Source organism: Microcystis ichthyoblabe FBCC-A1114, from assembly GCF_050500245.1.
Classification (GTDB): Bacteria; Cyanobacteriota; Cyanobacteriia; order Cyanobacteriales; family Microcystaceae; genus Microcystis; species Microcystis ichthyoblabe_A.
Map to the genome: position 1 here is coordinate 1,201,469 of NZ_CP191408.1, position 109,993 is coordinate 1,311,461.

Consider the following 109,993-nt stretch of genomic DNA (forward strand, 5'->3'; position numbering starts at 1 on the left):
TCACCTGATTCGGTGAAATAGCGCAATTTATTGGCAAAAATTCCTAAATATAATCCTAGTTGCTTACTCCATAAATAACCGTTTTCATTGGGGGTAATCGGTTGGTATTGTCCCTCGATTAAAGTGAATCCTTGCCATTCTAAAGTATTAGGATCAAACCAAAAATATTCAGGAGTCCGGAAAGTATGCTGATATAGTTCCTTTTTGGCTTTTCTGTCCACATTAGCGGTGGAATCGGAGAGAATTTCGATGATTAAATTGGGATATTTACCCCCTTCTCCCCAGACAACCCAACTTTTCCGGGGACGTTTCTCTGTATCTAAAACCACGAAGAAATCTGGTCCACAAAAATCTCGCTGTTTTAGTTGTCTTTCGTTATAATAAATAGTCAAATTACCCGAGGCATAGTAATCGTTTCTATCTTGCCAGAGCCAATCAAGACAAGATAATAATAAAATAATTTGTTGTAAATGCAGATCACTTTCCAAGGGTGGTTCATCACTCCATAAATCGGTGGGAGGACAGACAATATCGGTAGCAATATCTAGGGTTGTCATCGTTTATAAACCCATTGAGTCAATTTGGGGTGATTCTAGCAACAAGCCACAATCAATACAATTATATTATAAGTCCGATCGTTTTGCTTGTATATAGGGTGTTAGGAGTCGGTTGGGGAAGTCAGAATATCATGACCTCAATCCCCTTGGTTGAAGGACTTATAAAAACCAGAAAAAAGCAACTAAAATAACGGTGAGAGTGGCGGCAAAAATGAGAGCGTATTCAATTTTTTGATTGATAATACCAATAACCATGACTAGGGTAATTGCCAGAAGAAACACACCGATATAGACTAGATTTTGAGAACCTGAATTAACTAAATTATTATTTAAAGTCGGTGTGGGTGTGGGAGTTTGTAGAATTGTTGATGAGAGACTAATCGTAGAGGTAATGAACATAAGTAAGTAGTTATAATTAAATTGAAGATAGATTTTGCCTCTGATCCCCCCTGCCCCCCTTAATAAGGGGGGTGCCGATAGGTGGGGGGATCTGACAACTTTTAACACCTACCTACTTAAATATTTATGACTACCATAGAACTAATTTTATACAGTAAGCCGGACTGTCATCTTTGCGAAGGGTTGCTAGAAAAACTAGAAAAAATCCGTCAACCGGAGTGGCAGTTAGAAATTAGGGACATTACCAGTCGAGAGGATTGGTTTAACGCTTATCAGTACGAAATCCCCGTTCTCTGTCAAAAACTGGCCACGGGGGAAAAAATCATCCCTCGTCTTTCCCCCCGGGCAAATGCCGAACAATTAGCCCGTCTTTTAGCCAATAATTTAACCTAGGGGCTAATTACCCGGACTAGGAATAACGACTGGACTAGGAGAGGGAGAAGACTGGGCGACTGGTTGCGGTTTGGCTGCGGGTTGAGTTTGATACCATTTAAAGTGTTGGTAGGCCGTGCGCGATATTTGTTGAATCAGAGTCCTAGCGTTACTATCATTGTGGGGACGTTTGACCATCACTGCTCCTAGATAGCGTTTCCCGTTGGGCATATCAATAATCCCCGCATCCGCTAACATTGAGCCAATATCACCGGTTTTATGGGCAATATCGGCGGATTTCTCGATACCTTGGGGCAGCAGGGTGCGAGTGCGCGTTTCCTGCATAATATTCAATAGACGATCGCGGGAACGTAAACTAAGTAATTCCCCTTGATTAACTTTTCCTAAGATTGTCACCAAATCTCTCGGACTTGTGGTATTAGTTCCTTCCAAGTCTGGTAAAGGGTTATTAATTACCGTACTGGTCAAACCCCAAGCTTGAAAACGCTGATTAAGAGCCTTTTTGCCGCCCATCCGCTTAATTAACATATTAGTAGCGGTATTATCGCTAATTACGTTCATTTTAGTGGCGGTTTCTAGGGCAGTATAGGTTTTATTCAATCCTAGATACTGCATATCCCCAGACCCACTGGCCAGGACATCCTTAGTGGCCACAAGGGTTTCATCGAGACGAATTTTCCCCGCGTCCACATCCTCAAAAAAGGCCACCAGAATCGGGATTTTAATCGTACTAGCGGCAGCAAAAATAGTATCTCCGCGAAAATTAGCGTAAGCACCGTTATCAAGGTCAATAAATAATGCTCCCGCCTGTAATTTCGGATATTTGACCGCTAAAGCCTGTAATTTCTGGTTAAGGCTGCTGAGATTTTCGTTTAAAACTAAGGTGGTCGGTTTTGGGGTGACGAGTTTGAGAGTCGGGGAATTAGTAGCGGTGGGTTTTGGGTGTAGGGGTAATTTGCTCGGATCCACCACCGTTAAAACCGTACCAGCGATCGCACCTAAACCGACACCAAGGATAGAGAAGCGAAGAACCTGAAGGAGAAAAGAAGCGATTAGGTTGGGTTTACGCTGTTTTTTTGCCTTTTTAACTGGCACAGGCCTTTTGTTATTGTTTGAGTCCACGGACCTAGGGGACTCAGGGCCAGATTGGACTTTAGTAGGACGACGAGTTACTTGACGAGTCACGGTTTTCCTCAAGGGTATCCAGATTTATTATCGGTCGCTAGGAGAATTTTTTTTCTTGCCCTTGAGACTATCAAGACCGAGAAAAAGTTGCCCGATACTTTCAATATGACCGATAATACCCCGCAGCAGGGCTAATTCCTCCACCGTGGGCCGGGCCCGATGATAAAATTGCCGGAATTTCTCCATCCTAGCAGCGGCGGTGTGGGGGTAAAGATAGCCAATTTTGAGCAAAAAGCTCTCTAAGTGCTGATAATAGCCTTCTAGAGCCTCAAAAGTGGCATTAGGGAGCATTTCTAACGGGGGTTCGAGCCTATTTTCCGTCGCCATTTGGTACAGTTCGTAGGAGCAAACCGCCACCGCTTGGGCCAGATTAAGGGAGGAATATTGAGGATTAGCGGGAATACCGACAAAACGCTGGGCGTGGTTCAGTTCGCTGTTACTTAAACCCCGGTCTTCTGGCCCGAAAATTAGGGCCGATTCTAGGTTAGGGGTGAGTAACCAGGGTAAGGCGGTCCGGGGTGTTTCGAGGGGAGTATTCAGGTGACGGGGTTTCGAGGTGGTGGCAATGATGCGATGACAACCCTGCAAAGCTTCCCCCAGGGTGGCTACCTGTGAACAGTTTTCTAGGACTTCAATTCCGTGTACTGCCATGCGTCGCGCTTCTTCTGCAAGGATATGACAGGCGGGATTGACGATAATTAAGCGACTTAAGCCCATATTCCGCATAATTCTGGCAGTGGAACCCACATTTAAGGCTCCAGCTGGTTCAACTAAAATAATTCTCAGGCGATCGAGTGGGGAACTCGGATTATTTTCATCTACACTCATAGATAAGGCGCAGTTTTTGACTTTTTAATTTTAATCATGGCACGTCAGCCCTCGAAGTCCGATCTTCCCAGTAAAATTTGTCCCGTTTGCGGTTTATCCTTTACTTGGCGCAAAAAGTGGCAAAACTGTTGGCATGAGGTCAAATACTGTTCGGAACGCTGTCGTCGTCGCAAGTCCTCGGTGAATCAGTAAAAAGCCGAGAATTTTAACTATCAAATAGGCACTCTTGCAAAAGGCAATTTTTAGCTGAGGACTTAGATGGGTAATTAATTTTGCTTAGGTACTCTATTCGCTTTTAATTTTACGGCTAATTTAGTAAGCTGATATTTGGCTAAATTAACTTTTTCTTAAGAGAATCTCAATGCACATTGCCTGGTTAGGAAAAAAATCTCCTTTTTGCGGTAACGTTACCTATGGGCGAGAAGTGACTAATTCCCTGCTCGATCGAGATTATCAAGTCAGTTTTCTGCATTTTTCTTCCGAAAAACCCACCGTAAGCGATTGGCCCGACTTTTACGACGAAATCACCCTGCCACGTCTCTATAGTTCCCAAGTCTATACTATTCCCACCCTGAAATCGAGTCGGGTTCTACAGGATAAACTCAGGGAACTGAAACCCGATCTAGTTCATGCGTCCTTACCCCTGTCTCCCCTTGATTTTCTACTACCAGAAATTTGTGAGTCTTTAGATTTGCCTCTGGTGGCGACTTTTCACCCGGCTTTTGATAGTAAAATTCGCAATCTCATCTCCAGTACCCAATTATTAACCTACCAACTACACGCCCCTTTTTTAGCTAATTACGATAAAGTAATTATTTTTTCCACCTCTCAACGGGATTTTTTAGTTAAATTGGGAGTTCCCGAAGAAAAATTAGCAATTATTCCCAATGGGGTTGATATTAATAAGTATTGTCCAGGACTATCGAATATTAAAGCTCAATATAATGCCGATTGTTTATTTATTTATCTCGGTCGGATCATGCCGGAGAAAAATGTAGAATCTTTATTGAAAGCCTGGAAAAAAACCAATTTAGGGAATAGATGCAAACTGCTCATTGTTGGAGATGGTCCGTTGACTCCTTCCCTTAAACCTTTTTATGGGGAAGAAGATGGTATTATCTGGTTAGGTTTTATCGGCGATGAAAATAAACGAATTGAAATTCTGCGCGGGGTTGACTGCTTTATTTTACCCTCATTAGTGGAAGGTTTATCGATTTCCCTCTTGGAAGCGATGGCCTGCGGTGTTGCTTGTCTGGCTACGGATGTGGGTGCCGATGGGGAAGTGTTAAAAGGTGCGGGAATAGTTCTAGATACTAGAGGACTAATTACCCAATTAAAAACTCTCTTGCCTGTATTACGAGATCATCCCGAATTAACCACAATTTTAGGTCAAAAAGCCCGTCAAAGAGTTTTAGACTCTTACACTCTTAGCAAAAATATCGATCGCTTACAGTTAGTTTATCAAGAAGTGTTAGCCCAAAAACATTCTTCTCTTAGCTACTTTCACTAAGGAATTTATATGACGATTGCCCGGACAATTTGCTTGGGATTTATGGCGGTAATTTTAGCGGGAACTTCCCTGTTAATGTTGCCTGTTTCTACCACTAGCGGCACTTGGAATGATCCAATTGTTGCCCTCTTTACCTCCACTTCTGCTGTCTGTGTCACGGGTTTAGCAGTGGTAGATACGGGTACTTATTTTTCTTTTTGGGGTCAATTATTTATCGCTTTATTAATTCAAGTGGGTGGACTGGGATATATGACCACTACCACTTTTTTAATGTTATTAATTGGGCGAAAATTTGACCTGAGACAGAAGTTAGCAATTCAAGAATCTTTTGATCGACCTTTCCTACAAGGTAGTCAAAGTTTAATGAAATCAGTGATTGCTACTACTTTAGTTTTTGAGTTAACAGCAACTTTGGTTATGTTAACTGTCTTCGCCCAAAAGTATGATTTTAGATATGCGGTGTGGTTATCTTTATTTCATAGTATTAGTGCTTGGAATAATGCGGGTTTTGGCTTGTTTAAAGATAACTTGATGTCCTATCATTCTTCAATTATTATTAACTTATCTATCACAGGACTGATCATTTTTGGAGGTATCGGTTATCAGGTAATTATCGAGTTTTACACTTGGTTTATTTACCGCTTTCAATATAAACGAAAAGGCTTTGTTTTTTCTCTTAACTATAAAGTTGCTATCAGCACAACTATATTTTTATTAGTGATAGGAACCTTGGCTTTTTTACTTACTGAACAGGGAAATGGTGACACTTTGGCTAATTTATCACTGAAAGATAAATTGCTGGGTGCTTGGTTCCAATCGGTAACATCGAGAACAGCAGGATTTAATACCATTGATATTGGTAAAATTTCCGTAGAAGGTTTATTAATTACCATGGCTTTGATGTTTATAGGAGCCAGTCCTAGCGGTACAGGGGGAGGTATTAAAACCACAACTTTTAGGATTTTATATAACTGTACCCGCTCGGTTTTACGGGGACGTGAAGAAGTGACTCTTTATCAAAGACGCATTCCTATGCCGTTAATTTTAAAGTCAATGGCGGTGGTTTTTGGTTCAGTTATAGCGATTATTATCTCCACCCTAGCTATCTCATTTGTGGAGACAGATTTTAAAATGATTCAACTATTTTTCGAGGTAGTTTCTGCCTTTGGAACTGTCGGCTTATCTATGGGAATAACCGCCGCTTTATCACCGATTTCTAAGTTAATTATCGTTTTTATGATGTATCTTGGACGGGTAGGAGTTATACTTTTAATAGCGGCCATTATCGGCGATCCGAAACCAACAGTTATTAATTACCCCGAAGAAAACCTTTTAGTGGGATAATTAATATCAGTTATCAGTTATCAGTTTCTCTTGTCTCCTCACTCATTGACACTAGCATTTTAAATGCGTAACAGTTTAACTTCTTATGCAATCAATTAAATTTTTTAGTAGTATGCGTCCCCAAAATCGCCAATTTGCCGTCATCGGATTAGGCAGATTTGGGCGAGCCGTTTGTGAAACCCTACGCAAACAAGGTTATCAAGTGGTAGGGACAGATATTGACGAAGGATTAGTAGCACAAGCGTTATCTGATCGAATAGTAGATAATGCGATCGAACTTGATTCTACCAAACCTAACGCTCTGCGAGAAGCGGGAATTTTTGAGACCGATACGGTGATTGTCGCTATTGGTAAATACGTGGAAGAAAGTATCATTACTACTCTCAATTGTAAGGAAGCAGGGGTTAATTTTGTCGCCGCTAAAGCCTCCACAGAAATTCATGGAAAATTACTCAAAAAAGTTGGCGCAGATTTAGTAGTGTTTCCCGAATACGATGCCGGTTGTGAGTTAGCGCACCGTTTAACTAGACCATCAATTTTAGAACGATTTGATCTCGATCCCGAACATAGTATTGTCGAGTTAAAAGTCCCGGAGGCTTTTCACGGTAAAACCCTAGCAGAGTTAGAAATTCGTAATCGTTATGGGTTAAATATTGTCGCTGTCGGTAATGCGGAAAAATTCAAGATTAACCCCAATCCCCAAGAAAGATTACACAAGGATTTAGCCATGGTGGTGATTGGTTCTAACCGAGATATTCAGCGTTTACCGATTTGACACTCCCCGCTCTAAAGAGACGGGGATTCTTGGTTCACAGAGATTACTTGCTTAGACAGAATTGCTTCTGAAAAAGTAGAGGTATTCTCTCCCCAAGCGTTTATTGGATCGAGCCCAAAGGTTCCGACACGCCCTGCCGTACTTAGTCCCCTTTTAAGGATGTTGATTGCGGCGTTTTCATCCCTATCCAAAACACATCCACATTTGCACTGATGGGTTCTAGTCGATAAAGATTTTTTGACAGTTTCACCACAGTTTGAACAGTTTTGGCTTGTATAATTCGGTGAGACAGCAATCGTTATCTTGCCGAATTTAACCCCAAAATACTCTATCCATTCCCGAAACTGATACCAGGCCGCATCATTTATCGATTTAGCTAGACAATGATTCTTGACTAAGTTCTTAACTCTTAAATCCTCGTAGGCTATCACATCGCTAGAGTGAACTACGCACCTTGCTAATTTCACAGCAAAGTCTTGACGTTGCCTATTTACTTTAAGGTGAGCTTTAGCTAATCTTTGTCTAGCTTTTTGACGATTTTTACTTCCCTTTTTCTTTTTAGATAATCGCCTTTGAAGTCGTTTTAATCGTTTCTCGGACTTTCTCAAGAATTGAGGATTATCAACCTTGTTGCCATTGTTATCTGTATAGAAAGAAGCCAAACCTACATCTAAGCCAATACACTTACCTGATGGTTTAACATCTTCTTTAACGTCACAAGAAAGGACAAATTGACAATAATAACCGTCCGCTCTCCGAATCAACCTAACCCGTTTAATATCGGATTCTTGAAAGTACCCTAAATCCCAAGTTCCTACCAACTTAAGAACACCAATGTTTTTCTTGTCAGTGAATTTAACAGTTTTAGGGCTAAGAAGCTTCCATCCTGATTGTTTGTATTCAACAGAGCGAGATTTTTTAAATTGAGGATACCCCTTTTTGCCTGATACTTTACGTTTACAGTTGTCGTAAAAACGACTAATTGAACTCCAAGCACGTTCAGCACTTGCCTGTCTAGCAGTTGAATTAAGTTCATCGGCAAATTTAAAGTCCTGAGCTAATTCTTTAGAATATCGGTATAAATCGTTCTTACCCGTACCTTTTGTATCCATCCATAACCTTACACATTTGTTACGGATGAATTGAGCAGTACGAATAGCATCGTCTATGGCTTGATACTGTTGAGTTTTAGCTTTAACTTTAAACTCTAAGACAAACATTTTACGCAGGGGGGACTTAGACAAAATCAGTATAGCACAATAAAAGTTAAGTTAACAAGATATAGTTTAAAAAGCCGTCCTAAAAGGACGGGGCTTTAACCCAAAATTTCGGTAAATTTTAGTCAAACATTTGATTTACTTAGTTTCTAATCCTCTTTTTAGGTAGGAGAATTGTCAGAGCCTTTCTCTTGCCTATTGCCTATTGCCTTCAGAAACTGATAACTGATAACTGATTAATTTCCTCGCCAAAAGATAATCGAATTATTGAGAGGTTGGATGGTGGTACCGGGATAATAGAAAGCGAGAATTTGTTCAGGAGACCAACCCAAACGGGCTAAATTATAGGAACCAAATTGACTTAATCCTACCCCGTGGCCGAAACCGCCACCAATAAAGTTATAACCCTGGATCTGTCGATTGGTATCGTAGATAGGATCGATGTAGAATAGGGTACTGCGAGGCGGTCCTAAGGCACTACGCACCTCATTTTTATGCAGTTCCAAAATCCCCTTATCGGTTTGAATGGTCATAGTCAGAATCCGACCGGAAGGAGAGCGTTTAGTCACTTCCATCCATTGGATTTTCTGGAAGTCGGCCAGGGGATGTTTTCGCCGTGTTAAATAGGTTTCTAGGTCTTGACTCAAATCAGCTAAAGAAGCTTGTTTTTGCCAGCGAAAAACCCGTCGTCCCGTCTCATTAAAACCATCTTTAAGATTAATAAACTGGCGAAAAGTTGTCTCATTAGCGAGGGATTGTTTCGAGAGATCCCAAACTCGATTAGGGGAGTCCACCACTGCCCGGAGATAAGGTCTTTCTTCCCCATCCCACACATCACTAAAGAGGGCAGTTATTCCGCCGGTGGTGGAGGAATAAAGGGCATCCACTAACTCATTTTGGTAGGTTAAAACCAGTCCTTGGGTAGCTGCGATCGCTTGATCAGCCCGGGGATTAGTTCCCGTCAATCCATAATAAACTTGACAATGGGTATCGGCACAGAGTTCGTAATTATCGGCTTGAAAACGGCGGAGATTGCGGAGGGCGTAGGTACGGGCGATAATAGTTTGCGCTTGGGTGGCACTTTCTGGGGCATCATGACCGATTTCGTGGGGGACAACCCCACGCAGGTAGGTTTCAAGGGGAACGTTATTAACTAGGGTAAAAGTGCCGTAGGCGTTGGGCTGTAGGCGCATAGTCCCACCGTACAAACGTACCTGATCGGGGCTATGGCTGACTTGAATCAGGTTTTTTTGGCTCTCGATTTCCAATTCTTTGGGAAAATAGCGCACCCCGTTGATTTGGAAAGAAACTTGCGGCTTTTCTTTGAGTAAAACACTATTAATATAGGGTTGATTGTAGCCTTTGGCTTGCAAACTGGTCAGCAACCAATGTCGCACTAGGGGATTTTCATAAACTTCTCGCTTTGCCCAAACCTGCCAGCGTCCGGGTTGGGTGATTTCCACTTTAATGCCCATTTTTGCCCAGTTTTTGGCGCTATTTTCGGCGGTTTCAAAGGTGGCGTGGTCGCTTAAAATGACTTTTTCTTGGAGGATGGGAGAAGCAAGGGGACGGGGAATAACTTCTAATTGTAGGCGATTGGTTTGCAGGGTTTGGGATTGGCCATCTTCTCCTACCACGCGCAGGGTGAGATTATCACCACTGCTACTACTCAGGGTTAATTTTTCCTTGGCTTCATCGCCAAAACGTTGGACAATGCCCACTCTCAGAAGTACATCCTTGGCCATAGCGGCAGGAATTAGGGTTAAACTGAGCAAGATCGCCGCAGTTATGGAACCGATGCTAATTATTGGTTTTTTTTCCTTGATTTTTAGCATAAAGTCAAGTATCTGTTAATAAGTTTTCATAAAATTTGAGGATATTCAGAGATTATAGCAGCAAGCCGTTGGGGAAATGGGGAAATGGGGAAATGGGGAATTTCAGCTAAAACCCTAAAACCCCAATACTCAACAAAGCACCTAACTTCCCCCATCGCTGATAATGCGTAAACGTACCGTTTTTTGCCCACCCTCATCCAGTTCTACTTCGATCACTTCACTGGTTAAACTTTCTAAACAGGTTAACATCGATCGCAGATGGGGATTACTTGCTCCCGTATCCACATAGAGGCGATCGGACAAACTACCCAAACGTTTCCAAGTAGTATAAAGTTTAGCCACAGCCTGCTCTAATTGTGTGGCTTGTTTAACCAGATCCGCCGCCGTATTTAGACAATCGACGCGCAAAGCTTCTTCTAGAGCCATTTCAATATCTAAATTACCCCGTCGGAGAGTTTGTACTTGGGCCGCCGCGTCGAGATATTTAGCTAAACTGCGTGCTTCCGAGGTGATTAATTTTACCGTGTCCACATCGGGATTAGCGGCGATTTCTTGACGGAGAGTGTCGATATGAGTATCGGGTAACTTTTCTAATTCTTTCACTAGGGGAGCGAGATGACGCGCCGGTAAACTGCCATCGCTGGCTTTTTCCTTCACTTCATCGGGTAGTAAGTCTGAACTCATCGCCGTCCATTCATCGGCCAATTGTTTCACCTCCCGACGAGTAATTCTCTCCCCTTGTCGGGCCGCATCACTGACTAATTTTTGAATTTCGGGGGCAGATTTGGCCGTTTCTACGAAGGCGCGTTTACTAAAATTATTGATACTATCGGGATCCAGTTGTCCTTCTGCTAGGAGAGTATCGGCACTATTAGCCAATTGAATCAGAGCATAAGCTTGACTTTTAGTGATTTCTCGCTGTTTTAACCAGTTTAAAAAGCCCGTACCGCGACTATCACCGCCTTGCTTCTCCCGGTCGCGAATAGCTCGCAAAATTCGCCCCCGCCAGATTTCTGTTTGCAAATCAAAGCGATCGCAAACTTTCCAAAAAGAATCCAGTTGCTGCTGAAAGTCATGATCTTGGATAGTTTCATCTTCGGGATCCGGCAGTTGAAAGTTAAACTCTAGAGGCGTTTCAAAGGCATCAATGATCGCGGAGGTGTCGGAGGAGAACGTCGCAGCATCAACCATAGGATAGACTCGGCAGTTAATCAGGCATTTTATCTTAACTCGCTCAGGCAACCCCCGACAAGCCGATTAATCTTCAGGTAAAACCCCACACCCTGTTCCCACGAACAACTTTTTGCCGCAAACCCTAGTTAGGGGAAGCATTGGGGGGACTCGGACTGGTGACGGGTGCGGAAGGTGTCGTCCCGGTCGTGGGACTCGGACTGGTGACGGGTGCGGAAGGTGTCGTCCCGGTCGTGGGACTCGGACTGGTGACAGGTGCGGGAGGTGTCGTCCCGGTCGTGGGACTGGTGACGGGTGCGGGAGAAATCGATGGATTGGGAGCGGGATGACGACCCAAGAATTGCCAAGCGATCGCAGCCAGCAAACCGAGAACACCGATAGCGATCGCTGCCATCGGGGGTGAAACGCTAGTGAGCGCGGGGGGAAAAGTACGACTAGAAACCGAAGAAGATGCAGGGGAGGGAGTGGGTATTGCCGTCACCACTTCTTCTCCGGGGTCGGTGTCCCCGTTGTGATCAAAATCTTGGTCATTAAGATGGGGAATAATTCGTTCTTTGGCCTCAGCATAAATTAAAGGCCTGACAGTTTCAGCCGCAGGAACTACCCGACAATAAACTAGGGCGATGGTGGAGTTATCGTGACCGTTTTTCTGGTTAGCTAGTTGTAATAAACTTTCCCCCACGGCCGTCACGGTTTTCTCTCCTCGCAAAAGAGGCAGAATTTCACTGTCCCAGTATTGTTCTACCCGATCATAATCACTTAAACCATCGGAACAGAGGAGAAAAACACAATCTTGATCAACAATCAACCTCTGAACAGTGGGATGGAGATTAGTGGCGCTACTCATGCCCAAAGCTTGCACCAAGGCCCCCGCGTTGGGATACTGTATGGCATCACGATAGAGGAGATAGCCTAATTTCACTTCCCTAGAAGCGAGATCATCATCTACCGTCACTTGATGACAACCCTGGGGGGTAATCCAATAGATACGGGAATCCCCCACATGGGCAACGTACATTTCCTGAGCATGGCCAAAGGCCATAACTAGAGTCGTACCCATGCGCCGGCGGTCTTGTCTTGACTCCTGATCGTTGCGTTGACTGATCAGATCATTGGTGACACGAATCGCCTGTTCGAGGACAAGACTGTAACTATCGGGATAGACTTCCATATCAGTGGTGGGACTGGGATTAATTTCCCTAGGCAGGGTTTCGATCGCCAATTGAGAAGCGATTTCGCCCCCTTCCTGACCGCCGATGCCATCACAGACAATCGCCAGGGGATTTTGACCATTAGACAGGGTTATGGCCTGATTAGCTGGGGGATAACAGCCATCCTCGTTGTGTTCCCGCATCGGACCGGTATCGGTGCAGGTGAAAATCTCATAGCTGCGCTCTTGACCTGCACCGTAGTGCTGTAGGGCATAATCGAGAATAGCGATCAGGGATTCTGGGCGATCGAGATCACCGGATTCTAGTTCTTGGGTTAGGGATGCGAGAAAATCTTGAATATTAGCGGCTGCCGTCGGGATCAGACTGGACCAGAAGGCCCCTAAATCTTTGAAATTGGGAGCGGCAGCCTCGTCTTTGCTTAATTCTAGCAATTGCAGCAGCTGATTATTCACTCTCGTCAGAAAAGGGTTAAGCAGACTAGAAACCACAGCTTTTTTCTGGAGGGGATGCCAGAGTTTGGCCATTTGCCATAACCAGTGAATTTGTCTTAAATCGGAAGCTTGCGACCAAACCTCGTCCAGAGTGGGCAATAGTTGTGGATAAATTAATTCTCCGGTTTCATCGAGGGGAATAGTGCCGTATTCTAACAGCCAGATGTCCATTTCTAAGCGTTCGTCGGGACTGGGAATATAGCCATAGACTTGGGGAATATGGAGATGAAATGGTAACAATTTTAGGTAGAGGGAGAGCCAGCTAGGAGGTTCTTCCGGTGCTTGGGGTGCTTGAGCGGGTTTAGTATCAAGAACAATTTGTGGTTGTTTGACCAAATAACGATTATCAATTAGCTCACCAACACGATAATAGGTTCTCACCCAATCACCCATCATCCATAAATAGCGCTTAACTAAAGGAGTACCGCATTTTTCACAGAATCTATTAGTGAGAGCGTTCGAGGATAGACAAGTTAGGTTTTGACATTGGAGGGTTGTCAGGGAGTCCATGAAAACTGCTTACTCCTAAAGCGCGATTAGTATAGGTTACTAAAATAGCGTGTTTTTACCACGTTGACTGCCAGTGTATTGCAGTGTTTCCCAAATTTTAACCTTTGTCGCTTGATCGACAATAATTAGGGTTTGCGGCAAAAAGTTTTTCCTAGGGCCAGGGTGTGGGGTGTGGGGTGTGGGGAGAATAAATAAAATAATCTCCTGTCTCCTGTCTCCTGAATCCTGTCTCCTGACGACCAGCTCCTAAAAGTTTCTAAATATTTTTCCACATCAGCAAAGAGCGAGTTTGAAAGCCGAGATTTTGGTAGAGATTGAGAGCATTGTCGTTATTGATGAAGACCTGTAAACCGATGCGGGTTTGTCCGCGACTTTTTGCCCAATCCTTAGCTCGATCGATTAGTGCGCTGGCGATACCTTGGCGACGATGCTGGGGATCGACGTAAATTAGGAAAATATGACCATAGCGATCGCCTGTCACCTGATCGACGGCGCTCCCCATCCAGAGACAAGCGATCGCCGTTTGTTGTCCTTCGACGATCCACAGGGGAGTATCAAGGCCAAAAAACTGTCTGACTGTATCAGCTAGATGGGAGAGGTTTTTTTGTTCGGGAAAAAATTCTTGATAGCTGCGGGTGAGAAAATTAATGAGTAGATAGCGATCGCCCATTTTGCCCAGTCGCAGCCGATAATCTTCGGGAAGGTTAGCCATGCCAAGGATAAGAGAAAATTATGCCCAGGGATGGCTCGATCGGAGCGGGTGCCGCTAAATCTGCCGGCAAAAAAATCCGGATGCCAGTGGCAACCAGAGCCACTAAAAACACTAAGATAGTCAGGAGCGGGGCGATATATTGTCGGAAAAAAGCCATAATTATTTGATCTCTAAACTGCTGTTCCTTCTATTTTAGGGATTGCCAGTTAGGATATCAGCAATTAAAAAAAATTCGCCCAAAAAAAGTGATCGGCATACCGATCACTACAAACCGACAACTAGACTATGACTAAACACCGATTAAATCTAACGAAGGTGCAAATAGGCCGCCTCTGCTTCTAATTGACGCACTAAAGCTTCATTTCCCTGCGCTCTAGCTACTTCCAGTCGGTGTTGCAAATTTCTGCGGAGTGTTTCTCTATGAGCGACGGTGGCCTGTGTTAGGACTTGCTGACGATTTTTGTTCATGATGGACAGACTTTTGAGCGACTTAACTTACCTTATATCTAAATCATAACATTCTCCTTGGTAAAATGTATCTTTAGCTACTGAATTTCCCATTAAGATTTATTAAAGCCGTTGGCCAACCTAGGGACAAGTCAATGAAGGAACAGGCACTAATAACCCTTACTAGCGATTTTGGACTACAGGACGGTTATGTGGGCATTATCAAGGGAGTAATCGCAGGAATTGCCCCCCATGCTCGCACGATCGATCTGAATCATCAAATTTCGCCCCAAGACCTCTACGCTGGTCGTTTTATCCTCCTGAATGCCTATCAATATTTTCCCCAAGGCACTATTCATCTGGCAGTTATAGATCCGGGGGTGGGAAGCAAAAGACGCGGGGTAGGGATTCGTTTTGCTGGTGGTTATTTAGTCGGGCCAGATAATGGTTTATTTAGTGGCATTTTAAGCCAATCTCCCGCTATATCTGCCGTTAATCTCAATAATTCTTCCTATTGGCGCACCCCTAACCCTAGCACTACTTTTCACGGTCGTGATATTTTTGCTGCTGTGGCCGCTTATTTGGCCCAGGGAGTACCCCTAGAAATATTAGGTGAGATTATTGATCCCGATAGCTTGCAACAGTTAGCGATCGCTGTTCCGCAAATCGAGGAAGATAAAATGAGGGGACAAATCCAATATATTGACATTTTCGGCAATTTAATCAGTAATATTCCCGATTATCTCCTAGAGGGAAAAAATTGGTCAGTGCAGTTGGGTCCAAAAATTATCCCCACAAAAAACACCTATAGTGATGTTCCTTCGGGGGAAATAGTCGCTTTTATCGGTAGTCACGGGGGGTTAGAAATTGCCGTCAATAGTGGCAGCGCCCAAAAGCAATTACACTTAAATATTGGCGATGCGATCGAGGTTAGAATAGATAGGAGTCAGTGATCAAAACTGATAACTGATAACTGATAACTGATATAGCCTTTTAATCAATTTTCATACTAATATCTAACCAAGTAGAACGGGTAACTGGGGCGCTAGTGGAAATATAATCTACTCCTGTTTCGGCCACGTTGCGAATGCGATCGAGGGTAATATTTCCCGATGCTTCTATTTTGGTTTTACTATTAAAATTGCGGATCATCTCCACAGCAGTTTGCATCATCTCTAAATCCATATTATCTAACATAATGATCTCTACCTGCTGCTGCAGAGCTTGATTCACTTCTTCTAATTGACTGGTTTCCACCTCAATTGTGAGAGGATAGGGCATATTTTGCCGTACACGAAGCACTGCTTCCTCAATGCTGCCGGCTGCTTGAATATGATTATCTTTAATCATAATTGCATCATCTAACCCCAAACGATGGTTAATAGCGCCACCGATACCGGAGGCATATTTTTCTAAAATTCGCAATCCGGGGGTAGTTTTGCGAGTATCCACCAATCTTGTCGATAAATCGGCAATTTTCTCCACATATTTGCGAGTTTCACTAGCAATCCCACTCAAGCGCATGGCAAGATTTAAAGCGACTCTTTCCCCGATTAACAGCGCATCGAAGGAACCCTCTATCTCGGCAATAACTTTAGATTTGGGGCAGAATTCCCCCTCGGCAACGGTGGGGGTAAAGTGAATAGTGGGGTTAAGCAGTTGAAAAACTCTTTCAGCTACGGGTAAACCGGCAATAACTCCCGCTTCCTTGGCAATCCAACTAGCTTGACCGATTTTAGCATGACCGAAGAAAATTGCTTGGGTGGTGCGATCGCCTCTACCGAGATCTTCTCGTAACCAGTTTTCTAACAAGGGATCAAGAACTAATAGGGGCGGTAACATAGAATTTATCGAAACAATCGGGACGTATTTATTTTAATTCTAGGAAGGTTTGACCTGTTTGTAAACTTTCTTTAATCGAAACTTATCCCTTCATAGATTAACTCGATCGCACAGTGAAAATCGAGACTAGATAGAATAATTTCTTCCCCTTGACTATAAGCGCAGTAAAACCAAATTTTATCTTCACCGCGACGATAAACCTCAACACTGATCGATTCAGGATCGACTAAAACGTATTCTTGTAAACTAGGAATCTGACGATAATATTGTAACTTTTTAGTGCGATCATAGTTTCCTGTGCTAGGGGAAAGCACTTCAATAATCACTTGTGGATGTTGAATAAAATTACGAGATTGTCTATCCCTAAAATCGCAACTAATCACCAAATCGGGATAAAAATAACGACTATTATTAGCTTGGACTTTCGCATCAGATACATTGACTCGACAGCCTCGCGGACGGAGATGAAGTCTTAAAGCAGTGTAAAAATTCAAGGTAATATCATTATGGGGCAGACTACCCCCAGTCATGGCGATAATTTCCCCATCAATGTATTCATGGCGCAATTCCTGTGTAGCTTCCCATTCTAGATACTCTTCCGGGGTCATTCTTTCTGGGTATTGAGGTTGAGCGATCATTTTTCTTTTTCCTTGTCAACTAACTAAATTAATATCCCATTTCCTTTTTATGTTATACCATTTTCTCAGCCAAAGATTGAAGAATAGTCATAATTAAGCGGCGACTGATTACCCTAATGATAAGATAGAGAGAGAAAGCATTATTGTCGCAGGTCGCTAAGATGACGAAAACAGTTGCCGATATCATGACTCCCAATCCCATCACCGTCACCGCTAACACTTCTCTGTCTGAAGCAGTGAAGATTTTGGCCGAAAAGCGGTTTAGTGGTTTACCCGTGGTGGATGACAATATACGACTGATTGGGGTTATCTCCGAAACTGACCTTATGTGGCAGGAAACGGGAGTAGAAGCTCCTCCTTACATTATGCTCCTCGATAGCGTCATCTATCTACAAAATCCTAGCCGTCACGAGAAATTACTCCATAAAGCTCTCGGTCAAACCGTGGGGGAAGTAATGACCGATAAACCTATTAGTATCACGGCTGATCGCCCTTTGAAAGAAGCGGCCTCGTTAATGTATGATCGTCATGTGCGTCGTTTACCGGTGATTGAGGAAGAAACCCACAAAGTAATTGGTATTGTCACTCGCGGCGATATCATTCGCGATATGGCAAAATCGGAAGCATAATGGCTTTTCTAGGGCAACAATTAACTAAAAAGTCTTGAACAAATGAATCAATCTCAGGAAACGGTTACTTATTCCCTAGAAACTATCTTGATGCGGATTGAGGGAAAAATCGATTCGTTACAAAAAGATGTGAGGGATTTAAAGGTAGGACAAGCGGTGTTAACGGGAAAAGTTGAGGGAATAGAAAATCGACTAAACTCATTAGAAGGAAACCAAAAATATCAGGTTTGGGCATTAATTGTCCTCTTAGCCGGGGTAATTGTGAAAAATTTTTTTCTGAGCAGTAATCCCTAAATTCTTGCTTCCCTTGCAATTTCTCGGCTCTTCTAGGTTCTGTGTGATAAGTTTAACTTACATAGTAGGATAGATCGATCTTTGTGTCCTTTGTGTCTTTGTGGTTCGTTTCACCCCCTTGCTAGGAGCAATGTATCTTAGAATACATTTTACCCACCAAATCCAAGAGAGCCATTTCTCTAACAACTATCAGGATGAAGCGCCGTCAATTTCTCACTACTACTGCCCTAACTGCTCTTAGTTTTGCCCTAATTCCTAGAAAAGTTTTTAGCAGTAATTTTCCTCTAATTAAACCGCCACATCTACAACCGGGCAACGGAGTGGGTATTATTAGTCCGGCGGGGGCAACTTTCAAAGAAGATGATTTGAACATAGTTATCGAGGCAGTTAAAGCTTTAAAATTAGTCCCAAAAGTTGGTCAACACGCTTTAAATCGTTATGGTTATTTAGCTGGTAAAGATAGGGAGCGAGCGTCGGATATAAATCAATTTTTTGCTGATGATAATATTGCCCTAATTTTACCAATTCGCGGCGGTTGGGGTAGCACTCGTTTATTACCTTATCTCGACTACGATTTAATTCGTCGTCATCCGAAAATCATCTGTGGTTTTAGTGATATAACTTCCTTATTATTGGCTATTTATGCCAAAACTGGTTTAGTTACTTTCCATGCTCCCAATGCCTTTTCTAGTTGGCGCACCGCTCAAACTGAAAGCTTTCGACAGGTTTTATTTTCTGGGGAAAAGTTAACTTTTAGAAATCTTCCCGATCCCGATGATGCTAATCGTTTAATGCAGGTAAAAAACCGCATTCAAACTATTACTAAAGGTCAGGCAAAAGGTCAATTAATCGGCGGTAATTTAACCACTTTAGCCTCAATAGTTGGCTCTCCCTATCTACCAGATTTTACCGGAGCTATCCTATTTTTGGAAGATATTGGTGAAGATGTTTATGAAATTGATCGACTGTTAAATCAATTAAAATTAGCGGGAATTTTCGATAATTTAGTTGGATTTATCTTCGGTCAATGTAGCAATTGTAGTGCCAATAGTGAGTATGGTTCCTTAACTTTAGAAGAAGTAATCAGAGAATATATCCAACCCTTAAAAATTCCCGCTTGTCTAGGATTAACTATCGGACATTTAGAAATTATTGAAACTATTCCCATCGGTATTGCAGTAGAATTTGATGCTAATCGGGGAACAATCACTATGTTAGAATCGGCGGTTAGTAAACCCTAAAATAGGTGACTGTTGCTATTCGCTTTTTTAACTGATAAAGGAATATTTAGACTGGCGAATTCGGCTCCATCTTATTATTAGACTAAATCCTTGGCTCTTCTCGACTTTGTGTGATAAGTTCAACTTATATAGTCGCGATCGATCTTTGTGTCCTCTGTGTCTGGAGTGGTTCCTTCCACTCCCTCGCCCGCAAGACTGTATCTTAGAATACATTTTACCCACCAAACCTGGGAGAGCCCCTTTGAGTATAGGCTAGTTATCAGGAGAGGCACTCATGCAAGAGGCAAAAGCTTCAGAAGCTGATTACTGATTACTGAAAAAAGCTGATCACTGTCGTGGTTGTACGGGGAAACCTTGACGCTGCAACACTTCCGCCGCATCTTGGCCCGGTTGATAGTTGATACCGAGGGTAGAGGTGGCCGTATCTTCGATGATTTTGGGAGTGAGGAGAATAATCACCTCCGAGCGACTATTCTGATTGGTACGACTGCGGAATAAAGCCCCTAAAATAGGAATATCCCCTAAAATCGGCACTTTTGTCTCAGAACTTTGTTGGCGCTCTTGTATAATCCCGGAAAGAATTAAACTCTGTCCATCCCGGAGACGAATTAAACCCGATAATAATTCCCGGGTAATCAAAGGAGTCAATTGGTTGATTGTCGCCCCACCGCTATTAAATGGAATCTGGGGACCTGGTTGGGCAATTGTAGGCGCAACATTTAAACTGATGTAACCATTATCATCAATTTGATTCACATCGACGGTTAAGGTCAGTCCAGCATCACCAAACACAGGAGTTGTAGTTCTCACATTGCCATTGCTATTGGTATCAATTGTTGTTTCAACACTGACCAGCACTTTCTGGGTCAGCTTCACGGTGGCCTGTTGACCTTCCTGCACCACCAGCGAGGGATCGGTGAGAATCTTGGCATTTCCTGTCTGAATTGAGGCTTGCAGGGTCATCAGGAATCTTTGGGGATATTGAAATAGGGTCGGGGGTTCGTATTCATACTCTATTATTCCCGTCTCTGGGTCAATATTAACATCACTCAAACCGGGTTGGAAGGGGTTAACAGTGCGACCAAAACTGGGACGAGCATAGGGTGTTGTGCCACCTACAAAGTCATTCGGTCCCTGGTTAACACGGCCAAAGGAAGCGCCATTCTGAACATCAAAAAAAGGTGCTATTTCCTGGTCCGCGTTTGTACTCCCCGATATGATATCGAAAATCGGCACAACAGGCTGTGCAAAAGCCCCCGGTCTGCCTACAGTCTCACTACCGGGTGGGTTCATATTACCAAAGTTCAGCACTGCCGCCCCTCCATCTTGAACGAAGAAACCATCGTTAAACCCGAAGGAAAAACTACTGCGAAATTCGTCCGTATTGAGCAGATTGACATCGATAACTTTGACGTTAACCACCACCTGACGGCGACGGGCATCCAGTTGGGTTAATAAGGAGGTGGCGATCTGGACTTGTCGGGGTTCGCCGATTAAATTGATAGAATTAAGGCGCTCGTCGGCGGCAATTCTTAAACCAGTTAAAAGTAGGGCAGCTTTTGAGCCTTCTGTGTTTTGGGGTTTCAGTGGCTCTAGGGTGGGAGGAACATCCCGGCGACCGACGACCCGTTGGGTGAGGGGATCGACGATATCCTCGGTTTGGGTAACTAAACGCTGGTATTCTGCCCCTTGGGTGGCGAGGAAAGTGGCGGCGGCGACGGCTTTAACTTGGTTGAGGCGCAGGGTGCGGCTAATCAGATTACGAGCGCCCTGGGGTAATTGCGCCCCGACAAAGATGGTCTTACCCTGACGGTTGGCCTGGAGTCCAGAAACTAACAACACGGCGTTAAAAATGTTTTCCACCGATTCGTTAGTAAATTCCAAGGAAACTGTCTGAGAAGTGGCGTTAGCTTCCCCCTGGGCGCTGGTGAAAACGACGTTATAACCGGCAATGTTAGCAAGGGTCATTAACACTTCTCTAGCGGAAGCTTCCCGCAGTAAAACACGAGGTACGGTGATATTGCGATCAAATTTGATCTTTTCGGCACTAGCATCGATATTAGAGATGGCAATATCTCCCACTGGTGGGGCGACGGCCCGGGGTAGGGTGGGAGCGCCGGGGGCTTGAGGTATGCCTTGAATGATAATTTCCGGATTGGGGACAAGGGGCGCACTTTGGGCAAGTAGTTTTTCACTGTCTAAAATGCGATCGCTGATTTCCTTTTCTACGGCCGCGCTGGAAGGGACAAGCTGATTTAGCGATTTTTGTAAAGTTTCTTGACTAAACTCTTGCGAAAATTCAATTTTTGATGTAGCAGATTTTAACTCTGAACCATGGAAGGAAATGGCGGTTTCGGCCAAGACGCTCAGGGGAGCCATCAATAAAAACGAGGCAATTGGGGGGATAAACAGAGCATAACGGGACGGATTCACTTTAACTTCACTCCTCAACGATTACGGGATTCAACGGACAAAAAACGCAATACTCACACCGGATTGAAGACTATTATTGGCGCGGACTGGCGGAGGGTTGACCTTCGGCGGGGGGTTGACCTTCAGGAGGTGGGGGTGGTGCTAACTTGGCTAATTCGGCGGCACTGAGAGGAATAATTACATCGAGAAGAAAAGTCGTGGTCACGGGTCGATCACCTTGGGGAACGATAGTGGCCTTATTGTTGCCAGTACTAACTACTTTAAACGTCGATCCTTGCTTTTCCATCTGGGTATTGAGACTGTTGAGCAAAATGAGCGGCTGTAATCTTTCTAAATCCCGAATAACCTCTTGAGTGTTAACATAGTTTCCTTGAATCTTGACGTTAAAAGTTTGACGTTTGAGCTTATTATTAACCTCACTACCAAGGGAACCATCGGAGACTACCACCGGTTCTAGTCCTTGGGGTTGAAAACTAACCAGCTTAACATCGCCAGACTTAAAGATATTACTAACATCTAAGAGAATAGTGCTTAAGTCCCTTTCTCTAGCAAAAAGCGAGAGTATTTGCTGTTTCATAGCTTTTTGTTGTTGTAACTGACTCTCGATTTTTTGGAATTCTGAAAATTCGAGACGGCTTTTTTGTTGATCTAGCAGTTGTTGTTTGTCGGCGGCATCGGTTTGCAGTTGCTGCAAGGTATCATAAGCGGGCATCACCCAGTTAAAAAGCAGATAGAGAGAGCCAAGTAAACCTAGCATAGCGGCAGCGATGCCACTATTACGGGGAGTAAAATTTATCCCGAAAGCGATAGGATACTCCTGAAATTCCTCTAATTTCAGCTTCTCAAATTCTTCGTTAAAGGTCATGGTTGAATCGCTCCTTGGCTTTTGAGAGTATTAATCCTAGTGATAACTCCGATCGCTCCATTCCTGACCAGATTGGGCAGTTGTTGAGTGGTGGGAGTATCACTTAATTGGGCGGTGATCACAAATTGAACCACTTGGGGGAAAGTAATATTAATATTTTTATACTGATTGTCCACCTCTACGGGTAAATCGGCCAGGGCAGCACTTTCGATCACCGTTTGCTTACCCTGCAAAAAAGGAGAAGCTTGTAGAGTTAAGAGATAATCATTGACTGCTTCGTAATTACTGGCAAAACCACTGATTTTTAAGCGCGTAGCCGAATTGGGTTGCCCTTGATTGGGGTTCGCGGGAACCTCCACCTGTTGCACACTATTTAACTGCACCCTAGGAGGAGTTTGTTGGCGAATTTCTTGGAGAATGGCTGACCAAGAACTAATCTGATTGAATACACCCACCAGAGCTTGATTTTCTGCTTCTACCGCCTTTAGTTCCCCTCTGATGTCTTCTAGTTTTTTACTTTGGACTTGTACTTGACCTAATTCCCCGTCCAATTGCTGAATTTTGGCCTGAGCTTCGCCAGTTTTCCAACCGACGGCTAAACCGAGTAATCCCATCAGTGCCAATAATCCGGCCCCAACTCCCACACCGATGAACAGGGGTATTTGTTTACTTCGGTCAATAACGGTGGAAACCTCGAAGTTAGAGGCTGTTTGGCTAAGATGGCGATCTTTAAGAAAATTAACGTCAAGACTATACATAATTTCTGTTTATACCGATACTTTTTTGCTAACATTGATTAAGCTAAGACGTATTTTAATCGCTTATTCTTGGATTAGCCGAATTTCCCCCAATCCCTTTACTTTTGCCTCTTGCCTCGTTTCAACAAGCAATTTGAATTAGGAACAGCTTAACATTTCTGTTAATGGGTTAACAATGCACGCTCAAAGAGTCTTTGAACGAGGGTGTATCTACCAGAGCAAGAAGGAAGAACCCCCGTACTCCCTTAGGATACCTGTCCATTTGTCGCCCATCAATTTCTGATTTAATTACTTTTTTTCCACCCAAATTATCGATTAATTCACCAGTCCGGCTACCTGTCTTTGACCTATAAGCTTCACAACAATTTATAACGGTTTTTCCGTACTCAAATGCCTTAGATCTTAAGAATATTTTAAACTGATACTGTGACCAAGTTAACATCTGTCTAACAGACTTTGATTGGATTTTTCTTCCAGACCTTAAGACCATTTCTGATACTTCAAATGTCGGCAATAAAATCCCATCGAAGTTTTCTACTAAGAATCTAGCTACTTTGTGATGTAGTTCATCAACTAGGTTTCTAATTCTTAATCTTAGTCGGTTACAGGTGTTATGATGGCATTTACAGGTTTTGGCTTTAACTTTAGTGGAACGAAAACTTAAGTCATCTAAATGATAGCACAAACGAAGACTTCTAATCACTTTAAAATGAGCGGTAATGTCTTCACTCATTGACAGTCTTGCCCCTTTGAGAGCCAGTTTCAGATCAGACCTATCCATAATATTATCTTAATACTAAAAGTTTTTCTAGTTAAGGAATCTAACCAAGTAAAAATGATTTTAATTGTCTCATATTTTTTCAGTGCAATTGAATTAGCAACGATAGATATACATTTCAGCCATATAAATAGTCAGTTAGTACACAAGCTAAAAGCAAGCTGTGATTGGGTTATAATTTTTGAAGATATCTATTGTCGATAATATCATCGGGTAATTTTGAGAGGGTGTTCGGTGAGCTCAGTCGAGCCGTTGGCCAGGGTTCTTTTTTTGACTTGATCTCCTTCTTGATAGGAATCTGGTCGAAGAACAGCGGGAGGGTAATTACGATTAGGAACTTTTTCTATATACATGACCTCTATTCTAGCAAATGGAGAGAATTCTTGTCCATTAATAAATGTTACAAATTACATGGCTCCATCAAGAAAAGTTAATGGGTGTATCCATTGATGGATAAAGGTTTTCGGCTATTATAGTAGATATGTATGGGGGAAGTTCAGTAATAAGTCTATGACCAATTGATCTCTAATAACCCCGGTGGTGGCGCAATCTCGATGCGTGCCGCTTTCAGATCCACCAGTGGAACAATTTCTTTGACAAAGGGAACCAGGGCCGTGGCTTTTGAGTCGGAGGAAGGGCTTTTTTTCTTGACAGAGGCGAGATTTGCTTCTAGTTGCACTGCTAAAATGTCATTACCCGCCCACAAAATATCTACTACAACCCCGATTTTTTCTCCTGTCAGGTGATGATAAACCTCCAAGTTTACTAGCTCACTAACATGATATTCATCCGCTTTTAGGCGAGGTTTTTCCAGTTTATTCGCCCATAATTTATATCCGCGCAAAGCTTCGGCCTGTTCCCGATTTTCAACCCCCTCTAACTTGATAACATAAACATTTTTGCCCGGTAGCTCACGTCCCCTGAGCAGCGTAATTTCTCGGATTTCTCCCCCTTGGGTCCCTTGTATTCCCCTAATACCTCGCTTCTGAAAACGTTCGGGAAAATCTGATACCGATAAAACTCGCAATTCTCCCTCCAGTCCCTGGGGTGCTACTATTGTCCCAATTTCTAGCCAATTTTCTTCCATTGTCTCGATATGTTTTGCTATAGCTTTCCCTAGTATATAGCCTTTTTTGTCTCGCTCCTAGATTTTTAAAGTCTTGGTAAGGTAAAATTTTTAGTTGACCTCTACTCCTGACCATTTTTTGACTTTTTACTGGTGGCTTTTGACTGAATTATGACTATTTGGCAAGCGGATTTTTATAAATCTTCATCTTCTTCCCCTCTTGGCACAGTCTGGCAATTGTTAATTTCCGATCCTCTCGGTCATCTTATCTATGAAAATTCCTGTCCCCAATCCCAAGCTAATAGCGACTGGTTAACCCAACAGTTAGAGCAAGCTTGTCAAGTCTCCCCCCCAGAAATTATCCAAGTTTTTCGCCCCCAATGCGCCAATTTATTTCTCCTTGCTGGTCAGAATTTACAGATCAAAATCGAGTTAACCCGTCACGTTAACGCTCTGAAAAAACAGCTAGAATTACGGCAAATCCCCATCAATATCGACTCTCCTCCACCGCAACCCCTACCCGACCAATTTTTAGGTCAAGAGTGGCGTTTTGCTCGTTTTCCCGCCGTTGATTTAGTTAACTTTTTTGGCGATCGCAGAATACCGATTCTTTCCCTACCAGAGGCCTTTTCTCCTTTAAAATTGGGTTTAGCCTCCACTCTCATGATCCCCGGTGTGGTTATTACCGGTGGTAAAAAATCTCTGGCGATCGCTCGTTGGTTAGAGGAAATTAACCCGGTATTTATCGATCATATTCCCACAGAAACGGGGCGATCGGGCGGTTTAGTCTTGGAATCGGGTCTAAATGAGCGTTGGATTTTTCTGACCTACGAAGATGAAGAAGTGGCCCTGGCAGCCAATGTTCATCAGGCAACCAAAGAGGAAAGCCAAGGTTTACACTTTCTTCTCATACAACCGGATGATTCTGGTCGCACTTTTACCGGCTTTTGGTTACTGAAGCAGGTTTAACCCCCAAGCTGTCCCCAAGAGGCAAAGAATACCCGCTAAACCCGCTAAAGGTTGGTTATAGATACCTTTAACCCAAACTAACCCAGAATCGCTGTAAGACATCAATTCGGCACTGTCTAGCAAAGCTAATCCCCACACCCAACCGCTATGAAGTCCCCAAGCTAATCCTAAACTACCATGATCGATCGCCCGCGCCCAGACCAGAACCATCCCCATCAGAAATAAACCGGGTAGTTGCGGCAGCGTTTGCTGACGTTCCCAAAGCAAGTGCAGCAGGGCAAAAATTAGGCTAGAAATGGCTCCCGCCACCCAAAAACCGTATTCTTGGCTTAATTGGCTCAAAAAGATGCCCCTAAAGATTAATTCCTCGGTAATACCCACCCAGAGAGCCACTATCAACAGGGGTAAACTCAAGGCAAAAGCACGAGTTAGGTTTTTGGGCTGCCAATGTACCCAGGCCAAAATCCCCTCCAGAAAAAAAATTATCCCTAATCCCACCACTGCCAAGATTAATCCTTTGGTTAGGGAGATAAATAGGGAAAATGACCAAATTAATCCGTAATTATGGAGGCTGCTCCCCTCTATCTTGAATAATCCCCAGATAACTAAGGGAGCCAAGGCGTAAAGAGAGGCCACCAGGGGCAATTTCTGGTCAGGTTTTGTCCCTTGCAGCGGTTGCCATCCCAAACGACTCCCTAAACTAATGGCAATCGGCAGCCAGAGAATTAACCAGGCTAACAGGAAAATAATAATTTTTATTAAGGCAGCCATGTTCATTGTCAATTAGGTGTCAGAGAAGTGGGGTGTGGGGTGTGGGAAGAATAAACAAAAATAATCTCCTGAATACTAACTCGGAGTCTCCTGTCTCCTAACACCCATAAAACAAACCCCCTAGGCATAGGATAACTGTGGAACTCTGCTCTGGTAAAGCCTAGCTCCAACAAAAATCCATCCCTAGGGGGTTGCGAAAAAGAAGAAAAAGTGCTTAAGGAAAACCCCTCAAGTTGATAAAAGAGGCGGTCAGGGGTTAGAATTAGGGGTAAGAATCTATATTGTCTTCTTAGTCGGTCTTGTCAAAACTAGCCCTTTTGACTGCCGATTTTTTTTGTCCTTATCCCTACTCCGTAACCTATTTAAGCTTCTACCGGTTCTTCTGATTCCGTTTGTTTGAGGTGGATGTGCTTGTAGCCAAGTTTGATTTCAAACTCATCGCCGGGCTGCAAGTTCATTTGTTCGGTATAGGTGGAACCGATGACGATTTGACCATTTTTATGGACACTAACCCGGAAAGTGGGTTCGCGGCCGCGGCCATCTTTAGTGCCTTCGGGATCGAGAGGAACCCCTTTTGCACCTAAAACAGCATCGTAAAAGTCGGTTAAATTGACCCGAACCTGGCCATCTTTACTTTGAGAGTAGTAACCACAACGTTTTGCCGTTTCGCGACGGGGTAAGTGGGATAACTCTTTGACTTTTTGTAGTAGAGCTTTCCCGGTTAGGGGAGTAGGAGAGATGTCACTCATGGTACTTTTTAATGTTCCTTGATTTTTGACTGACTGTCAATTAAGTTTACACTGACAAATTGATCATACCAAAAATCTTGTCAAAAATGTCTAGAGGGGAATAATAAATTTTTTAAAACTGATGGTTCGGTGATGACAATCGTGCTAAGAAGACCCCGGACTAGGTAGTAAGTATAAACCTTGTGGGGGAGAGGAAATTTTTGGCCAAGACTCTGGCAATTTTTGGTCGGGTGCGGGGAAAACAGGGGGGAGAAAGTGAGGACATAAAACCGTTTAAGCTATACTTAGCAAGGAATTGAGAAACTATACTTGTGGTTGGAGTTGGCAAAAAACTAATGACCCAGAGCAGTAAATCCGGGGGGATTAAACTGTTTTCGAGCGACTTCCCCATCTATCATTAGACCTAGATACCCACCCCTTGGCTCAACCGACCGGGGAAAATCTTAAGGATTAATTACCATTACTAGCTCCCCCTTGGCCCGTTAACATCGATTATCCTGAGTATTAGGAGTCCCTCATCCCCGTGCCGAGTATGGAAGTTTCTTTTAAAATTCTGCGTCAACGACCCAACGACACCCCCTACCTAGAAAATTTTACCCTAGAGGTGGAGGCGGGAAATACAATTCTCGACTGCCTTAATCGCATCAAATGGGAACTTGATGGAACTTTGGCCTTTCGTAAAAATTGCCGCAATACAATTTGTGGCAGCTGTGCGATGAAAATTAACGGTCGTTCGGCCTTGGCTTGTCAAAAAAATATCGCCAGTGAATTAAACCATTGTAGCCAAAAAGATGCCGGAGAAATTCCCGAAATCACGATCGCCCCTCTGGGTAATTTACCAATTATCCGGGATTTAATCGTCAATATGCAACCGTTTTGGGACGATTTAGAAAAGGTTGAACCTTATATTAGTAGTCAAGCACGCACCATTCCCGAACGAGAATTTCTGCAAACTCCAGAAGAAAGAGCCAATCTCAATCAGATGGGTAACTGCATTATGTGCGGGGCCTGTTATTCGGAATGTAATGCCAAGCAAGTGAATCCTGATTTTGTCGGTCCCCACGCTTTAGCAAAAGCGCAGCGCACCCTAGCAGATTCCCGCGATGGTAATCAAGAAGGTCGCCTAGAACTTTATAATCAAGGCACCGCCGGGGTTTGGGGGTGTACGCGTTGCTATTTCTGTAATGCGGTTTGTCCCATGGAAGTGGCCCCCATGGATCAAATCGGTAAAATTAAACAGGAAATACTCGCTCGCAAGTCGGACGATAGTAGTCGTCCCATTCGTCACCGGAAAGTTTTAGTGGAATTAGTCAAAGCAGGGGGATGGGTTGATGAACGCAAATTCGGCCTCTATGTGCTGGGCAATTATTGGCGCGATTTACAGGGTTTATTAAGTATTGCCCCCTTGGGATTGCGGATGATTGCTAAGGGTAAATTTCCCACTTCCTTTGAAGCTTCCGAGGGAACCGAGGAAGTGAGAGGTTTAATTACTGCCATTCAAAATTCTTCCTCTTGATCACTCTCGATGGTTAGAGTAATTCTGAGATGATTATGATCTATATTCTATTTGACTGGAGAACCCCTTATCATGTTCGATCGAGATAGTATCCGTGGTTTTTCTGCCCTAATCACCCTTGTGGGAGTCGCTTCTAGTTTGGGTTTTAGCTTCAACGCACCAGCTTTCTCCCAAGCTACCTCTAACAATTTACCATTACTCTTAGCCCAAAAAAGCGAAAAGGTGCGAGTAGCGGTTTTAGACTTCGATTATAGCGGTCTCAGTAATCCCCAGTGGTTAACATTTTTCAATGGTGGGGCCAGTGGTGTCAGTGATATTCTCGTCAATAAATTGGTAGAAAGTGGTCGCTATACAGTCATTGAGCGCAGTCGCATTGATGCTGTCCTCAGAGAACAAAATTTTGGGGCTTCGGGACGGGTAGATGCCGCTACCGCTGCTCAAATCGGGCAAATTTTAGGGGTAGATGTGGTGATTATCGGTTCGATTACCCAATTCGATTTACAAAAAAAACAATCCGGTGGCTCGTTTATTATTTTTAGCACTGCCAAGACAGAAACCGATGCTTTTGTCAAGTTAAATGTCCGGGCAATTAATACCACCACGGCCGAAATTATTACCACCGCTCAGGGAGATGGTAGTGCCAATCAATCCGATGGTTCAACCGTGGTTTTAGGGGTTGGGGGTGGTTCCCAAACCTCCAACGAAGGGAAATTACTCAGTATTGCCACCGATAAGGCAGTGGCGCAGGTGGTGGATAATCTCAATGATAAAGCCGACCAAATCGCCGCTACACCTCGCTCGCTCCCGACTGTCACCGCTTTAGTGGCTGCCGTGGCGGGAAATCAGGTAATTCTCAATAAAGGTACGGGAGAAGGCTATCGTGTCGGTTTACGCATTTCCATCGAACGGACGACCCAAACGGTCAAGGATCCGCAAACGGGTAAGGTGATCCGTCAGATTACTCAACCGATTGGCACTCTCGAAATTGTCGAAGCTGATGGTCAATCTAGCGTCGGTCGTATCATTACCGGTAATGGTTTTAAAATCGGTGATTTAGCTAAACCGATTCGTTAGTTATGAATTATGAATTGGGGAAGTGGGGAAGTGGGGAAGTGAGGAAGTGGGGAAGTGAGGAAGTGGGAAGATCGGTAAACTTAAAACTCAAGTCTGATCACTGATAACTGATCACTGATAACTGATCACTGATAAGTGAACACTCAGGAAAATTTGAAGTTATGTAAAGCGAACCTGGGGGTCAGGTAAGACAACCGATAAAATTTATGATTGGAATCCCTTGGATATTCCCTAGACCAGAGCGATTAACGAAAACTATCAAAAAATGGTACAAGATCAAAAACCCACGGTGATCATTACTGGGACAACTTCTGGAGTCGGTCTCTACGCCGCTAAATCCCTTGCTCAAAGAGGTTGGTTTGTGGTTATGGCCTGTCGGGATATCCCGAAAATGGAACAGGCTGCCAAGGAATTGAACATTCCCCGGGATAACTACTGTATTGAATTTATCGACCTCGGTTCCCTCGATAGCGTCCGGCGCTTCGTTAAAAATTTCCGGGCCTTGGGCCGCTCTCTAACCGCTTTAGTCTGCAATGCCGCTATCTATCTGCCTTTGCTCAAAGAACCCTTAAGAAGTCCCGACGGTTATGAATTGAGCATGGCCACCAATCATTTAGGTCATTTCCTGCTCTCGAATTTGCTCTTGGAAGATCTAAAAAATTCCCCTTCTCCCGACCGCCGTTTAGTCATTCTCGGCACTGTCACCCATAATCCCGATGAATTAGGCGGTAAAATTCCTCCTCGTCCCGATTTGGGCGATTTGGAAGGGTTTGCCAAGGGTTTCAAAGAGCCGATTACTATGGCCGACGGCAAAAAATTTGAATCGGTCAAAGCCTACAAAGATAGTAAGGTGTGTAATGTTCTCACCATGCGGGAACTGCACAAACGCTATCACGAATCGACCGGAATCACTTTTACTTCCCTCTATCCGGGTTGTGTGGCCGATACACCCCTTTTCCGCAATCATTACCCCTTTTTCCAGCAGTTTTTCCCCTGGTTCCAGAAAAATATCACTGGTGGCTATGTTTCCCAAGAATTAGCTGGGGAAAGAGTGGCCATGGTGGTGGCTGACCCCCAATACCGTCAATCTGGTGCTTACTGGAGTTGGGGCAACCGTCAGAAAAAAGAGGGTAAATCTTTTGTACAAAGGGTTTCTCCTCAAGCTCGCGACGAGGAAAGAGGCGAAAAAATGTGGGAATACAGCGCTAAATTAGTCGGATTAGCTTAAATTCCGATTTTGAACCTAAAAAAGGACACAAGTTAACTTGTGTCCTTGTGGAAACGGGGAGCGCTGGGACAGGGAGAAACAGTCCATAACTGGGTTTTTAAAGTTTGATTGGCAGTTAATGATATTATCAAAAACCGATTTGGTATTAGGCTCTCTTGGATTTGGTGGGTAAAATGTATTCTAAGATACATTCCTCCTAGCGAGGGGCTAGACTAACCACAAAGACACAAAGAACACAAAGATTGATCGATCCTATGTAAGTTAAACTTATCACACAGAACCTAGAAGAGCCATTGTCCAATTGACGAAACGCTCGGCAACCCCAAAGATAGCCTGATCTCTATGCTGTTGCCAGATTTTGTTTAGCTTTCCCGTTTTTTGACTAGAATAACAACGCAACCGATCACCAGCAATCCTGCTAGGGTTGAGGGTTCGGGTACAGTTTCGACGCTAAAGGCGAGAAATTGAGTAAATTGGAACTGGGTAAAGTTATTGTCGCTGACGAGAATTATTGAGCGCTTGCCGTTCGGTAAATAGGGGCCGAAGGTAATCCCCTCCACGTTATCGATGGGGATATTTAACAAGGTCAAATCGAATAATAGGGTTTTCTGGGCGGCCACGATACCCGAAACCCCATTAATACTGGGAAAGGCACTAATATCGGTGGCCCCCTCCAGGGAAACCTCGTAGATTTTCACAGTATAGCCCGTATTCCCTGGTGTTCCCGTCGTTATGGAGAAAGAACGTTCTAGGGAGAGAAAGCGTTTGCCACTATTATCAAGTGCCAGTAAATCGACGAGTCCGTTGACATCGACTGGGCTTGGAATAGTCGGGGGAAGGGCGATTGGATCGGTATTGTAGAGGAATTGAGCGATCGGCTGTCCATTAGCGAGATCGTACTGCAATATCCGTGAGGGAGAACCGTTCGTTGGCGTCGCAGCCGGCCCATCCTGCACAAGCGCGTTCTCGGAGGCCGTGAACAGGAATCGCTGATCTGGGGTGGTGGTCAGACTTTCTAGAGCCAGATTATTGCGAACCCCGCTTGTGGTGGGAATCGAGTTCGGCGCGGGGATAAACTGGTTTGGAATCGGTAAAGTATCGTTCTGTTGACCGTTGGCCAGCGCGAATCGATTGACAAAGGGATTGAGAATCTGATTGTTAGAGACCTCCCCTTCGGAGGAAATATACAGATTAGAACCCACGAGCGCGATCCCTTCTGGATCGAGACTCAGCGCGGGGAAAGTTTGCCCGTTAGTCTGTAAAAGTGGGGTAACACCGGTAAAGGTAACGCCGCTATTCGTCCCATTAACATTAAATAGAGTCGGATTGATCGTTGCGGTGTAGAAACGCGCCGGGCCGTTCTGAGAGCGATCGTCCGAGATGATGTAAAAGTTATTACCCGCCGGATCGTAGGTAATGCCCGATAATCCCCCGACCGGAACGGAGACACCGTTCACGGTTCCCGCTGGGCCTGAGGGAATAAACCCCGTGGGAACAATCGATTGACCGAGAAATTGTAAATTTAAAGGCGAAGCTTGAACCGACGAGGTAGCGAGGAAACCGACCGTTATGGTTCCGGCGATCCCGATGAAAAAACGAGAGGGGGATTTCATGATTTCTATCCAAAAAAACATTAGAACTCTTGCAAATTAATTATATGTTACAATAATGTGTTAACTAATTTTTTTGGGAAAATTAGTCGCTTAGTAAACTCGTACTAAATAGGAGCCTGAAGTTTAACTTTTAACCCAAAAATATTTAGATATGCTTTAATCTCTTCGGGTCTAATTCCCCGCCGCTCGCAGGGTATAATAGAAAAATGAGTGAATACATCCATAAGAGCCATAATTACTTGATCGATAAAAATTTTTAAGTCAGAAAATTCAAAAATTGCTGGATGATAAAAGCATTAAACAAATCAATAAAAAATGCCCCCACCAAAGGAACAATAATAAATGCTTGGGGAGAAGCCCCAAAATGTTCCGTCACCGCTGTCATATTGGCAATCGCTGTGGGAGTTGCCCCTAGAGTTAAACCCAAATAACCGGCGCAAACTACTGAAGCATGATAGTTTTTTCCCATTAAGGGAAAGACCAGTAAAACAGTATAAATAATACTGAGTGAGAACTGCACTAATAACAGGATAGCAATCGGTCCGGCCAAATCGATCAATGTCCATAATTGTAAACTCATCAAGGACATAGATAGGAATAAACCGAGACTAACATCAGAAATTAAGGCTAAAGAGGGCGTATTAGCGGGCCAAGGAAAGCGTTTCAACACCAAAGGTACGGTATTAGTCAGGATAATTCCTGCCAATAAACAGGTGACAAAATCCGGTAATTTTAAACCAAGGGGAGTCACCCAGTAGTTAATCTGATTACCTAAACCGATAGTTAAACCAATCACTAAGATTGAATGGAGCATTGTATTGTAATCGATATTGACATTCCTCTGGCTTTGTTTAATTCCCACCGTTAAATCTTGATCTTGATTATTGGCTCGCAGTCGATTTCTAGTAATTAACCATTTAGCCACCGGTCCGCCAATAATTCCCCCTAAAACTAGCCCAAAAGTAGCACTAGCTACACCGATTTCTGATGCTTTGGCGATGCCATAATTATCACGAAAAATAGAAGCCCAAGCAATGGCAGTCCCGTGACCCCCACTCAAAGAAACGGAACCAGCAATCAAACCGATGGGTAAATCTAATCCCATCACTTTTGCCACTCCTAACCCAGCTAAATTTTGTAGAATGAGATAAACCACGGCGGTTATTAATAAAATTAGCAAGGGTTTACCCCCTTGCAGCAGGGTTTTTAGTTTTGAGGACAGCCCGATAGTAGTAAAAAAAACGATTAACAGGGCATCCCGAACATTAAGGGTAAATTCAATTTGCCATTTAAAAACAGCAAAAAATAGACCTAAAAACAAGGAAGCCAAGACACCACCAGCAACGGCATCAGGAATGTTATAATCTTGCAGAAATTTGATATTTTTGGTTAAATACTTACCGAGATAGAGGACTAGAATAGCCATAATAATTGTCTGGCGTTGGCTAAATTGGTAAATTTCCATTTTCTTAATCTTAGTCCTCCAAGATGGTTCACTTAAGTTTAGTCCTAATTTTCGGTGACAGCCTTATCTTTAAGAAAGCCGCAAGGAAAAAAGGACACAAGTTAACTTGTGTCCTTCCCGAAGCTAAGAACTTAATTTTTATTTAGCGTCGGAGAATTCCGCATCGATGACATCATCGCCACCACCAGCACCACCAGAGGGGCCATTGTCATTATTGCCACCGGGGGGATTGCTAGGGGCTCCTTGCTGATACATACTACTACCGATCGCGTAGAGGGCTTGTTGTAATTCCGGTAGGATGGTTTTGATCTTACCATCATCGTCTTGAGCGATCGCTTCCTTCAGATCTTTAATCAACCCTTGGGCTTTATTTTTCTCAGATGGAGGAACCTTATCGCCTAACTCTTCCAACTGCTTCTCAGCTTGATAAACCAAGGAATCAGCTTGATTTTTGCGTTCAATGCGTTCGCGACGTTCCTTATCCACCGAGGCGTTCGATTCTGCCTCATTAACCATGCGTTCCACTTCATTTTGGGGCAGGGTAGAAGCGCCGGTGATGCTGATCGATTGTTCTTTTCCTGTACCTTTATCCTTAGCGGTGACATTGAGAATACCGTTAGCATCGATGTCGAAAACCACTTCGATTTGAGGCACACCACGAGGCGCGGGAGGGATGCCATCGAGTCGGAAAGTTCCCAAACTCTTGTTATCTTTGGCCATTTCCCGTTCCCCTTGCAGGACGTGGATTTCCACGTTAGTTTGTCCATCCACTGCCGTGGAGAAAACTTCCGATTTTTTGGTGGGGATAGTGGTGTTGCGGGTAATAATCCGCGTCATCACACCGCCGAGGGTTTCCACACCCAAAGACAGGGGCGAAACATCAAGCAGAAGAATATCTTTGACTTCACCGGCGAGAACACCACCTTGAATGGCAGCGCCGACGGCTACCACCTCATCGGGGTTAACGCTTTGGTTAGGATCCTTGCCCAGAACTTTTTTAACTAATTCCTGGACGGCGGGAATCCGGGTTGAACCACCGACGAGAACCACTTCATCGAGGGCAGATTTATCGATTTTGGCATCACGGATGGCATTTTCGACGGGAATCCGACAGCGATCAATTAAATCGGCGCAAATTTCTTCAAATTTAGCTCTAGTTAGGGTAGTATCTAGGTGTTTTGGTCCTTCGGCGGTAGCGGTGATGAAGGGCAGGTTAATTTCCGCTTGGGTAACGCTAGAAAGCTCAATTTTGGCTTTTTCTGCCGCTTCTGTGAGACGTTGCAGGGCTTGTTTATCTTGACGGAGATCTATTCCTTCAACTTTTTTGAATTCTCCGGCTAGATAATCAACGATTTTTTTATCGAAGTCATCACCACCGAGATGAGTATCTCCAGAGGTAGCGAGAACTTCAAAGACACCATCACCCACTTCTAGAACCGATACGTCAAAGGTTCCTCCACCCAAGTCAAAAACGAGAATGGTTTCGTTAGCTTTTTTGTCTAATCCGTAGGCAAGAGAGGCGGCGGTGGGTTCGTTGATAATGCGGAGAACTTCAACCCCAGCAATTCTCCCGGCATCTTTGGTGGCTTGACGTTGGGAGTCGTTAAAATAAGCGGGTACGGTGATGACTGCTTGGGTAACGGTTTCGCCGAGGTATTTACTGGCATCTTCCACCAGTTTCCGCAGTACCTGGGCGGAAATTTCTTCGGGGGCGAATTGTTTGCCCTGGGCGGGACAGTCTAATTTAACGTTGCCGTTGCCGTCCTGGAGAGTTTTGTAGGATACTTCTGTGGCTTCGTTAGTAACTTCGTTGAATTTCCTGCCGATGAAGCGTTTGACGGAATAAAAAGTATTTTGCGGGTTCATTACCGCTTGACGTTTGGCGATTTGTCCTACTAGGCGATCGCCACTTTTGGCGTAGGCGACGACTGAGGGCGTGGTTCTAAACCCTTCGGCGTTGGCGATAACGGTGGGTTTACCCCCTTCCATAACCGCGACGCAGGAGTTAGTCGTCCCTAAGTCAATTCCAACTACTTTTCCCATAATCTTTGTGCTGCTCCGATACAAATTATAGTGACTTCTAGAATCGGAACTGTACTCGGTTTTTAGGCGATACCCACCCCTATCAGTTCCTTTGTTATCTCTATAGTGCAAAATAACCCCGCTTTCTCGATAGTGTAGGTATCCGAACCTTTTTGGTAGTATTGCAGTAGTCGGTAAACCTGCGGTGAAAGTCAAAAATTTTCCCAGGGGGTAGTCTGAGCGGGTAATTTAGATAGTCAACAGCTTATCCTCTGTGTTAAAACACGATCGCCGATCACAATTTATCTAATTCATCGCAGAATCTCAATTGCCTTATTGTCTTAGTTGCATCCGCCTTTTATCTGATTATTTCATAAAAACTATGGCTTACGAAACTCTGGAACTTTCTACCCCGACACCGATTTTATCTTGGGCGGGCCATGAATTGGAACCCCAAGAAACCCAAATGGCCAAAAATGTTGCCTCCCTACCTTTTGTTTATAAACACATTTCTTTAATGCCGGATGTTCACTTGGGTAAAGGTGCTTTAGTCGGTTCGGTGATTGCCACCAAAGATGCCGTAATTCCCGCCGCCGTCGGAGTCGATATCGGTTGCGGCATGGCTGCCCTAAAAATGCCTTTTACTGGTGAACAATTGCAGGGAAAACTTAAAAAAATTCGCCTCGATATAGAGGCGAATATTCCCGTCGGTTTTGCGGAAAATAAAGAAGTGGATCGGGAAGTGACTAAATGGTCAAAATGGGGGGAATTTAAACAGATTCATCGAGGTGTACAAAACCTAGAGAAAAAAGCCCTTAAACAAATGGGTTCTCTGGGGGGTGGTAATCACTTTATCGAAATTTGTTTAGATACAGACAATCAAGTTTGGTTAATGCTCCATTCCGGTTCTAGAGGTATTGGTAATCAACTGGCCCAATGTCATATTGATACTGCCAAAGAGTTAGCCAAACTAGCAGAATGTAAATTACCCGACCTCGATTTGGCCTACTTTGTCGCCGGTACAGAAGAATTTACCGCCTACTGGCATGACCTACAATGGACCCAGGAATATGCCCGTTATAATCGGGAAATTATGATGGCTAGATTTAAACGGATTGTTGAAAAACATCTAGCGGGAGGCAAACCAACTAAACCCCTCTTAGTAGTTAATTGTCATCACAATTATGCCGAAAAAGAAATTCATTTTGGGGAGGAGGTTTATGTCACCCGCAAAGGAGCCGTCCGCGCTAGAGAAACCGATTATGGCATTATCCCCGGTTCCATGGGAGCGCAATCTTATATTGTTAAAGGTAAAGGAGAACATAATAGCTTCTGTTCCTGTTCCCACGGGGCCGGGCGCTTGATGTCGAGAAATCTGGCTAAAAAAACCTTTACTCTTGATGATTTAATCGCCCAAACCCAAGGGGTTGAATGCCGCAAGGATGAGGGCGTTATTGATGAGATTCCGGGAGCTTATAAACCGATCCAACAGGTGATGAATCAACAGGCAGATCTAGTGGAAATTGTCGCCACTCTCAAGCAGGTGCTGTGTGTCAAAGGTTAAAAATCATGGCCAGAGCGATCGATTTTTACGGAACCCGAATTTTTACGCGATTTTGGGGACAGATTATTTCTTGATTGGGCCTAGAATCAGTGAGCAGTCCGGGAATTTAGGATCACATATCCAGTAACATCAATTCCTCGACTAAATCAAAATTAGCTGTCACCGATTGCACATCATCGAGGGATTCTAGGGTGTCGATTAACTTCAATAAAAAACGGGCCTGGTCTCGATCGCTCACTTCTAGGGTATTAGTGGGAATCCAGCGTAATTCTGCTTCTTTGACCTTAAATCCCGCTGCTTGCAGAACCTTATTCAATCTCTCCAGGTTAGACACCTCAGTAAACACTTCTGCTCCTTGACCTTCCTCCTCACTGTCAAAAAACTCGTAGGATTGGGCCTGGCCCTCTAGGGAAGCTTCTAAAAGCTTATCCTCATCAATAGTTCCCTCAAGGCGAATTACCCCCTTATGGTCAAACATCCAGCCCACACAGCCCGTTTCACCTAAATTACCGCCATTTTTGCTAAAAGCCGCCCGCAGATCCGCAGCCGTGCGATTGCGATTATCGGTCAGTGCTTCGATCAGGATCGCCACACCCCCCGGACCATAACCCTCGTAGCGAATTTCCTCAAAAGCCGAGTCATTTTCCCAAGTTCCCGCCCCTTTAGCGATCGCTCTTTCGATATTGTCATTAGGAATACCGGCCGCCTTGGCTTTTTCGATCGCCGTGCGTAGCTGAAAATTGCCCGCCGGATCGGGAACACCGTTACGGGTAGCCACGATAATGGCCCGGGATAACTGGGTGAAAGTTTGCCCTTTTTTGGCATCAACCCGGGCTTTTTGTCGTTTAATATTTGCCCATTTACTATGACCAGCCATATCTATCTAAGATATCCAACATCAAAAATCTAGCAGATCGATCGCTCTTGGTAAATCTGGGGATAATTGTCAACGAGTGCCGGGTAATGATAATAAATCGTGTTGAGAAACTATAGAGGGGCGGCCAGTTCGAGCATTTGTACTACAATTCCCGATAGGCGGTTTAAATCCAGTACAGCTTATTATAGAAAAGGTTGATTGATCAGGTGGCAATATGGCGCAATTTTCTCGAAAAACTCTACTAATCTTGTTTGCTAGTATATTAGTATTATTATTCTCCTTAGCTCCGGCCCAAGCGCTAAGTTACAATAACCGCAATTTGACCGATAATGACTTTGGGGGGCAGGATTTGCGCGATTCCACCTTCGATCACTCTAATCTGCGCGGTAGTAACTTCAGTCATGCCAATCTGGAAGGAGTACGCTTTTTTTCTGCCAACTTGGAGGGGGCCGACTTTAGCGATGCCAATATGAGAAATGTGGATTTAGAATCGGCCCGTTTAACCAGAGCCAACTTTACCAATGCCGTTCTCGAAGGAGCTTTTGCCACTAACATTTTAATCAAAGGTGCAATTATCGACGGAGCCGATTTTACCGATGCAATTATTCGCTCCGATGTGGAAAAGTATCTTTGTGAGATAGCCACAGGAACTAACCCCATAACTGGCAGAAATACCCGCGATACCCTGTTTTGTCCCTGACATCTAACTATGCTGCCTCTAATCGCGCTGTCATGACCGATCGAATCTAGAGCCAGATCGGCCATAATTGCTGTAAGCTAGTATTCGATTTTTTAACAAAACCTATAGAATAGACTTTCAAGCCAGTTCGATCGATCAGTCCCCTCTTGGAAAAAGGAAATTGTAACCATTGTGTCCACCAGTACCCTCGGCAATCAAGACAAAGAGCAGCAGTCCAGTAGTTCCCCCGATAGCTTTCTTCAGGGAGTCTCTAGAGTCGCAGGGGGAACCGCTCTCGGCCTGTTGATGGTATCCACGGCCGTGGTGACGGGGGCTGTGGTAGGATTAGCGATCAGTTACCGCAATCTACCCGATGTGAGGATTTTACAGGGCTATGTCCCCACGGAAACCAGTTATATCTATGATGTTAAAGGCAGACCCCTGACCAGCTTACACGGGGAAGCGCATCGGGAAGTGGTGGAACTTGATCAAATTTCTCCCAATCTAAAACGCGCCGTGATGGCGATCGAAGATAGCCATTTTTATCACCATCGTGGTATTAATCCTAATAGTATCGGTCGGGCAGTGATCGCTAACTGGAAAAGTGGCGGTGTGGTGGAAGGTGCATCTACCCTTACCATGCAGTTAGTCAAAAATATCTTTCTTTCCCATCAGCGCACCGTTAGCCGTAAATTAGCTGAAGCAGTCCTAGCAATACGAGTAGAACAGGTTTTTAGCAAAAATGACATTCTGGAAATGTACCTCAATAATATCTATTGGGGCCATAATAATTATGGAGTCCAAACCGCCGCTAAAAGTTATTTTAATAAACCCGCCTCCGAGTTAAATTTAGCAGAATCGGCGATGATGGCCGGATTAATCCAAGCACCGGAAGTTTATAGTCCTTTTAATAATTATAAAACCGCCAAGGAAAGACAGGCACTGGTTCTCAGTCGGATGCGTAGCTTAGGTTGGATTACCCCCGCACAGGAAGAGGCCGCTTTCAAGGAACCTCTGAAACTGGGTAAACCCACCGCTTGGCAAGAAAGTAAATTACCCTACGTTACCGATGCAGTGGTGGCAGAATTGCGGCAAAAATTTGGCAAAGAAACCCTAACTAAAGGGGGAATGCGGATTCAAACCACGATCGATCTTGACTTTCAAAACATGGCCGAGTCCACCATTCAACGGGCCTATAATGGCTTGCGTGGTCGCGGTATTCGCACCAAAGACCTACAAATTTCTCTAGTTGCGGTGGATCCCCGCACCCATTTCGTCAAGGCGCTCGTCGGTGGCGTTGATTACAATAAAAGTCAATTAAACCGAGCTATTCAATCCCGTCGTCAACCGGGGTCAGCTTTTAAACCTTTCGTCTATTATACTGCCTTCGCTAGTGGTCGTTTTACCCCCGAAACCGTGGTTAATGATGCTCCCATCCGTTTTCGCGAGGGCGGCGGCTTCTATAGCCCAAAAAACTACGGTGGCGGCTTTTCTGGTCCGGTTTCCCTGCGTAGCGCTCTGATGCAGTCTCTGAATATTCCCTCGGTTGTTCTCGGTCGTCGCGTCGGGTTGAATAAAGTCATTGAAGTCTGTCGTCTGCTGGGTTTCGAGAGTCCTTTAATTGCCGTGACCTCTTTACCTTTGGGATCCGTGGATGTGACTCCTCTGGAAATGGCGGGAGCTTACGCTACTTTTGCCAGTAATGGCTGGCATTCCGAGCCGACCTTTATCATGCGTGTTACTGATAGCCGTGGTAACGTCATGCTCGATAATACACCCAAACCGAAGCTAGTTTTAGACCCCTGGGCCACCGCTTCCCTCAATTCTGTCCTACAGGGAGTTATTCAGGGAGGAACAGCAACCTCGGCCCAAATCGGTCGTCCGGCAGCGGGAAAAACCGGTACTACCGATAACGAGAAAAATGTCTGGTTTGTCGGTTATGTTCCCCAATTAGCCACCGCAGTGTGGATTGGAGATGACCGAAACCGCACTTTAGGTAAAGGTATCACCGGCGGTGGTTTTGCCGCTCCCATTTGGCGCGATTTCATGGCACAAGCTCTGAAAAATGAACGGGTAGAATATTTTCCTTCTCCTTCCAAATTTCGCAAACCAACAGTTAAGTAGATGGTTAATCTAATTGGTTTGATCGTAATTTATCGATCGAGTAAAGGTGGCTAGGTTAAAAATGAAACCCACGCTTTGAGCCTTCAGGTTTCCTACGATTAATAGGCAAGTTACCATGAGTACCATCCAAGTTCAAATTCCCGACTCATTACAGAAAAGTTTAGATGATCTAGCGGCTCGTGATGGAATTTCGATCGATCAATTTATCTCTACTGCGATCGCTGAGAAACTTTCAGCGTTGATGACAGAAAATTACCTAATAGAAAGGTCCAAAAAGGGAAGTCGAGAAAAGTATCAGGCAATCTTAACAAAAGTTCCCGATGTTGAGCCAGAAGCCTATGACCGGCTGCCGACTGTCTGACATATCACTGCACCCGACTTTCTGCTAGACTTTGACAAGGCGGGTGAGTTCAACCGTTTGACTAGCTGAGAGACTGTATGTCTGGGAAAAAGTTAGGTATTCATACTACTATCGAAATTGTAGCTTTTCTATCAGCTTTGGCTACAATTATGGGTTTTGTCTATTTTTTCTATGATCGCCACTTTGTAACTTGTAAACCTATGGAGGGATTTTCGTCAAACAGAGATGCTTATTATTCATGTCTTCGTAAACTGCTTAAAGAAAATAGGTGGGAGGACGCTAATAGAGAGACTCTAAGACTAATGTTGCAAACGGTCAATAGAGAAGGAGAAGGATTTATAGATACAAAAACTATGAAAGAATTTCCTTGCAAAGATTTGTTGATTATTGAAGATTTGTGGTCAAAAGCAAGTCAAGGCAGATTTGGCTTTGATACTCAGCAAAAAATATGGAAAAGTGAAGGCGGTGAACCCTATTTAACTGATGAGAATTCAGAGGCTTACCATAGGTTTCGCAGTGCAGTGGGATGGAAAAAAGGAAAAGATCCTAACTTTTCTCTGAATGCTCCATATGGCCATTTACCAATATTAGGATCTCATGGAAAAATAGGAGGAATTGCAAACACATATCGAATTGCAGAGTGTCTAGAAAAGAAAGAGTGGGAAGCGCCATAACCAAGGTGAGAGCATCTCAAATGCTATTGACAATTGGCCAATTTTGTGATCTTTGTGGGCATTTCCAGTGATACTGGTCAGTTAGAATAGTTAAGAAATCGACCCATTTGATTGAGAGGGCAAATTCTCCTCAAATATACCTGAATCGTCGGTAAGCAACCCAGATAAAGTTCATTTATAATAAAGTCACAAAAAAACCTTTGCTTGAAACGATGACGACTTCCTTGACTGAGAGTCTCACCCTTGAAGATTTCCTCAAATTGCCATATTTGGAGGATTCTCCAGCATGGGAATACTTGCATGGAGTCGCAATTCAGAAACCCATGCCTAAGACTCGACACTCTATCCTGCAAAAACGTCTTTTAGATGCGGTTGACAGCCACACTGTTGATTATACAGCCTTACCTGAGTTGCGATGTACCTTCGGCGGGCGTTCGATCGTTCCTGATGTTGCCGTAATTGCATGGAATCGAATTAACCTCAATCAAGCAGGTGAACCAGAGGACGACTTTAGGGAAGCACCTGATTGGACTATCGAAATTCTTTCACCGGATCAAAAGGTAAACCGTGTAATTGACAACATTTTACATTGTTTAAAACATGGCAGTAAATTAGGATGGATGCTTGATCCAGATGATTATTCTGTTTTAATGTTTACTCCCCAACAGGAGCCGGAAGTTTGCAGAGGGGATCACCAGCTTAAGGTAATTGCAGGGGTTCAGTTGACACTGACTCCACAACAAATCTTTGCATGGCTAAAAGTTAGTCAAGCTAGACAAAGTAAGTAAAAGTCGGGGGAGAAGCACGAGGACTAACTTGGTCGTTAGACGGAATTCAATAATAAACGGATTTAGTATAAAATGTCAAAAATTAAAAGTCCCTTGCGTTATCCTGGGGGGAAATCCCGGGCAATCAAGCAAATTCTGCCGCAAATTCCTGTGAATATTAGGGAATATCGAGAACCTTTTTTTGGTGGTGGTTCTGTATTTTTTGCTGTTAAGCAACTCTTTGAACAACAAATAAAAACCTATTGGATTAATGACTTAAATTATGATTTATATTGTTTCTGGCAATGCGCTCAAGAAAATATTGAGTTATTGGTAGCAAAAATAACAGAAATTAAACAGAAATATGATACTGGACGAGAATTATTTCAAGATTTAACAAGGGAAGATTTAAAGTTAACCGACTTTGAGAAAGCAGTGCGTTTTTTTATCTTAAATCGGATTACTTTTTCGGGAACAGTGGATTCGGGAGGTTATTCTCAAGCAGCTTTTACCAGTAGATTTACTGATTCATCAATTGCCAGATTAACCCAAATTGCGCCGTTATTAGCATCGGTAAAAATTACTAACCAAGACTACGAAGAATTATTATTTGCTGAGGGAAAAGAAGTTTTTATATTTCTCGATCCCCCCTACTATAGTGCCACAAAATCCCGTTTGTACGGTGTGAGAGGTAATTTACATACTAGCTTCGATCATCAACGTTTTGCCGATAATATGCGTCAATGTCAGGCTAAATGGTTAATTACCTACGATGATTGTCCAGAGATACGAAAACTCTTTAATTTTGCCCATATTATCGAGTGGAATCTTCAGTATGGCATGAATAATTATAAACAAGGAGCGGCGGCATCTGGTAGGGAATTAATGATCAAAAATTATTAGTGCGATGCCGAAGGCACTGCGTAGCAGTACGCTAATCTTATAGCGATTGTCCCCAAGACGATAGGAGAGAATTTCCCATCCCTAGTTAGGGTTTGCGGCAAAAAGTTTTTCCTGGTGGCAGGGTGTGGGGTGTGGGGTTTGGGGTTTTACCCATTTTCAGGTGGTCAATTACCTAATTTTCAGGGAAAAAGTACCTGAATTTTCCCCCCAATCACTCCAAAGGTCGGCACTTTTTGAGGGAAAAAAAGTCCAAAAGTCTTATCCAACAAGGTTTTTAGATTTATTCAGCAGACCCTAATTAAACATTCATATTAGTGTTTTATGTTAAATCTAATGTGTATCGCATAACATCTTCCAATTGCTGTAAATAACTAGAAGAAAGTGTCCCCAACTGTCGTTGAAGTCGTTGTCTATCAATAACAACAATTTGATAACATAAGGCTACTGATTCCTGATTTAAGCCTCCTTGTCCTGCGGGAATAACCATTGTTCCGGGGATTTGTGCGCGACGTAAATTACTGGTTAATGGAATTACAACAACAGTGCTAGTGAAGCGATCAATATTGTTATGTTGGACAATAATAACAGGTCGAATACCAGCTTGTTCTGAACCACGACTCGGATTCAAATCAGCTAGATAAATATCGCCTCGCATTTATTCCTTATCCTCTTGTTCAAGGTGAGATAAATAATCGGTTAAAATACTTTCTGAAAAGCTAATATCCTCTTGAGCAAATTCATTTTGTAACGATTGTGCTTCTGCATCTGAAATATTGTCCCATTTCTGAAAACGTGAATTTTTTTGTAAGGATTTGACAAATTCAAGGACTTGTTGCTGTTTTTCTAGCGGTAAAGTCTTAATACTTTGCAAAATCTGGTCTTGAAGATTATTAATATGGGTGACAGACATTTCAACTTTTACTATATCTACACTAGTCCAACCATTTTACCATAAAAAAACGCTCTTGTCGTCAATTAGTTAGCAGCAATTAAATAATAGACAATAAACAATAGACAAAAAATAACCCCTCTACTGACTGAATGAAGGAGCATTTATGGTATTTTAGAAGCAATTTAGCCAACTTTTGTGGTTTCTTTTTCAGTGGATTGGGAGGGTTTTAGTTTGCGCTTCAGGGTTGAAACTGCGCCGATAGTGCCGAGAGCGAGGAGGAAAGTTATAATTTGAGGAACACTATTAGATATGTAGATATGATTAGATAAGGTACAATGAAAGATGTAGATGCACCTACTTAAGCCATGAAACAAGTTCTCAAAAATATTGAGGTATCAGAGATTCCCACACTAATCGATACATGGATAGATATTCCTGTAAATTAATCGATAGTAAACAATGTTGTGAGTCCCGCAGTTGTTCCTATGGAATAATATGTATTGACTGGAACACCATCTAAAGCTGGTATGGCTAAAGAACAACGATGGAAAGTTTTATCAAGAAATCTTTTGTACATACATCTTTTTACCGATTTCACGGGGATCAGGCAACTAACCCTACTGGAAGTTGCACCAGGAATACCTGGCACTATCAAAAATCTGCCATGATCATTTATACACTTATATACTTGACCAGATTGAGCTATTAAAAAGTCTTTGTTTTCACTTAAGTTAAATGTTTTAGCTTGTCGAGACACAGTTAGTCCCAATAAAGTTAATACAGCCGTTATGTATATTACACTTGTTTTCATTAATGTATCTCCTCAAAGTGCGAGCGCTCCCCCTCGCAGCCAGATTAAGCAACAACCCAACACCAAAGGCGGACAAAACAAAAACACACACTCCCCCCCCACAACTGTATTAAAAGTTACAATTTAATAAATCTTTATATTCCTCTCTTAATCCCGATAAAGAAACCGCAGAACCAAGTCGGTTGTGAACAGCCCACCGCTTTTACCATTTTTGGTTAGTATCTGGATGTGGTATTATTTGAGGTGTGTTCGGATTATCTGATACGATCAAGGTCTATGACAACTTACTATGAAATCCTCAGCCAAATAGAGAATCTTCCCCTTACGGATAAGTTGCGACTTTTAGAGGATTTAAAAACTATCATCAAGCCGACCGTAGCGCCAAAAGATGACGATGAGATCATTCCAGCCGAAGAACTTGCTGAAAGCCAAGCAGCATGGCAAGATTATTTATCCGGTCGAGATACTGGAATCACTTCAACAGAATTAAAATACAAATTATTTGGAGATAAACTTGGCTGATTATATTCTACTTAGACAAGCAGAACGCTCCTTAGAAAGGATGCCTAAAAATGATCAAATTCATCTTCTTGAAGCTTTGGATACTTTGATTTCGGATTCTACAAAATTAGATATTAAACCCCTTTACGGAAGAGATGAACTAAGATTGCGAGTAGGTAAGTATCGAGTGTTGTTTTTTGAAGATAGAAATAACAATCTATACGTCATTACAACTATTAAACCTCGCGGCGATGTCTATAAATAATACCAGAACTCTTTTCTAGACTGCTGTTTCTCCTTTCGCCATAAGACAGTGATTCACAGAGGAAGGAGTCTCAGGTGTTTTCCCCTGTTTTACCCCTTCTCAGGCGACCTATCCTCATTCCGTGAGATATTGTGGCGCAGTATGTCCTATTCGCCTTTGCCTTCTCCCTTGACTGATCCTCAACTCGATCGCCAACTAAATTAAACACAATTAATATCAACCGACGGGATTCAACTGACCCAATTCCACGCTCACCGCATCAAAGCGATTGTCCCCGGGACAAGAGGAGAGAATTTCCAATCCCTACTTAACAATAACGGGTACGGTAGGGATCGAACCTACAACCGTCCGCTTAGAAGGCGGATGCTCTATCCATTGAGCTACGTACCCAGGAAAGCACAATTATAGATTATAGCTCCAACAGTGACAAGTGGTAGGACTAATTTTCGCCGTTGCCCCTCTTTGCCACTGTCCAAGCTTAATGATGATGGTGATGTCCGTGGTGATGATGGTGATCGGAATGAATGTGAGGAATTGTTACAGAACTATTGACAGATAAAGTCTCTTGTGACAGTAAAGCTTCGATATGTTCATCGGCCCAATCGGCAGCCATCCGGCAAAATTCGGGGTTATTGTTGACACAGGCCATCTGCACATAATTAACTTGGTCGTGTTTGCGGCGTAAAGCTTCGATAATATGCTCCACATCCAGTAAAGTTTCGTGATTTTCCGTAGCAAAGCCAATCGGCATGAAAATTAAAGCTTTGGCCCCTAATTCAATCAAATTCTTCGCCGCTAACTCTGCATTCGGTTGCGTCCATTTAATTAAGGGGGTTTGGTGATTTAACCAACCCACAGAAATCAAGGGATAACGATAGATTAATTTTTCCCGGACTAACTCGTATAAAGCTTGACTTTCATCGATTCCCGACGTAAATCCCTTAGCTTCGTGGGGACAACCGTGATTCATTAAAATAATGCCAATTTGCGAGGGAAGACAGCTACTAGCTACCTCGGCCGCGATTTTTTCCTCCACTAACCGCGCCATTAGATCTATATAAGCGGGTTGGTTATAAAACGAGGGAATATAGCGCAATCCTTTAACCCAATGTTCCCCCGTTTGTCCTTGAGCTAAAGCTTTGTTAACCTGTTCGATGGCAATGCCACTGGTAAAGATAGAATCAACAACGAGGAGAGGATAGATCAAAATTTTCTCGAATCCCCGCTCGCGGATTTCCGTTAATATCTGTGCCGGTAAAAAAGGCGCACAGAAGTTAAACGCTTTGAATACCTCCACCCGATTACCCCATTTTGCCTGTAAATTGCGCTCAATTTCCTGTCTTTGATGCTCGAAAATGTGGTTATGGGGGGAAATAAAGTGATTATGCTGGTGCTGCCATTCGTGTAGGTCAAATATGGCCAATAATTTCGCTAGGGGAGGATAAACCCAAGTCGGCACAGGAGCGAACTTAGCCGTCAGCAAATTTAAGGCCTGTTCATTATAGTTGGCGAAGTCCTCATAACTCTCCACTTCCCCGTATCCCATCAATAATACCGCCACTCGATCGCTGTGGTTGTGGGTAGCGGCTAACGGTTGTTGATCTGAAATGGCAACCACGTTTTTAACCCCGATTTTCTAAGTGAAAAACGCTATATCACTGGGATAGTAGCGTTTTTCCATCCTATCCCCTCCCACGCGATAGACCGCTAAAAATTTATAACCTCTACAGAATCATACAGATTGCTTATCATCCTGATTAATAAAACGATATGTAAAGAAACTTTAAATAATGTTAAGATCGTTGCAGTTCCACCTATGAGAGATATGACAGCAGGCGTGTTTGGTAGCTTACCTTTTCCCAATCAGAGCGGCGATCAACTCATCAGTAAAGTGGTGAGTGCTGCGATCGCTGCATTATTCAAACGCACAGGCAAGCTGACAGCGACTGTCCGCGCCGAACCCGTAGCCAAATTACTGCAAGGCAGTATCGACGGTTTTGACTTTATCGGTCAGTCGATGCTCATGTACAATGGCCTACGCATCGAAGCCATGGAATTGTATGTGCAGGCAGTGGCGATCGATTTTAGTGCCATTTTTACCGGACAGGTGAAACTCCGTCAACCGACGCGGGCCACTTTGCGGGTAGTTTTAACGGAAGACGACTTAACCACCTCTTTTAATACACCTTTTATTGTCGAAAAACTGCAAAGATTAGAGTACGAAGGTAAATCAATTCACTGTCAGAACACAGAATTAATTCTCAATGACGATAAAACTTTAACTCTCAAAAGTCTAATTAAATTGGCAGAAGAAGAACCAATTCTGCTAGAAATGACCACGGCTGTGGTTGTGGAAGAACGGCGAAAAATTCAATTTGTTGATGTGGTTTACCAAGGGGACGAAAGATCGAAAGCTTTAGGAGAAGCTTTAATCAGCCATGTTAACAACCTTATGGATTTAGATAAGTTTGCTCTCGATGGTACTCAATTAAGGGTCGATCGACTACGTTTAAAAGATAAACAGATTATCTTTTATGGTATCGCCGATATCGAGCGTTTTCCCAAAAGAAAATAGGCAATCATCAACGGGTCTAAAAATATCAAGAGTTTTACAGACTTTACCCTAAAGATGAAGTATAACCTAGTTTGCTATTGACTCCTGAATCCTGACTCCTGAATCCCCAAAACGAAAACTTCTTATCTCCCCATTGAGATAACTGCTGTGGCTTTTAATCGTGCTTGTGGCTACAGGGAGGCACAGGATCGTAACCTCCGGGGTGAAAGGGATGACAACGGAGAATACGCTTAATTGCTAACCAAGAACCCCGTAGCACACCAAAGCGATCGATCGCTTCTATGGCATACTGGGAACAGGTGGGTTGAAAACGACAGGAAGGGGGAAATAGTGGCGAAATAAACCGTCTATATCCCTCAATTAAGCCAATAAAAATTCCTTTCATCAATGTCACCTCGATCGCCTAAACTAAATAGATAGTCAATTTTCGCTTTTGCCACGTGGAACTATCCCACCCTCTCCTATTTTCGATCAGTTTAGTCGCCTGTTACCTAGCTGTTCTGATTCTGATCGCTGAAAAATTAAAAAGTGTTTTCAGTACCGATGGCGAAATTACCCGCAAAGTTGTCCACATTGGCACAGGAAACGTCATCCTTTTTGCCTGGTGGTTAAATATCCCCGCTTGGGTGGGAATAAGTGCGGCCATCCTAGCGGCAATTATTGCTATCCTATCCTATTTTTTCCCCATTTTGCCCAGTCTTAATAGTGTTGGTCGCCGCAGTTGGGGAACTTTTTTTTATGCTGTTAGTATCGGTGTTCTTGTGGCTTATTTTTGGCCAATTTCTCACCCCGAATACGCAGCAATGGGTATTTTAATTATGGCTTTAGGAGACGGATTAGCAGCCCTAGTCGGACAAAATTTCGGTCAACATCCCTACAAAATTTTCGGCAGTGGCAAAAGTCTGGAAGGTTCCCTGACTATGTTAGGAGTCAGCTTTCTAGTCAGCTTGATTATTTTATCTTTTGTTAATGGCATTAATCCGCCAATTATTCTAGTATCTTTATTGACAGCGATCGGAGCTACTATTCTAGAAACTTTCTCGAAACTGGGTATAGATAATCTCACTGTACCCGTTGGTAGTGCCGCCATTGCCTATTTTCTTACTCAAATTTTCATCTCAAGCTAGTCTATCTCAGCTTTCAAACTACCGAAGAACGATGATATTCACTGGTAACTGATCACTGGTAACTGATAACTGATAACTGATATGACTTTTACGATCACTCAAAACCAAAATCAATACCTTACCTATTGTCTCAAGGATGAAGAGGCTGACGCTTATCTGGAAGTGGTTCCCGCTAGAGGAGGAATCATCACCCGTTGGCAAATTTGCGGAGAAGATATTTTCTATCTGGACAGAGAAAGATTCAAAGATCCTAACCTCAGCGTCCGCGGAGGAGTCCCGATTTTATTTCCTATCTGCGGCAACTTACCCGATAATACCTATCAATACCAAGGCCGAAACTATAGCCTCAAACAACACGGATTTGCTCGTGATTTACCTTGGCAAGTCAGCAAACAAAGCAGCGAAACCGCCGCTAGTTTAACCCTAGAATTAAACAGTAATGAAGCCACTCGTCAAGTCTATCCCTTTGATTTTCAATTAATCTTTACCTATCAACTGCAAGGAAACAGCCTCAGAATTCACCAAAAAGTAATCAATCTTTCCCCCGAAAAAATGCCCTTTTCTATCGGATTTCATCCCTATTTTCAAGTCACCGATAAAACCCGATTATCCTTTGATATTCCCTCCTCCCAATACCTCGACCAACGCACGAAAACCTTCCATTCCTACTCTGGTAACTTTGACTTTAATCTCGAAGAAATTGATGCCGCTTTTCCGCAAATTACGCGCCATCAAAGTGGTTTTAGTGATTCTTATCATCAGCGCCAAATTGTCCTCAGTTACGACGATCTCTATACAACTATAGTTTTTTGGACCCTGAAAGATAAAAATTATATCTGTCTCGAACCTTGGAGCGCTCCCCGCAACGCCCTTAACACAGGCGAACATTTGACCTACCTAGAACCCCAGAGCAGCCGCGAGGCGATCGTGGAAATGCGAGTCAATCAAATTTAAATTACCCCTTGACTTAGCCTCGATAAGATGTTATATTGATGAATCGTGTGCAGAACACGAAACGGGTCGCTAGCTCAGCGGTAGAGCACTCGGCTTTTAACCGATTGGTCTTGGGTTCGAATCCCAGGCGACCCATAAAAACTTACTGATACAGAAAGATCGACTTGTCTTCCCCTGTCTATGGATTAGCTTTGCATACCAGCAGTCCCCAACTGGGACTGGCCCTCTCTAATTTCAGGGATGATAGTCGTCAACAAACTTGGGACTTAGACAGGGACTTATCGAACCTATTCCACCCCTATCTAAAACAGTTCCTAGCCCCGCAAAAATGGGCAGATTTAGCCTTTCTCGCCACTGCTAGGGGTCCGGGGAGCTTTACCAGTACCCGCATCGGTATAGTCACCGCTAGAACCCTAGCACAACAATTACAGCTACCGATTTTTACCGTCTCCAGTTTAGCGGCCTTTGCTTGGTCACAACGGGATTTTTACCCCCTTGATACCTATCTAGCCCTAGAAATGCCCGCCACTAGGGGACAATTGTATGTGGGCATCTATCGGGGTAATCGGGTTTATTTAGCTGATAGCCTGATGACTCCAGAACAATGGCAGCAGACCTTAGAAAACTTAACTATTTCCTATCAAAGATTACCTACACCCAACTATTTAGGCATAAATGCCCCCGCTATCCTCGATTTAGCCCATTTGGATTGGCAAACGGGAAAACGCCCCCATTGGTCGGAGGCGCTACCATTTTACGCGATGTGATTGGGGTTTGCGGCAAAAAGTTTCTCGTGGGGTGTGGGGTGTAGGGTTTTACCCATTTTCAGGGGGTCAATTACCTAATTTTCGGGGAAAAAGTACCTGAATTTTCCCCCTGATCACTCCCACGCCTGGCACTTTTGGATTTCAAAAAGGTCTAAAAGTCTTACCCAACAACCCACATTCCGCACCCTAAGTGTCACAACGTCTCAAAAGAGGAAGGAGCGTGAGTCAAAATACTTATCTAGAGGAGTGAGTTGGCGGCAAGCTGCCGGCAACTAAGCCGAAAATTTCAGGGTTCCCCCAGTAATTCTCAATAAACAGTGCTTGTTGAGAATAGACCTCTTGCATAATTTTTTTATGGTATAACATAAGGTTTTGCTTTTTTCTCAATTCTTAGATTGAAGTGGAAAAAAGAATAAAATCGGTGTGTATAAACAAACATATAGAAAGATGGTAGAATCAGTAAAAAGTGTTGAAGCCGACTCTAATTCACCATCTAAAATGGGACCGAAACCTAAACTATCTATAGAAGAACAAGTTTTAGTAACGTTAGAATATTGGCGAGAATATAGAACATATTTTCACATTGGTACAAGCTGGGAACTATCAGAATCAACTATATGTCGGATTGTAAATAAGACGGAAAAAATGCTTTTACAATCGGGAAACTTCCGTTTAAAAGGAAAAAAAGCTTTACTCAATCAAGCAGAGATACCGGTCGTAACGGTAATGGATGTGACGGAAACTCCCATTGAACGCCCCCAAAAGAAACAGAAAGATTTTTTTTCGGGTAAAAGAGGTTATCATACTTTAAAATCCCAATTAGTAGCTGATCAAAATACAGAGGAAATTATCTGTGTCTTTTGTGGGAAAGGTAGAGGTCATGATTTTAGTTTATTTAAAAAAAGTCGAGTTCGTTTTCATCCTTTAACTACCAGCATAGAAGACAGTGGTTATCAGGGAATAGCTGCATACCATAGTAATAGTTATACACCGAAAAAGAAACCGAAAAATAGAAAATTAACAGAGTTAGAAAAAGAGTATAACAAGGCTTTAGCCAAAGAAAGGATTATCATTGAACATATAAATAGGAAACTCAAAACCTTTAAAATCTTATCCTGTAAATATCGGAATCGTCGTCGAAGATATAGTTTAAGAGTTAACTTGTTGGCGGCTATTTATAACTGTGAGTTAGGGATAGGTATAGCAGCTTCTTAAAAGTTGCCTAAAGATTAATCAAGTCAAGGAGAATTTATTCTCAATTTTTATAATTGAGATAGTTTGTGCCGCTTAAATAAAGAGGTTTTGATAACCAAATTAAAGCAGCTCTAAAGAGTTTTGAGTTAAAAGTTAAACTTCAAGTTTTCATTCAGGACAAATGTACTGATTAACTAATTTTTTGGGGAAAATTAGTTAACCCGTCATTATAACATATAATTAATTTGCAAGAGTTCTATAGACTTAGCTCTCAAATGTCAAGCTAATTTTATAATCAGTTACAATCAAAGAGACCTACAACCTATTGAAAAATTCGGCATTTTTATTTTAACACCCAAACAATTTTTACGATTACTAGGAGAAATCAAACCATGAAACTAAGCACCAACATTCCAGATGTTTTATATCAACAAATTGAAACCTTAGCCAATAAACAAAACATACCAGTAGAGCAACTGGTAACAATGGCTTTATCTGCCCAAATATCCTCTTGGATGACTAAAGATTATCTAGAAGAAAAAGCACAACAGGGAAGTTGGGAGAAGTTTCAACAAGCATTAGCTAAAGTTTCAGATAGAGAGCCAGAAGATTATGACAAAATGTAACACAATTCTTTTTTGGTAAATCTATAGAAAAATCCCAAGTTAAAGCTGAAATTGTTGCTGAATACTTTTGGGCTAAGGAGAATTTTTTATTCATGGTTCGCTTAATTTTTTAAGGAAAGGTTTTTAAAATTTTCTGTAACTTTTGTCCTGTATTGTTTCTAGCGAATAACTGTAGGATGGTACTCGAAGGTAGCTCGCTGTTCGGTCGTTCGTTAAGAAAAATGACTGGAAGGGTGATACTTAGTCATGCGTTTGGTAGCATAGTGGGAGAAGAAATGTAACTGTTATGGGCAAACCACAAATCGCCGTCCGAATTCCCCCACCTCTCCTCGCCGAACTCAACCAGTACGTCGAGCGGGTTGGCACGTCCAAGACGGATGTGATCGTCAGTGCGGTCTCGCGTAGCGAGTGCCTTCGGCAATGCTGCTTACTTGGGCTGTGCCGAGACTGTACCGTTGAGTCAGAGGATGGCGGAGGTTGAGAGAAAGATAATGGAATTAGAAAGTTTGGTTAAAGGCAAGTGAAATAACATTTAGGGGAAATCAACACAATGACCGAAGATATTGCGACTCCCAGCAAAATATGGATTATTACGGGTGATGATCTTCAAAAAACGCCCACCGGCGCTAGAAGTAGCAGTGATATCGGGGGACAGATCGGTGAACAGAAAAGATCGCCCGAAGTTGCGGCCACCGAAAGAAGTCAAGTGGATGTGTCCAAACTGAAGCTAGAAATGCAGGGCTTTCTCAAAGCGATGCGGGAAATGCTCGATGAAGCCGATCCTCCAGGCACTAAAATCCGGCTCGATGAAGTGGAACTGTCTGTAGAAATTAATGGGGAAGGACAAGTTAGCCTGTTTGGGGTCGGGGGCAAAGCAGGAGGTAAAGGAGCGATGACATTTAAGTTCAAGAGAAAAGATGGCTAAAAACTGGGTGATAGCAATCGGCATCAACGAGTATGACAACCTCAAGCCGCTGAAATACGCCAAGAAAGACGCGGAAGCGATCAAAGCTTGGTGTGAAGGGGAGGGAGGATTCGATCGCAGTGGGATATTTCTCTTTACCGAAGATTCTCCACGCATTCCTGCTAGTCCCCCCATTCCCACGCAGCCAACCTACGGTCGTCTCAAGCGGTTTCTTCAGAAGCAGTTCGAGACTCCCCTGCTTAAGTCTGGAGACAATCTCTGGTTTTTCTTTGCTGGTCATGGCAGGCGCTATCAAGACAAAGACTATCTGATGCTGTCGGATAGTGATCCGGGCAATGTAAGAGAAACGGCTGTATCGGTGGATTATGTCACCGAGCGGCTGCGGCGGTCTGGGGCGGATAACGTCGTACTATTGTTAGATGCCTGTCGAGATGAAGACAGCCGAGGCGGTCTGGGCATTGGAGAGGAGGAGCATCAGGGAGTCATAACCTTTTATTCCTGTACTGCCAATCAGCAATCTTGGGAGATCGATGAGTTGCAACAAGGCTCATTTACTCATACGCTGCTGGAAGGATTGCGGCGGCAAGGAGAAGCCAATTGTGCTACGGTCGAGCGTCTAGACGAATATCTGCGCCGTCAAGTCGAGCAAACTAACGCTAGATATGGGAAACCGAGACAGAATCCCTATCTAAAAGCAGAACCGCCCCACAAGCTCTATTTTATTTTGTTAGAACAAGTTGCCACGCTTAGGGACGTGCAACCCCTAAAGTATGAGGCTTCCTCAGCAGAAAATAGGGGCGATCTTGACTTAGCTGAACAGTTATGGATTCGTGTCTTAGGAGCATCTCGTGGCGATTTAGAGGCGATCGAAGCTATCAAGCGCATCGCTCTAAGACAGTCTTCGATTCCTTTGACGCGTCGCGAATACGTCACGGGGTCTGAGGGAAATAGGTCATCGACCCCTAAACCTTCTCAAGAAACTGGACTCAAGGTATTTAACTTTGAGGTGGTGCGAGTAAATGCGAAGGGTGAGCAAATCAAAAAAGAGTCGAAACAGTCCCAATATTTCAGCGAAGATTTGGGCAATGGCATTACCTTAGAAATGGTTGCCATACCGGGGGGAACTTTCCTGATGGGAACAGAAGACGAGGAAATCGAAAGACTGGTTAAAAAATTTAATTGGGAAGGATATAGAAGGGAAAGACCTCAACATAAGGTTAACGTCCCCCCCTTCTTTATGGGCAAGTATTCCATCACCCAGGAACAGTGGAGAGCGATCGCTGCAACCGCTAAAATAGACATCGACCTAGAGACAAACCCTTCTAACTTCAAAGGGGATGAGCTACCCGTAGAAAGTGTCAACTGGTATCAAGCAACGGAATTTTGTAAACGACTATCAAGAGAAACAAAACGGGAGTATCGACTACCGAGTGAGGCGGAATGGGAGTACGCTTGTCGTGCTGGAACCACCACCCCATTCTACTTTGGGGAAACCATTACGGGGGAATTGGCCAACTACGATGCCAGCAAAACCTACGCCGAGGAAGCGAAGGGAGAATATCGAAGCGAAACAACTCCCGTGGGACAATTTCCCCCCAATGCCTTCGGACTGTACGATATGCACGGCAATGTCTGGGAATGGTGCGCCGATACTTGGCATGATAATTATGATGGTGCGCCGACGGATGGCAGTGTCTGGACAGAAAATGGGAATAATAATCATTCTTCTCTGCGGGGCGGTTCTTGGTCCAACTATCCGGATGACTGTCGTTCCGCTTACCGCGACTTCAACTTCCGCCGCGACCTCGACAACAGCTTCGGTTTTCGGGTGGTGTGCGGTGCTGGGAGGACTCTGTAACCCTTTTTCCCTTTTTTTCCCTTTTTACCCTCATTCCCTATTTTTTCTTTTTTCTTTTCTTTCCCGCCCTTAGGCGGGTCGATTTTTTTGAGAAAATGGCGTTAATGTTAAATTTTATTAAGGCAATGAAAGAATTAGCTGAAAATTCACCCGATCTCGCGTAGCGAGCGCGTTGCGACCAAAAGTCAACTTTTTGCCACTAAATACGGTGCTAGTTTCCTCGGTTTTCGTATTCTACCCGACCGAGTTCGCGTCAGGAATAGTAACCTTCATCGGGGTAGGAGAAGACTCAGACGATTGCAACAAGATTATGCGATCGGTACAATTGAATGGAAAGATGTAGAACGATCTCGCGTAGCGATGTTCGGTTGCTTTATCTTCAAAAAATTGAGGAAATAAATACAAGGCCCGGGAGACAAATCCCAATCCGTTCAGGATAATTGCTTTGACGACTTGCCCCGCTGTGACAATTTCTCCTCGCTCAATTGAGACTTGTTCGTTGATAATTTCAACGATTCCTATTTCATCGATAATTCCGGCTACTAATCCCAGATGGTCTAGATTTTTGACTTCAATTTCTGTTGATTGATTCCTGGTCGAACAGTCCACTCGTCTCAGTTTTCCAACAATTCCTATTTTTTCATAATTAGGGGTTTCAAGACCCCCCTAGCTGGTGCCGAGAAAACCTTCACCAGCTAAGTATTTTTACTCAAGTCTCTGGAGGGGGATAGCTTATGTGACAGTTGAAGGTGCGGAATGTGGGTTAAAAAACCTAGAAATCAGTTTTTAGGATGGTAAACAAGTTGAATATCGATTTTATTTCTCTTGAATTCCCACTCTTGATCTCTCAGCCTTCTGATCTTCCAGAAATTTTCCTTGTTGCCAGAGAACTATGATACAATGGCATCAAAAAATAGAGAAAAAATTTTTTTATCATGGACAAGGTGTCAACACCAAGCCTATCAATTGTTATTCCCACTAGAGAAGGATTCGCTGACCACTGGTTTAATGCGCTGACCGAGGTCAAGGGAGAAGTAGAATTTATCTTGGTTCATCCACCGGGAGCCCCTAAGTATCCCACTTCCGACCCTAGGGTACAGCAAATAGTCAGTCCCTTGCGGGGAGAAATTATTCAACGTGCCACAGGTTTGATCAATGCTACCGCTCCCTATACATTGACAATTAATTGTGATGAGTATATCAATCCCGACATTTCAGAAATTAGCCGTCAATACTTTTCCCGATTTCCTGATAGTTGGGTCATGAGACTTAGCCGGAAAGATGTTGAATTTGGTAAAAAAGAAATTCTAGAAGCTCCTTGGCTTTCACCAAAACCGATCGAAAAACTAGAAGTTTGTGGTAGGTCTCAAGGTAACTCTAAGCTATACGAACAAGGCAACTACCTATTGGAAATTCCCATTACTCCTATCGATAATAAATTTGACGTAATGTGTATTTTTAGAGGAAGAAGAGATCATCGAGGTCCGCATACAGAGAATTTTGACAAGAAGGTTTGGAAAACTTCTATAGCACAGGAAACCCTGAAGGATCTGGTGGGGTTAATGCCTTTTATGGGTCCGTTTAAGTATATTCCCTTTTGGTGTCTTGATCGAGTTTTGGGACTAGCTATACAAGCGAAGTTTTTTGAGCAAGGAAAAGGCAAAATTATTGGTCATCTCTTACCGATGCCAGAACAAATTCGTATTGAAAATAATCCACCTGAATACATACGATTTAATCGTTATGGTGTACTTTCTGAACTTTACTTAATCAGACGTTTTCCCCAATACGGATATATGTGGAATCTCGTTATTCCCAACATCTTAAATGTGCCGCGAATCTTTATTCGTTCTCGCTTGGGTAAAGAGGTATGAAATATCAGTCTATCTGTAATCTGTCAAGGAAGTAAGTATTAAGACTTGCTTCCTATTTTTTAGCTGTTAACCTTAATTTAGCTTTTTAAATATTTGCCTAATTTTAATTTTCACACCGTTGTAAAATTCTTCAAAAAATAGATTCCAAAAGTAGCCATACTGGGGAAATTGTTTCACTAACAACATCTCTACCAACACTAACAATCGCACTGTTTTTAAGGAATAAGGCCTAACAATATATCTGATTTGACCAGGTTCGGGCATCCAATGACCAATACAAGCACCTGTTTGAAAAAATTTAGCTTGAATATATAGTCCGATTGCCCTATCTAATCCCCAAAGAGGCAACCAAGTTAAAAGTTCCGCCATTCTTGTCCCTTGAAACATTTCTGTGAGAGCTTCTTTAACTGCTGGACTTTTCCAAATGGTATTATTAAAAGGTTCCACATGACTTCCATGAATGTCTTTTCTCTTAGCGTAGGGCCAGAGAGCAACTTTTATATCAAAATGATTTTCTAGAGGAGCAATGGGAACCTCTATCAAATCCTGATAGGAATCTTCTCTTTTTCTGGCAATCCTAAATTGCTCAAGAGATGGCAATTGCTGCCAAGGTCTTTTAATTTTTTCTTCATCTAAGTAGTTTATTTTTTCTTTAAACAAACGCAGCATCCAACTCTGAGGAAATTTCTCAAAGTATTCAAGAGTTAGGGATACAACATCCGGATGCACGAAGTCATCATCATCTAAAGCCAGTATATACTGACCCGTGGCGTTCATTAAACCGAAGGCTCTTTGAGGTGTTTCTCCTTTGTAGAGACTGTATAAAATTTTTACTCGTGGGTCAGCTATGAAGGCCGCAGTTGTGCCAGGAGGGTAAACTAAAATAAATTCTACATTTCCCTGCACGGATAAAAGTTGTTGTAACCAATATTCGGAAAAATTTCCGATGGTCGGGCTAACAATAGATAATATCGGTTGATTGAAACTAGCAAGCATCTCTGGTGAATTTATTGAGAAATAATTTGACGATACCAACACAAATTTGCTGAACTTAGGTGACTACCAAGACTCTCTCAAAAAAATACTTTTCAGATGAGAGATGGTAATTCTTGTTGACTCTTATTGTAATCTTGGGGAATGCCTATGTCAATAAAATATTCGTCAGAAATCAAGCCATACATGGGAATTTTCTCGGTATAAACTTTGAGAAAGTCGTCCTCAAAAGAAAATTTTGATGGCAGATCAAAGCTGGATAATATGTTTTTCCCTGCACAATATATGCCGCCATTAATATAGCCTTTATGTTGATATTTTTTGGATTCAAACCCGATAATTTTTTGGTCATCGTCTAGCAGAACATTATTATAACGATCAAAGTCAGTTAGGGGCTTCAGAGCAACAGTTATCAGGGATTTCTTTTGACTATGTAAATTAATTAAGGCGGATAAATTGACATTAAACAAGGTATCTCCGTTGACAATTAATGCTTGTTCGGTTTCAATTTTATTGAGTGCCAACCGGATTGCTCCTCCAGTTCCCAAGGGTGTATCTTCTATCAAATAAGTTAGCTCGTATTCCTTGTATTTATAACCAAAATGATCGATAATTTTCTGATGTTCATAGCCCACAGAAACTAAAAATTTGTTGGTAATTTTTTGAGATATTAAGTAATCTAATAGATATTCTAAAAAAGGCCTGTCGGCAACGGGAGCCATAGGTTTTGGTAAACTGTTGATGACTGATCGCAACCTAGTTCCTAACCCACCCGCCAGAATAATTACATCCATAGATACACCTCAAAAATTTGAATTATTGCCAATCTTTTAAAAACTATTTTTAGGGTTACAGGGATAATCCTTCCCCGTTGATGCTTGGTTTGCTATAATGTCCATGCTTGGGTTCCGTATTTGGTAAAATGAAAATTAATCACTTGGCCTCCTTCTGATTTCAAAGCTTTTATTACTTCGATTTTCTTGGTAGGATCGACCATAAAGATAATAAAACCACCGCCACCAGCTCCTGATATTTTGCCTGAATAGGCCCCGGTTTCCCTAGCTACCCGATAAATGCGATCAATCTGCGGATTACTAATTAATTTGGATAATTTCTTTTTCGCTTCCCAAGAAGTTCTCAGAATTTCTGCTATCCCCATAAAATCTGATTTAAGCAGTGCTTCTTTAAAGAGAATTGCCTCTTTTTTGAGTTGATGGGTAGCGGCGATCGCTTGTTCATTTTTTTCTTGGACATTCTGAATTTGATCCTCAATTACTTGAGATGAGTAGCGAGAAATGCCTGTATAGTAGAGGATCAGAGAGACTTCCAATTCATTGATCACCCAATTTTTAATCCGCAAAGGATTAACTATGACTCGATCTTGTTCATAAAATTCCATAAAATTAAAACCGCCAAAAGTGGCAGCGTACTGATCCTGTTTGCCCCCTAACCAGCTTAGATCAATTCGTTCGATCTCGTAGGCTAAATGGGCGATATCATACTCACCTAGGGGTAATTTTAACAGTTCCACAAAGGCTTTAACCATGGCTACCGCTAGGGTAGAAGAAGAACCTAATCCCGAACCAGCCGGCGCATCGGAAAAGGTAGTGATTTGCAGCGGCAAAGGTTGCCCTTGATTAAAGTCTTTAATCAAACGATTATAGACCGCTTTATGCAGATCGAGAACGCCGTTATAGAGGAGAGGAAACTGGAGGGTTTCTATTTGTTGTTCTCCTCGATCGGCGGCAACAAAAATGACTTGTTTGTCAGTAATTTCCGTGACTGTACAGTAGGCATAGAGATCGATAGTAGCGTTGAGAACGTAACCCCCATAAAGACTACAGTAGGGCTCCACATCGGTGCCACCACCACCTAAACCTAATCTTAAAGGAGCTTTGGTTCTGATGATCATAGGTAGGCTGTTTAGGTTGATTTTTTGCTAGGAGATTTTAGTTAGGAAAGAGCGCTTCTTCGATCGCTAAACAAATAGTATGGAGAACAAAACCATGACCTTCTTGAATGCGCGGGGTACTGGTACTAGGAATCATCAAACAATAATCGGTTTTTTGCTCTAGAGCTAATCCCTTCGCCCCAGTTAAACCGATGCTAGTGAGACCTTTTACTTGACAAACTTTGAGAGCTTGATGGATATTAGCGGAATTTCCCGAAGTGGAAATACCGATAAACACATCGCCAGGGTTTCCTTCCGCTTCTATCTGGCGGCTAAAAATATATTCGTAGCCATAATCGTTGGCAATCGCTGTTAAACTGGCGATATCGCTATTGAGGACGCGAACTGGCAAAGACTGTCTTTCTTTCAGAAATCGGCCGTGCAGCTCACCGCCAAAATGGATAGCATCGGCGGCACTGCCTCCATTACCAGCCACTAATACTTTGTGGTTATTGCGATAAGCATTGATACATACTTGGCAAATCTCTTGGATTTTTTCTAGATATTTTGTCTCGGTTAGTAGGTTTTTTTTCAGGACATAAGCTTCCTCCAATTCAGTCTTGATTAAAATTGACAGAGACGGATCACTCTGGAAACTATCCAATTTTTTGTTTGATTTTTCCACCATTGGCATAGGTTTGATTTTCCAATTTTTATTAGTTGAATAAATTTAACTCTCAATCATTCTGTCATTATATTGAATAGTATCAAAAGACGAGAATCGCTCTCCATTAATTGGGTATAAAACCCCTAGCACGGTAGAATTGATCACGGGACAAGAAAAACAGGCCAATGATAGTTCTAGAAAAACCTAGAGCGATCAAGTCAAAAGAGTGATTTTTTGCCAGTTATTCTGGGAATATACCACAAACGCCCCAACCCTAGCACAATTTGTTTTGTTTGTGAATAAACTTTTGATCTATTCTGGCCGAGACGAGGGATTTCTGAGCGGGGGTTCAACCTTTGCCAGTCTTGGCCTTTTGTTTGGCTGGACAAAAATGTTAACAATTCCTGACAATACCGCCGATATAATCAAAAGCCCAAAGGCCTGACGGCGTATAATATGCCCTGATTGCTATACCCTGACATCTAGATAGTAAAGGGAAGCAATTTAGCCGAGAAAACTAGCACAAATCGCGACAATCCCTCGAATTTTGTCTGTCCATCGGTTCAAGCTCTCGTCTCTGACAGAAGAACTGAGAATTCTAGTCCCCGACTCGAAAAAGTCCCACATAATGAATCCTTTCCCCGCAATTTCCGTCAATGACGGCCACCAGAAATACCCGTCTCCGCCACATCTTGGCAATTCTGACCGCGAAAGCGAAGATAGAGCAAAAAAGAACAAAGCCTTATTTCTCGATCGAGATGGGGTAGTTATTGACTATATTCCCTATCTGAGTAAACCAGAACAGGTGAGCATTCCCGCCGGGGCAGCGGCTGCCTTAAAACAGTGGCAGGATGCGGGTTATCTGCTGATCATCATCACCAATCAATCGGGACTTGCTAGGGGCTATTTCACTTGGGACGATTTGGCGGCGATTCACGGGCGTATGATTGAGGAATACCGACAATTGGGCGTGCATTTTCACGATCTTGCCATCTGCCCGCACCATCCCGACGAAGGTTGTCCCTGCCGCAAACCCTCCCCCTATCTGCTGCTGACAGCCGCCCAGCAATACGGAATTGACTTAGCCGGCTCGTTGTTCATCGGCGATGCGCCCAGTGATCTAGAATGCGCCCTAGAAGCTGGTTGTCAGCCCGTATTACTCTTAACAGGGCGAGGAAAAGTCACCCTTGGGGAGATCGAGAAATACCCAGTTGAGATTCCCGTATATAGCCAACTAAAGGAAACGGTAGAATTATTGTCAAAAACCGCTGCCGAACCAGAATTATGAGAATATTAGTCCTTTTTTGCAATAACTTTCCCTATCCACCTAGTCGCGGGGCAACGGAGGGGAGAACTTTTAACCTGATCAAATGTCTTCACCAAAACCACGATGTCACCCTGTTTGCTCGTCGGGTAGAAAATGTCACGGAAACTCAGATCGAAGAATTAAAAACCTTTACCAATCATCTTGTCTTATTTCCGCCCCAGGAAATTCCCGAACCAGGCAAGGGACTGACAAAACTAATCGGTCAAACAGGGCGCTTTCTGGAGGCAATAGTACAGATGACCCCTGCTAGTGTTCTTAGTTATCGTTCGCCGCTAATTCAAGAGCGAATAGATGAATACGTCGAGCAGCAAAAATGTGATGTAATTATCTGCGCTCAGAGTATCAGCGAGATTTTTATCCGGCCAGAATACCGTCAGCGAGTCAAAACCGTAGTAGATATTCACAGTTCCGTGTACGGTTGGACACGCAATCATTTGGATAGAGGAGCCTCCACCTATCCCCTGCGGGATTTTCTCTATCTGCCCCTACTCTATCAGTACGAAAAACGTTACTGTGCCAAGTTTTCGCAATTGGTGGCCACTACCGATTATGATCGCGAACAATTATTAAAAATCCTCCCGGATGCACGGGTGGATATCGTGCCTAATGGCGTGGATTTAGCCCTGTTTCCCTATCGTCCTCGGGATCCCGGCGGTCATAAATTGGTCTTTGTCGGTGCCATGAGTTCCACCCATAATATCGATGCCGCCCGTTTTTTTGTTTTAGAAGTCCTGCCAGTCATTCAACAGCGATATCCCGACACCACTTTAACCCTAGTGGGGGCCAACCCAGCACCGGAAGTTCTCGAACTGGCCAAGTATCCCGGTGTGAGGGTGACGGGAACCGTTCCCTCGACAGTGGAATATTTACACCGAGGAACCGTTTGTGTGGTTCCCCTGCGGGTGGGATTGGGAATCAAGACTAAAACTCTAGAATCCATGGCCGCGGGGATTCCGATTGTCGCCAGCGATCGCGGTTTAGAGGGTTTAACGGTGGCAGCAGCGGGAATTCCCCCTAGGGCGCTGCGGGCTAATAGTGTTGCTGAGTACGTTGCAGCGATCTCTAGGTTGTTCGATGATCCTTCTGTGCGAGAACAACTGTCCCATAATGGCCGGGCGATGGTGGAATCGGAGTACACCTGGGAGCGAGCGGGACAAAGATACGAGGAAATTTTGCAGGACTAATATTATTTCTTAACCCCGAAATTTCCCTCGAGACTGTTAGAGGGTTTTACCGCTATAAAAATTGATTTTTTGGAGCCTAATCATGAAAGTTTTAATAGTAGGAAATTACGTCAACGATCGGCAGATTAGTATTAATCGTTTTGTCGGTTTAGTGGAGAAAGGACTCAGACAAAAAGGACACGAAATTCGGCGAGTGCAAGCACAGCCTATTTTCGGTCAACTGAAGCCTTCTCCCCAGGGCATCGGCAAGTGGTTAGGGTACATCGATAAGTTAATTATTTTCCCAGTGCAGTTACGTCAGCAGCTTGATTGGGCTGATATCGTCTGCATTTGTGATCAAGCTTTATCCTATTTAACTCCCTATCTAAAAGATCGCAAATATTTTATCATCTGTCATGATCTGCTGGCCATCCGTTCCGCCCTAGGAGAAATTCCTGAAAATCCCACCAGTTGGACGGGAAAACAGTATCAGGCGATGATTTTGCGAGGATTAAAACAGGCTAAATATGTTGTCTGTTCTTCCGAAGCTACTCGTGCCGATGTTCTCCGTTTAACTAAAATTGCTCCCGAACAAACGGAAGTAATTGAGGATTGCTTGAATCAGGGATACAGTCCGATGACAAAAGCAGCAGCAGTAGCTCTGGTGGGCAAATTTAATATCAACCGTGATTATCCTTGGCTAATTCATGTCGGAGGCCGCCAATGGTATAAAAATCGATTGGGATTGCTGAAAATATTCAAGAGGTTAATCACTTTCTCTGGTCTGGAAAATTGCCGATTAATCCTGATGGGAAAACTTTTGCTGCCAGATATGCGAGAATTTGTTAATCAGAATAACTTGTCCGCACAAGTAATCGAATTAGGAACCGTCTCTGATGATGACTTACGCGCCTTTTATTGCCTAGCAACTGCTTTAATTTTTCCCTCCTTTCAGGAAGGATTCGGTGTTCCCGTGATTGAAGCTCAATCCTGTGGTTGTCCCGTCTTTACCTCCAATCGTCTCCCCATGACTGTTATCGCTGACGATGCGGCAGTGTATTTCGATCCCACCGAACACGAGGCTGCCGCTACTATTATTGCAGAAAATCTTCTCGCTCCCGATCGCCTGGAAGATTTGAGGCAAAAAGGTTTTATCAATGCCACTCGCTTTACTTACGAAAGAATGATCCAATCCTACGACCAATTATTGCCAAAATTGTAGTCTAGAGCTTTTTGGCGACTCATTAAGTACCTAAGCAAAATTAATTACACATTTCGATAAAGCTTTTGCCTATTGCCTTTTGCCTATCCTAACCAAGAAATTAATTTTGCACGACTACTTATCATCGAAAATTTGGGTCTGAAACCCCGCCGTTTTAGGTTGGCTTTGCTGTTAAATATTAGCGCATTTACAAAATATATGCTAAAATGTGAGGTATGGAAAAAGCCTATTCGTTTCGATTTTACCCCACACCCGAACAAGAGTCGCTATTGCGGCGCACTTTGGGCTGTGTAAGATTAGTTTACAATAAAGCTCTCCATCTCAGAACACAAGCATGGTACGAAAGACAAGAAAGAGTAGGATATGTTCAAACTTCTTCAATGCTAACCGATTGGAAAAAACAAGAAGAATTAAACTTTCTCAATGAAGTAAGCTGTGTACCTTTACAACAAGGGTTAAGACATTTACAAACAGCTTTCACTAACTTCTTTGCTGGTCGTACTAAGTATCCTAACTTTAAGAAAAAACATCAAGGAGGAAGTGCCGAATTTACTAAGTCTGCTTTTAAATTTAAAGACAAACAAATCTATTTAGCCAAATGCACAGAACCTTTACCTATTCGATGGTCAAGACAAATACCAGACGGATGTGAACCAAGTACAGTAACAGTCAGATTACATCCTTCTGGACGTTGGCATATCTCAATAAGATTTGATGACCCAACAATTAAGCCATTACCAGTAACAGATAAAGCCATCGGAATTGACTTAGGAATTAGTAGCCTTGTGATTACCAGCGATGGAGACAAGGTATCTAATCCCAAGCATTTTAAAAAGCATTATCGGAGACTGCGAAAGGCCCAAAAAAGCCTTTCTAGAAAACAGAAAGGGTCAAAAAATCGGGAAAAAGCAAGAATCAAAGTAGCAAGGATTCACGCTCAAATCACCGATAGCAGAAAAGACCATTTACACAAGCTAACCACTCAATTAGTTCGTGAAAACCAAACGATTGTGGTTGAGAATTTAGCCGTCAAGAATATGGTCAAAAACCCGAAATTATCTCAGGCAATATCTGACGTTAGTTGGGGAGAAATCACTCGACAATTAGCCTATAAATGCCTTTGGTACGGAAGAAATTACATCGAAATAGATAGATGGTTTCCCAGTTCTAAAAGGTGTAGTAATTGCGGGTATATTGCTGAGAAAATGCCGTTAAATGTTCGACAGTGGGACTGTCCAATCTGTGGGACACACCATGACCGAGATATTAACGCCAGTAAAAATATTTTGGCCGCAGGGCTTGCGGTGTCAGTCTGTAGAGCGACCATAAGACCAGAACAGAGTAAATCTGTTAAGGCAGGTGCGAAAAATCCTTCGGGAAAGAAGCAGAAACCCAAATCGTGAGGTTTGGGAATCGCCGTCCGTTTTACGGCGGCGAGGATGTCAACATTCCTCACATCAAAACAGCACAATTACCTGTTATCTCCCGAAATAACAAACTACCATCGGTCAAATTGAGCAGCGGATCGGCAGCCCGTTCGGGATGAGGCATCATTCCTAGCACATTTCCTGCTTTATTGGTAATTCCTGCAATATTATTTAACGATCCGTTAGGATTTCCTGACTCATTTACCTCTCCTGTGGGAGTACAGTAACGAAAGAGAATTTGTCCGTTATCCTCTAGAGATTTTAACGTATCTTCTGCGGCATAATAACGCCCTTCCCCGTGAGCAATCGGCAAATTAAGCACCTGTTGCGGTTGATAACCCCGCGTCCAGACAGATTGATTATTTTCCACTTTTACCGGCACTCGATCGCAAATAAAATGTAAATCGCGATTACGAATTAACGCACCAGGTAGCAGCCCAATTTCCGTTAATACCTGAAAACCGTTACAGATGCCTAAAACTAATTTACCTTTTTCGGCTTCTTCTCGGACAGTTTTCATCGCTGGCGAAAATCGAGCGATCGCACCACAGCGCAAATAATCGCCGTAACTAAATCCCCCCGGCACCACAATCACATCCACATCCCCTAGATCCGTCTCTTGATGCCAAATATAGCGGGTGGGTTGCTGAAAAATACCCTCTGTCACCGTTGCCACATCTCGATCGCAATTCGATCCGGGGAAAACAATAATCCCAAACTTCATAATTTTTAACTTGGTTAAGTTTTTTAGCAGAAGGTGACAGATAAATTTTAATTATTTGCCCTACCTCCCGTCTTCTGACTTCTATCTACTGACAATGCAAATCAAAGCGATAATTTTCAATTACAGGATTAGCCAATAGTTGATCGCACATTTGATCCAATTGTTCGCGGGCGCTGGTTTCGTCTGCTGCTGTCACGGTAAGCTCAATATACTTACCAATTCGCACCCCGGCCACAGTATCATAACCTAATTGCTTTAATCCCGACTCTACCGCTGTACCCGCCGGATCGAGAACCGAAGGGCGCAGGGTAACATAAATAAAGCACTGATAATTTTTTGGCATAGAATTAACTTTGATCGCTGACCTTTTTGATATGAAATCCCAACGCACCCGATCGCAAGAGCGCATTATCCACTTACTCAAAACCTTAAATCGGGCAGTATCCGCTCAGGAATTGTTTGTGGAACTCCGTCAGCGTGACCAAAACATGGGGTTAGCCACTGTTTACCGCGCCCTAGAATCCCTAAAATTACAGGGTGCAGTGCAGGTGAGAACCCTAGCCACAGGAGAATCCCTCTACAGTTCCGTTCAGCAGGATCAACACCATCTTACCTGTATTCATTGCGGTCGGTCTATCGTCTTTAATGAGTGTCCCGTTCATGAATTGGAAGAAAAACTCGAAAAATCCCACCAATTCAAGGTTTATTACCATACTCTCGAATTTTTTGGACTTTGCGATCGCTGTCAACCTAGCTAAGTGTGGTGTGTACTACATTTAAACTGCTGATCGGGAAAATTTTAGTACAAATGCTCGGGCTGGCAACTCCAGAGCCGTCTTAGAACAGTTAAACTGTTGTTTGTCCCTGGGCTGTTTTCAGGGGGATTAACTCCGGTTGACTGTATTGATGATGACTGTTGAGGGGGGATAACAAGGGGAAAAAGAGCTGATGTAAACTAATTAATTGAGCGAGGGTTTTCTTGAGATGGGTACGGGGAACGATCGCATCGACAAACCCGTGTTTTAACAAGTATTCCGATGTTTGGAAACCTTCCGGCAATTTCTCGCGCAAAGTCTGTTCAATTACCCGTTTACCAGCAAAACCGATAGTAGCCTTTGGTTCAGCAATAATAATATCTCCCAACATGGCAAAACTGGCCGTGACTCCTCCCGTGGTGGGATTAGTCAAGACGGGAATATAAAGTAACTTTGCTTCCCGATGCCGGTTAAGAGCGCCAGAAATCTTGGCCATCTGCATTAAACTTAACATTCCCTCCTGCATTCTCGCCCCGCCGGAAGCGCAGATGATCACCAGGGGTAAACTTTCATCGGTAGCTCGTTCCGTCAAACGACAGAGTTTTTCTCCCACCACCGATCCCATGCTACCCCCCATAAAACGGAAGTCCATCACCCCTAAAGCTAAGGGTAAACCGTCGATTGTCCCCGTTCCTGTCCGGACAGCATCCGTCAGACCAGTTTTTTCTTGGGTTTCTCGCAGGCGATCGCTATAACTTTTCCGATCGCGAAATTTGAGCGGATCCGTCGGTCGAATCTGTTCATCAAGGGAATTCCAAGTATTAGCATCCACTAACTGGCGAATTCTTTCTTCACTTTCCACCCGATTATGATGACCGCAATCGAGACACACCAGTTGATTAGCTAATAAATCCTTCGTATAGGCCAAAACGCCGCAATTGGGGCATTTTGTCCATAAACCGTCGGCTATTTCCCGCTCCTGTTGTTGTTGAACCTTGGGTTCTGTTTTTTGGCGATTTGCAAACCAATCAAATAGAGACATAGTTTAAAATAAAGATAATTTATCGACTTTCTTCTAGAGGACTTAATAACAAAAGTGCTGTCCAGCGATCTTGGGGACGTACTTGTAGAGCGGACTGATGACCCTGGCCGCAATAAATACCAGGGCCAATAGCGATAACGCGACTGGGGATGTCGTGAGCTTTGAGCATTTCCTGCAGCCAATCGGCTTACCCTAGACTGGGGGTTGTTCTAATGGTGATCCAAGACACGGAAGACTATTGTATCAAGATTTAATTACAGGATAACTTTTTTACAACAAAGGGAAAAAAATGGTTTGATAGGCTGAGATGATCTTATCACTCCAAAAGACACTCATCAGAGCGCCGAGGGCAAGAAATGGCCCAAAGGGTATAGCTTGTTTTTTCCCCATTTTACCAAGAAAAATGCCCATAATACCGATCCCTGCCCCAATAGCGCAGGCCAGAAAAGCGGTGACTAATAATGCTTGCCATCCTAACCAAGCACCGATCATGGCCGCTAATTTCGCATCTCCTCCCCCCATGGCCTGTTGTCCGAGAGCAAAACTCCCCCCCCACCGGATTAGATCAAATAACCAGACTCCTAAAACCGCACTAGCGATCGCTGAAAAAAGATAGACAACACTTTGATTATTTTGCCAACCTAAAAGAGTCTGAAAAACTATCCCTAAAACTAATCCCGATTGGGTGAGGGAGTTAGGAAGCGTCATCGTGTCAAAATCAATCAAAGCTAAAGCTAATAACCAACTGAGGAGAATCCAATAGCCGAGGGTCTGCCAAGAAAAGCTAAAATCTCCTAAAACCAGACAAAATAATAAACCAGTAAAAGTTTCGATCGCTGGATAACGGACAGAAATCGGGGTTCTACACCAGCGACAGCGACCCCCTAGCCATAACCAGCCGAAAACGGGTATATTCTCGCTTTTCCCCAACCTATGGTGACATTTCGGACAGTGGGAAGGGGGATAAACTAGAGATATCCCCTGAGGTAATCTATAGATGACCACGTTTAAAAAACTGCCCACCGAGGCACCCAAAGCGAAGACAAAGGCAAAAGTAACTAGATGAAAGAGGGTTTCCATCCTTAAACTGGCAGATAATTGATTAGTTTGTCATCGCCTATTATAGGTGATAAAGATGCCACTATCTCCCCTCTTAAGCATCCAGTAATAATATTTCAGGTTCATCCCTAAAGGTGAATTTTCTTCTGGGCTTTTTTAGTGGATAATTAGCGGGGATAACCCTACATAATGGGTGTAAAACCGCACTATCAGCCCCAAGGGGAACCTGACAAAATTAAACTATCGCAGTCAACGAGGACAAATTAATGAAACCGATTGTTGAATCTTTTTACAACTGGTACAGCAGCAAAATTACTCACCCTAAATATCGTTGGATTATCATTCTGGGAACTATGGTTTATCTTTTTAGCCCCCTCGATATTTCTCCTGACATTTTCCCGATTATTGGTTGGATCGATGATGGTATTGTCCTCACCCTTTTAACCACGGAATTATCGCGATTAGTTCTTGATTATCGCACTCGCCGTCCCGGGAGAGTAAATCATCAAACTGAAGTTTCTTCCCCAACCAATACCGTTGATACCGATGCTGTGGAAGTCAGAAGTTAGAATTCGGAAGTCTCAATTTTGACTTCTGAATTCAGGAGATTGCTGTTATTTACTCTCCCCCCGCAACGCCCACGAATTGGTCTCCTCACACCCCACAGCCCATCGGGAGCATCTCACCTTTGTAACCCCTAAATCAGGTTTTTATGTCAAGCTATTTTGAAAGCATTGCTAGAAACCAGTTTTATGGATAAGTATAATTACTCACTTGCATAAATGAGATGCTCTCCCCTCGCCCCGCGTTCGGTCAGCTTTTTTTAGTTCGAGCAATGCCATACGCCAGTGTGGAAATTTTCTTACCCATCGCATCATACAGGTTCAATTCATCGCCAGCGTCATTCCAAATAGCCGTTTTACTGGCAAAAGAAAAACCACCAGTTTCAGAATGTACTTCGTTGGTATAAACCCGAAAAGTCTTGCCAGACGCTAAAACAGTATTTGCTGGGAAAGTAAATTGCTGCCTGGCACTGCCGACCGAAGTGATTTTCCAACCTGAAATATTGACGGGATGATTGCCGCGATTGCTAAGCTCAACATATTCGTCAGATTGTGTTTTCTTAACCAGTCCTTTATAAACCAAGTTAGACATAAACACGTCATCCTCTGCGGTGATGCTAAACTCTTCTGTTTCGATGGTCTTCGGTTTAGGTGGCTCAGAAGTTGCTGGCGAAGGCGTAGGTTCAGACCGTGCTGGTGCATTTGGATTAATATAGTCTGCGGTTGCAATCAGCCCTTGATTACTACCAGTCATTACAATGTTGGCAGTGGCATTTGGTAATAAACTGATTGAATTGCCGTTGTTTTGATAAAGGGTTTTCACATTGCTAAACAATGGATGGCTTGGGCTGGTAACCGCTAGGCTACCACTGATGTTGTTATAAACGCCGTCAAATTTCAAACCAAAAGCTGTCAAAAACGTATTCCATTGACGCGCCTCTGCTTGGCTGCCACCATGCCCTGTGCCTGCGCAAAGATAGACTTTACCGCCGTTTTTGACATAATCAATTAATACTTGATTATCAACTGGGTCGCCACCTACAAAAATGGCATCATATTGAGCCAATGCTACCGCATTAATGGCAATGTTCATGCCTTTTGTCCAAGTATGCCCAGCACCAGTCATGGTACGCTCAAGCGTTGCGCCGACCAATCCAAAGTTATTGGACAAAACATGAAATTTTCCCTGTGTCGTTCCTACAAAATATGTGGCAACATTCAACGCAAAAGTCGCGGTATCAGATACCGATTGAAAACCAGCATCGCTTAAAACCCACTCGTCATTATGAACAATAATTCGACCATTGGCTGGTTTTTCGATTGGTACAAACACGGGGGCATCATCGCCGCCCGTAATGGTTGATTTTGATTTTGTCATAATAATTTTCTCCAATGACTAACTACATAATATACAGAAAAGTGGCTCTTCGGTAATTTTTATCCTACATTCCGCACCTAGTCATTGAAATCAACAGTTGCTCTAGCCCTTGTATAGTAAAACTTTTAGCGATTACTAAGAATTATGAAGTGTCACACTCTAGTCAGCGATCGCTGGTTTAATGAGAGTTTATCTAGCCCATCTCCCTAAACTGAAATCAAAGAACTATCGACGGTGGACAAAAGTGTTTGCACCTCCTCATCGCTGGTTTGGGAAAAGTCCTCGTACCAAAGAGAAATTGATCTCAATTCGTAGGGTTTATGTAGGCAAATTACTCGATCAACTAATTTTTCTAATTGATCACAGACTTCCGGCGGGGCAACAGGAACAGCAATAATAATAGCAGCGGGATTTTCAGCCTTAAGGGTCAGAATCGCCGCTTTAATCGTTGCTCCCGTAGCGATCCCATCATCTACTAGAATAATCGTTTTTCCCGTCACGTCCGGAAAGGGGCGTTCACCTCGATACAAACGATCACGTCGCTCTAATTCGATCATTTCTTCCTTTGCTACCCGTTCCATCATCGCCTCCGATAGGTGCAAGTCTTCAACAACACTTTCATTGATTACCCGCACCCCATTCTGACCGATCGCCCCAAAAGCTAACTCTTTGCGCTCCGGTACACCTAATTTTCGCACCAAACACAGATCTAGCGGTAAATGTAACCTTTGGGCAATTTCAAAGGCGATCGGAACCCCACCCCGGGGCAAAGCCAACACTAGCGCTCTAGCACTATTGGTATATTCTGTCAAGTAAATAGCTAACAGTCTCCCAGCCGACCGCCGATCTTTGAGCAGATAAGTCATAATGCCCTCCTAGGGGCTAATCCCCATGGGGATCCCTAGTTTCCCCTGCCTTTATTCTATATTTCTCCGCTCATCTCTAGGGGAAATGTTAAGAAATTTAGCGAAGGCTTGACATTTTTTCAGCTAACCGCAGTTTTTCCAGGCTGGAGATCGGCTAAAATCTTAGGCAAAAGGGTTTTGTAAAGTTAGGTAACAAACATGAATCAAAGTTTAAGTGATGCGCTAGAGCCGATCGCCGCTGCCTTTCGCAGTCTCGGAACTCCCGAACCGATCGTTCATTGGGGACATCCAGTCATGATGGGGATCGTGGTTTTAGTTATGGGTAGTTATACTGCCTATGCCGGTTGGCAAAGCCGTTTAAGCCAAGATGGGGAAGTAGTAGCCAAAAATCGGGCTGATCACCGCAAACTCGCCCCCTGGCTGTTTTTATTTATCACTCTCGGTTACACCGGCGGTATTTTATCCCTAGTCATGCAGAAACATCCCATCCTCGAAAGCAGCCATTTTTGGACAGGATCGATCGCGATCGGTTTATTAGCTTTCAATGGATTATTGTCCCTAACTGGCTTCGCTGTCGGGAAAAAAGAACTTTTCCGGACTGTTCACGCCTATATCGGCAGTATTGCCCTAATTTTACTGCTGGTTCACGGTGTTTTTGGTCTTCAGTTAGGATTATCTCTCTAGTTGGTTTATTCATGGCCTCGGGTGGGCCAATTCCCACCCAGAAATTTTTCACCACAGAAGACTGTGGCCAAGGCCAATAATTGAAGAAATCATGACTTTAAGCGCTATTGTCGGGATTCTGCGTTTAGAATTAACAGTTAATTCACCAAGAAGGTATCGTCACGCAACGAGGAGATAGATATTTTGAAGAAAGTAGAAGCGATTATCCGACCCTTTAAACTGGAAGAGGTGAAAATCGCCCTAGTTAACGCGGGCATTGTCGGCATGACTGTCTCCGAAGTTAGAGGTTTCGGTCGTCAGAAAGGTCAATCGGAACGTTATCGCGGTTCCGAGTACACCGTCGAATTTCTCCAAAAACTCAAGATCGAGATCGTCGTCGAAGATAAGCAAGTCGATATGGTCGTCGATAAGCTGATTTCGGCAGCCCGTACCGGTGAAATCGGAGACGGTAAAATCTTTATCTCCCCCGTGGAACAGATCGTCCGCATCCGTACCGGAGAAAAAGACCTGCAAGCGATTTAACCTCCAAACAAGGGATGATAGTACAATGCTGTCATCCCCCCCCATTGAAACTAATCCCCATCAAGCAGTGTAACCTAATTTGATAGCGACCACCAACGACCGATTCCCCCAAACCAAAACTTTGTACCTCACCATTAAGATAAATACTATAATTGCAATCTGCTGAATATCAGTTTAAGCCTTGCTATAAAAGAGTTTTGCCAATTTTTTGGCTAAAAAAGTGCCAGAAACCTGAAGGGATGACAAGCAGATTGAAAGTGAGACAGGGTGTGGGGGATAGGGAAAAACCTTGAGACTTTCCCCGCAATGAAGACGAGAGAATTAAGTTAATCAATTTCAAGGGTGACAGCGAGGAGATTTTCCCAAAAAACCACAGGCTAGACCCTGCACCCAGCCTAGACTTCAACCTCATTGTCACCCCTTCCTTCAGCCAGACTAGATAGGATCATTGCCGGTGACTGAAAAAACCTCTTGCCTAAAAAGTCACAAATGTTATATAATGTTTGATCGTGGCCAAAATCGGTCTTAGGTGGTGCTAAAGGCACTACTGAGCAGAACCGCCTTGGTCGCTCGGTCTTCGCCGGGATACTGAAGATAAACCCTTTAAGTCCCCAAGAAACAAAGACCAGCAACAATCTAGGCAGAACCAGCAACCCTGTCTAGTCCTACTTACGAATTTAACGGGATGCCAGCTTAAATAACTCCAAAAAAGTCATTCAAGTTGGGCAGGCTGATAAAGCGGGAAAGATTTTTCTCGCTCCTATAGCCACGGCCACGTTATTTTTGATTGTCGTCTAGTAAAGATAAAGAGAACAATCCGTGTCTATCGGTATCCTCGGTACAAAACTGGGCATGACCCAAATCTTCGACAACAAAACGGGAGTCGCCATTCCCGTCACCGTCGTTCAAGCCGGTCCGTGTCCCGTCACCCAAGTCAAAACGAAAAAAACCGACGGTTATGAATCCATTCAAGTGGGATACAAAACCGTCAAAGAAAAAGCCCTCAACAAACCGCTACTCGGTCATTTAGCCAAAGCCGGTGTCTCCCCCCTGCGGCATTTAATCGAATACCGCATCGAGGACGCATCCGCCTACACTTTAGGTCAAGAAATTACCGCCGCTATCTTCCAAGAGGGCGATTTAGTCGATGTGGCTGGAACCACCATCGGACGGGGTTTCTCCGGCTATCAAAAACGCCATAACTTCAAGCGCGGTAACATGACCCACGGTTCCAAAAACCACCGTCTCCCCGGTTCCACCGGTGCCGGTACTACCCCCGGCCGGGTTTTCCCAGGTAAGAGAATGGCCGGACAATACGGAGCAACCCAAGTGACCATCCGCAAACTGTCCGTGGTCAAAATCGATAGCGAACGCAACCTGATCCTGATCAAAGGAGCCGTCCCGGGTAAACCAGGAACCCTGTTAAACATCACCCCCGCCAAGAAATTTGGTAAATAGGGCAAGGAAAGATTAAAGCCATGGTTAACTACACAGTCAAAAATTGGCAAGGGGAAGAAGCGGGAACAGGCACCCTGGAACTGAAAACCGCTAAACCCGAAACCGCCAAACATCTAATTCACCGCGTCGTCGTCAGCCATCTAGCGGCGGCCCGCCAAGGTAATGCCTCCAGCAAAACCCGCTCGGAAGTGCGCGGCGGTGGTCGCAAACCCTGGCGGCAAAAAGGCACCGGTCGGGCCCGGGCCGGTTCGATCCGTTCTCCCCTCTGGCGTGGTGGCGGTGTCATATTCGGACCAAAACCGAGAGATTTTGAGGTTAAGGTCAATCGCAAAGAGAAAAGATTAGCCCTGAGAACCGCTTTGATCAGCCAGGCCGATAACTTTATCGTGGTGGAAAGCTTCGCCGAACAATTCTCCCAACCCAAAACCAAAGAACTCACCGCTGCCTTAAGTCGCTGGGGAGCCAGTCCAGAGGAAAAAATTCTGCTGATTTTGACGGAAATTCCCGAAAATGTCTATTTATCGGGACGTAATATCTGCAATCTCAAAATTATTCGCGCCGATAGTCTCAACGTCTATGATGTCATCCTAGCCGATCGAGTTATCGCCACCGCCGCAGCCCTAGCTAAAATTGAGGAGGTCTATGGTGCTTAGAACTGAAGCCAGACAACTCGCCGATCTGATCCTAAAGCCGATCGTGACCGAGAAAGCCACCCTACTCCTAGAACAAAATAAATACGTCTTCGATGTCGCCTTGAAAGCGACCAAGCCGGAAATTCAAGCGGCGATCGAATTGCTGTTTGACGTGAAAGTAACGAAAGTGAACACCAGCCGCCCCTCTCGTCAGAAAAAACGCGTCGGCCGTTTCCTCGGTTACAAACCCCAATACAAACGCGCGATCGTGACCCTAGCAGCTGGCGACTCGATCGCCCTCTATCCTGACGTATAACCACCAAGAAACCCGATAACGGAAAACTAAACTATGGGTATTCGCTCTTTTAGACCTTTAACCCCCGGGACAAGGCAGGCGGCCATCTCCGACTTTAAAGAGATCACCAAAACCGAACCGGAAAAGTCCCTAACTCATCGCAAACACAGCAAACAAGGGCGTAATAATCGCGGTGTCGTTACCAGTCGTCACCGGGGCGGCGGCCATAAGCGCCTCTACCGGATTATCGATTTTCGTCGCGATAAACGGGATATTCCCGCCACAGTAGCGGCGATCGAGTACGATCCTAACCGTAACGCCCGCATTGCCCTACTTTTCTACAAAGACGGGGAAAAACGCTACATCATCGCCCCCGCCGGTTTAGGCGTTGGTGATACCGTCATCGCCGGGGAAAACGCTCCCTTCGAGGTCGGTAATGCCCTACCCTTAAGTCGCATCCCCCTAGGGACAGAAGTTCATAACATCGAACTCGTTCCTGGTCGCGGTGGTCAAATGGTGCGGGCTGCTGGTGGTTTCGCCCAAGTGGTAGCGAAAGAAGGCGATTACGTTACCATCCGCCTCCCCTCCAAAGAAGTACGCATGATCCGGCGTGAATGCTACGCCACCATCGGAAAAGTCGGTAACTCCGAAGCGAGAAACATCAGTCTCGGTAAAGCCGGCCGTACCCGTCACCGCGGTCAACGCCCCCATGTTCGGGGTAGCGTCATGAACCCAGTGGATCACCCGCATGGAGGTGGAGAGGGTCGCGCTCCGATCGGACGTTCCGGCCCGATGACTCCCTGGGGTAAACCCGCCCTCGGTCGCAAAACTCGCAACAAGAAAAAACGCAGTAGCGATCTCATCGTGCGCCGTCGTACCCAGGGTTAGAAATTATTACTTTACTTTTGACTGAAAATTATGGGTCGTTCACTGAAAAAGGGGCCATTTGTCGCCGGCCACCTGATGGAAAAAATCGAAAAACTCAACGCCCAGGGCAGTAAACAAGTGATTAAAACTTGGTCCCGGGCCTCGACAATCATTCCCGATATGGTCGGTCACACGATCGCCGTTCACAACGGCAAACAGCACGTTCCCGTCTATGTTTCCGAGCAGATGGTCGGTCATAAACTCGGTGAATTCGCTCCCACCCGCACCTTCCGTGGCCACGCCAAGAGCGACAAAAAAGCAGGACGGAAATAGATCGGTGGGCGGTTATCTTAAAACCGTCAGCCCCCGGTCAGCGTTCAGATAACCATGAGATGGTGGGTTACGGCGACTAGATAAATTAATAACTAAGTCTTATAAGTTGTCGTCGCCTAACCCACCCTACCTAACTGATAACTGATAACTGAAATGACCATCGATACCTCTAACGAAGTCAAAGCGATCGCCCGCTATATTCGGATGTCACCCCTGAAAGTCAGACGGGTACTCGATCAGATCCGCGGTCGCTCCTATCGGGAAGCCCTAATTATTCTCGAATTTATGCCCTACCGGGCCTGTGATCCGATTCTGAAAGTCCTGCGTTCCGCCGTTGCCAACGCCGAAAATAACGAAGGACTCGATCCCGCCACTTTGGTGGTTAGCCAAGCCTTTGCCGATGGCGGACCGACCCTAAAACGTTTTCGACCCCGGGCCCAAGGCCGCGCCTACCAAATTCGCAAACCCACCTGTCATATCACCGTCGCCGTCGCTCCTAGCAACAAAGACTAATCACCTTAACTAAAAAAACCACAATGGGACAAAAAATCCATCCCCTCGGTTTTCGTCTCGGCGTTATCAAAGATCACAAATCTTGCTGGTATGCCGACGCGAAACGTTACCCCGAATTAGTGCAAGAAGATCGCCGCATTCGTGAATACGTCGAGAAAAACCTCGCTAATGCCGGTATCGCCGATATTCGCATCGAACGTAAGGCCGATCAAGTAGATATTTCCATCCATACCGCTCGCCCTGGGGTCGTCGTCGGTCGTGGTGGTACGGGAATCGAACAGCTGCGCCTAGGTTTGCAAAAAGCCCTCGGTGGCCAGCGTCAAATTCGTATTAACGTCATCGAAGTGGCTCGCGTTGATGCCGATGCCAATCTGATCGCCGAATACATAGCCCAACAACTAGAAAGACGGGTTTCCTTCCGTCGTGTGGTGCGGCAAGCTATCCAACGGGCGCAAAGGGCTGAAGTCAAAGGGATCAAAATTCAAGTTAGCGGCCGTCTCAACGGGGCAGAAATCGCTCGGACTGAATGGGTGCGGGAAGGACGAGTTCCCCTGCATACCCTGCGGGCCGATATCGATTACTCCTATAAAACCGCCAGCACCATCTACGGGATTCTAGGGGTGAAAGTTTGGATCTTTAAGGGCGAAATTATCCCCGGCCAAGAAGAAATTGCCGCCGCCGTTCCCGCTCAAGCACCGCGCCGTCAACAGCGTCGTCGTCAACAGTTTGAAGATCGCTCTAGCGAAGGCTGATCCCTAATATTTATCAGTGGTAAATAGCTCATGTTAAGTCCCAAAAGAACAAAATTCCGCAAACAACAGCGCGGACGGATGCGCGGGCTGGCCACCGGCGGAAATACGATTAATTTCGGCGATTTCGCCCTGCAAGCCACCGAACCCTGTTGGATTACTTCCCGTCAAATCGAAGCCGCCAGACGGGCAATGACTCGTTATATCCGTCGGGGTGGCAAAATCTGGATCCGCGTTTTTCCTGATAAACCTGTCACCCAACGAGCCGCAGAAACTCGGATGGGTTCCGGGAAAGGTTCCCCCGAATTCTGGGTGGCCGTGGTTAAACCGGGGTTCATTATGTTTGAAATTGCCGGGGTAGCCGAACCAGTGGCCCGGGAAGCAATGCGCCTAGCCGCCCAAAAATTACCGATTAAGACCAAATTTATCACTCGCGAGGAGGATTTTGTCTAATGGCTCTACCGAAAATCGCCGAAGTGAGGAAGATGAGTGATGACGACATCGCCGACGCTATCCTCGCTGCCAAAAAGAAACTGTTTGAATTGCGTTTGCAACAGGCCACCCGCCGATTGGAAAAAACCCACGAATTCAAACACACCCGCCACCGTCTCGGCCAATTATTGACCGTAGAACGGGAGCGCCAACTAGCCCAGTCCACCCCGGAGGCATAACCCGCTATGGCAGTTAAAGAAAGAGTTGGGGTAGTGGTCAGCGACAAAATGGATAAAACCGTAGTGGTAGCCATTGAAAACCGCTCTCCTCACCCTAAATACGGCAAAATCGTCGTAAAAACCCAGAAATTTAAGGCTCACGACGCAGAAAATCAAGCCAAACAAGGCGATCGAGTTCGCATTCGTGAAACCCGCCCCCTCAGTAAAACCAAACGTTGGGAAGTGGCGGAAATATTAACCGATAGTTAAATTTCACCTAGGTAAAAACCGTGATTCAACAACAAACCTACTTAAATGTCGCTGACAATAGCGGGGCGCGGAAACTAATGTGTCTGCGGGTGCTGGGAACAGGTAACTGTACCTACGGTGGCATCGGTGACAAAATTATCGCCGTGGTTAAGGACGCTATCCCCAATATGCCCGTGAAAAAATCCGATGTGGTCACTGCGGTGATTGTGCGGACCCGTCAAACCGTCCGTCGCGATAGTGGCATGAGCATCCGTTTTGATGATAACGCCGCCGTGATTATTAATAATGACGGTAATCCCAAAGGTACGCGGGTTTTTGGTCCGGTCGCTCGGGAATTGCGCGATAAAAACTACACCAAAATTGTTTCCTTAGCCCCAGAAGTTCTCTGATCAAAGTGAAAAGTACCAAGGCAATTGGCTGATGGCTAGTCTAAAACTTTTCACACCTTGAGGTCAAAAAAAATGAGTAAGAAAAACATTCAAACCCCACCCCAAAGGCAAAAAATGCACGTTAAAAAAGGGGATGTCGTTCAAGTAATCGCCGGTTCCGATAAGGGCAAGGTGGGCGAAATTTTACGCGCTTTACCCCAAGAAAGTACCGTGGTGGTCAAGGGAGTTAATATCCGCACCAAACATACTAAACCCCAACAGGAAGGGGAATCGGGTCAAATCGTTACCTACGAAGCACCGATTCACAGTTCCAAAGTGATGCTTTATTCCGAGAAGAAAAAAATCGCCAGTCGGGTGGGTTATACCTTTACCGAAGACGGTCGGAAAGTGCGGATACTGAAGAAAACTGGCGAAATTATCGATTAGTTTCCCATCAATTCTAGTTCCTGACCAAGCCCAGGAAAAGCAAGCAGCAAAACTATGAGCCAAAAACTAAAAACCACCTATCAAGAAACCATTGTTCCTAAACTGAAAGAACAATTTGGTTATACCAATATCCACCAAGTACCTAAAGTTATCAAAATTACTGTTAACCGCGGTCTTGGGGAAGCTTCACAAAACGCCAAAGCTTTGGAGTCTTCCAAGGAGGAACTGTCCACCATCACCGGACAACAACCGGTAGTGACTAGAGCTAAAAAAGCGATCGCTGGCTTTAAAATTCGCGAAGGAATGCCCGTGGGTGTCATGGTGACATTGCGCGGCGATCGAATGTACGCTTTTTTAGACCGTCTCATTAATCTGGCCTTACCACGCATTCGCGACTTTCGCGGTATCAGCGGTAACAGTTTTGATGGTCGTGGTAACTACAGTTTAGGCATTCGTGAACAGTTGATCTTCCCTGAAATTGAATACGACAAAATCGATCAAATTCGCGGGATGGACATCTCAATCATCACCACCGCTAAAAACGACGAAGAAGGACGCGCCCTCCTCAAAGAGATGGGAATGCCCTTTAGATAAATCAATCAAGAGAAAAGTAAACAGTGACCAGTAAATAAGTGAACAGTGAACAGCAAACAGTAAACAGTAAACAGTGATTCAGTCAAAAGACAGCAGGAAACTGCTATTTAATACTACTCACTTAATACTCAAATCTGATAACTGATAACTGATAACTGACCACTGATGTTGATCCCAATTTAGGAGAAAAACAGGTAATTCATGTCTGCTAACGATACCATCTCGGATATGCTGACCCGCATCCGTAACGCTTGCGCGGTTCGGCAGACCACTACTCAAATTCCCACCACGCGGATGACGCGCAGTATTGCCCAAGTTCTCAAGGACGAAGGCTTTATTGCTGACTTTGAGGAAGTGGGTGAGGGGATTAAATCTCAATTAGTTCTTTCCCTCAAATATAAAGGCAAAAACCGTCAACCGATCATTACTACCCTCACCAGAGTCAGTAAACCGGGCCTGCGAGTTTATTCCAACAGTAAAGACTTACCTCGCGTCCTCGGTGGCATTGGCATCGCCATTGTTTCCACCTCTAAAGGCATTATGACCGATCGCGAAGCGCGTAAACAAAACGTTGGCGGCGAAGTCCTTTGCTACATCTGGTAAACAAGGATAAGCTATCAGCCGTCAGCCTTTCCAAGTTTAAACCCGATAGCTGACCCACTGATAACTCTTCCCTGATAACTCTTCCCTGATAACTGATAACTGTTATGTCTCGTATTGGCAAACGCCCGATTCCTATTCCCAATAAAGTCACCGTCGATATCGATGGTGCTACCGTGACGGTGAAAGGACCCAAAGGAACTCTCCAGAGAACCCTACCCACCGCCGTCGCCATCAATAAAGATGGCGAAACCCTGCTCGTTACCCGTCAAGACGATTCGCGTACCGCCAGAGAACGCCACGGACTCTGTAGAACTCTAGTAGCCAACATGGTGGAAGGAGTTGCTACTGGTTTTCAAAAACGCCTCGATATCCAAGGGGTGGGCTACCGCGCCCAGGCGCAGGGTAGTAAATTAGTTCTTAATGTTGGTTACAGTAAACCCGTGGAGATGGAGATGCCCGATGGTGTTTCCGTCGCCGTAGAAAACAACACCCAAGTTATCGTCAGTGGCATCGACAAAGAAGCGGTCGGTAACATTGCCGCTAAAATCCGCGAAGTTCGTCCCCCCGAACCTTATAAAGGAAAAGGGATTCGCTATCTTGGTGAAGTTGTCCGTCGCAAAGTTGGTAAAGCTGGCGGTAAAGGCGCTAAAGGCGGTAAAGGAGGTAAAAAATAAACCATGAAACTTAGTCGCAAAGAATCAGTCCGTCGTCGTCACCAGCGTGTGCGTCGCAAAATTAATGGCACTGCTGAACGGCCGCGTTTATCCGTATTTCGTTCTAATAACCACATCTACGCCCAAATTATCGACGACGTAGCCCAACACACCCTCGCTGCCGCTTCTACCCTAGAGGCAACCTTGCGCGGGGAATTAGAATCCACCGCTACCCAAGAAGCCTCGGCTGCCGTGGGTAAACTGGTGGCCCAACGGGCCCTAGACAAAGGCATCGAACAAGTGGTTTTTGATCGCGGTGGCAATCTCTATCACGGTCGCGTCAAAGCCTTAGCAGAAGCGGCTCGGTCAGCCGGCTTAAACTTCTAAAATATCCTTTCAACACTGATAAAACTATGGCAAAACGTCGCAAAGGCAACCGCGAAAAAGAAAAAGAAACCACTTGGCAAGAGCGGGTCATCCAGATCCGCCGGGTTAGTAAAGTGGTTAAGGGTGGTAAAAAACTCAGCTTCCGGGCCATTGTCGTGGTCGGTAATGAAAACGGCCAGGTGGGAGTGGGAGTCGGCAAAGCAGGGGACGTTATCGGGGCCGTCCGTAAAGGCGTGGCCGATGGCAAAAAACAACTAATTGAAGTCTCCTTAACTAAGGCTAGTTCTATCACTCACCTCACCCGGGGTGCTTCCGGAGGCGCTCAAGTGATTATGCGTCCGGCTGCTCCGGGGACTGGGGTTATTGCCGGGGGTGCTGTCCGTACCGTTTTAGAATTGGCTGGGGTAAAAAATATCCTCGCTAAACAACTCGGTAGCGATAACCCCCTCAATAACGCTAGAGCCGCCGTTAACGCCCTGGAAACTCTCCGCACTTTCTCGGAAGTTGCTAAGGATCGAGGCGTATCTATAGAACATTTGTACACATAGAGAAATCACCATGAAACTCCACGAAATCGCCCCCCAACCGGGGTCAACTAAACGCCGTCGTCGTGTGGGACGGGGTGTCTCGGCCGGCCAGGGCGCTAGCTGCGGTCTGGGAATGCGCGGACAAAAATCTCGCTCTGGGACGGGGACTCGTCCCGGTTTTGAGGGGGGACAAATGCCCCTCTATCGTCGGGTGCCGAAATTAAAGCATTTTCCTTTGGTTAACCCCCGTCAATACACGATCGTTAATCTGAGAAAATTAGCTTCTTTACCCGCTAATACGGAAGTTACCTTGGAAAGTCTCCTAAAAGCTAACATTCTCACCAGCAACGACGGTCCTTTAAAAGTTTTGGGTGATGGTGAAATTACCGTTCCCCTCAAGGTGAAGGCCGCCGCTTTTAGCAATAGTGCTAAAGAGAAAATTACCGCCGCTCAAGGTACTTGGGAAGAGATATAAATTTCCCAGCAGATTAGGAGACAGGAGACAGGAGACAGGAGGCAAAAGGCAAAAGGTAAAGGGCAGCTTTGTTCTCCCCACACCCCACACCCCACACCCTAACACCCAATCCCCACACCCTAACACCCAATCCCCAAGACCGGATTGCTATATCATAAGAAACACAGGGGAAATCTTAAAAAAATCGAGAAAGTTTTCCCCCTCGATTACTTTTTCCCATAAAAAAAACTGCACTAGAGGTAACTGTTAATGGTCGTCAGTCGTGATAAGGCTCCCACGGCACAGGAAACGTTTATGCAAATGGCACAAGCGGCCGGTTTACGCGGTCGCTTGTTGATTACATTGGGTTTACTGGTTCTGCTCCGTTTTGGGATGTTTGTACCGATCCCCGGTTTGGATCGGGCAAGATTAGCAGAAATTATTCAAAGTAACGCCGCTTTGGGAATCCTTGACCTGTTTACTGGGGGAGGATTATCGACGTTAGGGATTTTTGCCCTCGGCATTCTTCCCTATATCAACGCCTCAATTATCGTGCAACTACTCACCGCGGCCCTTCCTTCTTTGGAAGATTTACAGAAAAATGAAGGAGAGGCAGGACGGCGAAAAATTGCCCAAATTACCCGTTATATTGCCTTTGCTTGGTCAATTATTCAAAGTATCGGTATTACTCTCGGTTTATTGGTGGCTAACGGCGTTGTGGCTGGAACTTTACCCTCGATCGCCGCTACGGTTCTCGCTTTAGTGGCCGGTTCTATGTTCGTGATGTGGATTTCGGAACTGATTACGGAACGCGGTCTGGGAAATGGAGCATCTTTGCTGATTTTTGTCAACATTGTCGCTGTTTTACCAAAAACCCTCGGTGATACGATTACTTTTGCTCAACAGGGGGGGCGACAGGCGATCGCTCAAGTGGTGATTCTCTTGCTGGTTTTCTTGGTGATGATTATCGGCATTGTTTTTGTTCAGGAGGGAACCCGTCGGATTCCGATTGTTTCTGCCCGTCGTCAAGTGGGTCGTCGTCTCTATCGGGAAAGAACCAGTTATCTACCCCTACGACTCAATCAAGGGGGCGTAATGCCGATTATTTTCGCCTCCGCAGTGTTGGTCTTACCTTTTCAATTGGTGCAAGCTTTACCCACGGATAACCCGGTCGGTCAGGTTTTAGTCCAGTTGGTTAATGCCCTGCGTCCCGATAGTTGGGGTTATGTGGCTTTTTATAGCTTACTAATTCTCGGTTTTAGTTTCTTCTACGCTTCCCTGATCGTTAACCCCAAGGATATGTCCCAAAACCTGAAAAAAATGGGGACCAGTATTCCGGGGATTCGACCGGGGACCGCTACTACTAATTATCTGGAAGGGGTGCTGAATCGTCTCACCCTTTTGGGCGCTCTCTTTTTAAGTTTGGTGGCTACTGTGCCGACTGTAGTAGAAAGCGCCACCGGTGTCACCACTTTTCGCGGTTTGGGGGCAACTTCCCTATTAATTCTGGTGGGGGTGGCGATCGATACGGCGAAACAAATTCAAACCTATGTCATCTCTCAACGCTATGAGGGCATGATTAAACAGTAGTTAGATAGTCAGCCAGTGACCTTTTAGCGGTTACTGGTTGTTTTTTCCCTTAAAACCCTATATTTAATCCTTGACATCCTCGCCGCCGTAAACGGACGGTGATTCCCAAACCTCACGATTTAGGTTTCTGCTTGGGGTCCCGAAGGATTTTTCGCACCTGCCTTAACAGATTTACTCTGTTCTGGTCTTATGGTCGCTCTACAGACTGACACCGCAAGCCCTGCGGCCAAAATATTTTTACTCGCGTTAATATCTCGGTCATGGTGTGTCCCACAGTCTGGACAATCCCATTCTCGAACATTTAACGGCATTTTCTCAGCAATATACCCGCAATTACTACACCTTTTAGAGCTAGGAAACCATCTATCTATTTCGATGTAATTTCTCCCATACCAACGGCATTTATAGGCTAATTGTCGAGTGATTTCTCCCCAGCTTACATCAGATATTGCCTGAGATAACTTGGGGTTTTTGACCATATTCTTAACGGCTAAATTCTCAACCACAATCGTTTGGTTTTCACGAACTAATTGAGTGGTTAGCTTATGTAGATGGTCTTTTCTACTATCGGTGATTTGAGCGTGAATCTTGGCTACTTTGATTCTTGCTTTTTCCCGATTTTTTGACCCTTTCTGTTTTCTAGAAAGGCTTTTTTGGGCCTTTCGCAGTCTCCGATAATGCTTTTTAAAGTGCTTAGGATTAGATACTTTGTCACCATCGCTGGTAATCACAAGGCTACTAATTCCTAAGTCAATTCCGATGGCTTTATCTGTTACTGGTAATGGCTTAATTGTTGGGTCATCAAATCTAATTGAGATATGCCAACGTCCAGAAGGATGTAATCTGACTGTTACTGTACTTGGGTCACAGCTTTCTGGTATTTGTCTTGACCATCGAATAGGTAAAGGTTCTGTGCATTTGGCTAAATAGATTTGTCTGTCTTTGAATTTAAAAGCAGACTTAGTAAATTCGGCACTTCCTCCCTGATGTTTTTTCTTAAAGTTAGGATACTTAGTACGACCAGTAAAGAAAGTAGTAAAAGCTGTTTGTAAATGTCTTAACCCTTGTTGTAAAGGTACACAGCTAACTTCATTGAGAAAGTTTAATTCTTCTTGTTTTTTCCAATCGGTTAGCATTGAAGAAGTTTGAGCGTAGCCTACTCTTTCTTGCTTTTCATACCAAGCTTGTGTTCGTTCGTGGAGAGCTTTATTGTAAACCAATCTTACACATCCCAAAGTGCGCCGCAATAGCGACTCTTGTTCTGGTGTCGGGTAAAATCGGTAAGAATAGGCTTTTTCCATACCTCACATTTTAGCATATATTTCGTAAATGTGCTAATATTTAACAGTAAAGCCGTCGTAGAACGACGGGGTTTCAGACCCAAATTTTCGATGAGCAAACGGATCGGTGTGATATTTTTGGGACCGCCCGGATCGGGAAAAGGTACCCAAGCGGCAAAATTAGCGGAATCTCTGACGATTCCCCATATTTCTACTGGTGAAATTTTACGTCAAGCAATTACAGAGAAGACAGAACTTGGTCAGCAAGCACAAGCTTATGTGGAAAAGGGCGAATTAGTCCCCGATGAGTTGTTATTAGGTTTAATTCAGGAACGTTTAAAACAGCCTGACAGTGCTAAGGGTTGGATTCTTGATGGTTTTCCCCGCACGGTGGCACAGGCGAGCTTTTTAGACGCATTACTGGAAGAATTGGCCGATAGTTACACATTTGTGGTTAATTTGGCTGTACCAGATACGGTCTTAATTGAGCGTCTCATGCAACGGGGTCGTCAAGATGATACTAAAGAAACGATCGCCCGTCGCCTACAGGTTTATATCGACCAAACTGCCCCCGTTTTAGATTATTACGGTCAAAAGGGGACTCTTAACCATATCGACGGTAATCAACCGATGGACGCGGTTACTGCCGCTCTAACAGCAGTTGTCATTCCTGTGTAAAGTTTCTCTCAGCGATCAGTAATCAGTAATCAGTCAGTAAAAATTACCACTTTTTATAAGTTTTTTATATCAAACAAGCTTTAATAGTTGAGAATATTTAAATTCACATTTCGCAATATTTATCTTTTCTTAAGAATTTATTGAAAATAATTCTCATTTGTTTACGAGGTTGCAATACTTCCAGCGATTATAGTATAATTTCGCAGTATGAAATGATGGGTTCCTCTGTGCTTTTTGGGGTTTTTAGCTGTCTGTTGATCCTGAAAACCCTTGCTAAATCTACACTCACCTATTCAGCAACAGCAATAAATGGCAGTTAAAGAGCCTTTTTTCAGCCAACCCGTTGATCAATTAATTGTGTAGTTTTGTTGCAAAGAGAAAGTTTTTTTGACAAAAAGAACAAAGTGTGCTGCTGAGTGATCTATATTGCTTGTATTTATTCTCCCCTCTCCCCACAGCCCAATCTCCTAGAAGGGAAACTTTACCCTTGCCCCTGCGTCTTGAGCTTCTAAGCAAACAAGCGCCACGCTTGCGATAGAATAGATTGGACTTAGCCTAAATGGGGTCAGCGAAAGAATGTGCGGAATTGTTGGCTATATCGGAACCCAAACAGCGATCGATATTCTCCTAGCTGGATTGGAACGTTTAGAATATCGGGGTTATGATTCGGCAGGGATTGCCACAATTCTCGAAGGTGAATTACATCGAGTCCGCGCCCAGGGAAAACTCTACAATCTGCGAGAAAAATTAGAACAGGAAGTTAATCCCTCCCAAATTGGCATCGGTCACACCCGTTGGGCAACCCACGGCAAACCCATAGAAAGTAATGCCCATCCCCACACCGATAACAGTCAACGGGTGGCAGTGGTACAGAATGGCATTGTCGAAAATTTTCAGGCATTAAGAACAGAATTAAAGGGGAAAGGCTGCATATTTGACTCGGAAACCGACACAGAAGTTATTCCCCATCTAATCGCCAGTTATCTACCCAAACCTACCGATGAAGAAGACTTAGGGGTGAGTCCTTTCCTCAAGGCAGTTTTAAGGGCGATCGAACGTTTAGAGGGTGCTTTTGCCCTAGGGGTGATTAGTCCCGATTATCCCGATGAATTGATTGTCGTGCGGCAACACGCCCCTTTAATCATCGGTTTCGGTCAAGGGGAGTTTTTCTGTGCCTCCGATGTTAGTGCTTTGGTTCCCCATACCCGGGCAGTGCTGTCCTTGGATAATGGCGAAATCGCTCGGTTAACACCCTTGGGAGTAGAAATTTATAATTTTGAAGGGAAAAGAGTCCGTAAAAGCCCCAGAGTCCTCGATTGGAGTCCGACCAACGTAGAAAAACAGGGCTATCGTCACTTCATGCTCAAGGAAATCCACGAACAACCAGGAGTGGTGCGCGACTGTTTAGGGACCTATCTGCATCCCCATTGGACAGCACAAAATGGGGATAATGTCAACCCGATAAATCTTAATTTTTCTGAGGAAATTTACGAAAATTTAGAACATATTCAGATTTTAGCCTGTGGGACCAGTTGGCACGCTAGTTTAGTGGGTAAATACTTGATTGAGCAGTTGGCGGGTATTCCCACAAGGGTACAGTACGCCTCGGAATTTCGCTATGCACCCACCCCCCTGATGCCCAATACTTTAACTATCGGGGTGACACAATCGGGGGAAACAGCCGACACTTTAGCGGCTTTGGAAACGGAAAAACAGCGTCGTTTAGGATTAGAAAAAAAATATCAGGCCCGGATTATCGGGATTACTAATCGCCCCGAAAGTACCCTAGCACAAATGGTCGATCAGATTATTAATACCCAAGCGGGGATCGAAATCGGGGTGGCGGCAACTAAGAGTTTTACCGCCCAGTTATTGGGTTTTTATCTCTTAGCTTTGGATTTATCCTATCGTCGTCAAACTCTGTCTTTAGAGAGAATCGAGGAAATTATTAATCAAATGCGATCGCTGCCAAGATCGATCGAAACTGTCTTAGAAACACAGGAAAAAGCGATCGAAGAATTGGCCCATGAATTTAATGACACCCAGGACTTTATTTTCTTGGGACGGGGGATTAATTTCCCCATCGCTTTAGAAGGGGCCTTAAAACTCAAAGAAATCAGTTATATTCATGCGGAAGGCTATCCCGCCGGAGAAATGAAACACGGACCAATTGCGCTTTTAGATGCAAAAGTTCCCGTAGTAGCGATTGCGATGCCGGGGATAGTTTATGATAAGGTTCTCTCCAATGCACAGGAAGCAAAAGCAAGGGATGCGCGGTTATTGGGAGTAGTTGCTGACAGCGATACGGAAGCACCAAAAGTCTTTAATGATTTGTTGTATGTGCCGGAAATTGAGGAATTATTATCGCCAATTTTAACAGTAATTCCCCTACAATTGCTCTCCTATCATATCGCAGCCCGTCGCGGTTTAGACGTGGATCAGCCGCGCAATTTAGCCAAAAGTGTCACGGTGGAATAGGGTTCGGTTGGGGGAGATTCAGCTAATCTAAGGATAGGCGGTTAAAATGCGTCTTAGCTTACATGGGCATTTTAATTTTTTATTCTTGATAAACATCTTGTCGGTGTCCGATTCTAGTAACCTTTATTATTTTATCATTATCCTCTATTGTGTAAACAATGCGGTAATCACCAACACGAAGCCGATACATTTTATCTTCTCCTTTTAGTTTTACAACACCAGAGGGACGGGGATCTTGCTGTAATTTCTCAAGACTGTCACTCACCCGTTGCCTAATCGAAGAAGGTAATTTTTTAAATTCTTTAGCCGCAGAGGTTTTCAATCGAATTTGATAATTACTCATCGAATGTATTTTCTGTTTCTAATTCTTGTTTTAATTCATCCCAAGAAATTTCTGATTCATTTTCTCGACTACGAGAGACTAAAATATCAGAAAAGTCTTCCCAAAGCTCTCCCCATTCTTCTAAGTCAATGAGAACAGCTTTCTTTTCCCCTTTTTCATTAATCACAAAGTTAATTCCTTTCATAATTGTTTGATAACTTGAACTTATATAGGAGCGATCAATCTTTGTGTCCTTTGTGTCTTTGTGGTTTGTTCCACCTCCTCGCCAGTTTTAAGTAGGTAGGCGTTAAAAATTATCAGATGCCCCCCTTATCAAGGGGGGACTAAGGGGGGATCGGCACTCCCCTTATCAAGGGGGGCAGGGGGGATCGAACCTAAAATCCATCTTTAATTCAATTATAACCAGCTACTTAGAATATATTTTACCCAGAAAACCTAAGAGATCCCCCGATTTTCAGTACAATATTACTGCAATATTAAAAGCAGTGAACGAGTAAACAGCGATGATCACCGGCGAATTAAAATCAAAAATAGATAAACTTTGGACAACCTTCTGGAATAACGGCATTAGTAACCCGCTTTCGGTAATCGAGCAGATTTCCTATTTACTCTTCATCAAGCGCCTAGATGACCTAGAACTAGCTAAGGAGCGTAAATCCCAACGATTAGGCGAAAACCTCGAAAATCCCACCTTTACCCTCAGCCAACAGCATATCCGTTGGTCCCACTTCAAAAATCTCGATGATGCCGAGACAATGCTCCAGATTGTCCGGGATGAAGCGTTTCCCTTTATCAAAGATCTGGGACAGTTTTCTAAGGGTAGCACCTACGCTAAACACATGAAGGACGCGGTGTTTCTCATCGCCTCCCCGGCCCTGCTGGCCACGGTAATCGAGCAAATTGAAAAAATCCCCATGGAGGATCGGGACACCAAGGGAGACCTTTACGAGTATATGCTCTCGAAACTGAGTACAGCCGGGACTAACGGACAGTTTCGCACACCGCGCCATATTATCAAAATGATGGTGGAGTTATTAGCACCGGGACCCCGGGAGGTTATCTGTGATCCGGCCTGTGGCACAGGAGGCTTTTTAGTGGCGGCTGCCGAGTATGTGCGGGAGTTAAAGGACAGTGAGGGGGGACGTTTGCTCCATGAACGCGGCAACCTAGAGCATTTCAATAACCAAATGTTCCACGGTTTTGATTTCGATGGGACGATGTTACGCATCGGCAGCATGAACCTGATGTTACATGGTATCGAGCAGCCGATTATCGAGGCCCGGGATTCCCTATCGGAGGATCACGCCGGGGTAGAGGATAGTTTTACCATGATTCTGGCTAATCCACCGTTTAAGGGTTCGCTGGAGAAGTCCACTATTGCCAAGGATTTATCGAAAATCATCGACACCACTAAAACCGAGTTATTATTCATGGCCCTGTTTTTGCGCTTGCTGAAGACGGGGGGAAAAGGTGCGGTAATTGTGCCGGATGGGGTGCTATTTGGCTCGTCCAAGGCCCATAAGGACATCCGCACCATCTTGGTAGAAGAACATAAGCTAGAGGGGGTGATATCGATGCCGTCGGGGGTGTTTAAACCTTACGCGGGGGTATCTACCGCAATCCTGATTTTTACGAAGCTGGGGGTAAGGGAAAAGGGGACTGACTTCGTTTGGTTTTATGACATGGTGGCGGATGGTTTCTCTCTCGATGATAAGCGCCAACCGATTGCCGATAATGATATCCCGGACTTGCTGCGCTGTTGGCAGCAACGCGACTCCGCTAAGGATACCAATCGCCAAGCAAAGGCGTTTTTTGTGCCTCGCGAGGAGATTCAGGCCAATGCTTATGATCTATCAATTAACCGCTATAAGGAGATAGAGTACGAGGAAGTGAGCTATGAGCCGCCGAAGGTGATTTTACAGAAGTTAAGAGATTTAGAGGCTGATATTCGTCAGGATTTGGACGCATTAGAGGAGATGTTAGGAGATTAGGAGATGAAAAATCTACAGCCATTAGACCTACATCCTCTCAAAACCGAATCCGAGTATGAGGCCGCTTTACTGGAGATTGAGTCGCTTCTGGAAGTACCTCCGGGGACACCGGAAGCAGCGCGCTTAGATTTGCTTGCCACACTGCCATCCGATCCCCCCCAACCCCCCTTAAAAAGGGGGGAGAAGAGTTTATAGTAGGGTGGGTTAGACGGCAACAATCTAGGCGTTAAAGTCAATCTAACAATCCGTCGTAACCCACCGCTTTAGTCAACCGAAAGGATGTTTGATTTATGTTTGAAAATAAGATTGATCAGGTTTTACACGCATTAAAGGAGATGTTGGGATGAAGAAATCTACTGTATTTCCGATATTACCTCTGGGTAAGATTTGTATCTTGCATAGTGGGGGAACTCCTCGCCGTAGCAACAATAAATATTATGGCGGTAATATACCTTGGGCAAAAATCGCAGATTTAGATACTGAAAATGGAATTGTTGTAGATACTGAAGAATACATAACAGTTGAAGGATTACAGGCTATCAATAATCGAATTTTCCCAAAAGGGAGTATTTTACTGGCAATGTATGGCTCTATTGGAAAATTAGCAATTGCAGGGCGTGATATATCATGTAATCAAGCAATTTTAGGAATACAAATTAAAGACAAAGAACATTTAGATATTAACTACTTAAGGCTATGGTTAACTAGCATAAAGGCTACTTTGGAGTTTCAAGGACGAGGAGTAACGCAACAGAATATATCCAAATCTATTGTCGAGAAACTAGAAATCCCCCTCCCACCCCTCGAAGAACAGCGAAGAATTGCGGCAATTTTGGATAAAGCGGATGGGGTGCGACGCAAGCGCAAAGAGGCAATTCGGTTGACTGAGGAGTTATTGCGATCAACTTTTCTAGAGATGTTCGGTGATCCTGTTACTAATCCGAAAGGGTGGGAGATTGTTAAACTAGGTAGTCTTGTTGTCGGCCAACTAAATAATGGCATTTTTAAGAAAAATCACGAATATGGTGGGGACACACCCGTTGTTTGGGTAAAGGAACTCTTTAGTGGTTACACTATCGATTGTTCTGAAAGTAGGACTTTAACGCCAACAGATGAAGAAGTGAAAAAGTTTGGATTAACAAAAGGTGATATTCTTTTTTGTCGATCTTCTTTAAATCGTGAGGGTATTGGCTTTAACAATGTTTTCGATGGCATGGATTTTTCAGCACTTTTTGAGTGTCACATTATTCGAGTCAGCCTGAACCAAAGAAAAGTTAATAGCATCTTTCTGAACTACCTTTTGCGTTTTCCTGGACTCAGGAAACAGATTATTGCTAAAGCAAATACAGTAACGATGTCCACCATTGGACAAAGTGAAATAAAGAAAATAGAATTTTATCTTCCTCCAAAGGAACTGCAAGATAAATTTGAGATTTTTTTGCGAAAAATTGCAACAAATCGAACGAAATTAGAAAATAAAGAATCCGAAAATCTCTTTAATTCCCTTTTACAAAGAGCATTTAGGGGGGAACTGTAGCCATGGCAGCCGGCGGATTACTGCCATAATCTTGTGGGAAATGCCATTAAAAAAGACCGTTGGACAATTAACCAAGATTCCTATCATCTCACACTGTCACTAGGGAAAACCCTAGATAAAATAACCGGCTCTTCTCGACTTTGTGTGATAAGTTTAAATTATATAGGATTGATCGATCTTTGTGTCCTTTGTGTCTTTGTGGTTCGTTCCACCCCCTCGCTAGGAGAAATGTATCTTAGAATACATTTTACCCACCAAACCTAGGAGAGCCAATAACCGAACTTGCTGTTTTTAAATTGGCAACATTTGGAGTAAAATAATGGAAAAAGTAATTAACAAAGTTAACATCAAAAAGCAAAATAATGACTTTAACTATTGGCAAAAACAATCCTATCAAAAACGATTAGAAGCGTTAGAACAAATTCGCCAACAATACCACCAATATAAATATAATGCTGAACCAAGACTTCAAAGAATTTATACAATTGTTAAACAATAATCAGGTAAAATATAGAGATAGCCAAAACTTTGGGAATAATAAAGTTATAGACTGGGGAGCGCAATATGGATTCAAACTTCTCCTTCCTGCGAGATCAATTCCCGACAATCTACGATCATGCCAGCCAAGCGGAGGGATTAGTCTTCAGTAACCCCCGGGCCAGTTGCTTCTATACCCGTTTTGTCCTAGAACAAATGGTCTGCTGGCTCTATGAAAACGACCCCTACCTGCAACCGCCCCGGGACAATAGCCTAGGCGCTCTTATCCACGAGCAAACCTTTAAAGATAACCTTAAACCAGGACTTTTCGGCAAAATTCGCACCATCCACAAAGTCGGCAACAACGCCGCCCACCATGGCAGCCCCATCAGTGAACGGGACTCCCTGCACCTGATCGAGGAACTATTTCATCTCACCTACTGGCTGGTGCGCTACTATGGGCAGAATGGGCGAAAATTGGGCGATATTAGCTTTGATCGCCAGAAGATACCCCCGGCCGCACCCCCCGCTCCCAAACAACTGCAAGACCTGGAAAAACGCCTGTCCCAAAGCGATGCCCTGCGCCAATTGGCCGAAGCAAAACAGCGCCAAACCGAGGCCGAACTCGCGGCCGCTAGGGCCGAACGGGATGCCCTCCTCGCCCAAAATCGAGCGATCGCTGACCAGCACGACTACAACGAAGCCGACACCCGCCGCTACCTGATCGATGTACTACTCCAAGAGGCCGGCTGGGATACCAAAGCCCCCAACGCCACAGAGTTCGAGGTGTGGGGGATGCCCATCCAAAAGCCCGGAGATACTGGGCGCGGTTTCGTCGATTATGTACTCTGGGGTGATGACGGCAAACCCCTCGCCCTCGTGGAGGCAAAACGCAGCAGCAAAAGCCCCGACAGCGGACAAGATCAGGCCAAACTCTACGCCGACTGCTTAGAAAAAAACTACAACCAACGCCCCGTTATTTTCTACAGCAACGGCTATGAAACCTATCTCTGGGATGATCTCGCCTATCCCCCCCGTCCCGTCCTCGGTTTCCTGCGAAAAACCGAGCTAGAACGGCTAATTTTCCGCCGTTACCACCGTAAACGCCTCAGCAACACCGCCATTAACGAGGATATCGTCGGCCGTCCCTACCAGAAAGAAGCCATCCGCCGCATTACCGAAACTTTTGAAGAAAAGTGCGCCCGTAAGTCCCTGTTGGTTATGGCCACCGGAACCGGTAAAACCCGAACTGCGATCGCATTGGTGGAACTGCTCAAGAGCGCCAATTGGGTAAACCGAGTCCTGTTTCTGGCCGATCGCAATGCCCTATTAAAGCAAGCCTATCGAGCCTTTCAGCGTCATCTACCCAGCGTTACCGTCCTGCATCTGACCCGCAGCAAGGACGTGACGGGGGCTAACGTCCTCTTCTCCACCTATCAAACCATGCTCAACGCCATCGATCGCATGGATGCAGAGGGGCGAATCTTTGGGGTGGGTTATTTTGACCTAGTGATCGTCGATGAAGCCCATCGCTCCATTTATCAGAAATACGGCGAAATATTCGATTATTTTGATGCCCTGCTGGTGGGGCTAACTGCCACGCCGCGCTCGGAAATAGACCGGGACACCTACCGCATTTTCCAGCTACCCCAGGGCGTGCCTACCTTCGCCTACGAGTTAAATGATGCCGTTAGGGATGGCTACCTTGTCCCCCCCAAGGGCGTTACTGTGCCGTTTAAGTTTCTGCGTACCGGGGTTAAATACAGCGATCTAACCCCGGAGGAGCGGCTAGACTACGAGGAGAAGTTCCGGGACGAGGAAAGCGGCGAACTACCGCAGGCAATTAACGCAGCTGCCTTTAATGACTGGTTGTTCAATATCGACACCGTGGATCAAGCATTAGAATTATTGATGCAACGGGGGCTAAAGGTCAACAGTGGCGATCGATTGGGTAAAACGATTATTTTTGCGCGTAATCACCGACACGCCCAATGTATCTGCGATCGCTTTAACAGTAACTATCCTCACTACAAAGGTCATTTCGCCAAAATTATTGACAGTCACGACAATTACGCCCAGAGTCTGCTCGATGACTTCAGCGAAGCCAACAAAGAACCGATTTTGGCCGTCTCGGTGGATATGCTCGATACCGGCGTAGATGTGCCGGAAGTGGTCAATTTGGTCTTTTTTAAGCCCGTATTCTCCCGGGTGAAGTTCAATCAGATGATCGGGCGCGGGACCCGTCTCTGTCAGGATTTGTTTGGGCCTGGCAACCATAAAACCGAGTTTCTGGTCTTCGACCTCTGCGGGAATTTCGAGTATTTCGAGCAGGATATCGATGAAACAAGCCAGAAAATACGCGAAAGCCTCACCAGTCGCCTAGTTAAACATCGCCTCGAGTTGGCAACCCGTCTCGCTCCCTCCAAGCCAAGCGCGACACCTAGGGCAAGAGAGCAGTCCTCTACTTACAAAGTCGATCGATCCGGCGACCTATACACGAGTTTGCTCGATGCACTCCATCAACATATCGCCACCATGCCCCGGGATAATTTCCTCGTGCGTCGTCGCTTGCCGCAGGTGGAGACCTTTAGTCAGCGCCAGCGTTGGAACAACCTGAGTCAGGAGGACGCGGCCACCATTGCCGACTCCTTGGCCGGTTTACCCAATAGTCTGCCCAATGAGGATCCCCTGTCCAAGGAATTCGACCTTCTCTGTGTGAAACTGCAATTAGCCATTCTCAAGGCCGACCGTAGTTATGAGCGATTGCGGGACAAAGTGCGGGATATTCTCGGTCAACTGGAGACTAAGCCCGATATCCCGATGATTAAGGGGCAATTAGACTTTATTCGCGAGGTGCAGGACGAAAGCTGGTGGATCAGAGCAACGCCGTCAATGGTGGAGGGGATTCGGGTGCGTGTCCGGGATCTGGTCAAGTTTATTGATCGCCAAAAGCAGCAGATCGTGATCACCGATTTTGTCGATGAGATGGGGGAGGTGCAGATTGTCGATATTCCCACCCATCAGACCGGTTTTAGTCGCGAACAGTATCGCCGGAAAGTGGAGGCCTATATCCGTGAGGATCAGGATCACCTTGCGATCGCTAAGTTGCGGCGCAATATCCCCCTAACGGAGACGGATTTATCTGCCCTAGAGGAGATGCTATTTTCGGCCGCAGAAATTGAGAGCCGTCAGCGTTTTGAGGAGGTCTTTGGCCAGACAAAAAGCCTCAAGCTCCTGATCCTGGAAATCGTCGGACTTGATCCCGCAGGGATCCGCGTAGCGGCACGCCAAGCGGCTAAACAAGCTTTTGCCCGTTATTTGCAGGGGACAAACTTCTCGGCCAATCAAATCCGTTTTATCGAAAATATCATCGATATGCTCGCTAAAAACGGAGTTATCAATCCGGGGGCGCTCTACGAGCCTCCTTTTACTGATAACCATCCCGAAGGTCTAGATGGGATGTTTAATGATCAGGAAGCTGATCGGATCGTCTCGATTTTGCGATCATTTAATGAGTCCGTTGATGCGGTTTAAGAACAAGCGCGGATGAAGAAATAAAAGCATGAAAACTGACACGATTTTTTATCAACTCTTTCAATCATTCCCCTCTATCTTCTTTGAATTAATTCAACTCCCCATCACCGAAGCCAATAACTACCGCTTTGACTCAGTGGAAGTCAAACAACTTTCCTTTCGTCTCGATGGAGTCTTTCTGCCTCAAAATAATCACCCCCAGACTCCTATCTACTTCTGTGAGGTACAATTTCAAGAAGATGAGGCTTTTTATCAGCGCTTTTTCACTGAAATATTCTTATATCTCAGTAAAACTGACTTAACCAATGATTGGCGGGGTGTGATTGTCTATCCTAACCCTCAAGTAGAAACCGATAAAGTTCAACGCTATCGGGAACTCCTCAACTGCGAGCGAGTGAGACGGATTTATCTGAATGAATTAGAAAACATTCCTCAAACTTCGATTGGTTTAGCCACAGTCCAATTAATCACCCTATCTAAAGCAAAAGCGATTGATAGCACCCGAAAATTAATCCAAAGAGTGAGAGAAGAATTAACCCCCGACCAAAAACCCCAAGAACTCTTACAATTAATAGAGACGATTCTCGTTTATAAGTTACCACTTCTCAATCGTCGGGAGATAGAAACTATGTTTAGTTTAGATGAATTAAAACAAACTCAGTATTTTCAAGATGTGCGCGAGGAAGCGCGTCAGGAAGGTCGTCAGGAAGGTCGTCAGGAAGGCAGACTAAACAAAGCATTAGAGGCGGTCCCTCGTTTGTTAGCCCTAGGGTTAAGTGTTGAGCAAGTCGCATCCGCGTTAGAGTTAGAGGTTAAACAGGTTAGAGCTATACAAAACGGGACATAAAAAATGCGATCGCCTTGTAAAATAAGAGCATGAAAACTGACACGATTTTTTATCAACTCTTTCAATCATTCCCCTCTATCTTCTTTGAATTAATTCAACTCCCCATCACCGAAGCCAATAACTACCGCTTTGACTCAGTGGAAGTCAAACAACTTTCCTTTCGTCTCGATGGAGTCTTTCTGCCTCAAAATAATCACCCCCAGACTCCTATCTACTTCTGTGAGGTACAATTTCAAGAAGATGAGGCTTTTTATCAGCGCTTTTTCACTGAAATATTCTTATATCTCAGTAAAACTGACTTAACCAATGATTGGCGGGGTGTGATTGTCTATCCTAACCCTCAAGTAGAAACCGATAAAGTTCAACGCTATCGGGAACTCCTCAACTGCGAGCGAGTGAGACGGATTTATCTGAATGAATTAGAAAACATTCCTCAAACTTCGATTGGTTTAGCCACAGTCCAATTAATCACCCTATCTAAAGCAAAAGCGATTGATAGCACCCGAAAATTAATCCAAAGAGTGAGAGAAGAATTAACCCCCGACCAAAAACCCCAAGAACTCTTACAATTAATAGAGACGATTCTCGTTTATAAGTTACCACTTCTCAATCGTCGGGAGATAGAAACTATGTTTAGTTTAGATGAATTAAAACAAACTCAGTATTTTCAAGATGTGCGCGAGGAAGCGCGTCAGGAAGGTCGTCAGGAAGGTCGTCAGGAAGGTCGTCAGGAAGGCATTGAGCAAGGCAGACTAAACAAAGCACTAGAGGCTGTTCCTCGTTTGTTAGCTTTAGGGTTAAGCGTTGAGCAAGTCGCATCCGCCTTAGAATTAGAGGTTGAACAGGTTAGAGCTATACAAAAAGGGAGATAATCTCCTTCTGTCCTTATGTCTAGGAAGTCCTGTTAATCCTATCGTCGGGAGATATACTTTGCACGGTTATAACTTGCATTTTTTACTCAAAGACAATAATATAGTTCAAGAGTCATAATTAGAAGCAAAGCACTCATTAAAAACATGATTAACCTAGAATTCACGGAAGAAGAAAAGAACTCACTGTATTATGAAAGATTTCATCATCCTCATCCCCGGGTTCAACTGAAGATGGAAGTTCTCTGGTTAAAAAGCCAAAAGATACCGCACAAAAAAATTTGTCAGTTAGCAGGAATCTCGCCAAATACCTTATTAACCTATCTTCGAGATTATCAAGAGGGCGGAATAGAAAAATTAAAAGAAATCAACTTCTATCGCCCTAAAAGTGAATTAGAGTCTCAAAGAGAAACACTCAAAAAATATTTCGAGAAAAATCCACCAGCCACAATAAATGAAGCTGTATATAGAATAGAAGAATTGACAGGGATAAAACGAAGTCCTACCCAAGTGAGGAAATTCTTAAAATCCTTGGGAATGAAATGTTTAAAAATAGGTTCTCTTCCTTCTAAAGCTGACCCAGATGAACAAGAAGACTACAAAGAAAAAAAGCTAGAACCCAGACTAAATGAGGCTAAAGAAGGAAAAAGGGCTGTTTTTTTTGTTGATGCCGCTCACTTCGTCATGGGAGCATTTCTCGGTTTTGTTTGGTGTTTTGAGAGACTTTTTGTTAAGTCACCGAGCGGGCGTAAACGCTTCAATGTTTTAGGAGCATTAAATGCAATAACTCATGAAGTTATTCTAGTTACTAATGACACTTATATTACGGCAACTCAAGTCTGTGAACTTCTTGAAAAAATAGCTGCTTTAGGACTAATGATTCCCATCACTCTAGTCTTAGATAATGCCCGCTATCAGAAATGTAAAATTGTTGAAGAATTGGCTCTTTCTTTGTCAATAGAGCTACTCTATCTGCCGTCTTATTCGCCTAATCTAAATTTAATTGAAAGGCTGTGGAAATTTGTCAAAAAGAAATGTTTACATGGTAAATATTATGAAAACTTTTCTGACTTTTCTTCAGCCATTTATGAATGTCTGAATGATGCCCATCTGAAACATAAAAAAGAACTGGATTCCTTGCTGACTCTACGATTTCAGAAGTTTAATAAATCTCAGATTATGAACGTCTAAAGTATAGAAACTATGTTTAGTTTAGATGAATTAAAACAAACTCAGTATTTTCAAGATGTGCGCGAGGAAGCGCGTCAGGAAGGCAGACTAAACAAAGCATTAGAGGCAGTCCCTCGTTTGTTAGCCTTAGGGTTAAGCGTTGAGCAAGTCGCATCCGCCTTAGGGTTAGAGGTTGAACAGGTTAGAGCTATACAAAAAGGGACATAAAAAAAGCGATCGCCTTTTAGAATAAAAGCATGAAAACTGACACGATTTTTTATCAACTCTTTCAATCATTCCCCTCTATCTTCTTTGAATTAATTCAACTCCCTGGTTTAAGTATTCTCAATGTTAGTAAAATCCAATAATCCCAGTAATGCTAGTATATTCGAGTAATACCCACAAATTTCGATAATGTAATTGTAATAACTGATCACTGATCACTGATCAGCCATTCCGATGCCCTTTCACCCAGATCTAGGGGCAGACTAACCGCTTTACCGAGACGGGGACGCTCGCGGGTTTCGCGGATAAAAGCTTGAAATTGACTAACACCACCCCATTCGTGGAGATAATTGGCGATCACATTGAGATGTTCCAGATATTCAGACTCGGAGAGGGGAAAAGAAGCTTGTTCAAGATATTTCCACATTACCTGGACATGAACCTTATCTTTGATGCGTCGTAGCTGGATATCGTAGGAACGACCCCATTTTTCTAGTAATAATTGCTGTAAGTCCACACCCGTCATGGTTGATATCGCTTCTCAGATGTCAGTCAGTCAATTAATTCTAACTTACTTTTAGCTGCTGCCCCTAGGTTAGTTCACCGCGCTTCGATTCAGACCAATTCCCATAAAAAAGTTTTTTTCGGTACGGCGAGTATGTAAAATGGAATGTTGATCTTTCTTGGCCTAAACAGCATTTCATGATTTCGAGTAACGACTTTCGGAGTGGCACAACCATCCAGATCGATGGCTCTGTCTGGCGGGTGGTGGAATTCCTGCACGTTAAACCGGGTAAGGGATCGGCCTTCGTGCGAACCAAGTTAAAAAATGTCCAGACGGGCAACGTGGTAGAACGGACGTTCCGGGCCGGGGAAACCTTGCCCTCAGCCACGATCGAAAAGCGCACCATGCAGCACACCTACAAAGAAGGCGATCAGTTTGTCTTCATGGACATGGAGACTTTTGAGGAAGCAACTCTCACCCCAGCACAAATGGGCGATCGAGCCAAGTATCTGAAGGAAGGAATGGAAGTCAATATTCTCTTTTGGAATGAGCAAGTATTAGAGGTAGAATTGCCCACCTCGGTAATCTTGGAAATCACCGATACAGATCCGGGAGTCAAGGGAGATACGGCCACCGGTGGCACGAAACCGGCGATCGTAGAAACGGGAGCGCAGGTGATGGTTCCCCTGTTTATTTCCATCGGTGAAAGGATTAAAGTGGACACCAGGGATGGTTCCTATCTGGGACGGGAATAATTGTGATCAGAAGCCCAGAAATGAGGTCTTAGGGACGGATTTAGGACTAAAGCCAGTTTTCTCTAGCCTGTTTCCCAAAACTTAGCCGCTAGATGTCAAAAATCGACGGTTTGGTGGGTGCGAATTTGGATTTGTTGCTTTTTATTTGCGGGGGGATTTCAGAGCGGTGACTATTGATTACAACGAAATTCGAGAACTGATCAAAACATTGGCAGCCACGGATATCAGTGAATTTAGCCTAAAAAGTGCAGATTTGGAGCTAAATATCCGCAAAGGAACCGTTAATACCGTCCTTGGTTCTCTCCCCGCTCCCTTGCCGGTGGTGACAGCCCCGGTCGCCCCTCCAGTGGTAGCCGCCGGTACCACCCCGGCCCCAGAAACTCCCACCCCCGAACCCGTGGCCGCCGCTATTGATAAAAAATGGCTGGCGATTACCTCTCCCATGGTCGGCACTTTTTATCGCGCTCCCGCTCCCGATGAACCGTCTTTCGTGGAAAAAAACGATCGGATCCGTGTCGGACAAACGGTCTGTATCATCGAAGCGATGAAGTTGATGAACGAAATCGAAGCGGAAGTAGCTGGGCAAATCGTCGAAATCGCCGTCGCTAACGGTGAACCAGTGGAATTTGGCCAGACGTTAATGTGGGTTAATCCCGAATAGATAGAATGAAAGCTATCCTCATGACCGCCGTGGATGTCCTGCAACTTCAGCAAGTCCCCACCCCGAAAATTAGTCAACCGCATCAGGTTTTAGTAGCATTAAAAGCCGCTGGTGTCAACCCTATTGATACAAAAATTCGTAAACGCGGCACTTTTTATCCCGAGCAAATGCCAGCGATTTTGGGCTGTGACGGGGCGGGAATTGTCGAGGCCGTTGGGGCGGCGGTGCCGGATTTTCGCCCCGGGGATGAAGTGTACTTTTGTAGCGGCGGACTGGGCAAGGCCGGCACGGGAAATTATGCCGAATATGCCCTGATCGAGGCGGATTATCTAGCCCACAAGCCGAAATCTCTTTCTTTTGCCGAGGCGGCCGCTGTACCTTTGGTTTTAATCACCGCTTGGGAAGCACTCTACGATCGCGCTCGTCTGCAATCGGGACAAAGCGTCCTGATCCATGGCGGGGCCGGGGGTGTTGGTCATGTTGCGATTCAATTGGCGAAACTGAGGGGGGCTAAAGTTTATACAACGGTGGGAAATAGCGATAAAGAGCGTTTAGTGCGGCAATTAGGGGCAGATTACCCGATTTTATACAAACAAACCGATTTTGTCGCGGCGATACTTGAAGAAACCGCAGGGAAAGGGGTAGATGTCGCTTTTGATACGGTGGGAGGGGCAACTTTTGGGCAAACTTGCCGAGCGGTGCGCGTGTACGGCGATATGGTGACGATTTTGGAACCTACGGGCAGCTGGAAAGAAGCCCGTGATCGCAATTTGCGGATTAGTTTAGAATTAATGTTAACCCCGGCTTTGATGGGACTGCCAGAAGCGCAAAAATATCAAACAGAAATTCTCAGGCAAGGGGCGAGTTTAATTGATGAGAAAAAGTTAACTATTCATCTCTCCCAAACCTTTCCTTTAGCGGCAGCTAGCAGCGCCCATCAATTGCTAGAAACTGGTGCGGTGACGGGGAAAATTGCCCTAATTATCGACTAGAAATCTGCTTGTTACTACTGGTGAGCAGCAGAAGTTGTTAAAGCAGGGAGAGGGCAAACCACCGCTACACTTTTGCCAATCGGTCAACCTGATTACGTTAAAATCAAAAGCAGGATACTGTGTATGACGGAAAAACTCGATGAACTCAGTGATTAAAGCGGTACAAACTGCCTATTATGGGGATGCAGCCTATCGGACACCACCACCGGACTTAGAATCTCTCCTGCTCAAAGAGAGAATTGTCTATCTGGGGTTGCCCTTATTTTCCTCCGATGATGTCAAGCGCAATATCGGGGTGGACGTGACGGAATTAATTATCGCGCAACTGCTTTACCTGCAATTTGACGATCCCGAAAAACCGATTTTCTTCTACATCAACTCTACCGGCACATCCTGGTACACCGGCGACGCGATCGGCTACGAAACGGAAGCTTTCGCCATCTGTGACACCCTCAACTACATTAAACCTCCCGTTCATACTATCTGTATCGGGCAGGCCATGGGAACTGCAGCGATGATTCTTTCCGCAGGAACCAAGGGTTTTCGCGCCTCCTTGCCCCACGCTACCATTGTTCTCAACCAAAATCGCACCGGGGCCCAAGGACAAGCCACCGATATCCAGATTCGTGCCAAGGAGGTAATCGCCAATAAACAGACGATGTTGGAAATTTTCTCGAAAAATACGGGTCAAACCACCGAAAAACTGGCGAAAGATATGGATCGCACCTTCTATCTCACCCCACAACAGGCGAAAGACTACGGATTAATCGATCGCGTTCTCGAAAGTCGCAAGGAGCTGCCGAAACCCCTTGCCCAAGTTAGTTAAGATTTATTACAAATTAGCAGGAGTTGTTACCAATTATGCCTATCGGTGTGCCAAAAGTTCCCTACCGTCTGCCGGGTAGCCAATACGAACAGTGGATTAGCATTTACAGCCGTCTTTCGGTGGAACGCATTCTTTTTTTGGGGCAGGAAGTCACCGACGGGTTAGCCAATGCCCTTGTGGCCCAAATGCTTTATCTCGACTCGGAAGACCCAACTAAACCCATCTATCTCTATATCAACTCGCCGGGGGGTTCCGTTACCGCCGGTATGGCCATCTACGACACCATGCAGTACATCAAAGCGGAAGTGGTGACTATCTGTGTGGGATTAGCGGCCTCTATGGGGGCATTTTTACTGGCTTCTGGTAGTCCGGGTAAGCGTCTCGCTCTTCCCCACGCGCGGATTATGATTCACCAACCCATGGGCGGAACCGGGCGCCGGCAAGCGACGGATATCGACATTGAAGCTAAGGAAATCCTGCGTATTCGCCAGCAATTAAACGAAATTATGGCTAATCGCACCGGACAAACCATCGAACGCATCGAAAAAGACACGGACCGCGATTATTTCCTCTCCGCCGAGGAAGCTGTCGCCTACGGTTTAATTGATAAGGTGGTCGAGGGAAGACCTGCTTAAGTCAGCCAGAGGTTAGAACAGGCGAGAAACCTGTTCTAACTCCCCAATCAAGGGCCGACGCTATGGGTCCCTACCAATCACAGCAGCTGCAATGTAGGGGCGCAACGCTTGCGCCCATAATGTGACATTGTGAACATTTTTCAGCCAAGGGCCAAGAGAGGCTCTTTTTTTCTGATCTTGAGTAAATAGGGTCTGCTCAATAAATGTGAAATATAGACGAGGTAAGGGTTTAAGTGGCCTGTTTCGCTCCCACAGGTGCAAGATTTTGAGAGAATCGTGGTTCAAAACCTTGCATCTTCGGGGCGAAGCATTCGGGCATAACCTATCGCTGAAACCGTAGATTTCCTATCCGAATGCTTCGCCCCTACTTTTTGCCGCAAACCCTAAGTAGCTGGTTATAATTAAATTAAAAATGGATTTTAGGTTCGATCCCCCCTGCCCCCCTTGATCTATCCATTAGTCACATCTTTCTTAACATAAAATTTGACAAAAAGAGAAAAGTGTGCAAGATGGCTCAAGGGGGTTCTATGGGGGGACTAATTTGATGAGATAGTTTCCAAGTCTGGCTGATATCATGTAACCTTCGCAGTCCCAACCAAATAGTTTTAACACCTGGTTCACTGTCACCTTTTCTACCTAAAAACCCCCCAAGAGAAGCAATCATTCTGACCGCTTCTCGAAAGGAGGGCGGCTTTTCAGGTGGCGGACTCTTTTTATGAATAGTGGCACACAAAGATTGCCATTCATGTTCTTCCAAAAAACTTTCACAACTCTCCTCTCCGTGTAAGCGTGCTTGATAGGTTAACCAAAGTAATCTCCAAGCTACAATTGAATAGGTAGCTAAGGCCATCTCAATTCTACGACCCGTTTCTAATTGCAGTTTTTCTAATCCACAACCACTTTTTAAAACAAAATGATAGCGTTCTATTAACCAGCGATAACTATACCAGCGCACACAGGTTATCGCTGATTCAAAGCTACTAATGTCTAGGCTAGTTAAGAGGAGTCAACTGATAGGATTAACTCCAGGACGCGGATTTTCTTCTTCAGCTAAAATTACCTGTAATTTGACCGGTTGACGAGGGTTCGCTTTCGAGTGATGCTTAGGTACTTGTATTTCAAAACTGGCAAATCTAACTGTTAGTTTAGCTAGTCTAGCCTCGTGATTAGGATTGCGTTTTACTTGCACATCTAGGCTACCACAGGCTTTTATTTCTCTGATGGATTGATGTAAATATTTAGGCTCTGGATGCCCTAACCTTTGCTTGTCTTCGAGATAGTTAACTTTTCGGTTATGAGTTCCTCGAATTAATAAATGAGAGTTAGGACTTCTTGATTGGGCAAATAAATCAAATATGTCTGCCTCACAATCTCCGATTGTTACTACTTGAATTTCTTCGGGTATTTGTTGTTGTGTTTCTGACAAAGAATCTAACCATCTTTGACTTTCTTTTTCTTCGGTTTCTCTTTTTTTTCTTTGCTTGGCAATCCCTAAATTCTTTTCTTCTCTTGCCCAGACATATTGATTAATCAGTCCTAAAGGTATTCCTTGCGCTGACACTCCTAAGGTGGTATGAACTTTGAGACCAAAGGATTTTTTATAATCTAGATAACCCATTCCTTTTTTTGCTTTTTGCGTCGTAAAGTCTAAACTTGTTGTGTCTTGCACTGCCAAAACTATTGGATGTTCTTTGATTCTTTCTACTGTACTTTTGGCTTGGGCGGCAATTATATCTGAGGGGTGAAAATAGGGGGAATTCCAAAAGTCGTAGGTGGCACTCGCTGCGGCTAGATTTCCCGAAGCTTGTGGCACACTTGTACTAGGTTGGCTGGCCAAGTTTTCTACGATACTGATTAACCTTTTCTTTCTTCTGGTGTCCCCCAGGTCTGCATATTGTAATTCTTGGGCTGCCCATTTCTCCATTTTTTTGCTTACCTCCACCTTAATTCCTTCTTTCAAAACTATACCTATCAATCGTTTCCCCTTTTTTTAAGTTTCTTCTCTTTTTGTTAAGAAAGATCCGACTAATGGATAGCTTGATAAGGGGGGTGTCTGACAACTTTTAACGCCTACCTACTTAGTCAACAGCTTATTACTTTCGATCGCCCATTGGGTCAATTCCGTGCGATTATGAAGACCGGTTTTATGAAGCATATTCGACACATGACTTTCGATTGTCCGTTGACTAACATTGAGTTTTGCGGCGATTTCCCGATTAGCCAGACCCTGGGCGACCAATTGTACTACTTTTAACTCCGTTGGGGTTAATTCCACATTACCCGGAACCTGAACAGGGGTGACATCCGGGGAATGGATGCGGGTGCTGCGTTTCGGCAACTGGCCCGCTTGTTTGAGGGAAGACTCCACCCGGGCCACTAATTCTTCCGGTTCAAAGGGTTTGACCATATAAAAATCGGCCCCGGCGGTTAAACCTGTCACCTTGTCCTGACTTTGATCCTTAGAGGAGAGAAAAATCACGGGAAGGCCACTAAAACGAATGTCCCGACGAATTGTTTCGAGGAAGGCATAACCGTCCATTTCCGGCATCATCAGATCACAGATAATCATATCGGGCATTTCCCTTGCTTTGGCAGCATTTGCCCCGCGTTCAAGGATTGCCAGGGCCTCGGGACCGTTTTCTGCGGTTGTCACCCTATAACCACGAAACTCTAGATAATCCTTCACCAAAAGTATTAAATTTGGGTCATCGTCGATTAATAAAAGTTGTTTGTTGTCTTTGTTGGTCTCTTTCATCGCTATTTTCCGGGCTGCAGGGTTGGGGGAATGGAGACGGACAAAGGATCGACAGGCACTCATGCAACAGGTAGTTAGGGTTTCCTGAATAAATCTAAAAACCTTATCCAACAAGGTTTTTAGACTTTTTTTCTCTCAAAAACTGCCGACCATTGGAGTGATTGGGGGGAAAATTCTGGGACTTTTTCCCTAAAAATTAGGTAATTGACTCCCTCAAAATCGGTAAAACCCTACACCCCACACCCCACACCCCACACCCTGCCCCCACGAAAAACTTTTTGCCGCAAACCCTAATTAATTGTGTTTCAGCTAGTTTTAACGCTGTTTTCCTCTATTGTTTCGGGTTCTTCTTCTGGACAGTTCAGGGAAATTGCCGGTAAATCGTGGCGAAGGAAAGCATATTCGGTGACGATTTGATTACCGATTAGGTGTTCTTGGATAATTCTTTCGATCGCTTCCTTGTTGACCCTTCCATACCAGACTCCTTCCGGGTACACTAATAAAATCGGTCCTTGGCTACAAACCCGCAAACAGTTGGCTTTAGTGCGAAAAATACAGCCCGGACGGTTCGCGCTGGGGCGATCGAGTTGTAATTCACTTAACCGCTTCTTTAAATAATCCCACACTTCTAACCCTTCTTCCTTGTCACAGCATTTTGGCTTAGTCTGATCGCAGCAGAGAAATAGATGACGCTGGATCTGGGCCAGTCCCAACTTAGCCACATTTTCCCCCAAGATATCTCTGGTGTCCGCTTCTTCCATAAATTTTTTTTATCAACTAAACCCTTGACATTGAACAGAAAATGTGCATAGCCGACTAAAATTTCGGTTTGAGGATGTAACGATAGATGAGATAAACGATAGCGGCGAGGATTAAAGCGCTTAAAACTGCGCTAACTAGCCGTAAAATCGCCGTTAAAATCGAAAG

General features: G+C 44.3%; 121 protein-coding genes, 2 tRNA genes and 4 pseudogenes (2 of these 127 cut by a window edge). 76 read left to right on the forward strand and 51 right to left on the reverse strand.

All coding sequences use genetic code 11. The features are described from left to right. A protein-coding gene (locus tag ACQY1Y_RS05805; protein ID WP_002731745.1) for a Uma2 family endonuclease crosses the window boundary here: on the reverse strand, positions 1 to 557 show its 5' portion. Its footprint begins 148 nt before the window's first position; the window shows 557 of its 705 coding nt (coding positions 1-557); it begins with the start codon at positions 555 to 557; the stop codon falls past the left edge of the window. Positions 558 to 716: 159 nt separating this feature from the next. Then, positions 717 to 956 carry a hypothetical protein gene (locus ACQY1Y_RS05810; RefSeq protein WP_002750530.1) on the reverse strand — a complete coding sequence of 80 codons (240 nt, stop codon included), beginning with the start codon at positions 954 to 956 and terminating at the stop codon, positions 717 to 719. A 126-nt stretch (positions 957 to 1,082) separates the two neighbouring features. On the opposite strand from ACQY1Y_RS05810, the gene ACQY1Y_RS05815 reads away from it, so the two are divergent. Beyond that, positions 1,083 to 1,349 carry a glutaredoxin family protein gene (locus ACQY1Y_RS05815; RefSeq protein ID WP_002777606.1) on the forward strand — a complete coding sequence of 89 codons (267 nt, stop codon included), beginning with the start codon at positions 1,083 to 1,085 and terminating at the stop codon, positions 1,347 to 1,349. A gap of 3 nt (positions 1,350 to 1,352) precedes the next feature. Here the strand turns inward: ACQY1Y_RS05815 and ACQY1Y_RS05820 are convergent, their stop codons facing one another. Both ACQY1Y_RS05820 and ACQY1Y_RS05825 read right to left on the reverse strand, forming a co-directional pair. Beyond that, the gene (locus ACQY1Y_RS05820) at positions 1,353 to 2,534 is read right to left on the reverse strand and encodes a serine hydrolase (RefSeq protein ID WP_430014164.1); all 1,182 of its coding nucleotides are present in this window, start codon (positions 2,532 to 2,534) and stop codon (positions 1,353 to 1,355) included. A gap of 27 nt (positions 2,535 to 2,561) precedes the next feature. Continuing rightward, a complete protein-coding gene (locus ACQY1Y_RS05825) occupies positions 2,562 to 3,362 on the reverse strand; it encodes an RNA methyltransferase (protein WP_430014165.1) in 801 nt (266 codons plus the stop codon). Positions 3,363 to 3,398: 36 nt separating this feature from the next. Here ACQY1Y_RS05825 and ACQY1Y_RS05830 point away from each other — a divergent pair, with 36 nt between their 5' ends. The 4 genes from ACQY1Y_RS05830 to ACQY1Y_RS05845 all read left to right on the forward strand — a co-directional run bounded on the left by ACQY1Y_RS05830 (position 3,399) and on the right by ACQY1Y_RS05845 (position 6,991). Continuing rightward, entirely contained in the window at positions 3,399 to 3,554 is a 156-nt protein-coding gene (locus tag ACQY1Y_RS05830) for a DUF2256 domain-containing protein (protein ID WP_002765473.1), read from the forward strand. Between the two features lie 169 nt (positions 3,555 to 3,723). Further along, entirely contained in the window at positions 3,724 to 4,872 is a 1,149-nt protein-coding gene (locus tag ACQY1Y_RS05835; RefSeq protein WP_002734292.1) for a glycosyltransferase family 4 protein, read from the forward strand. Positions 4,873 to 4,881: 9 nt separating this feature from the next. Further along, positions 4,882 to 6,216, forward strand: a complete 1,335-nt coding sequence (locus ACQY1Y_RS05840; protein WP_069474968.1) for a TrkH family potassium uptake protein — start codon at positions 4,882 to 4,884, stop codon at positions 6,214 to 6,216. An 85-nt stretch (positions 6,217 to 6,301) separates the two neighbouring features. After that, the gene (locus ACQY1Y_RS05845; protein WP_002750520.1) at positions 6,302 to 6,991 is read left to right on the forward strand and encodes a potassium channel family protein; all 690 of its coding nucleotides are present in this window, start codon (positions 6,302 to 6,304) and stop codon (positions 6,989 to 6,991) included. A gap of 11 nt (positions 6,992 to 7,002) precedes the next feature. Here the strand turns inward: ACQY1Y_RS05845 and ACQY1Y_RS05850 are convergent, their stop codons facing one another. The 7 genes from ACQY1Y_RS05850 to pirA form a co-directional block, all read right to left on the reverse strand. Next, the gene (locus tag ACQY1Y_RS05850) at positions 7,003 to 8,211 is read right to left on the reverse strand and encodes an RNA-guided endonuclease InsQ/TnpB family protein (protein ID WP_430014648.1); all 1,209 of its coding nucleotides are present in this window, start codon (positions 8,209 to 8,211) and stop codon (positions 7,003 to 7,005) included. A gap of 233 nt (positions 8,212 to 8,444) precedes the next feature. After that, entirely contained in the window at positions 8,445 to 10,043 is a 1,599-nt protein-coding gene (locus ACQY1Y_RS05855) for a SpoIID/LytB domain-containing protein (protein ID WP_430014166.1), read from the reverse strand. A gap of 141 nt (positions 10,044 to 10,184) precedes the next feature. Beyond that, positions 10,185 to 11,234, reverse strand: coding sequence for a hypothetical protein (locus tag ACQY1Y_RS05860; RefSeq protein ID WP_002734161.1), 1,050 nt, complete (start codon positions 11,232 to 11,234; stop codon positions 10,185 to 10,187). 124 nt (positions 11,235 to 11,358) lie between these two features. Beyond that, positions 11,359 to 13,407 carry a PP2C family protein-serine/threonine phosphatase gene (locus ACQY1Y_RS05865; protein ID WP_430014167.1) on the reverse strand — a complete coding sequence of 683 codons (2,049 nt, stop codon included), beginning with the start codon at positions 13,405 to 13,407 and terminating at the stop codon, positions 11,359 to 11,361. 256 nt (positions 13,408 to 13,663) lie between these two features. After that, complete coding sequence (locus ACQY1Y_RS05870) at positions 13,664 to 14,119, reverse strand: GNAT family N-acetyltransferase (protein WP_002750513.1); 456 nt, start codon at positions 14,117 to 14,119, stop codon at positions 13,664 to 13,666. Then, entirely contained in the window at positions 14,112 to 14,276 is a 165-nt protein-coding gene (locus ACQY1Y_RS05875; protein WP_002732944.1) for a hypothetical protein, read from the reverse strand. Before ACQY1Y_RS05875 ends, ACQY1Y_RS05870 begins: the two co-directional genes overlap by 8 nt. Positions 14,277 to 14,425: 149 nt before the next feature. Then, on the reverse strand, positions 14,426 to 14,587 hold the full coding sequence (gene pirA / locus ACQY1Y_RS05880) for an arginine synthesis PII-interacting regulator PirA (protein WP_002733724.1): 162 nt from the start codon (positions 14,585 to 14,587) through the stop codon (positions 14,426 to 14,428). A gap of 134 nt (positions 14,588 to 14,721) precedes the next feature. Here pirA and ACQY1Y_RS05885 point away from each other — a divergent pair, with 134 nt between their 5' ends. After that, positions 14,722 to 15,519, forward strand: coding sequence for an SAM hydrolase/SAM-dependent halogenase family protein (locus tag ACQY1Y_RS05885; RefSeq protein WP_002750510.1), 798 nt, complete (start codon positions 14,722 to 14,724; stop codon positions 15,517 to 15,519). Between the two features lie 40 nt (positions 15,520 to 15,559). Here the strand turns inward: ACQY1Y_RS05885 and nadC are convergent, their stop codons facing one another. Then, positions 15,560 to 16,408, reverse strand: coding sequence for a carboxylating nicotinate-nucleotide diphosphorylase (gene nadC / locus ACQY1Y_RS05890; protein ID WP_002750509.1), 849 nt, complete (start codon positions 16,406 to 16,408; stop codon positions 15,560 to 15,562). 71 nt (positions 16,409 to 16,479) lie between these two features. Next, complete coding sequence (locus ACQY1Y_RS05895) at positions 16,480 to 17,046, reverse strand: Uma2 family endonuclease (protein WP_002746445.1); 567 nt, start codon at positions 17,044 to 17,046, stop codon at positions 16,480 to 16,482. 161 nt (positions 17,047 to 17,207) lie between these two features. On the opposite strand from ACQY1Y_RS05895, the gene ACQY1Y_RS05900 reads away from it, so the two are divergent. From ACQY1Y_RS05900 to ACQY1Y_RS05910, 3 genes are all read left to right on the forward strand, one after another. Further along, the gene (locus ACQY1Y_RS05900; RefSeq protein WP_002750505.1) at positions 17,208 to 17,675 is read left to right on the forward strand and encodes a CBS domain-containing protein; all 468 of its coding nucleotides are present in this window, start codon (positions 17,208 to 17,210) and stop codon (positions 17,673 to 17,675) included. Between the two features lie 42 nt (positions 17,676 to 17,717). Continuing rightward, positions 17,718 to 17,969, forward strand: a complete 252-nt coding sequence (locus tag ACQY1Y_RS05905) for a hemolysin XhlA family protein (RefSeq protein WP_287233006.1) — start codon at positions 17,718 to 17,720, stop codon at positions 17,967 to 17,969. A gap of 194 nt (positions 17,970 to 18,163) precedes the next feature. Then, a complete protein-coding gene (locus tag ACQY1Y_RS05910) occupies positions 18,164 to 19,210 on the forward strand; it encodes a S66 peptidase family protein (protein ID WP_430014168.1) in 1,047 nt (348 codons plus the stop codon). 327 nt (positions 19,211 to 19,537) lie between these two features. Here ACQY1Y_RS05910 and ACQY1Y_RS05915 read toward each other — a convergent pair whose 3' ends face one another. The 5 genes from ACQY1Y_RS05915 to rimM form a co-directional block, all read right to left on the reverse strand. Further along, positions 19,538 to 21,643 (reverse strand): secretin N-terminal domain-containing protein, encoded by a 2,106-nt coding sequence (locus ACQY1Y_RS05915; RefSeq protein ID WP_430014169.1) that lies wholly within the window; start codon positions 21,641 to 21,643, stop codon positions 19,538 to 19,540. A 73-nt stretch (positions 21,644 to 21,716) separates the two neighbouring features. After that, the gene (locus tag ACQY1Y_RS05920; protein WP_002750499.1) at positions 21,717 to 22,508 is read right to left on the reverse strand and encodes a hypothetical protein; all 792 of its coding nucleotides are present in this window, start codon (positions 22,506 to 22,508) and stop codon (positions 21,717 to 21,719) included. Further along, positions 22,505 to 23,266: a PilN domain-containing protein gene (locus ACQY1Y_RS05925; RefSeq protein ID WP_430014170.1), complete on the reverse strand. Its 762-nt coding sequence runs from the start codon at positions 23,264 to 23,266 to the stop codon at positions 22,505 to 22,507. Before ACQY1Y_RS05925 ends, ACQY1Y_RS05920 begins: the two co-directional genes overlap by 4 nt. Before the next feature lie 169 nt (positions 23,267 to 23,435). Then, positions 23,436 to 24,047: a transposase gene (locus ACQY1Y_RS05930; protein WP_130756784.1), complete on the reverse strand. Its 612-nt coding sequence runs from the start codon at positions 24,045 to 24,047 to the stop codon at positions 23,436 to 23,438. Positions 24,048 to 24,552: 505 nt separating this feature from the next. Further along, complete coding sequence (gene rimM / locus ACQY1Y_RS05935) at positions 24,553 to 25,131, reverse strand: ribosome maturation factor RimM (protein WP_430014171.1); 579 nt, start codon at positions 25,129 to 25,131, stop codon at positions 24,553 to 24,555. 150 nt (positions 25,132 to 25,281) lie between these two features. On the opposite strand from rimM, the gene ACQY1Y_RS05940 reads away from it, so the two are divergent. Beyond that, positions 25,282 to 26,079, forward strand: a complete 798-nt coding sequence (locus tag ACQY1Y_RS05940) for a Tab2 family RNA-binding protein (protein ID WP_430014172.1) — start codon at positions 25,282 to 25,284, stop codon at positions 26,077 to 26,079. Here the strand turns inward: ACQY1Y_RS05940 and ACQY1Y_RS05945 are convergent. Together ACQY1Y_RS05945 and ACQY1Y_RS05950 are read right to left on the reverse strand one after the other, a co-directional pair. After that, positions 26,062 to 26,856, reverse strand: a complete 795-nt coding sequence (locus ACQY1Y_RS05945) for a CPBP family intramembrane glutamic endopeptidase (protein WP_271935201.1) — start codon at positions 26,854 to 26,856, stop codon at positions 26,062 to 26,064. The two genes, ACQY1Y_RS05940 and ACQY1Y_RS05945, sit on opposite strands and share 18 nt — an antisense overlap. A gap of 356 nt (positions 26,857 to 27,212) precedes the next feature. Further along, entirely contained in the window at positions 27,213 to 27,599 is a 387-nt protein-coding gene (locus ACQY1Y_RS05950; RefSeq protein ID WP_002734386.1) for an AbrB family transcriptional regulator, read from the reverse strand. Positions 27,600 to 28,131: 532 nt separating this feature from the next. On the opposite strand from ACQY1Y_RS05950, the gene ACQY1Y_RS05955 reads away from it, so the two are divergent. The 3 genes from ACQY1Y_RS05955 to ACQY1Y_RS05965 all read left to right on the forward strand — a co-directional run bounded on the left by ACQY1Y_RS05955 (position 28,132) and on the right by ACQY1Y_RS05965 (position 31,417). Further along, positions 28,132 to 29,115, forward strand: a complete 984-nt coding sequence (locus tag ACQY1Y_RS05955; protein WP_002732817.1) for a succinate dehydrogenase/fumarate reductase iron-sulfur subunit — start codon at positions 28,132 to 28,134, stop codon at positions 29,113 to 29,115. Positions 29,116 to 29,187: 72 nt separating this feature from the next. Further along, on the forward strand, positions 29,188 to 30,189 hold the full coding sequence (locus ACQY1Y_RS05960) for a CsgG/HfaB family protein (protein ID WP_430014173.1): 1,002 nt from the start codon (positions 29,188 to 29,190) through the stop codon (positions 30,187 to 30,189). A gap of 265 nt (positions 30,190 to 30,454) precedes the next feature. Further along, entirely contained in the window at positions 30,455 to 31,417 is a 963-nt protein-coding gene (locus ACQY1Y_RS05965) for a protochlorophyllide reductase (protein WP_002750483.1), read from the forward strand. 362 nt (positions 31,418 to 31,779) lie between these two features. On the opposite strand, the gene ACQY1Y_RS05970 is transcribed toward ACQY1Y_RS05965, so the two are convergent. The 3 genes from ACQY1Y_RS05970 to dnaK all read right to left on the reverse strand — a co-directional run bounded on the left by ACQY1Y_RS05970 (position 31,780) and on the right by dnaK (position 36,538). After that, positions 31,780 to 33,051 carry an esterase-like activity of phytase family protein gene (locus ACQY1Y_RS05970; protein ID WP_430014174.1) on the reverse strand — a complete coding sequence of 424 codons (1,272 nt, stop codon included), beginning with the start codon at positions 33,049 to 33,051 and terminating at the stop codon, positions 31,780 to 31,782. A gap of 235 nt (positions 33,052 to 33,286) precedes the next feature. Continuing rightward, entirely contained in the window at positions 33,287 to 34,495 is a 1,209-nt protein-coding gene (gene gltS, locus ACQY1Y_RS05975; protein WP_002777651.1) for a sodium/glutamate symporter, read from the reverse strand. A 138-nt stretch (positions 34,496 to 34,633) separates the two neighbouring features. Further along, on the reverse strand, positions 34,634 to 36,538 hold the full coding sequence (dnaK, locus tag ACQY1Y_RS05980) for a molecular chaperone DnaK (RefSeq protein WP_002750478.1): 1,905 nt from the start codon (positions 36,536 to 36,538) through the stop codon (positions 34,634 to 34,636). Between the two features lie 361 nt (positions 36,539 to 36,899). Between dnaK and ACQY1Y_RS05985 the strand changes: the two genes are divergently transcribed. Further along, a complete protein-coding gene (locus ACQY1Y_RS05985) occupies positions 36,900 to 38,081 on the forward strand; it encodes an RtcB family protein (RefSeq protein WP_430014175.1) in 1,182 nt (393 codons plus the stop codon). A 112-nt stretch (positions 38,082 to 38,193) separates the two neighbouring features. Here the strand turns inward: ACQY1Y_RS05985 and ACQY1Y_RS05990 are convergent, their stop codons facing one another. Continuing rightward, on the reverse strand, positions 38,194 to 38,958 hold the full coding sequence (locus tag ACQY1Y_RS05990; protein ID WP_430014176.1) for a YebC/PmpR family DNA-binding transcriptional regulator: 765 nt from the start codon (positions 38,956 to 38,958) through the stop codon (positions 38,194 to 38,196). A 214-nt stretch (positions 38,959 to 39,172) separates the two neighbouring features. Here ACQY1Y_RS05990 and ACQY1Y_RS05995 point away from each other — a divergent pair, with 214 nt between their 5' ends. The 6 genes from ACQY1Y_RS05995 to ACQY1Y_RS06020 all read left to right on the forward strand — a co-directional run bounded on the left by ACQY1Y_RS05995 (position 39,173) and on the right by ACQY1Y_RS06020 (position 44,466). Beyond that, positions 39,173 to 39,658, forward strand: a complete 486-nt coding sequence (locus tag ACQY1Y_RS05995; RefSeq protein WP_002734112.1) for a pentapeptide repeat-containing protein — start codon at positions 39,173 to 39,175, stop codon at positions 39,656 to 39,658. A 171-nt stretch (positions 39,659 to 39,829) separates the two neighbouring features. Beyond that, a complete protein-coding gene (locus tag ACQY1Y_RS06000) occupies positions 39,830 to 41,761 on the forward strand; it encodes a transglycosylase domain-containing protein (protein WP_430014177.1) in 1,932 nt (643 codons plus the stop codon). A gap of 115 nt (positions 41,762 to 41,876) precedes the next feature. Then, the gene (locus ACQY1Y_RS06005; protein ID WP_004162257.1) at positions 41,877 to 42,122 is read left to right on the forward strand and encodes a CopG family transcriptional regulator; all 246 of its coding nucleotides are present in this window, start codon (positions 41,877 to 41,879) and stop codon (positions 42,120 to 42,122) included. Between the two features lie 77 nt (positions 42,123 to 42,199). Further along, positions 42,200 to 42,796 carry a GUN4 domain-containing protein gene (locus ACQY1Y_RS06010; RefSeq protein WP_002746508.1) on the forward strand — a complete coding sequence of 199 codons (597 nt, stop codon included), beginning with the start codon at positions 42,200 to 42,202 and terminating at the stop codon, positions 42,794 to 42,796. Between the two features lie 212 nt (positions 42,797 to 43,008). After that, positions 43,009 to 43,584: a Uma2 family endonuclease gene (locus ACQY1Y_RS06015; protein ID WP_430014178.1), complete on the forward strand. Its 576-nt coding sequence runs from the start codon at positions 43,009 to 43,011 to the stop codon at positions 43,582 to 43,584. A gap of 72 nt (positions 43,585 to 43,656) precedes the next feature. Further along, positions 43,657 to 44,466, forward strand: coding sequence for a DNA adenine methylase (locus tag ACQY1Y_RS06020; RefSeq protein ID WP_430014179.1), 810 nt, complete (start codon positions 43,657 to 43,659; stop codon positions 44,464 to 44,466). A 319-nt stretch (positions 44,467 to 44,785) separates the two neighbouring features. Here ACQY1Y_RS06020 and ACQY1Y_RS06025 read toward each other — a convergent pair whose 3' ends face one another. From ACQY1Y_RS06025 to ACQY1Y_RS06040, 4 genes and pseudogenes are all read right to left on the reverse strand, one after another. After that, the gene (locus tag ACQY1Y_RS06025; RefSeq protein ID WP_002750455.1) at positions 44,786 to 45,121 is read right to left on the reverse strand and encodes a type II toxin-antitoxin system PemK/MazF family toxin; all 336 of its coding nucleotides are present in this window, start codon (positions 45,119 to 45,121) and stop codon (positions 44,786 to 44,788) included. After that, positions 45,122 to 45,376, reverse strand: coding sequence for a hypothetical protein (locus ACQY1Y_RS06030; RefSeq protein WP_430014180.1), 255 nt, complete (start codon positions 45,374 to 45,376; stop codon positions 45,122 to 45,124). A gap of 164 nt (positions 45,377 to 45,540) precedes the next feature. Further along, positions 45,541 to 45,636 (reverse strand): annotated as a pseudogene (locus ACQY1Y_RS06035) (PEP-CTERM sorting domain-containing protein); the annotation flags it as partial. A gap of 164 nt (positions 45,637 to 45,800) precedes the next feature. After that, a complete protein-coding gene (locus tag ACQY1Y_RS06040; protein ID WP_155119063.1) occupies positions 45,801 to 46,169 on the reverse strand; it encodes a hypothetical protein in 369 nt (122 codons plus the stop codon). Positions 46,170 to 46,445: 276 nt separating this feature from the next. Between ACQY1Y_RS06040 and ACQY1Y_RS06045 the strand changes: the two genes are divergently transcribed. Together ACQY1Y_RS06045 and ACQY1Y_RS06050 are read left to right on the forward strand one after the other, a co-directional pair. Further along, complete coding sequence (locus ACQY1Y_RS06045) at positions 46,446 to 46,691, forward strand: hypothetical protein (RefSeq protein WP_002734321.1); 246 nt, start codon at positions 46,446 to 46,448, stop codon at positions 46,689 to 46,691. Beyond that, positions 46,684 to 46,935 carry a type II toxin-antitoxin system RelE family toxin gene (locus ACQY1Y_RS06050; protein WP_430014181.1) on the forward strand — a complete coding sequence of 84 codons (252 nt, stop codon included), beginning with the start codon at positions 46,684 to 46,686 and terminating at the stop codon, positions 46,933 to 46,935. The genes ACQY1Y_RS06045 and ACQY1Y_RS06050 overlap by 8 nt, the downstream gene beginning before the upstream one ends. 317 nt (positions 46,936 to 47,252) lie before the next feature. On the opposite strand, the gene ACQY1Y_RS06055 is transcribed toward ACQY1Y_RS06050, so the two are convergent. Together ACQY1Y_RS06055 and ACQY1Y_RS06060 are read right to left on the reverse strand one after the other, a co-directional pair. Beyond that, positions 47,253 to 47,325, reverse strand: a tRNA-Arg gene (locus ACQY1Y_RS06055). An 88-nt stretch (positions 47,326 to 47,413) separates the two neighbouring features. Further along, complete coding sequence (locus ACQY1Y_RS06060; RefSeq protein WP_430014182.1) at positions 47,414 to 48,553, reverse strand: ferrochelatase; 1,140 nt, start codon at positions 48,551 to 48,553, stop codon at positions 47,414 to 47,416. A 198-nt stretch (positions 48,554 to 48,751) separates the two neighbouring features. On the opposite strand from ACQY1Y_RS06060, the gene ACQY1Y_RS06065 reads away from it, so the two are divergent. Next, positions 48,752 to 49,510, forward strand: coding sequence for an LmeA family phospholipid-binding protein (locus ACQY1Y_RS06065; RefSeq protein WP_002777666.1), 759 nt, complete (start codon positions 48,752 to 48,754; stop codon positions 49,508 to 49,510). A gap of 154 nt (positions 49,511 to 49,664) precedes the next feature. On the opposite strand, the gene yidD is transcribed toward ACQY1Y_RS06065, so the two are convergent. After that, on the reverse strand, positions 49,665 to 49,895 hold the full coding sequence (gene yidD, locus ACQY1Y_RS06070; protein WP_002732315.1) for a membrane protein insertion efficiency factor YidD: 231 nt from the start codon (positions 49,893 to 49,895) through the stop codon (positions 49,665 to 49,667). A 55-nt stretch (positions 49,896 to 49,950) separates the two neighbouring features. Here yidD and ACQY1Y_RS06075 point away from each other — a divergent pair, with 55 nt between their 5' ends. From ACQY1Y_RS06075 to ACQY1Y_RS06110, 8 genes are all read left to right on the forward strand, one after another. Further along, positions 49,951 to 50,637: a diacylglycerol/polyprenol kinase family protein gene (locus ACQY1Y_RS06075; protein WP_016516894.1), complete on the forward strand. Its 687-nt coding sequence runs from the start codon at positions 49,951 to 49,953 to the stop codon at positions 50,635 to 50,637. Between the two features lie 81 nt (positions 50,638 to 50,718). Further along, positions 50,719 to 51,591 (forward strand): aldose epimerase, encoded by an 873-nt coding sequence (locus ACQY1Y_RS06080; RefSeq protein WP_430014183.1) that lies wholly within the window; start codon positions 50,719 to 50,721, stop codon positions 51,589 to 51,591. A gap of 63 nt (positions 51,592 to 51,654) precedes the next feature. Then, positions 51,655 to 51,726: transfer RNA gene (locus ACQY1Y_RS06085), tRNA-Lys, on the forward strand. 29 nt (positions 51,727 to 51,755) lie between these two features. Continuing rightward, entirely contained in the window at positions 51,756 to 52,358 is a 603-nt protein-coding gene (gene tsaB, locus ACQY1Y_RS06090) for a tRNA (adenosine(37)-N6)-threonylcarbamoyltransferase complex dimerization subunit type 1 TsaB (RefSeq protein ID WP_430014184.1), read from the forward strand. Between the two features lie 417 nt (positions 52,359 to 52,775). After that, a complete protein-coding gene (locus tag ACQY1Y_RS06095) occupies positions 52,776 to 53,573 on the forward strand; it encodes an IS5 family transposase (protein ID WP_430014649.1) in 798 nt (265 codons plus the stop codon). A gap of 371 nt (positions 53,574 to 53,944) precedes the next feature. Continuing rightward, entirely contained in the window at positions 53,945 to 54,178 is a 234-nt protein-coding gene (locus ACQY1Y_RS06100; RefSeq protein WP_430014185.1) for a hypothetical protein, read from the forward strand. Between the two features lie 550 nt (positions 54,179 to 54,728). Continuing rightward, complete coding sequence (locus ACQY1Y_RS06105) at positions 54,729 to 55,103, forward strand: Pepco domain-containing protein (RefSeq protein WP_430014186.1); 375 nt, start codon at positions 54,729 to 54,731, stop codon at positions 55,101 to 55,103. Continuing rightward, positions 55,096 to 56,961 (forward strand): SUMF1/EgtB/PvdO family nonheme iron enzyme, encoded by a 1,866-nt coding sequence (locus tag ACQY1Y_RS06110; RefSeq protein ID WP_430014187.1) that lies wholly within the window; start codon positions 55,096 to 55,098, stop codon positions 56,959 to 56,961. Before ACQY1Y_RS06105 ends, ACQY1Y_RS06110 begins: the two co-directional genes overlap by 8 nt. Before the next feature lie 360 nt (positions 56,962 to 57,321). On the opposite strand, the pseudogene ACQY1Y_RS06115 reads toward ACQY1Y_RS06110, so the two are convergent. Further along, positions 57,322 to 57,537: pseudogene (locus ACQY1Y_RS06115) on the reverse strand (DUF4277 domain-containing protein); the annotation flags it as partial. A 359-nt stretch (positions 57,538 to 57,896) separates the two neighbouring features. Here ACQY1Y_RS06115 and ACQY1Y_RS06120 point away from each other — a divergent pair. Further along, complete coding sequence (locus tag ACQY1Y_RS06120) at positions 57,897 to 58,835, forward strand: hypothetical protein (protein WP_002753938.1); 939 nt, start codon at positions 57,897 to 57,899, stop codon at positions 58,833 to 58,835. A gap of 72 nt (positions 58,836 to 58,907) precedes the next feature. Here ACQY1Y_RS06120 and ACQY1Y_RS06125 read toward each other — a convergent pair whose 3' ends face one another. The 4 genes from ACQY1Y_RS06125 to ACQY1Y_RS06140 form a co-directional block, all read right to left on the reverse strand. After that, positions 58,908 to 59,831 (reverse strand): glycosyltransferase, encoded by a 924-nt coding sequence (locus ACQY1Y_RS06125; RefSeq protein WP_430014188.1) that lies wholly within the window; start codon positions 59,829 to 59,831, stop codon positions 58,908 to 58,910. Between the two features lie 92 nt (positions 59,832 to 59,923). Continuing rightward, positions 59,924 to 60,622, reverse strand: a complete 699-nt coding sequence (locus ACQY1Y_RS06130) for a nucleotidyltransferase family protein (protein ID WP_430014189.1) — start codon at positions 60,620 to 60,622, stop codon at positions 59,924 to 59,926. A 92-nt stretch (positions 60,623 to 60,714) separates the two neighbouring features. Further along, on the reverse strand, positions 60,715 to 61,740 hold the full coding sequence (locus ACQY1Y_RS06135) for a dehydrogenase (protein ID WP_123230218.1): 1,026 nt from the start codon (positions 61,738 to 61,740) through the stop codon (positions 60,715 to 60,717). Positions 61,741 to 61,777: 37 nt separating this feature from the next. Further along, complete coding sequence (locus tag ACQY1Y_RS06140) at positions 61,778 to 62,413, reverse strand: D-sedoheptulose-7-phosphate isomerase (protein ID WP_002732320.1); 636 nt, start codon at positions 62,411 to 62,413, stop codon at positions 61,778 to 61,780. A gap of 601 nt (positions 62,414 to 63,014) precedes the next feature. Here ACQY1Y_RS06140 and ACQY1Y_RS06145 point away from each other — a divergent pair. The 4 genes from ACQY1Y_RS06145 (at position 63,015) to ACQY1Y_RS06160 (ending at position 67,501) form a co-directional block, all read left to right on the forward strand. Next, positions 63,015 to 63,674: a D-glycero-alpha-D-manno-heptose-1,7-bisphosphate 7-phosphatase gene (locus ACQY1Y_RS06145; protein ID WP_430014190.1), complete on the forward strand. Its 660-nt coding sequence runs from the start codon at positions 63,015 to 63,017 to the stop codon at positions 63,672 to 63,674. Further along, positions 63,671 to 64,897: a glycosyltransferase family 4 protein gene (locus ACQY1Y_RS06150; RefSeq protein WP_103111310.1), complete on the forward strand. Its 1,227-nt coding sequence runs from the start codon at positions 63,671 to 63,673 to the stop codon at positions 64,895 to 64,897. Before ACQY1Y_RS06145 ends, ACQY1Y_RS06150 begins: the two co-directional genes overlap by 4 nt. A gap of 82 nt (positions 64,898 to 64,979) precedes the next feature. Then, positions 64,980 to 66,098, forward strand: a complete 1,119-nt coding sequence (locus ACQY1Y_RS06155) for a glycosyltransferase family 4 protein (protein ID WP_002794615.1) — start codon at positions 64,980 to 64,982, stop codon at positions 66,096 to 66,098. 215 nt (positions 66,099 to 66,313) lie between these two features. Continuing rightward, positions 66,314 to 67,501 (forward strand): RNA-guided endonuclease InsQ/TnpB family protein, encoded by a 1,188-nt coding sequence (locus ACQY1Y_RS06160; RefSeq protein WP_430014191.1) that lies wholly within the window; start codon positions 66,314 to 66,316, stop codon positions 67,499 to 67,501. Between the two features lie 49 nt (positions 67,502 to 67,550). Here the strand turns inward: ACQY1Y_RS06160 and purQ are convergent, their stop codons facing one another. Both purQ and purS read right to left on the reverse strand, forming a co-directional pair. Then, positions 67,551 to 68,249 (reverse strand): phosphoribosylformylglycinamidine synthase subunit PurQ, encoded by a 699-nt coding sequence (gene purQ, locus ACQY1Y_RS06165; protein ID WP_002732490.1) that lies wholly within the window; start codon positions 68,247 to 68,249, stop codon positions 67,551 to 67,553. An 85-nt stretch (positions 68,250 to 68,334) separates the two neighbouring features. Next, the gene (gene purS, locus ACQY1Y_RS06170) at positions 68,335 to 68,592 is read right to left on the reverse strand and encodes a phosphoribosylformylglycinamidine synthase subunit PurS (RefSeq protein WP_002732994.1); all 258 of its coding nucleotides are present in this window, start codon (positions 68,590 to 68,592) and stop codon (positions 68,335 to 68,337) included. Between the two features lie 31 nt (positions 68,593 to 68,623). Here purS and ACQY1Y_RS06175 point away from each other — a divergent pair, with 31 nt between their 5' ends. Beyond that, complete coding sequence (locus ACQY1Y_RS06175) at positions 68,624 to 69,007, forward strand: Fur family transcriptional regulator (RefSeq protein ID WP_002734059.1); 384 nt, start codon at positions 68,624 to 68,626, stop codon at positions 69,005 to 69,007. A gap of 88 nt (positions 69,008 to 69,095) precedes the next feature. Here the strand turns inward: ACQY1Y_RS06175 and accD are convergent, their stop codons facing one another. The 3 genes from accD to ACQY1Y_RS06190 form a co-directional block, all read right to left on the reverse strand. Continuing rightward, complete coding sequence (gene accD / locus ACQY1Y_RS06180; RefSeq protein WP_002734108.1) at positions 69,096 to 70,046, reverse strand: acetyl-CoA carboxylase, carboxyltransferase subunit beta; 951 nt, start codon at positions 70,044 to 70,046, stop codon at positions 69,096 to 69,098. A gap of 19 nt (positions 70,047 to 70,065) precedes the next feature. Then, a complete protein-coding gene (locus ACQY1Y_RS06185; protein ID WP_002753920.1) occupies positions 70,066 to 70,215 on the reverse strand; it encodes a hypothetical protein in 150 nt (49 codons plus the stop codon). 101 nt (positions 70,216 to 70,316) lie between these two features. Then, on the reverse strand, positions 70,317 to 71,126 hold the full coding sequence (locus ACQY1Y_RS06190) for a prepilin peptidase (RefSeq protein ID WP_430014192.1): 810 nt from the start codon (positions 71,124 to 71,126) through the stop codon (positions 70,317 to 70,319). A gap of 245 nt (positions 71,127 to 71,371) precedes the next feature. Between ACQY1Y_RS06190 and ACQY1Y_RS06195 the strand changes: the two genes are divergently transcribed. Then, positions 71,372 to 71,674: a YkvA family protein gene (locus ACQY1Y_RS06195; RefSeq protein ID WP_430014193.1), complete on the forward strand. Its 303-nt coding sequence runs from the start codon at positions 71,372 to 71,374 to the stop codon at positions 71,672 to 71,674. 244 nt (positions 71,675 to 71,918) lie between these two features. Here ACQY1Y_RS06195 and ACQY1Y_RS06200 read toward each other — a convergent pair whose 3' ends face one another. Both ACQY1Y_RS06200 and ACQY1Y_RS06205 read right to left on the reverse strand, forming a co-directional pair. Then, on the reverse strand, positions 71,919 to 73,046 hold the full coding sequence (locus tag ACQY1Y_RS06200) for a lamin tail domain-containing protein (RefSeq protein WP_002734271.1): 1,128 nt from the start codon (positions 73,044 to 73,046) through the stop codon (positions 71,919 to 71,921). A 206-nt stretch (positions 73,047 to 73,252) separates the two neighbouring features. After that, the gene (locus ACQY1Y_RS06205) at positions 73,253 to 73,912 is read right to left on the reverse strand and encodes a phosphoribosyltransferase (RefSeq protein WP_002732903.1); all 660 of its coding nucleotides are present in this window, start codon (positions 73,910 to 73,912) and stop codon (positions 73,253 to 73,255) included. Between the two features lie 198 nt (positions 73,913 to 74,110). Here ACQY1Y_RS06205 and ACQY1Y_RS06210 point away from each other — a divergent pair, with 198 nt between their 5' ends. The 21 genes from ACQY1Y_RS06210 to secY all read left to right on the forward strand — a co-directional run bounded on the left by ACQY1Y_RS06210 (position 74,111) and on the right by secY (position 86,508). Further along, the gene (locus ACQY1Y_RS06210) at positions 74,111 to 74,596 is read left to right on the forward strand and encodes a DUF4079 domain-containing protein (RefSeq protein WP_430014194.1); all 486 of its coding nucleotides are present in this window, start codon (positions 74,111 to 74,113) and stop codon (positions 74,594 to 74,596) included. 183 nt (positions 74,597 to 74,779) lie between these two features. Further along, entirely contained in the window at positions 74,780 to 75,118 is a 339-nt protein-coding gene (locus ACQY1Y_RS06215; protein WP_002746593.1) for a P-II family nitrogen regulator, read from the forward strand. An 819-nt stretch (positions 75,119 to 75,937) separates the two neighbouring features. Then, positions 75,938 to 76,576 (forward strand): 50S ribosomal protein L3, encoded by a 639-nt coding sequence (gene rplC / locus ACQY1Y_RS06220; RefSeq protein ID WP_151695071.1) that lies wholly within the window; start codon positions 75,938 to 75,940, stop codon positions 76,574 to 76,576. Between the two features lie 20 nt (positions 76,577 to 76,596). Continuing rightward, positions 76,597 to 77,229 carry a 50S ribosomal protein L4 gene (rplD, locus tag ACQY1Y_RS06225; RefSeq protein ID WP_002732765.1) on the forward strand — a complete coding sequence of 211 codons (633 nt, stop codon included), beginning with the start codon at positions 76,597 to 76,599 and terminating at the stop codon, positions 77,227 to 77,229. Beyond that, positions 77,219 to 77,524 carry a 50S ribosomal protein L23 gene (locus tag ACQY1Y_RS06230; RefSeq protein WP_002753910.1) on the forward strand — a complete coding sequence of 102 codons (306 nt, stop codon included), beginning with the start codon at positions 77,219 to 77,221 and terminating at the stop codon, positions 77,522 to 77,524. The genes rplD and ACQY1Y_RS06230 overlap by 11 nt, the downstream gene beginning before the upstream one ends. 33 nt (positions 77,525 to 77,557) lie before the next feature. Then, positions 77,558 to 78,391 carry a 50S ribosomal protein L2 gene (gene rplB, locus ACQY1Y_RS06235; RefSeq protein WP_430014195.1) on the forward strand — a complete coding sequence of 278 codons (834 nt, stop codon included), beginning with the start codon at positions 77,558 to 77,560 and terminating at the stop codon, positions 78,389 to 78,391. A gap of 30 nt (positions 78,392 to 78,421) precedes the next feature. Next, positions 78,422 to 78,703 (forward strand): 30S ribosomal protein S19, encoded by a 282-nt coding sequence (gene rpsS / locus ACQY1Y_RS06240; RefSeq protein ID WP_002753908.1) that lies wholly within the window; start codon positions 78,422 to 78,424, stop codon positions 78,701 to 78,703. A gap of 153 nt (positions 78,704 to 78,856) precedes the next feature. After that, positions 78,857 to 79,216, forward strand: a complete 360-nt coding sequence (gene rplV, locus ACQY1Y_RS06245) for a 50S ribosomal protein L22 (protein ID WP_002746605.1) — start codon at positions 78,857 to 78,859, stop codon at positions 79,214 to 79,216. Positions 79,217 to 79,239: 23 nt separating this feature from the next. Beyond that, entirely contained in the window at positions 79,240 to 79,968 is a 729-nt protein-coding gene (gene rpsC / locus ACQY1Y_RS06250) for a 30S ribosomal protein S3 (protein WP_002733683.1), read from the forward strand. A gap of 30 nt (positions 79,969 to 79,998) precedes the next feature. Further along, positions 79,999 to 80,418, forward strand: a complete 420-nt coding sequence (gene rplP, locus ACQY1Y_RS06255; RefSeq protein WP_002734310.1) for a 50S ribosomal protein L16 — start codon at positions 79,999 to 80,001, stop codon at positions 80,416 to 80,418. Next, on the forward strand, positions 80,418 to 80,636 hold the full coding sequence (gene rpmC / locus ACQY1Y_RS06260; protein ID WP_002731956.1) for a 50S ribosomal protein L29: 219 nt from the start codon (positions 80,418 to 80,420) through the stop codon (positions 80,634 to 80,636). The genes rplP and rpmC overlap by 1 nt, the downstream gene beginning before the upstream one ends. A gap of 6 nt (positions 80,637 to 80,642) precedes the next feature. Continuing rightward, positions 80,643 to 80,885: a 30S ribosomal protein S17 gene (gene rpsQ / locus ACQY1Y_RS06265; RefSeq protein ID WP_002734070.1), complete on the forward strand. Its 243-nt coding sequence runs from the start codon at positions 80,643 to 80,645 to the stop codon at positions 80,883 to 80,885. A gap of 20 nt (positions 80,886 to 80,905) precedes the next feature. Further along, positions 80,906 to 81,274 (forward strand): 50S ribosomal protein L14, encoded by a 369-nt coding sequence (gene rplN, locus ACQY1Y_RS06270; protein ID WP_002732358.1) that lies wholly within the window; start codon positions 80,906 to 80,908, stop codon positions 81,272 to 81,274. Positions 81,275 to 81,346: 72 nt separating this feature from the next. Further along, positions 81,347 to 81,700: a 50S ribosomal protein L24 gene (gene rplX / locus ACQY1Y_RS06275; protein WP_002733835.1), complete on the forward strand. Its 354-nt coding sequence runs from the start codon at positions 81,347 to 81,349 to the stop codon at positions 81,698 to 81,700. 54 nt (positions 81,701 to 81,754) lie between these two features. Continuing rightward, positions 81,755 to 82,294: a 50S ribosomal protein L5 gene (gene rplE, locus ACQY1Y_RS06280; protein WP_002734750.1), complete on the forward strand. Its 540-nt coding sequence runs from the start codon at positions 81,755 to 81,757 to the stop codon at positions 82,292 to 82,294. 201 nt (positions 82,295 to 82,495) lie between these two features. Next, positions 82,496 to 82,897: a 30S ribosomal protein S8 gene (rpsH, locus tag ACQY1Y_RS06285; RefSeq protein ID WP_002734721.1), complete on the forward strand. Its 402-nt coding sequence runs from the start codon at positions 82,496 to 82,498 to the stop codon at positions 82,895 to 82,897. A gap of 104 nt (positions 82,898 to 83,001) precedes the next feature. After that, on the forward strand, positions 83,002 to 83,571 hold the full coding sequence (gene rplF, locus ACQY1Y_RS06290) for a 50S ribosomal protein L6 (RefSeq protein ID WP_069475528.1): 570 nt from the start codon (positions 83,002 to 83,004) through the stop codon (positions 83,569 to 83,571). A 3-nt stretch (positions 83,572 to 83,574) separates the two neighbouring features. Next, the gene (gene rplR / locus ACQY1Y_RS06295; RefSeq protein WP_002753900.1) at positions 83,575 to 83,937 is read left to right on the forward strand and encodes a 50S ribosomal protein L18; all 363 of its coding nucleotides are present in this window, start codon (positions 83,575 to 83,577) and stop codon (positions 83,935 to 83,937) included. A gap of 26 nt (positions 83,938 to 83,963) precedes the next feature. Continuing rightward, positions 83,964 to 84,485: a 30S ribosomal protein S5 gene (gene rpsE / locus ACQY1Y_RS06300; RefSeq protein ID WP_002733669.1), complete on the forward strand. Its 522-nt coding sequence runs from the start codon at positions 83,964 to 83,966 to the stop codon at positions 84,483 to 84,485. Positions 84,486 to 84,495: 10 nt separating this feature from the next. Further along, positions 84,496 to 84,939 carry a 50S ribosomal protein L15 gene (rplO, locus tag ACQY1Y_RS06305; protein ID WP_002731743.1) on the forward strand — a complete coding sequence of 148 codons (444 nt, stop codon included), beginning with the start codon at positions 84,496 to 84,498 and terminating at the stop codon, positions 84,937 to 84,939. 249 nt (positions 84,940 to 85,188) lie between these two features. Beyond that, a complete protein-coding gene (gene secY / locus ACQY1Y_RS06310; protein WP_002753894.1) occupies positions 85,189 to 86,508 on the forward strand; it encodes a preprotein translocase subunit SecY in 1,320 nt (439 codons plus the stop codon). 119 nt (positions 86,509 to 86,627) lie between these two features. On the opposite strand, the gene ACQY1Y_RS06315 is transcribed toward secY, so the two are convergent. Further along, a complete protein-coding gene (locus tag ACQY1Y_RS06315) occupies positions 86,628 to 87,809 on the reverse strand; it encodes an RNA-guided endonuclease InsQ/TnpB family protein (protein ID WP_430014196.1) in 1,182 nt (393 codons plus the stop codon). A 90-nt stretch (positions 87,810 to 87,899) separates the two neighbouring features. On the opposite strand from ACQY1Y_RS06315, the gene ACQY1Y_RS06320 reads away from it, so the two are divergent. Then, entirely contained in the window at positions 87,900 to 88,466 is a 567-nt protein-coding gene (locus ACQY1Y_RS06320) for an adenylate kinase (protein WP_046660588.1), read from the forward strand. 576 nt (positions 88,467 to 89,042) lie between these two features. Further along, the gene (glmS, locus tag ACQY1Y_RS06325) at positions 89,043 to 90,944 is read left to right on the forward strand and encodes a glutamine--fructose-6-phosphate transaminase (isomerizing) (protein WP_430014197.1); all 1,902 of its coding nucleotides are present in this window, start codon (positions 89,043 to 89,045) and stop codon (positions 90,942 to 90,944) included. 79 nt (positions 90,945 to 91,023) lie between these two features. Here the strand turns inward: glmS and ACQY1Y_RS06330 are convergent, their stop codons facing one another. Both ACQY1Y_RS06330 and ACQY1Y_RS06335 read right to left on the reverse strand, forming a co-directional pair. Beyond that, the gene (locus ACQY1Y_RS06330; protein ID WP_002733564.1) at positions 91,024 to 91,287 is read right to left on the reverse strand and encodes a type II toxin-antitoxin system RelE family toxin; all 264 of its coding nucleotides are present in this window, start codon (positions 91,285 to 91,287) and stop codon (positions 91,024 to 91,026) included. After that, positions 91,280 to 91,471: a hypothetical protein gene (locus ACQY1Y_RS06335; protein WP_002734734.1), complete on the reverse strand. Its 192-nt coding sequence runs from the start codon at positions 91,469 to 91,471 to the stop codon at positions 91,280 to 91,282. The genes ACQY1Y_RS06330 and ACQY1Y_RS06335 overlap by 8 nt, the downstream gene beginning before the upstream one ends. Positions 91,472 to 91,790: 319 nt before the next feature. Here ACQY1Y_RS06335 and ACQY1Y_RS06340 point away from each other — a divergent pair, with 319 nt between their 5' ends. The 10 genes and pseudogenes from ACQY1Y_RS06340 to ACQY1Y_RS06385 all read left to right on the forward strand — a co-directional run bounded on the left by ACQY1Y_RS06340 (position 91,791) and on the right by ACQY1Y_RS06385 (position 102,080). Beyond that, complete coding sequence (locus tag ACQY1Y_RS06340; protein ID WP_430014198.1) at positions 91,791 to 93,278, forward strand: type I restriction-modification system subunit M; 1,488 nt, start codon at positions 91,791 to 91,793, stop codon at positions 93,276 to 93,278. Between the two features lie 3 nt (positions 93,279 to 93,281). Further along, on the forward strand, positions 93,282 to 93,473 hold the full coding sequence (locus ACQY1Y_RS06345) for a hypothetical protein (protein ID WP_311131730.1): 192 nt from the start codon (positions 93,282 to 93,284) through the stop codon (positions 93,471 to 93,473). Between the two features lie 148 nt (positions 93,474 to 93,621). Then, a complete protein-coding gene (locus ACQY1Y_RS06350; RefSeq protein ID WP_271938933.1) occupies positions 93,622 to 94,815 on the forward strand; it encodes a restriction endonuclease subunit S in 1,194 nt (397 codons plus the stop codon). 319 nt (positions 94,816 to 95,134) lie between these two features. Next, positions 95,135 to 95,314, forward strand: a complete 180-nt coding sequence (locus ACQY1Y_RS06355; protein ID WP_002746635.1) for a hypothetical protein — start codon at positions 95,135 to 95,137, stop codon at positions 95,312 to 95,314. A gap of 65 nt (positions 95,315 to 95,379) precedes the next feature. After that, a complete protein-coding gene (locus ACQY1Y_RS06360) occupies positions 95,380 to 98,826 on the forward strand; it encodes a DEAD/DEAH box helicase family protein (RefSeq protein WP_430014199.1) in 3,447 nt (1,148 codons plus the stop codon). Between the two features lie 28 nt (positions 98,827 to 98,854). Beyond that, entirely contained in the window at positions 98,855 to 99,673 is an 819-nt protein-coding gene (locus ACQY1Y_RS06365; protein ID WP_430014200.1) for an Rpn family recombination-promoting nuclease/putative transposase, read from the forward strand. A 29-nt stretch (positions 99,674 to 99,702) separates the two neighbouring features. After that, positions 99,703 to 100,545 (forward strand): Rpn family recombination-promoting nuclease/putative transposase, encoded by an 843-nt coding sequence (locus ACQY1Y_RS06370; RefSeq protein WP_430014201.1) that lies wholly within the window; start codon positions 99,703 to 99,705, stop codon positions 100,543 to 100,545. Between the two features lie 144 nt (positions 100,546 to 100,689). Further along, the gene (locus tag ACQY1Y_RS06375) at positions 100,690 to 101,733 is read left to right on the forward strand and encodes an IS630 family transposase (RefSeq protein WP_069474877.1); all 1,044 of its coding nucleotides are present in this window, start codon (positions 100,690 to 100,692) and stop codon (positions 101,731 to 101,733) included. Between the two features lie 3 nt (positions 101,734 to 101,736). After that, positions 101,737 to 101,940, forward strand: a pseudogene (locus tag ACQY1Y_RS06380) (Rpn family recombination-promoting nuclease/putative transposase); the annotation flags it as partial. A 29-nt stretch (positions 101,941 to 101,969) separates the two neighbouring features. Further along, on the forward strand, positions 101,970 to 102,080 hold the full coding sequence (locus ACQY1Y_RS06385; protein ID WP_223210947.1) for an Rpn family recombination-promoting nuclease/putative transposase: 111 nt from the start codon (positions 101,970 to 101,972) through the stop codon (positions 102,078 to 102,080). A 65-nt stretch (positions 102,081 to 102,145) separates the two neighbouring features. Here ACQY1Y_RS06385 and ACQY1Y_RS06390 read toward each other — a convergent pair whose 3' ends face one another. After that, entirely contained in the window at positions 102,146 to 102,463 is a 318-nt protein-coding gene (locus ACQY1Y_RS06390) for a DUF3067 family protein (protein WP_430014202.1), read from the reverse strand. 176 nt (positions 102,464 to 102,639) lie between these two features. On the opposite strand from ACQY1Y_RS06390, the gene efp reads away from it, so the two are divergent. From efp to ACQY1Y_RS06415, 5 genes are all read left to right on the forward strand, one after another. Continuing rightward, positions 102,640 to 103,197, forward strand: coding sequence for an elongation factor P (gene efp / locus ACQY1Y_RS06395; RefSeq protein ID WP_002732990.1), 558 nt, complete (start codon positions 102,640 to 102,642; stop codon positions 103,195 to 103,197). A gap of 166 nt (positions 103,198 to 103,363) precedes the next feature. Beyond that, positions 103,364 to 103,858, forward strand: a complete 495-nt coding sequence (gene accB / locus ACQY1Y_RS06400; protein WP_002733878.1) for an acetyl-CoA carboxylase biotin carboxyl carrier protein — start codon at positions 103,364 to 103,366, stop codon at positions 103,856 to 103,858. A 5-nt stretch (positions 103,859 to 103,863) separates the two neighbouring features. After that, on the forward strand, positions 103,864 to 104,850 hold the full coding sequence (locus ACQY1Y_RS06405; RefSeq protein WP_430014203.1) for a zinc-dependent alcohol dehydrogenase family protein: 987 nt from the start codon (positions 103,864 to 103,866) through the stop codon (positions 104,848 to 104,850). 139 nt (positions 104,851 to 104,989) lie between these two features. Beyond that, a complete protein-coding gene (locus ACQY1Y_RS06410; RefSeq protein WP_002733425.1) occupies positions 104,990 to 105,676 on the forward strand; it encodes an ATP-dependent Clp protease proteolytic subunit in 687 nt (228 codons plus the stop codon). Positions 105,677 to 105,711: 35 nt separating this feature from the next. Next, a complete protein-coding gene (locus ACQY1Y_RS06415) occupies positions 105,712 to 106,311 on the forward strand; it encodes an ATP-dependent Clp protease proteolytic subunit (protein WP_002734165.1) in 600 nt (199 codons plus the stop codon). A gap of 514 nt (positions 106,312 to 106,825) precedes the next feature. On the opposite strand, the pseudogene ACQY1Y_RS06420 reads toward ACQY1Y_RS06415, so the two are convergent. The 4 genes and pseudogenes from ACQY1Y_RS06420 to ACQY1Y_RS06435 form a co-directional block, all read right to left on the reverse strand. Then, positions 106,826 to 108,235: pseudogene (locus ACQY1Y_RS06420) on the reverse strand (IS4-like element ISMae7 family transposase). Between the two features lie 150 nt (positions 108,236 to 108,385). Further along, a complete protein-coding gene (locus tag ACQY1Y_RS06425; RefSeq protein WP_430014204.1) occupies positions 108,386 to 109,066 on the reverse strand; it encodes a response regulator transcription factor in 681 nt (226 codons plus the stop codon). Between the two features lie 305 nt (positions 109,067 to 109,371). Next, positions 109,372 to 109,827 carry a (2Fe-2S) ferredoxin domain-containing protein gene (locus ACQY1Y_RS06430; RefSeq protein WP_036402182.1) on the reverse strand — a complete coding sequence of 152 codons (456 nt, stop codon included), beginning with the start codon at positions 109,825 to 109,827 and terminating at the stop codon, positions 109,372 to 109,374. Between the two features lie 55 nt (positions 109,828 to 109,882). Next, positions 109,883 to 109,993, reverse strand: the 3' portion of a protein-coding gene (locus ACQY1Y_RS06435; protein ID WP_430014205.1) for a hypothetical protein. Its footprint extends 192 nt past the window's final position; the window shows 111 of its 303 coding nt (coding positions 193-303); the start codon falls outside the window, past its right edge; it ends in the stop codon at positions 109,883 to 109,885.

What these genes read in the sequence shown, in the direction of transcription:
- ACQY1Y_RS06415 (WP_002734165.1), top strand. Translation starts at nt 105,712, where the DNA reads ATGCCTATCGGTGTGCCAAAAGTTCCCTACCGTCTGCCGGGTAGCCAA.
- ACQY1Y_RS05955 (WP_002732817.1), top strand. Translation starts at nt 28,132, where the DNA reads ATGGAAGTTTCTTTTAAAATTCTGCGTCAACGACCCAACGACACCCCC.
- rpsC (WP_002733683.1), top strand. Translation starts at nt 79,240, where the DNA reads ATGGGACAAAAAATCCATCCCCTCGGTTTTCGTCTCGGCGTTATCAAA.
- ACQY1Y_RS05855 (WP_430014166.1), bottom strand. Translation starts at nt 10,043, where the DNA reads ATGCTAAAAATCAAGGAAAAAAAACCAATAATTAGCATCGGTTCCATA.
- rplF (WP_069475528.1), top strand. Translation starts at nt 83,002, where the DNA reads ATGTCTCGTATTGGCAAACGCCCGATTCCTATTCCCAATAAAGTCACC.
- rpsE (WP_002733669.1), top strand. Translation starts at nt 83,964, where the DNA reads ATGGCAAAACGTCGCAAAGGCAACCGCGAAAAAGAAAAAGAAACCACT.
- yidD (WP_002732315.1), bottom strand. Translation starts at nt 49,895, where the DNA reads ATGAAAGGAATTTTTATTGGCTTAATTGAGGGATATAGACGGTTTATT.
- rplR (WP_002753900.1), top strand. Translation starts at nt 83,575, where the DNA reads ATGAAACTTAGTCGCAAAGAATCAGTCCGTCGTCGTCACCAGCGTGTG.
- ACQY1Y_RS06040 (WP_155119063.1), bottom strand. Translation starts at nt 46,169, where the DNA reads ATGAAAACAAGTGTAATATACATAACGGCTGTATTAACTTTATTGGGA.
- ACQY1Y_RS05960 (WP_430014173.1), top strand. Translation starts at nt 29,188, where the DNA reads ATGTTCGATCGAGATAGTATCCGTGGTTTTTCTGCCCTAATCACCCTT.
- ACQY1Y_RS05865 (WP_430014167.1), bottom strand. Translation starts at nt 13,407, where the DNA reads ATGGACTCCCTGACAACCCTCCAATGTCAAAACCTAACTTGTCTATCC.
- rplV (WP_002746605.1), top strand. Translation starts at nt 78,857, where the DNA reads ATGACCATCGATACCTCTAACGAAGTCAAAGCGATCGCCCGCTATATT.
- ACQY1Y_RS06315 (WP_430014196.1), bottom strand. Translation starts at nt 87,809, where the DNA reads ATGGAAAAAGCCTATTCTTACCGATTTTACCCGACACCAGAACAAGAG.
- ACQY1Y_RS06105 (WP_430014186.1), top strand. Translation starts at nt 54,729, where the DNA reads ATGACCGAAGATATTGCGACTCCCAGCAAAATATGGATTATTACGGGT.
- ACQY1Y_RS05925 (WP_430014170.1), bottom strand. Translation starts at nt 23,266, where the DNA reads ATGTATAGTCTTGACGTTAATTTTCTTAAAGATCGCCATCTTAGCCAA.
- rimM (WP_430014171.1), bottom strand. Translation starts at nt 25,131, where the DNA reads ATGGAAGAAAATTGGCTAGAAATTGGGACAATAGTAGCACCCCAGGGA.
- rplB (WP_430014195.1), top strand. Translation starts at nt 77,558, where the DNA reads ATGGGTATTCGCTCTTTTAGACCTTTAACCCCCGGGACAAGGCAGGCG.
- ACQY1Y_RS05950 (WP_002734386.1), bottom strand. Translation starts at nt 27,599, where the DNA reads ATGAGTGACATCTCTCCTACTCCCCTAACCGGGAAAGCTCTACTACAA.
- ACQY1Y_RS05850 (WP_430014648.1), bottom strand. Translation starts at nt 8,211, where the DNA reads ATGTTTGTCTTAGAGTTTAAAGTTAAAGCTAAAACTCAACAGTATCAA.
- ACQY1Y_RS06425 (WP_430014204.1), bottom strand. Translation starts at nt 109,066, where the DNA reads ATGAAAGAGACCAACAAAGACAACAAACAACTTTTATTAATCGACGAT.
- secY (WP_002753894.1), top strand. Translation starts at nt 85,189, where the DNA reads ATGGTCGTCAGTCGTGATAAGGCTCCCACGGCACAGGAAACGTTTATG.
- ACQY1Y_RS05895 (WP_002746445.1), bottom strand. Translation starts at nt 17,046, where the DNA reads ATGATCGCTCAACCTCAATACCCAGAAAGAATGACCCCGGAAGAGTAT.
- ACQY1Y_RS05985 (WP_430014175.1), top strand. Translation starts at nt 36,900, where the DNA reads ATGGCTTACGAAACTCTGGAACTTTCTACCCCGACACCGATTTTATCT.
- ACQY1Y_RS05965 (WP_002750483.1), top strand. Translation starts at nt 30,455, where the DNA reads ATGGTACAAGATCAAAAACCCACGGTGATCATTACTGGGACAACTTCT.
- ACQY1Y_RS06345 (WP_311131730.1), top strand. Translation starts at nt 93,282, where the DNA reads ATGAAAAATCTACAGCCATTAGACCTACATCCTCTCAAAACCGAATCC.
- ACQY1Y_RS06020 (WP_430014179.1), top strand. Translation starts at nt 43,657, where the DNA reads ATGTCAAAAATTAAAAGTCCCTTGCGTTATCCTGGGGGGAAATCCCGG.
- ACQY1Y_RS06100 (WP_430014185.1), top strand. Translation starts at nt 53,945, where the DNA reads ATGAAACTAAGCACCAACATTCCAGATGTTTTATATCAACAAATTGAA.
- rplE (WP_002734750.1), top strand. Translation starts at nt 81,755, where the DNA reads ATGAGCCAAAAACTAAAAACCACCTATCAAGAAACCATTGTTCCTAAA.
- ACQY1Y_RS06030 (WP_430014180.1), bottom strand. Translation starts at nt 45,376, where the DNA reads ATGTCTGTCACCCATATTAATAATCTTCAAGACCAGATTTTGCAAAGT.
- ACQY1Y_RS06185 (WP_002753920.1), bottom strand. Translation starts at nt 70,215, where the DNA reads ATGCTCAAAGCTCACGACATCCCCAGTCGCGTTATCGCTATTGGCCCT.
- ACQY1Y_RS06125 (WP_430014188.1), bottom strand. Translation starts at nt 59,831, where the DNA reads ATGCTTGCTAGTTTCAATCAACCGATATTATCTATTGTTAGCCCGACC.
- ACQY1Y_RS05905 (WP_287233006.1), top strand. Translation starts at nt 17,718, where the DNA reads ATGAATCAATCTCAGGAAACGGTTACTTATTCCCTAGAAACTATCTTG.
- ACQY1Y_RS06390 (WP_430014202.1), bottom strand. Translation starts at nt 102,463, where the DNA reads ATGACGGGTGTGGACTTACAGCAATTATTACTAGAAAAATGGGGTCGT.
- ACQY1Y_RS06410 (WP_002733425.1), top strand. Translation starts at nt 104,990, where the DNA reads ATGAACTCAGTGATTAAAGCGGTACAAACTGCCTATTATGGGGATGCA.
- ACQY1Y_RS05940 (WP_430014172.1), top strand. Translation starts at nt 25,282, where the DNA reads ATGACTATTTGGCAAGCGGATTTTTATAAATCTTCATCTTCTTCCCCT.
- ACQY1Y_RS05970 (WP_430014174.1), bottom strand. Translation starts at nt 33,051, where the DNA reads ATGTTTTTTTGGATAGAAATCATGAAATCCCCCTCTCGTTTTTTCATC.
- ACQY1Y_RS05810 (WP_002750530.1), bottom strand. Translation starts at nt 956, where the DNA reads ATGTTCATTACCTCTACGATTAGTCTCTCATCAACAATTCTACAAACT.
- ACQY1Y_RS05900 (WP_002750505.1), top strand. Translation starts at nt 17,208, where the DNA reads ATGACGAAAACAGTTGCCGATATCATGACTCCCAATCCCATCACCGTC.
- ACQY1Y_RS05830 (WP_002765473.1), top strand. Translation starts at nt 3,399, where the DNA reads ATGGCACGTCAGCCCTCGAAGTCCGATCTTCCCAGTAAAATTTGTCCC.
- rpsS (WP_002753908.1), top strand. Translation starts at nt 78,422, where the DNA reads ATGGGTCGTTCACTGAAAAAGGGGCCATTTGTCGCCGGCCACCTGATG.
- ACQY1Y_RS06210 (WP_430014194.1), top strand. Translation starts at nt 74,111, where the DNA reads ATGAATCAAAGTTTAAGTGATGCGCTAGAGCCGATCGCCGCTGCCTTT.
- ACQY1Y_RS05995 (WP_002734112.1), top strand. Translation starts at nt 39,173, where the DNA reads ATGGCGCAATTTTCTCGAAAAACTCTACTAATCTTGTTTGCTAGTATA.
- ACQY1Y_RS06375 (WP_069474877.1), top strand. Translation starts at nt 100,690, where the DNA reads ATGATTAACCTAGAATTCACGGAAGAAGAAAAGAACTCACTGTATTAT.
- rpsH (WP_002734721.1), top strand. Translation starts at nt 82,496, where the DNA reads ATGTCTGCTAACGATACCATCTCGGATATGCTGACCCGCATCCGTAAC.
- ACQY1Y_RS06140 (WP_002732320.1), bottom strand. Translation starts at nt 62,413, where the DNA reads ATGCCAATGGTGGAAAAATCAAACAAAAAATTGGATAGTTTCCAGAGT.
- ACQY1Y_RS05860 (WP_002734161.1), bottom strand. Translation starts at nt 11,234, where the DNA reads ATGGTTGATGCTGCGACGTTCTCCTCCGACACCTCCGCGATCATTGAT.
- efp (WP_002732990.1), top strand. Translation starts at nt 102,640, where the DNA reads ATGATTTCGAGTAACGACTTTCGGAGTGGCACAACCATCCAGATCGAT.
- ACQY1Y_RS06130 (WP_430014189.1), bottom strand. Translation starts at nt 60,622, where the DNA reads ATGGATGTAATTATTCTGGCGGGTGGGTTAGGAACTAGGTTGCGATCA.
- ACQY1Y_RS05920 (WP_002750499.1), bottom strand. Translation starts at nt 22,508, where the DNA reads ATGACCTTTAACGAAGAATTTGAGAAGCTGAAATTAGAGGAATTTCAG.
- ACQY1Y_RS06110 (WP_430014187.1), top strand. Translation starts at nt 55,096, where the DNA reads ATGGCTAAAAACTGGGTGATAGCAATCGGCATCAACGAGTATGACAAC.
- rplO (WP_002731743.1), top strand. Translation starts at nt 84,496, where the DNA reads ATGAAACTCCACGAAATCGCCCCCCAACCGGGGTCAACTAAACGCCGT.
- ACQY1Y_RS06340 (WP_430014198.1), top strand. Translation starts at nt 91,791, where the DNA reads ATGATCACCGGCGAATTAAAATCAAAAATAGATAAACTTTGGACAACC.
- purS (WP_002732994.1), bottom strand. Translation starts at nt 68,592, where the DNA reads ATGCCAAAAAATTATCAGTGCTTTATTTATGTTACCCTGCGCCCTTCG.
- ACQY1Y_RS06155 (WP_002794615.1), top strand. Translation starts at nt 64,980, where the DNA reads ATGAAAGTTTTAATAGTAGGAAATTACGTCAACGATCGGCAGATTAGT.
- ACQY1Y_RS05990 (WP_430014176.1), bottom strand. Translation starts at nt 38,958, where the DNA reads ATGGCTGGTCATAGTAAATGGGCAAATATTAAACGACAAAAAGCCCGG.
- ACQY1Y_RS06430 (WP_036402182.1), bottom strand. Translation starts at nt 109,827, where the DNA reads ATGGAAGAAGCGGACACCAGAGATATCTTGGGGGAAAATGTGGCTAAG.
- ACQY1Y_RS05945 (WP_271935201.1), bottom strand. Translation starts at nt 26,856, where the DNA reads ATGAACATGGCTGCCTTAATAAAAATTATTATTTTCCTGTTAGCCTGG.
- ACQY1Y_RS05815 (WP_002777606.1), top strand. Translation starts at nt 1,083, where the DNA reads ATGACTACCATAGAACTAATTTTATACAGTAAGCCGGACTGTCATCTT.
- ACQY1Y_RS06010 (WP_002746508.1), top strand. Translation starts at nt 42,200, where the DNA reads ATGTCTGGGAAAAAGTTAGGTATTCATACTACTATCGAAATTGTAGCT.
- ACQY1Y_RS06190 (WP_430014192.1), bottom strand. Translation starts at nt 71,126, where the DNA reads ATGGAAACCCTCTTTCATCTAGTTACTTTTGCCTTTGTCTTCGCTTTG.
- purQ (WP_002732490.1), bottom strand. Translation starts at nt 68,249, where the DNA reads ATGAAGTTTGGGATTATTGTTTTCCCCGGATCGAATTGCGATCGAGAT.
- ACQY1Y_RS05835 (WP_002734292.1), top strand. Translation starts at nt 3,724, where the DNA reads ATGCACATTGCCTGGTTAGGAAAAAAATCTCCTTTTTGCGGTAACGTT.
- ACQY1Y_RS06135 (WP_123230218.1), bottom strand. Translation starts at nt 61,740, where the DNA reads ATGATCATCAGAACCAAAGCTCCTTTAAGATTAGGTTTAGGTGGTGGT.
- ACQY1Y_RS06230 (WP_002753910.1), top strand. Translation starts at nt 77,219, where the DNA reads ATGGTGCTTAGAACTGAAGCCAGACAACTCGCCGATCTGATCCTAAAG.
- ACQY1Y_RS06015 (WP_430014178.1), top strand. Translation starts at nt 43,009, where the DNA reads ATGACGACTTCCTTGACTGAGAGTCTCACCCTTGAAGATTTCCTCAAA.
- ACQY1Y_RS06355 (WP_002746635.1), top strand. Translation starts at nt 95,135, where the DNA reads ATGGAAAAAGTAATTAACAAAGTTAACATCAAAAAGCAAAATAATGAC.
- ACQY1Y_RS06150 (WP_103111310.1), top strand. Translation starts at nt 63,671, where the DNA reads ATGAGAATATTAGTCCTTTTTTGCAATAACTTTCCCTATCCACCTAGT.
- ACQY1Y_RS06145 (WP_430014190.1), top strand. Translation starts at nt 63,015, where the DNA reads ATGAATCCTTTCCCCGCAATTTCCGTCAATGACGGCCACCAGAAATAC.
- ACQY1Y_RS06330 (WP_002733564.1), bottom strand. Translation starts at nt 91,287, where the DNA reads ATGAGTAATTATCAAATTCGATTGAAAACCTCTGCGGCTAAAGAATTT.
- ACQY1Y_RS06350 (WP_271938933.1), top strand. Translation starts at nt 93,622, where the DNA reads ATGAAGAAATCTACTGTATTTCCGATATTACCTCTGGGTAAGATTTGT.
- ACQY1Y_RS05930 (WP_130756784.1), bottom strand. Translation starts at nt 24,047, where the DNA reads ATGGATAGGTCTGATCTGAAACTGGCTCTCAAAGGGGCAAGACTGTCA.
- rpsQ (WP_002734070.1), top strand. Translation starts at nt 80,643, where the DNA reads ATGGCAGTTAAAGAAAGAGTTGGGGTAGTGGTCAGCGACAAAATGGAT.
- ACQY1Y_RS06385 (WP_223210947.1), top strand. Translation starts at nt 101,970, where the DNA reads ATGAAAACTGACACGATTTTTTATCAACTCTTTCAATCATTCCCCTCT.
- ACQY1Y_RS05885 (WP_002750510.1), top strand. Translation starts at nt 14,722, where the DNA reads ATGAAGGAACAGGCACTAATAACCCTTACTAGCGATTTTGGACTACAG.
- rplD (WP_002732765.1), top strand. Translation starts at nt 76,597, where the DNA reads ATGGTTAACTACACAGTCAAAAATTGGCAAGGGGAAGAAGCGGGAACA.
- ACQY1Y_RS05845 (WP_002750520.1), top strand. Translation starts at nt 6,302, where the DNA reads ATGCAATCAATTAAATTTTTTAGTAGTATGCGTCCCCAAAATCGCCAA.
- ACQY1Y_RS06065 (WP_002777666.1), top strand. Translation starts at nt 48,752, where the DNA reads ATGAGAGATATGACAGCAGGCGTGTTTGGTAGCTTACCTTTTCCCAAT.
- ACQY1Y_RS05870 (WP_002750513.1), bottom strand. Translation starts at nt 14,119, where the DNA reads ATGGCTAACCTTCCCGAAGATTATCGGCTGCGACTGGGCAAAATGGGC.
- ACQY1Y_RS06195 (WP_430014193.1), top strand. Translation starts at nt 71,372, where the DNA reads ATGAAACCGATTGTTGAATCTTTTTACAACTGGTACAGCAGCAAAATT.
- ACQY1Y_RS06025 (WP_002750455.1), bottom strand. Translation starts at nt 45,121, where the DNA reads ATGCGAGGCGATATTTATCTAGCTGATTTGAATCCGAGTCGTGGTTCA.
- ACQY1Y_RS06335 (WP_002734734.1), bottom strand. Translation starts at nt 91,471, where the DNA reads ATGAAAGGAATTAACTTTGTGATTAATGAAAAAGGGGAAAAGAAAGCT.
- ACQY1Y_RS06160 (WP_430014191.1), top strand. Translation starts at nt 66,314, where the DNA reads ATGGAAAAAGCCTATTCGTTTCGATTTTACCCCACACCCGAACAAGAG.
- gltS (WP_002777651.1), bottom strand. Translation starts at nt 34,495, where the DNA reads ATGGAAATTTACCAATTTAGCCAACGCCAGACAATTATTATGGCTATT.
- rpmC (WP_002731956.1), top strand. Translation starts at nt 80,418, where the DNA reads ATGGCTCTACCGAAAATCGCCGAAGTGAGGAAGATGAGTGATGACGAC.
- ACQY1Y_RS06320 (WP_046660588.1), top strand. Translation starts at nt 87,900, where the DNA reads ATGAGCAAACGGATCGGTGTGATATTTTTGGGACCGCCCGGATCGGGA.
- ACQY1Y_RS06205 (WP_002732903.1), bottom strand. Translation starts at nt 73,912, where the DNA reads ATGACTTATCTGCTCAAAGATCGGCGGTCGGCTGGGAGACTGTTAGCT.
- ACQY1Y_RS05840 (WP_069474968.1), top strand. Translation starts at nt 4,882, where the DNA reads ATGACGATTGCCCGGACAATTTGCTTGGGATTTATGGCGGTAATTTTA.
- ACQY1Y_RS06045 (WP_002734321.1), top strand. Translation starts at nt 46,446, where the DNA reads ATGACAACTTACTATGAAATCCTCAGCCAAATAGAGAATCTTCCCCTT.
- ACQY1Y_RS06005 (WP_004162257.1), top strand. Translation starts at nt 41,877, where the DNA reads ATGAGTACCATCCAAGTTCAAATTCCCGACTCATTACAGAAAAGTTTA.
- accD (WP_002734108.1), bottom strand. Translation starts at nt 70,046, where the DNA reads ATGTCTCTATTTGATTGGTTTGCAAATCGCCAAAAAACAGAACCCAAG.
- ACQY1Y_RS06360 (WP_430014199.1), top strand. Translation starts at nt 95,380, where the DNA reads ATGGATTCAAACTTCTCCTTCCTGCGAGATCAATTCCCGACAATCTAC.
- ACQY1Y_RS06365 (WP_430014200.1), top strand. Translation starts at nt 98,855, where the DNA reads ATGAAAACTGACACGATTTTTTATCAACTCTTTCAATCATTCCCCTCT.
- ACQY1Y_RS05910 (WP_430014168.1), top strand. Translation starts at nt 18,164, where the DNA reads ATGAAGCGCCGTCAATTTCTCACTACTACTGCCCTAACTGCTCTTAGT.
- pirA (WP_002733724.1), bottom strand. Translation starts at nt 14,587, where the DNA reads ATGAACAAAAATCGTCAGCAAGTCCTAACACAGGCCACCGTCGCTCAT.
- nadC (WP_002750509.1), bottom strand. Translation starts at nt 16,408, where the DNA reads ATGTTACCGCCCCTATTAGTTCTTGATCCCTTGTTAGAAAACTGGTTA.
- dnaK (WP_002750478.1), bottom strand. Translation starts at nt 36,538, where the DNA reads ATGGGAAAAGTAGTTGGAATTGACTTAGGGACGACTAACTCCTGCGTC.
- glmS (WP_430014197.1), top strand. Translation starts at nt 89,043, where the DNA reads ATGTGCGGAATTGTTGGCTATATCGGAACCCAAACAGCGATCGATATT.
- ACQY1Y_RS06370 (WP_430014201.1), top strand. Translation starts at nt 99,703, where the DNA reads ATGAAAACTGACACGATTTTTTATCAACTCTTTCAATCATTCCCCTCT.
- ACQY1Y_RS05825 (WP_430014165.1), bottom strand. Translation starts at nt 3,362, where the DNA reads ATGAGTGTAGATGAAAATAATCCGAGTTCCCCACTCGATCGCCTGAGA.
- ACQY1Y_RS05875 (WP_002732944.1), bottom strand. Translation starts at nt 14,276, where the DNA reads ATGGCTTTTTTCCGACAATATATCGCCCCGCTCCTGACTATCTTAGTG.
- ACQY1Y_RS06200 (WP_002734271.1), bottom strand. Translation starts at nt 73,046, where the DNA reads ATGACAAAATCAAAATCAACCATTACGGGCGGCGATGATGCCCCCGTG.
- rplP (WP_002734310.1), top strand. Translation starts at nt 79,999, where the DNA reads ATGTTAAGTCCCAAAAGAACAAAATTCCGCAAACAACAGCGCGGACGG.
- rplX (WP_002733835.1), top strand. Translation starts at nt 81,347, where the DNA reads ATGAGTAAGAAAAACATTCAAACCCCACCCCAAAGGCAAAAAATGCAC.
- ACQY1Y_RS06405 (WP_430014203.1), top strand. Translation starts at nt 103,864, where the DNA reads ATGAAAGCTATCCTCATGACCGCCGTGGATGTCCTGCAACTTCAGCAA.
- ACQY1Y_RS06120 (WP_002753938.1), top strand. Translation starts at nt 57,897, where the DNA reads ATGGACAAGGTGTCAACACCAAGCCTATCAATTGTTATTCCCACTAGA.
- ACQY1Y_RS06080 (WP_430014183.1), top strand. Translation starts at nt 50,719, where the DNA reads ATGACTTTTACGATCACTCAAAACCAAAATCAATACCTTACCTATTGT.
- ACQY1Y_RS06175 (WP_002734059.1), top strand. Translation starts at nt 68,624, where the DNA reads ATGAAATCCCAACGCACCCGATCGCAAGAGCGCATTATCCACTTACTC.